Here is a 115,343-nt window from a genome sequence, read left to right as displayed (position 1 = left end):
CAATCGAAAAAACAGGTGCGATGGGAAAAATCCTTTCGATTTATTTTCGTGATCCAGATCAGAATTTGATTGAAATTTCGAATTATCTCAACACTTAAAAAATTAAAATTCATCAATAAAAATAAGGTTAGACATGAAATATAGTTTTCTATGGGCTTTGTATCGGCAGGATAAAGGAAAGGCGATTCGTAAAGGATGCTGGTTCTTACTCCCTAGCATTTTTAATTTATTTTGTTTTCTAAATTTCCACTATCAACTCCTTGAATGGCAAGTGAATCCTAAATCGACGATAGGAAAATTGGTGATCAGCCCTCTATTTCCGTGGGTGATCTTATGGGACAGCTTGCCCTTTATATTTCTTCTGTTGATCCATCAAACATATTTGCCTCGAATTTTAAACATTTGGCTTTATATCACAGGTGCTTATTTTTTAGTTGATGCTTGGTTCTGGTCAAGCTATCCTTGGGGTATGCTGATCATTGTTGCTTCTGCATTACCCTTTCTCGAAATAGAAAATAAACAACTCATGGGTACTTATATCCAACCCAGCCCTTAAAGCATTTTTTACCCAACAAGCATAGCCAACCCTAGTTACAAACGCTACACTAACGGCTTTCCACTCAATGGATTTTTCACTCATGTCAAACTGGTTAGATGAAGTTAAATTTGATTCCAATGGTCTTATTCCTGCCATTGCACAACATCATCAGACTGGTCGAGTGTTAATGGTTGCATGGATGAATCGTGAAGCATTACAGCTGACGGCTGAAAAAAATCAAGCCGTGTATTACTCACGTTCACGTCAAAAATTGTGGCACAAAGGTGAAGAATCAGGGCACTTTCAAACAGTGCATGAAATTCGTTTAGATTGCGACGCCGATGTCATTATTCTACAAATTGAACAGTACGGCGGAATTGCTTGCCATACGGGTCGTGAGTCTTGTTTTTATCGTAAACTCACACCACAAGGTTGGGAAATTGTTGATGCTCAACTGAAAGATCCAACTGCAATTTACGGCGCATCTGCGAAAGTCGAAGCACACGATCATGGTCAGGTTGAACAAGTTGACGTACTCAGTCACTTAGGTCGTTTGATGCAAGAACGCAAAAAAGCTGAAGCAGATAGTTCTTATGTTGCCAGCCTATACAAAAAAGGCATCAATAAAATTTTAGAAAAAGTCGGCGAAGAAAGCGTCGAAAGCATTATTGCAGCCAAAGATTATGCAGCACATGCTTCTTTAGAAAATAAGCATGATCTGATTTATGAAGTTGCAGATTTATGGTTCCACAGTATTGTCATGCTCGGCTACTTCGACCTTGATCCACAAGAAGTCCTTGATGAACTTGCTCGTCGCCAAGGTCTATCTGGCTTGGTTGAAAAAGCCAATCGTAGTCAACAAGCGTAAACATCGCCTGTGTCGAATATCGAGAAACCCAAAGCTACCTATGAGCAAGCGATTGCAATAGATAACGCGCGTTTAGGTCAGTCCTTTAAAGTGATTGCCTATGCTGGCACAGGTAAAACCACGACTTTACAAATGATCAGTGATGCCATGCCCGAACGGCGTGGTATGTATTTGGCTTTTAACAAAGCGATTGCATCTGAAGCACAGAGTAAATTTCACGGCAATGTAAATTGTCGTACCTTTCACTCTCTTGCCTTTCGTAGCGTACCGCGTGGCGTGACTGATAAATTACGACTACCTCGCTTAAGCCCAAGTTTTATCGCTAAAGAATATCGGCTGGAACCGATTACCCTAAGGCGTTTAATGGGTGGACGTTATGAAAAATATGTACTGATGCCAAGTCGTCTTGCGAGTTTGGTTGCCAATGCCGTCAGCTATTTCTGTTCAACCAGTTCACAATACCCTGCCCCTCGTCATATCCAAGCACCGAACTGGTTACATCAAGATGATATTGAATCGTTACAACAACACTTATATCCAGCAGTTGAACGCCGTTGGTTAGAGTCAATTGATCAAAACCATCAAGCAGGGATTGGTCACGATATTTACCTCAAACTTTGGGCATTATCAGAACCCAATATTCCAACAGATTATGTTCTGTTTGATGAAGCACAAGATGCTGACCCACTCATGTTGGGTATTTTACTACGTCAAAAAAGCACACAAGTGATTTATGTCGGTGATGCACATCAGCAAATCTATGCTTGGCGTGGCGCGGTCAATGCTATGCAGCAAATGCCATTGCATGAAAGCCGCTTAACCACCTCTTTCCGTTTTGGTGATGCGATTGCTGATGTTGCCAATAGTCTGCTTGGCGCATTAAACGAAACTGTTCCGTTATTGGGCAATCCAAATGTTAAATCGAGTGTGGTGAATAAACCTCATACCAAAATGCGCGATGCCATTTTATGTCGTACCAATGCGCGTGCAATGGAACTCCTACTTTCTGGTTTAGTGCATGGCGACAAAGTCAGCTTACAAGCTGATCATCAGAAACTCAGTCGTTTTGTCGATGCCGCTAGTTTACTCAAACAAGGCAAACGAATCACTGATGTGCCCGAACTGGCTTGGTTTAATTCATGGCATGATGTGCATGAATATTGCGAAACCAATGATGGTAGCGACATCAAACCTTTAGTCAAACTGGTCGATGATCATGGTACTGAGCCACTCAAGAAAGCACTTGCCAAAATCACGCCGATTGAGCAAGCAGATTATGTCATTTCAACTGCACATAAAGCCAAAGGCTTGGAATGGAACCGTGTGCATATTGAAGATGATTACCAATTTAAAATAAATGGCCTAGAACATAAAATTACAGATGAGGAATTAAGACTACTTTATGTTGCCTGTACTCGTGCTAAAGTAAGTTTAAATATTCATCATCTTTACGATTTAATACAACAATTAAAACGGGGCGCTCCCTCAAGTCTTCGCCAGTCCGTAGGTTAAAGCGCTTATGTTCAGGGAGAGCTTATGCAACTTGAATCAGTGCTATTTAAACATGTTGGCATGTTTCGCGACTTAACCATTGAATTTCAACCAACACAACGTCCAATTACACTTATCTTAGGTGAGCAAGCTACAGGCAAAACTACAATTTTAAAAAATATCTATCAAGCCTTAACGTGGTTTTCCGCACGTTATAAAGATATTCGTACCGCAGGTGTCGTGATTGCTGATCAAGATATTTTGTTGACACGCTTACAAGCCAAAGTTCAAGTCCAAGTTAGAATGAGCAGTGAATTAACTCATCATCTACCAGAAAGTAGCTCTGCACAAACGACTGACACTCAGAATTGTAGTTGGAAGTTATTTAAAACGTTTAACAGTCAAGGCGTTGGAATTAGCCAAGTTGAAACGCAGCAACTTGATCAAATGGTATCGCTATACCAAAAAACCAGTCTTCAAGATCCATTATTTGGATTACCGTTAATTGCGTATTATCCTGCCGAACGCTTTGTACAAGAGGTTAATTTACAAAGCAAGAATGCACCAGGAACACTACAAGATATTGCTGCCTACGATTTAACAGCGATTCCATACACAACTTTTGCGCGTTTCTTTGAGTGGCTACGGGAAATTAGTGATGTTGAAAATGCTCACTCTGCCTATATCGTTAGACGTCTTATTGGCAACGATTTCAGTCAGCAAAATCAATCAGAGGTTTTGCAGCAATTACAACAAGAACTGATGAATCATCCTAAACAACTTTCAGCACCTAATTTATATGCGCTGAAAAAAAGCTTACATACCATCTTTCCAGAATTGAATGATATCTATATTCAATATATTCCTAAACTTCAATTAATGGTGCGTTACAAAGATCAGACCATTCCCTTTCAGCAATTATCGGCCTCTCTTAAATCATGGATTGCATTGGTCGGTGACATTACACGTCGTTTATGCTTGCTTAATCCACATTGTTTCGACCCATGTTTAGAAGGTGAAGGCGTATTATTAATTGATCAAATTGAGCATCAGTTAGATCAAAATATGAGTGCTGAAATTTTAGAGCGTTTGCATCAAGCATTTCCAAGACTACAAATTATTGCTTCAGGCAATCGCGATGAATTATTAGAACATGCTTTAGAATATCAATGCTTCAAGTTAGGTGATAAAGAAATTTATGAGATTAATCTTGAGAAATCTCAACAACAACTTTCACAACTCTATAATGAGTTAAGTCAATCAGAAAGCATTCTCTTGCAGCAGAATCAACACTTATTAGAATCAGAAAATTTGGTCAGTAAAGTTGATGAACTCTTGCATCAAATCCAAGCGCTTGATGAACAAGAAAAGATTCATTTACTTCATCTACTTAAAATTGATGATACCCCTCAAGAGACATCACTTTAAGATTGATTGCATCATTAATCCTTATAAACTAGAGGTCAATTTTTTCTTTTAAATAGGTCTTCTTTACTGAAACACTAGATTGTAGGGACAAGCATTTGATCTAAGACCAGATCTCTATCCCTGTTAGGTACACAGATAATCGAATGGAAAATATTCAATTAAATAGCGAACAAAAAACGTTGATAGACAAGTTTTAGCGACAAAGATGTTGTTAGTTTCATGTAATAACATCAGATTTTTGTTGATTTTTTATAGTAAAATAAAATTCATTTTTTACCTTCAAGTTGTGCAATACAACTTGCTCTTTCCGTTAACTTGATTGGGTTTCGAGACTTGAAACTTTGGCTTTCTCTTTGAACGCCTTAAGTCTTGGAAGAAAATCCACCATTAGGTCTCTCTCGACCTAAATCATCGACATGGATACCAGTGTGCTACCGATTATTATTTTATTACCACTCATACTTGGCACAACCCTTGTCTCACAATTGCAACGTATTTCTCGGGGTATGACGGCAATTGGAGCGATTGGCATTAGCCTGAGTTGTTTTATTTTACTGCTTAGCCAAGCTGAAACGGTTTTACAGGGTAATGCCCTGCAACAGAGTTGGGAATGGCTTCCACAACTGGGCATCAATCTTAGTTTTCGCCTTGATGCATTAGGATTATTGTTCGGTTTACTCATTAGTGGGATCGGCACACTGATTTATATTTATGCCTATTATTATCTCAGCCCTAAAAACTCACTCAGTAAACTGTATCAGTTGCTCATGCTATTCATGGCAGCGATGCTTGGGATTTCACTTTCCAACAATTTAATTATCTTACTGGTATTTTGGGAATTGACCAGTATTTCTTCATTCTTGCTCGTGGGCTATTGGAGTCAATATGATGCCGCCCAACGTGGTGCGCGTATGGCACTCACGATCACAGGGATGGGCGGTTTGGCGATGCTAGGGGGCTTTATCCTCTTAGGACAGATGGCAGGCACTTACCAGATTGACCAATTGGTGTTAATGAAAGAGTCTATTCAGCAGCATCAATTATTTGTTCCCACTCTACTGCTCATTTTACTAGGTGCATTTACCAAAAGTGCGCAATTCCCATTTCACTTTTGGTTGCCAAATGCAATGGCAGCACCTACGCCTGTTTCAGCCTATCTCCATTCAGCAACGATGGTGAAAGCAGGTATATTTTTATTAGCACGCTTAGCGCCACTCTTTATTGGGGCAGCGTTGTACCACAATATCGTAACCTTCGTCGGTTTATTCACTTTATGTATGGCAGCGGGTTTCGCCATATTTAAAGAAGATCTCAAAGGGCTTTTAGCTTATTCAACCATCAGCCATTTAGGTTTGATTGTTTGTTTACTCGGCATCGGTTCACCACTCGCTGTTGCAGCAGCAATCTTTCATATCATTAATCATGCAACATTCAAAGCTGCTCTTTTTATGATCGCAGGCATTATTGATCATGAAACAGGAACACGTGATTTACGTAAGCTCAGTGGTATCTGGCAACTTCTTCCGTTCACAGGTACTTTAACCATGATCACCGCTGCTTCGATGGCTGGTGTACCGCTAACCAATGGCTTTATTTCCAAAGAGATGTTCTTTACGGAATTACTGGCAAACCTATCAGGTCCAGTAATGATAATTGCAGCGATCGTGGCAACTTTATCCGGTATTTTTGCTGTTACTTATTCTATTCGTTTGGTACATGGCGTGTTCTTTGATGGTGGGCTTGGTAAACACGTTCCTAATAAAGATGCACACGAACCGCCTCTCGGAATGCGCTTACCTGCGATTATATTAGCGACATTATGTATTCTGGTCGGCATTCTGCCTGCACTATTGGCTGGAACAGTCGTGAATAGTGTAACGCGCGCGAGTTTGGCTCAACCTGAATTTGAGGGTGTTCACTTAGCGATTTGGCACGGTATTAATGCACCTTTAATCATGAGTCTAGTTGCATTAATAGGTGGTGGTTTATTTTACTTTAGCCTCATTAAAAATCAGCATTTACGTAAAATTGACTTAGACCCTTATTTAGGTAAATTCCAAGGCAAACTTTTATTTGAATCATTCCTGAAGCATCTCTTACTTACCAGTCGAAAAATCAAACAAAAGACTGAAACAGGTTCTCTACAAAGTTATCTTCTTTGGATTGTTTTCTTTAGCATCATCATGGTGGGTTTACCCTTATTCAATCAGGGATTAACAACTGGCACACGTGAGCTTACCCATGCTCCATGGATTGCTGTGGTCTTATGGCTCACATTATTCTCTGGCTGTTGGATGATGTTGTGGTTCCACCACGAACGGATTAAAGCTGTTTTAATTAGTGGTGCTGTTGGACTTGTCGTCACCATGGTGTTTGTAACCTTATCTGCACCAGATCTTGCACTCACTCAAATTACAGTTGACGTTGTTACTACTGTTTTATTGTTGATGAGCTTATCGCTATTACCGCAGTTGACCCCTTACGAATCGAGCCGTCCACGCCGTTGGCGAGATGCAAGCTTAGCAATCGCAGGTGGTATCGGTATTGGTTGGATTACATGGCTAATATTAACGCGAGAACATAATTCAATCTCATGGTTCTTCTTACAACAATCCCTCCCACTAGGCGGTGGTTCAAACGTTGTCAATGTTATCCTTGTTGATTTCCGTGGTTTTGATACCTTCGGTGAAATTACAGTATTGGGTATTGCAGCAATAGGAGCACTATGTTTAATGGATGGTATGCGTGTACATGGCACAACCATGACGCAAGGTCTCACCTACCGTTTTAATCCATCTCCGCTTATGTTCCGTATTACGGCCTCTTGGGTATTACCACTAGCACTTGTGGTCAGTGTTTATATCTTTTTGCGAGGACATAACTATCCAGGCGGTGGCTTCATTGCAGGTCTAATCACCTCAATGGCGCTCATCATTCAATATATTGCACTAGGTCAAGATCAAGCAGAACAGCTATTAAAAGCGAAGTCGGGCCGCCTTTACGAAGTCTGGATTGGCACAGGATTAACGATTGCAGGCCTGACTGGTATAGCAGCATGGTTCTGGTTACGTCCGTTCCTCACGAGTGCTCATGTCTATGTTGAATTACCAATTCTAGGAAAACTACATCTAGCTTCAGCTGCAAGTTTTGACTTGGGTGTTTATATCACCGTTGTAGGCGCGACAATGTTGCTCATCTCTGTATTAGGCGACTCTCGTCATTCGAGTATGTCCGGTCCTGTACCACATCGGGAGGAATCATCATGATCAGTTTAGAATTCTTACTGGCTTCTGCTATTGGTTTACTTGTTGCCACAGGTATTTATCTGATTTTACGTGCTCGTACTTTCCCTGTTGTGCTCGGATTGGCTGTAATCGGTTATGCCGTAAATTTATTTTTATTTGCAGTCGGTCGTATTCAAATTAATGCACCTGCAATCATTACAGAAACAACTAAAGTAACAGATCCGTTACCGCAAGCGTTGGTACTCACTGCGATTGTGATTGGTTTTGCAACAACCGCTTTTATTGTACAACTTGCTTTACGCAGTCGTTATGAATCGGGCACGGATCATGTTGACTCCAAAGAAGAAGCAACTGTGACTTATGACCCACGTGAGGATGAGCCATAATGTTTGATTTCAATAATTTTTGGCATGCTCATACTCCTATTTTAAGTATTTTAATTCCAGCATTTACGAGTTTTTTACTACTTTTATTAGGCAATCCTGGTTCTGGTTCTCTAAAACAGGATTGGCGCCAACCTTGGCGACGTGGCATTAGCTTAGGTTCTGCACTTCTAGGCTTAATCACAGCAATCAGTTATTTGATGATCGCAAATACAGGTCAAGTTACCGTCTATCAACTTGGTGAATGGTCTGCTCCTTTTGGCATTGTTTTAGTTCTCGATCGTCTCGCTGCATTCATGTTGGTGCTCACTTATGCACTTGCAGTGCCTGTCATTTGGTATGCAAGTGATAACTGGGATACCCGTGGGCGCTATTTCCATACCATGTTCCATTTTTTGTTAATGGGTATAACGGGTGCATTCCTGACAGGTGACTTATTTAACTTATTCGTGTTTTTTGAAATCCTGTTAATGGCATCTTATGTATTGCTATTACATGGTCAAGGTCGACCACGTTTCCAGCTAGGCATACATTACGTCACGATTAACTTACTCGCATCAGCGCTATTTTTGATTGGTTTAGGGATGATCTACGGCAGCGTTGGTAGTTTAAATATGGCTGATGTGAGTCGCCTTATCCCAACCTTAGACAGCGATCAACATAAACTTGCAATCGCGGGTGGCTTGTTACTGTTTGTGGTATTTGGGATCAAAGCAGCAATGCTACCTGTCGGCTTTTGGCTACCAAAAACCTATGCTGTTGCAAGCACACCCGTTGCTGCAATTTTTACTATTATGACCAAAGTTGGTATTTATGCCATTCTACGTGTCAATGGTACTGTTTTTGATGATGCAATGGCACAAAGTATTTTCAAAAACTGCTTATTAATGATTGGCTTGATTACTTCATTCTATGGTGTAATCGGTGCAATTGCTGCTGAACGCTTACGCCGTTTTGTTGGCTTTATGGTGTTGTCATCGATTGGAACATTACTCATCGCTATTGCCATGTTTAATACTCAAGCATGGTCAGCAGCATTGTATTATTTAGTCCACAGTACCCTAATTGCTGCTGCATTCTATTTATTTTGTGGTTGGATGACTGCGCAACGTGGTTCATTCAAAGATCATTTAAAAGTTGCACCGAAAATCAAACAGGAAAAAGCGGCTGCTTTTACTTATTTTACCATTGCACTCATGATGGCAGGTTTACCCCCTTTCAGTGGTTTTCTAGGTAAAGTTTTTATCTTACAGGCTACCGCTGAAACGCCTTATCAGGGTTGGATTATTGCTGTTATTCTGATTGTTAGCTTACTTAGCATTATCGCATTCACACGTGTTGGTTTTATCCTTTTTTGGCGTGCTAGCCCACCCGAAGAAAATCCTAAAGAATCAGCATATATCGCTTATCAATCACTACCTGATACAGCACCTCATCGGAATGACAAAGCAATCTATGTATTACTGATTGGTTTGATGAGTTATGTTGTATTTGCAGCACCAATTCAGCGCTATACAACTTCAACTGCACAACAAATTCAAAATCATGCGCTTTATCAACAAGCGATTCTAAAACATGATAGTCAAGGTCGTGCCATTAGCGTGCAGCCATTTGATGCAGCATATTTACCTGAAACTAAATATGGTGGCGAGGTTGAAGATCATAATGCGGTATTAATTCCAGATGTTATCTCAAAACCGACGCTACAAGGCGAACATATTTCGGAATATAAACAACGTCAAATTGCTGAGCAAACTTTATCAAATCCAACTATTCCAAATGCCACACAATTAAAACCGATGGAGGAACACTAATGCAAAAACGTGCTTTGCTTGATCGTTGGTTTCCCCACCCCTTTGTGTCATTTTTAATTTTTGTGACTTGGCTCATGCTGTCGCATAGTTTGGACATCACAGATATTTTTATTGCAATTCTATTAGGTATCTTTGTTTCACGTTTGGTAAGTCCTTTTATTGCACGTACACCCCATATTCATTGGTTACCTGCAATCAAACTTTTTTTTGTGGTGCTATGGGATATTGTGATTTCCAACTTTCGTGTAGCTAAAATGGTGCTTGGACCAATCGATGAGTTGCATCCAAAATGGTATCGCGTGCCATTAGAAACTGAACATGAGCAAGTAAATACGCTACTCGCAATGATCATTACAACGACGCCAGGTACGGTATCCGCAGGGATTGATCAAGAGCGAGGAGATATTTTAGTTCATGCACTCAGTACAGATAATGCTGAGTTAGATATTCAAGACATCAAAAATCGTTATGAGCTACCTTTGCTCGAAATCTTTGATGTAAAGATTGCAGAAGGAGCAGCGAAATGACCTTTTTACCTTATGCACTTGCAATTAGTTTAGTAGCGATCACTATTTCCATGTTTCTTTGTCTGACCCGCATGATCATTGGACCATCTGTTGTTGATCGCTTGTTAGCACTCGATACTCTTTTTCTTAATGCAACATGTCTGATTGTGGTATTAGGTATTTACTGGGCAAGTACCAATGTATTTGAAGGTGCTCTATTGGTGGCGATGCTCGGTTTCGTTTCAACTGTTGCACTGGCTCGCTATTTTACCACTGGACATGTGATTGATTAAGGAGAGTGGTTATGCAAATAATTTTTGAGATTATCATTTCGTTCTTTTTGATCTTTGGTGCATTTTTTATGCTCGTAGGTTCAATCGGAATGATTCGTCTACCCGACTTATTTATGCGTCTGCATGCACCGACTAAATCAAGTACGTTAGGCTTGGGGAGTTTTTTAATTGCAGCTATGGTATTTGGAGCGACTCAAGGTCGTTTCGGTTTTGCTGAATTATTGATTACTTTATTTGCCTTTATTACTGCCCCAGTATCAGCAAATTTAATGGCACAAGCTGCAATTCATTTACGTTTGCGTTCAACCAGTGGTGATGTTCCAGAAGCTTTAAATCGTCCGCTACCGTGGCAACGTTATCGTCGTAATGCAGAAAAGAAAGATCAACTTTAAGTTGGTCTTTTTATTGAGCTCAATGTATTTTTTAAGTTTTAGAAAGCCTAAACCAATTAACTCACTGAAAGATATAATTTTAATAGAAAAAATCATATCAATCTAAAACAATGATCTATAGCACAAAAGAAAGCCACCCGAGGGTGGCTTTCTTTTAGAAATTATTCTTTATCATCTTGCCCTTGTTCAGGCAGATCCTTCACAGCTTCCGCGATCAGACCAAACATATAGTTACCATAGGCATTCGTTTTATCGTAATGGAAACGCAATCTTGGCGTAATACGTGTCTTGATACGACGGCTCAATTCATGACGCAAGAAACCAGAAGCTTTATTCAATACATCTAAAGTTTCTTTATTTGCGACTTCACTTTGCTCATCACCAAGTTCACGTCCCATCACAGTGACATAAACTTCAGCATAACCCATGTCTGCACTGACTTTCACTGCAGAGATGGTCACTAGACCACCTAAGCGAGGATCTTTAAGCTCTTGACGGATCAACTCAGACAACTCACGTTGTACTGAATCCGCCATGCGCTTTAAGCGTTGGCTACCCGCCATTAAAGACTCCGTTTAATCAATTGAACATCATAGACTTCGATCTTGTCTTTAACTTTGATGTCTTTATAACCTTTGACTGCAAGACCACATTCCATACCAGCACGAACTTCTTCAACCACTTCTTTATAACGACGAAGAGATTCAAGTTCACCTTGGAATACAACCACGTCATCACGTAATACGCGAATCGGTTTATTACGATGCAATGTACCTTCAAGTACCATACAGCCAGCTGCTGCACCAAACTTACTTGAGTGGAAGACTTCACGTACTTCTGCAACACCCAAGATCGTTTCACGATGTTCAGGTGCAAGCTTACCGCTCATTGCAGCTTTTACATCATCAATTAAATGATAGATGACGCTGTAATAACGAATATCGATGCCATCTTGATCAGATTTTTGACGAGCCGTGTTATCTGCACGAACGTTGAAACCTAATAATACTGCTTCTGAAGATTCAGCTAAAGTCACATCTGACTCAGTGATTGCACCAACACCAGAACCAATGATGCGGACTTTCACTTCATCTGTAGAAAGTTCATCAAGCGCAACATGTAATGCTTCTAAAGTACCACGTACATCTGTTTTGAGTACGACATTCACATAAGGAATATCTTTTTTACCCATAGATGCCATGATGTTTTCAAGACGCATTGCACTGGCACGCTCTAGACGCTTATGACGTTCACGATCTGAACGAGCATCTGCAACTTCACGTGCTTTCTTCTCATCATTCACGACAAGAACTTCATCACCTGCCATTGGTGCATCAGGTAAACCTAAAATTTCAACTGGAATTGAAGGACCCGCTGAGGTGATACGTTGACCATTTTCATCAACCATCGCACGTACACGACCATAAGATGAACCCGCAAGAACCAAATCACCAATGTTCAATGTACCATTTTGTACCAAAATTGATGTTACCGCACCACGACCTTTGTCAACACGTGCTTCAATCACCACACCTTGCGCCGCGCCTTCTGCTGAAGCTTTAAGCTCCATCAATTCAGCTTGGATCAAGATGAGATCAAGTAACTCATCGATACCCGCACCAGAGTGTGCTGAAACTTTAGCGATAGGTGTATCCCCACCCCATTCTTCAGGCACGATTTCTTTATGTGCTAATTCATTTAATACACGATCGACATCAGCAGATTCTTTGTCCATCTTGTTAATAGCAACAATAATCGGTGTACCCGCAGCACGCGCATGGTCAATTGCTTCCGCTGTTTGTGGCATCACACCATCATCAGCAGCAACAACAAGTACCACGATATCAGTCGCTTTCGCACCACGGGCACGCATTGATGTAAACGCAGCATGTCCTGGTGTATCTAAGAAAGTAATAATGCCTTTCTCGGTCTCAACATGGTATGCACCGATATGCTGGGTAATACCACCCGCTTCGCCTGCCGCCACTTTAGAACGACGAATGCGATCAAGTAACGATGTCTTACCATGGTCAACGTGACCCATGATTGTGACCACTGGCGGACGAGTCGTTTGTTCGCCACGAGCTTCTTCAGCTGCAACCAATAAGTTGTCTTCTGCTTGTGTATCAGAAACTAAAACTGGATTGTGACCCAATTCTTCAACTACCAATACTGCTGTATCTTGATCAATCGCTTGGTTTTGAGTAACAAGTTCACCCATTTTCATAAGTGTTTTAATTACTTCACGAACCTTAACCGCCATTTTCTGTGCAAGATCAGCAACAATAATTTTTTCGCCGATCTCAACATCATAAATTTGCTTCTTCACAGGTTTTTCAAAACCATGTTTATTCGCTTGGCTGGTTTTTAAACCACGCTTATGATGGCTTTTGCTGAAGCTTTGCTCTGCCTGAGCATCACCACCACGACCGCCTTTTTTACCAGCGCGTGGGTTTGCTGTCGCACCACCGCGTTTAATTTCGCGGTCTTCCTTATTAAAGGAATCTTCATATGCTTGCCCAACAAGACCAGCAGCTAAAGGTGAATCATCGATTACACGAATCGTTGTCGTCGCATCATCACTCGAATATTTTGATGCCATTTTGCGCATTTGCTCAAGCGTACGCTGTTGCGCTTCTTCAGCAGCCTTACGACGCACTGCTTCTTCAGTCGCCTTTAACTTGGCTGCTTCTGCTTCACGGGCTTTTTTCTGTTCAGGTGTTTCTGTTGGCCTAACAACAGGTGCTTTAATTACCTTGTCACTACCCCGTTTCTTCACCACAACTGCGGTTTTTGCAGGAGCTTGTGAAGCACTCTCAGAAGTATGCGCTGCACGCATGGCTTCCAGAGTCGCATTGGTTTTTTGTTCACCATGAATACGAGCTTTGGTATCTGCCTCTTCACGCCCTTTCTGCTCGGCACGGGCTTTTGCATCAGCTTCAGCACGAGCTTTGGCTTCTGCGGCGATCTGCTCTGGATTTGGCTTGGCAAAAACCTGCTTTTTACGCACCTCAACATTGATACTTTTTGCTTTACCCGAAGTACTGGTGACTTTGGCTGTATGGGTTGTTGTACGTTTCAACGCAATTTTTCCTGTGTTACCACTGCCTTGACCATGTACTTTTTTCAGGTGATTAACCAAAGTATCCTGCTGCTCAGTGGTAATAATGTCATCTGCTTTACGCTGTGGTAGACCTGCTTCGCGAACCTGCTCTAGGAGTTTCTCTACAGGACGTTCTACGCTGAGCGCTAACTCTTGAATCGACTTGTCCGTCATCTATTATCTCCTAGTTAAACCATGATTCACGTGCTTTCATGATCAATTGACCTGCTTTGTCATGACCTAAACCTTCGATATCCGAAATATCATCAGTCGCTTGATCAGCCAAATCATCAATTGTAATCACACCACGCGCCGCCAATGCATAAGCAATCTCAGTGGTCATACCATCCATACCGAGAAGTTCTGCGCTTGGCTCTTGAATATTTTCTTGCTGTTTCAGTGCATCAGTTAAAGCAGCCTCTTTAGCACGGCTTTGAAGCAATTCAACTAAATCTGCATCTAGTTCAATTTCATCAAATGTTTCAGCTGGAACATAAGCAATCTCTTCTAATGAAGTAAAGCCCATTTCCACCAATGCCATTGCTAAATCTTCTTCAATATCGAGACGTGTAACAAACATATCTAAATACTGTTGTGCTTCATTTTGCTGACGAGCACGATACTCTTCTTCTAACATCATGTCGAGTTTATAACCCGTCAATTCCGATGCTAAACGAACATTTTGCCCTTGCGAACCAATTGCACGTGCTAACTGATCATTGGTTGCGAAGATAATATCTGCACTACGCGCATCTTCATCTAGCACAATACCTGATACATCAGCTGGCTCTAATGCGCTTGCAATATATTGTGCTGGATCATCAGACCACACCACGACATCAATACGCTCACCGTTCAACTCTTGTTGTACTGCTTGAATACGTGTACCACGCATACCAATACATGCACCTACAGGGTCAATACGATGGTCATTGGTTTTCACTGCAATTTTAGCACGAACACCTGGTTGACGAGCAGCTGCTTTAATTTCGATGATTTCTTCAGAAATTTCTGGAATTTCTTTTTTCATCAATGCAATTAACATCTCAGGACGAGCACGAGATAATAATAATTGCGCGCCACGACCTTCGCGGTTTACGCTGTATAAAATGGCATTGATACGTTGCTTAGGACGCAAAATTTCTTTATGAATGGTTTCTTCACGCGCCAAGTAAGCTTCAGCGTTATCACCTAGATCAATGATGAAACCATCTTTGGTTTGTTTTTTGACTTCGCCGTAAATCAACTCACCCACTTTAGATTCATAGGCATCGGCAACCAAAGCACGCTCAGCTTCACGAATCTTTTGTACAATGACTTGTTTCGCAATTTGAGCAGCAATACGACCAAACTCAATTGACTCAACTTCTAGCTCACGCACATCACCGATTGACCATTTTGATGGATCAACATCTGAGATTGCATCTTGGCAAGCTGGCATTTCATGATCTTCATCCGCCACAACTGTCCACTGACGGAAAGTGCGATAATCACCTGTTTTACGATCAATCTCAATACGAAGCTGTGCTTCTTCTGAATGGGTTCCTTCGTAAAACTTTTTCTTCGTTGCTGCAACAAGTGCTTGCTCTAATGCTTGGAAGATCGCCTCACGACTAACACCTTTTTCATTACTAACCGTTTCTGCAACGGTAAGAATTTCGCGGCCCATAAGTCACCTACCGATTTCTTATAAAATTAAGTTAATATTAGTCTTGATAGATTAAATTTGCTTTATCAATATTATTACTATCAATTTCAAGCACATGTTTACCTTCCACTTCAACTTGAATGATTTCATTTTCTAAGTCTACAGAAAGTAATTTCGCCTGAAACTTACGACGATTTTCGACGGCAGCAATTAATCGTAAAGCCACTTGTTGCCCAATATAAGCAGGCAATTGATTGAGTTGGAAAAATGGACGATCCCAGCCTGGTGAAGAGACTTCTAAAGCATATTCACCTGAAATTGGATCATGAACATCAAGCATTGCACCCACTTGTTGTGTCACTAAAACACAATCTTGAACGCCAATACCACGCCCTTGTTCAACTTCGCCATCTTCATTCAAGATAGGTTCAACATTCTCATCAACTGCTTTATCAATATAAATACGCAATAAAGAACGTTTACCTTGTGGTAGGAATTCAATCCCCCATAGATCTACACCACACGCAGCTACTGCTGGCGCGATTAGATCATACAATGTTTGAGATTTATTTGATAATTTCATTTACTCTCGTCGCTCTCATGCGAGCCAATCAATCTTAACCGTATAGTGAAGCACGACTATTTGACCAATTGATGTCGAACACTACACGATAGCTAAACAACCAATAAAAAAGGGCGTAAATCGCCCCTATGTTACACAGAAAACCGAAGTCCACTGTGCAAAAAGGCCCACCTTATTGTGAGCCTCTTTTAGAAACTTGGTAGCGGGAGCTGGATTTGAACCAACGACCTTCGGGTTATGAGCCCGACGAGCTACCAGACTGCTCCATCCCGCATCAACGTGCAAAATTATATACAAATATAAAAAAAAGTCAATTTAAGTTTTTTATATTTGCTTGATTAAGTTGCACCTTAATCAAATGGTAGCGGGAGCTGGATTTGAACCAACGACCTTCGGGTTATGAGCCCGACGAGCTACCAGACTGCTCCATCCCGCATCAACAACATCACTGCATACACCAAACTTACTGGTTATTAAGCTTGGTGCGGAAGGGGGGACTTGAACCCCCACGCCCGAAAGCACTACCACCTCAAGGTAGCGTGTCTACCAATTCCACCACCACCGCAGCTTTGTGGGTCGCATTCTATTCCTTTAAATATAAAAAGGAAAGTGCTAATTCAACTTATTGAGTTGTTTTAGGTGCGTTTGATGAAGTTTCAGGCGATGTTACTGGTGCAGAGGTCGTGGTTTGAGCAGATTTTAAGCTATACGCATCAGCTGTTTGTTTTTTTGCAAAAACAGCCAAAGTTAAACTCGTAGCAAAAAACAAGGCTGTAAAAATTGCAGTTAAACGAGTTAAAAAGTTACCCGCTCCCGAGGCACCAAATACCGTAGCAGCACCACCGCCACCAAACGACGCTCCTGCCTCAGCACCCTTACCTTGTTGCACTAAAACCAATCCAATAATCATAATTGCTAAAATGATATGTACAACGAGTATAAAACTATACATTTCTACTTCCTATTATTTGCTTTGAGCAAATGCTTTTGCAATTTGATAAAAAGATTGTGCATTGAGTGATGCACCTCCAACTAAAGCGCCATTAATATCAGGACATGCGGCCAACTCAACAGCATTCTCGGCTTTGACACTACCACCATACAATATAGCCATGTTTGTACCGAATGATGTAATTTGTTTTAAGCCTTCACGTATTTTTGCATGCATTGCTTGAGCATCCGCAGGTGAAGCTGTCTTCCCTGTTCCAATTGCCCAAATCGGCTCATACGCTATCACAATATTTTGCCATTGTTCAGCTTTAACGACGGATGCAATATCACAAATTTGTTGTAATACCACTTGCTCAGCAGCGCCTTGCTCACGCTGCTCTAAGCTTTCGCCAACGCAATAGATCACCGTTAAACCTGCATTTAATGCATTTTGCAGTTTTGCTTTTAAAATATTGACGTTATCACCAAATAATTCACGGCGCTCAGAATGTCCAATCAACACATATTCAATCTGGCTATCTTTTAACAGCTCCGCACTTACCTCACCTGTGTAAGCACCAGTACCTGCCACACGAGAAAGATCCTGAGCCACAGTATAAATGGCTCTAGTTGCATCTTTTAACTGAGCATGAACACCACTCAAGGCAATCGTCACGGGCGCTACACCAATATGACATTGCTCAGGAGAAATATTGTCCTGTTGTAGTAACTGCTTAAATTCTTCTATTAATTGGAAAGCACTCGCATGCATTGGATTCATTTTCCAATTGCCAATAACCCAAGGGGTAATCGCCGAATTCGACATACTTCGCCCACCTACAACTAATTTATAAAAAATGCTGCATATTTTACACGTATTTTTATAAAATTCAGTTTTTCTTTTCAGTTTTAAGATTCAACTAACAAAAAATAGATCTAAAAATTCTCGTCCCTTTTACATATATATGTCGATTTTTTACAATCGTCTGCTTTATTTCTAACGAAGGCTACTCTCTAAATCTGAAATTAATTTGTAAAAAAATCGATCAGTTCAAGTTTTTCAATATGAACCAAGTAAAAAACAACACTTTCTATAGTAGTATTTTTACGTAACAAAAGTATAATTTTGAGAATAGCTATTATAACCATATTGTGAGTAAGGCGGACAGATGTCAGGATTACATACGTCTTCAAAGTTTTCAGGGTTCATTCGACGTTTAGTTGAAGATGGTCATATGACTGCTGCAAATATGCAGAATGCAATTGATGCAGCCAAGAAAGCCAAACAAGATATTGTTGCTCATTTAATCGAACAACATCGTCTTTCTCCACTTACCATTGCAGAAAGCATCTCTGTAGAATTTGGCGAACCACTTTTTGATTTGGCGGTTTACGATGTTGGATTATTACCTCGAGAATTAACCGACAATAAACTCATACAAAAACATCGTGTTGTTCCGTTAACACAACGTGGACAAATTTTGTATGTTGCTACGAGCAATCCAACCAATATTGATGCATTAGATGCAATTCGTTTCAACACCAAACTTAATATTGAACCAATTATTGTTGAGCATACTAAACTTGAAAAGTTAATCGAACAACATTTTGGTGATTCAAGTAGTTTCGATTTTGGTGACAGTGAGGACTTCGACTTAGATATTGATGTTAATCAAGATTCACCTCAAGAAGATGATGATGCATCACCGCAAGGTGACGAATCCCCAATTGTCAAATATATTAATAAGCTTTTAATTGATGCAATTCGCATGGGCGCTTCAGATTTACATTTTGAGCCCTATGAAAAAATGTACCGTGTGCGTTATCGTGTTGATGGTGTGCTCCGTCAAATCGCTACACCTCCTTTACAAATGGCAACCCGCTTAGCTTCTCGTTTAAAAGTAATGTCTCAAATGGATATCTCTGAAAAACGAATGCCTCAAGATGGTCGTATTAAACTCAAATTGTCAAAAACCAAAGCCATCGATTTCCGTGTAAACTCTTTACCCACACTGTTTGGGGAAAAATTAGTACTGCGTATTTTGGATCCATCAAGCGCTATGCTCGGGATTGAAGCATTAGGCTATGAAGATGATCAGAAAGCATTATTCATGGAAGCACTTGAAAAGCCTCAAGGAATGCTACTGATTACAGGTCCAACAGGTTCGGGTAAAACCGTATCGCTATATACTGGTCTAAATATTCTAAACACTGAAGATACCAATATTTCAACAGCAGAAGACCCTGTGGAAATTAACTTGGAAGGCATTAATCAGGTCAACGTGAATCCAAAGACAGGATTGACTTTCTCTGCTGCATTAAAGGCTTTCTTACGCCAAGACCCTGATGTAATTATGGTCGGTGAGATTCGTGATTTGGAAACAGCCGAAATCGCAATTAAAGCAGCGCAAACTGGTCATATGGTGATGTCAACACTGCATACCAACAGCGCACCTGAAACTTTAACTCGTTTGCGTAATATGGGGGTACCCTCATTCAATATTGCAACCTCAGTCAATCTTGTCATTGCACAACGTTTAGCACGACGCTTATGTTCACAATGTAAAGCACCCGTAGATGTACCTAGACAAAGTCTTTTAGAGTTAGGATTTACAGAACAGGATTTATCAAACCCTGATTTACAGATCTTTCAACCGATTGGCTGTGCGGAATGTCGAGAAGGGTACAAAGGACGTGTAGGTATTTATGAGGTTATGAAAGTCACTCCTGCAATTTCTCAAATCATCATGGAAGATGGTAATGCACTACAAATTGCAGCGGCCTCAGAAAAAGCTGGTTTTGATAATCTGCGTCGTTCAGGTCTAAAAAAAGTGATGCAAGGTATTACTTCTTTGCAAGAAATTAACCGAGTAACAAGTGAATAAAATCAATAAAAAGGATTAAGAATCATGGTAGCGAAAAAAGCGCAAATGATGCCTACTTTTACTTATGAAGGGGTAGATCGAAAAGGCGCCAAAATTAAAGGGGAATTACCAGCACGCAATATGGCTTTAGCAAAGGTCACATTACGCAAACAAGGCGTCACAATTAAAACCATTCGAGAAAAACGCAAAAACATTCTCGAAGGTTTAATGAAGAAAAAAATAAAGACCCTCGATATTACGATCTTTACTCGTCAATTAGCAACCATGATGAAAGCCGGCGTTCCGCTTGTGCAAGGATTCGAAATCGTTGCAGAAGGTTTAGAAAATCCCTCTATGCGAGAGGTGGTACTCGGCATTAAAGGAGAGGTTGAGGGCGGTAATACTTTTGCTGGTGCTTTACGTAAGTATCCACAATACTTTGATAATCTATTTTGCTCCCTTGTTGAATCTGGCGAACAATCTGGTGCACTTGAAACGATGCTCGATCGCGTCGCAATTTATAAAGAAAAAAGTGAATTACTGAAACAAAAAATTAAAAAGGCCATGAAATATCCTATTAGTGTATTAATAGTTGCAGTGATTGTTACAATTATTTTAATGGTCAAGGTTGTCCCTGTATTCCAGGATCTTTTTAACTCATTTGGTGCCGATCTGCCTGCATTCACGCAACTAGTCGTTAATATGTCAAAATGGATGCAAGAGTATTGGTTCATTCTTATTCTTGCAATTGGGGCAATTATTACAGCTTTTCTTGAAGCAAAAAAGCGCAGCAAAAAATTCCGCGATATTTTAGATAAAATAGCACTAAAAGCTCCTATTTTTGGTGATCTTGTTTATAAAGCAATTATTGCGCGTTACAGCCGCACGCTTGCAACTACTTTTGCAGCAGGTGTACCACTGATTGATGCTCTTGAATCTACAGCAGGTGCAACAAATAATGTGATTTACGAAGAAGCTGTCATGAAAATTCGTGAAGATGTGGCGACAGGTCAACAACTACAATTTGCAATGCGTGTTTCCAATCGCTTTCCCTCTATGGCAATTCAAATGGTTGCGATCGGTGAAGAATCTGGTGCACTAGATAGTATGTTAGACAAAGTGGCAACACACTTTGAAAATGAAGTCGACAATGCTGTTGATGGTCTTACTTCTATGATGGAACCATTAATTATGGCAATTTTAGGCGTACTTGTTGGTGGTCTAGTTATTGCCATGTATCTCCCTATCTTCCAAATGGGTTCGGTCGTTAGTTAACTATGCAAGATATTATTAGTTATTTTATAAATGAGCCAACTGCATTATATATTGCTATTGGCCTTTTCAGCCTATGTATAGGTAGTTTTTTAAATGTCGTCATCTATAGAACACCAAAGATGATGGAACAAGAATGGCATCATGAATGCCAAATATTATTACACCCAGAACAACCTATAATAGACGAAACAAAATTAACCTTAAGCACCCCACCATCTACATGTCCAAAATGTAAATCTGCTATTCGCTGGTATCAAAATATTCCTGTAATGAGTTGGTTAATGCTTCGTGGCAAATGTGGTGCTTGCCAAAATCCAATTAGTATTCGCTATCCACTTATTGAACTCTTAACAATGATTTGCTCATTAATAGTAGTTGCTATATTTGGCGCGACCGTACAAATGTTATTTGGTTTAATACTCACTTGGGTCTTAATCACATTAACGTTTATTGATTTCGACACACAGCTATTACCCGATCGCTTTACCTTGCCACTTGCCGCACTAGGCCTAGGAATCAATAGTTTCACTGTTTATACTTCTGCAGGCTCAGCGATTTGGGGCTATTTGATTGGCTTTCTATGTTTGTGGATTGTTTACTATATCTTTAAACTCGTCACAGGCAAGGAAGGCATGGGCTATGGTGATTTCAAGCTCTTAGCCGCACTCGGGGCTTGGATGGGGCCAATGATGCTACCTCTAATTGTGCTACTCTCTTCAGTTGTTGGTGCAATTATTGGTATTATTTTGATAAAAATGCGTGGTGAAAACCAACCATTTGCATTTGGTCCTTATATTGCAATTGCTGGTTGGATTGCATTTTTATGGGGAAATCAAATTATGAAAATATATCTAGGTGGATAATATGAGTTTTATCTTGGGCATTACTGGTGGCATTGGTAGTGGCAAATCCGCCGCGACACAATGGTTTGAATCCCAAGGAATTGTTGTAGTCGATGCAGATATTGTAGCTCGTGAAGTGGTTGATCTAGGTCAACCTGCTTTGAAAGAAATTCAACTTTCTTTTGGAGACTGGGTATTACTAGAAGATGGCAATCTGAATCGACGTGCACTTCGTGAACACATATTCCAGTTTCCAGAAGCGCGAGAAACACTCGAAAAGATCACTCACCCTGCTATACGCCAATCCATTATTCAACAATTACAACAAGCAGAAAGTCCTTATGTCATTTTAGTTTCACCTCTTCTCTTTGAAACTAATCAGCATGAACTTGTGCATCATACCCTACTCATCGATGCAAATGAACAAACACAACTACAACGTGCAAGTCAAAGAGATGGACAAAATGAAGAACAAATCCGAAAAATTATCTCGGTACAAATGCCTCGCACCCAAAAGCAATTACTCGCAAATGATATTGTTATGAATGATGGTTTACTTGAGCACCTTCATCACCAACTAAAACCATTACATCTAAAATATCTACAAAGCGCTGAGCAAGCATTTTAATCCTGCTTCTGTTGCGCCAATCGTTCACTCAGCGTGTCTTTTTTAAACCAGCGCCACGGCTGTAATGCACCAAAACCCATTCCGACTAAACCACAAACAATCGCTGCATTTAGAGGCTCATCAAGCAGTGGAACAGCAATCACAGCTGCAATAAAAGGTGCCAAAGTAACAATACTCCCCGTTTTAAAGGCACCTAAACGCTCAATCGCAGCAACATAGGTCAATGTCGCAATAATTACGACCAATACACCATGAAATAAACCTTGAATGACTAAATGAATGGGTTCTGCTTCTTGAAAATGTTTTGGAACAAATAAAACATAGACAGGTAAATAAATAATCGCTGACCAAATTGCCACGCTCACCATGGAATGCCAAGCCGATAATTTCCATTGTTTAAGCAATACTGTAAAAATTCCCCACCAAACAGCGCTGATAAAAAAAAGTAAATCGCCTAAGCCAAAAGCGGTCGCTTGATCACGCAGCATCAGATAGCTCATCAATACAAGCGCACTTGACATGATGCTAAGACTCAACCAAGTATGTTTATCAAAAGGTTGTCTAAACAACAAATAAGCAGCAACTGCCGTACATAGAGGAATACAGCCATTTAAGAAAATTGCAGCATGGGCTGCTGGTGCTTGCAAAAAAGCAGTATAAACGGTCAGACAGTAGGCTAAACCACCTGTTAAGGCTAAAATGACTGGACGTGGATGCCATAAGAAAGCTAAATCTTTTTTATAAATGAGCACAGGCATTAAAATAAGAAAAGCAATCGCAAAACGCATGGCCACCAAGTCCCAAGCACTGACATGCCAGTGCAGATTTAAACGGGAGAGAATGGTAAAACCACCCCAGATGCACATGGTGATACAGACAAACAGATAGCCTTGCGTGCGAGCAGTCATTTTTAATTACATTGACGATAATTGTGTGAATTATACAGCATTACGCTGACGGCATGCCTCATAAAGTGCCATGCCTGTTGCCACACTGACGTTTAAACTTTGTAAATCACCAGACATGGGGATATACACGGTTTGGTCACATTGCGACTGGGTGATCGGTCTTAAGCCTGTATCTTCCGCACCCATGACAATCACCACGGGACCATTAAAATCACACTGTTGAATAGGCAATGCCTTTTCGTCCAGCATAGTGCCAATCACACGGCTATGTGTGGTCTCTTTAAGATGTGCCAATGTTCGGGCCAAATTGGTGACCTGAATAAACTTCACTTTCTCAGCACCACCTGCGGCAACCTTACGTGCCGTCGGAGTTAAACTAGCCGAACGATCACGCGGTACAATCACCGCCTGAACCCCCATTGCAGCTGCGGTACGAATACATGCACCGAGATTATGAGGATCCGTCACTTGATCTAATGCCAATAACAAAGCATCTGGTGACTGCTGCATCAATTCGTCTAAATCTTTTTCATTTAAGGTTGGATGTGGTCGAACTGCAGCCACTACACCTTGATGAAAAGGTAAGCCTGCAAGCTTTTCCAAACTATCCCGACTCGCCTTTTGGACGCTAATCCCAAAAGGTTCGGCAAGTTGCAAAATCTTTTGTAATCGCTGGTCATCACGACCTTTTAAGGTAAATAAAGTCAAAACGCGTTCAGGCTCTAACGCCAACAATGACTCAACCGAATGAACGCCATAATAATATTCAGGTTTTGCCATGAACGACCTCTTGCAGTATTCCCGATCTATAAAGGGAGATTTTGAAAAAATAAAAATCCTGCAAAGTAGCTTTACAGGTGAGGAGCGAATAGCTCCGCAAGGGAATTTAATAAAAAAATCCTGCAAAATGAATTTACAGGATTCTCTTTAGGTATAGTGTACCCGATTTAGGAAGCGATCAGTTAACCTTCTAAATGACATACATAATCAAGCACTTCATCAGTCTCGATGTGGAAAACACTATTTCCTGGGACATAAAAAGACTGACCTGCACGGAATAACTCACTTTCTGTACTGTCTGCAATTTTTACACGACATTCACCAGAAATGATTTCCATACGTTCTGGCACATGTGTTTCAAAAGTTAATGCCTGTTCAGTAGGTAAAATCACACCTAATGTCTTTTTAGTACCATCTTCAAATTGTACAGTATGGCTGATACATGCCCCACCAAAATATACATTTGACTTTTTAATGACCGTAACATGATCAAACTGCACTGAACTCATGCATACTCTCCAAATAATGCAGCATTTATATTAGGTTATGATGGACGTAGTTTAATTGTGCCTGCGTCACTAATCAATCCATTTTTATCATGCTTTAACAGCAATTTTTATGCCTTTCTACTAAAGTTATGTTCAACTCACAAGCGCTTTTAGATCAAAGCATCCGATCTAAACGACAATAGAAAAAATCTTATAAATCGATAGACAAGCTTTACATCACTCAATTATTCAAAACAACTCCAGAAATAAAACATGGTTTCATCAACACAACGCTGATCCTCTTGTTCGATTAGCAAAATTTCTCTATCTTTAAGCAAAAGATTACGTGCACTGGATGCATATATGCTCACCCATTTAACTTTAATTAATTTTGCACTTGCAGACCATTTAGCTTTAGATATTGAACAAGGTTTCAATGTTTTGACCGGAGAAACTGGTGCAGGAAAATCGTTATTGTTAGATGCACTGTCTGCGTGCTTGGGTGAACGTACCGATACCAACTATGTCCGTTATGGTGCAGATAAAGCAGATGTCACTGCTGTCTTTAGTTATCAAGCTGAAAGTGCGGAAGCAAAATGGCTTACAGAACATGAACTAGATGATGATTCTGGTGAAATTCATTTAAGACGTGTCATATTTGCGACAGGCCGAAGCAAAGCATGGATCAATGGACGCCCAAGTAGTTTATCGGAGTTAAAAGAAATTGGACGCTTACTGGTACAACTTTATAGCCAGCATAGCCAACAGCAATTACTTGAGCCCCCTTATCCGAAGCACTGGTTAGATCGTTATCATAATTTTGCCGAACCAGCAAATGAAGTACGTGAAGCGTATAGCACATGGCAAAAAAACATTCGCCAGCATCAAGCCGCTTTAGATGCGCAAGCCACGCGTATTCAAAAAATACAAAATTTAGAATCCCAAATAGAAGAACTTGAAGAGATTGTCCAAACGGATTATCGAGAGATTGAACAAGAGTTTGATCGTCTCAGCCATCATGAACATATTATGCAAGACTGTAGTTACAGTCTAAATGTCTTGGATGAGGCGGAACAAAATATCACTCAAGAAGTTGCTTCAATCATTCGTCGTTTAGAGTCCCATGCAGGACGCAGTGAACAGTTATCAAATATTTATAATTCGTTACTCAATGCGCAAAGTGAGATTGAAGATGCAACCGCGAGTTTACGTCAATTTATTGATCGCCAAAGTTTTGATCCTGAAAGAATGGAACAGCTCAATACAACCTTAGAAATTTTCCATCGTCTCGCGCGCAAACACCGTACCCAACCTGAATTACTCAAACAAGAATATGAAACTTGGCAACAGGAATTAGAGCAATTACATTTATTAGAAGATCCTGAAACCTTAGCTGAACAGGTAGAAATTTCTTATCAAATTTTTATGCAAAAAGCTGAGCACCTAGATCAGATTCGTCGTACAGCCGCAGTTCCACTGGCGAAGCAATTGACTGAACAAGTGAAGCCGCTTGCTCTACCTGAAGCATATTTTGAATTTAAGTTCGAGCCAATGGAAGCAAATGCCGAAGGTCTCAGCTTTATTCAGCTTCTTTTCACTGCCAATAAAGGCATTCCACCACAACCGCTGGCTCGCGTTGCATCTGGCGGTGAACTCTCTCGTATTGCACTGGTCATGCAAGTGATGAATGCCGAAAAAACAGAATCTGAAGTTTTGGTCTTTGATGAAATTGATGTCGGAATTAGTGGTGGTACAGCCGAAGTGGTTGGTCGTTTACTCGCCGATCTGGCTCAGCATGTACAACTACTCTGTATCACTCACCAAGCTCAGGTTGCTGCACAGTCTGACCAACACTTATTGGTCAAAAAACAACAAACAGATCCAGCAAGCAGTACCATTATTGAGTTAAATGAGGAACAACGCATTCTAGAACTAGCACGTATGTCTGGCGGCGTCGAGATTAGCGAAACTACCTTGCAACATGCCAAACAACTGCGTCAACTAAAATTCCAATCCGCTTAAAACGCATAACAAAATGTGAGAAAAAGATTGGCGAAATCCGATTAACTCTTGTATGTTGACAAGAAGAACCTATTATTTAATCCCCCTAAATCCCCCTTTTTAAAGTGGGACTTGTTTTGATGGAGAATCGCCTAGGTGACGAAACAATATCTAACTCACCGTTGTCTCATCGCTCCACCAGACATGGCAGATGACTTCTTTGCAAACACCGTCATTTATGTTGCTCGTCATGATGAGGATGGTGCACAAGGCATTATTATCAATCGCCCTTCTGAGTTACAGATCAAAGAATTATTGAACGATTTAGAGATTGATGCAGATAATGTACAACCTCATGCTGTGTTGCAAGGTGGACCATTACGCCCAGAAGCAGGTTTTGTCCTACACACAGGTCAACCTACTTGGCATTCATCAATCGCAGTCGGTGAAAATGTTTGCATTACCACCAGTAAAGATATTTTGGATGCAATTGCACATAACGAAGGTGTCGGTCGTTACCAAATTGCTCTAGGCTATGCCAGCTGGGGCAAAAATCAGCTTGAAGAAGAAATGGCACGTGGTGACTGGCTGATTTGTGACTCAGACATGGATTTAATCTTTAATCTACCTTATGGCGATCGTTGGGATGCGGCATACAAAAAAATTGGGGTAGACCGTACATGGTTTGCTTCAGAGATTGGTCATGCCTGATTTTAAAACTTCGCAATCCATTATGGCCTTTGATTTTGGTACTCAAAAAATGGGGATCGCAATTGGTCAATCCACTATTGAAAGTGCCACTCCCCTGCCATTATTCGTGATGAAAGATGGTATCCCTGACTGGAACCAACTATTAAAACTCGTCAAAGAATGGCAACCCAATCTTTTTTTAATCGGTTTGCCATTAAATATGGATGATAGTGAATCTGAACTCTCTGCTCGCGCACGAAAATTTGCACGACGTTTGCGTCATCAAACCAATATTGAAACGTGGATGGTGGATGAGCGTTTGACTACACGCGAAGCGAGAGAAGAACTTGAGTCTTATCAAAATAAAGGCCGAGCAAAACGCTTATCGGCTGATAGTTTCGCAGCCGCACTACTCATTCAAAGTTGGTATCGTGATCCTAATGGAATAACACCTTAATTATTTATATTTAAGCGCTTTATCACGGTATAGCACACTGATGTACCGTGATAAAATCAGATCCAAACCATGAAAATAACTGCTTTAGCAGGTCTACAACCCAAACCATTTGCATAAAATTTAGAATGCAATTCTTAAAAAATCAATCAACTCAGACTACGCCTGATTATTTCTCAATAATTCTCACCGTTGCAGTTCGCCCTGAAACAAAAGCCAATGGATTCTGAGGCTGTTCATCTAAAATAATTTTTACAGGCACACGTTGCGCTAAACGTACCCAACTAAAAGTAGGGTTTACATTTGCCAATAGATTAGAACTACCAGAACGCTCACGATCTTCGATCCCTGTTGCAATACCTTGAACATGTCCACGAATGAATTGACGATCCCCCATCAACTGTACGGTTGCCGAATCACCGACATGTATACGATTCAATTTGGTTTCTTCAAAATAACCCACGACATAAAGCTGATGACGATCTAGCAGCGCAGCAACCGCTTGCCCAACCTTAACATAATTCCCAACACGTAAATCAAAGTTAGCTAAAGTCCCATCCGCAGGTGCAACGACTGCTGAACGACTCATATTGAGCTGAGCTAAATGTAAATTGCTGTTCGCTACTTCGATCAAAGCTTGCTGTTGTTGAATGGCCGCCTCAGCCTGTTCGATACTCGCTGCTAGCTGCTCTTTTTCCGCAATCGCCTGATCGCGTGTAGCAAAAACCTGATCTTGCTCTTGCTTAGAGATCGCACCATCCATCAAACTCGCATAACGTGCTGCATTCTTCTCAGCCAATTTCATATTAGCTTCAGTCTTGACCAAATTTGCCTTTGAACCGACTAAGTTTGCACGCGCCTGAGCCAAACCGGCATTGGCTTTAGCTAAATCAGATTTAGCTTGTTCAACGTCAAGGGCTTGACGTTCTACATCAATCTTGAAAAGAACTTGCCCTTTCTTTACCGTCTGATTGTCCTGTACCAGCACCTCAGTTACTAATCCATTAACATCCGAAGCCACTTGAACCACATCACCACGCACACGACCATCACGTGTCCACGGTGCGGCATTGTAGTAATTCCATAAATGCACGACTGCATATATCGCAATCAAAACCGAAAGTACTAATACAATTGGACGTATGACTTTTCGTACATCAAATGCATTCATGTTCATCACCTTTACCACATATTTTTAAATCATTAAATTTCGGAGAGAGCTACTTAAAGGCTTGTACCTTGTAAATAAAGACATAACCAATGCATACACAGCAACAATCCCAAGTACAAACACAAGTTGAAAATATTCGGTAGTACAATCCAACCTCTCATAACTAAACGATCGATCAGTGGACTCATCAGCTTAAAGAGCACGTAGGCGATGATGGCTTGCACCAAAAGAATTGGAATATAGATTCCATAAACGTTAATCTCACCCATGCAATACACCTAAATCATATGTTTCTGAATCCATCTTTTGTGTTGAGACATGCCCGATGCTTTCACAAATATTATTCAGAGAAATCAACATTCTTTGAGCGAGTTGCTCATCTTCAATTTGCAGTGCAATCCGCTCTAATAGATCAATCTGCTGTACAATTCGAATTGGAAAATGGTTCAGAGAAAGTTGTTTCTCTTGCATTTGAAAATATTCTGTCAGTTGCTGTTGCAGCACATTGACTTCATTTTTCAAACTCACCAATTGGGGGAGTTTTTGGCTAATTTCTTGCAATCGGACTAAGTCAATAATTGAACTACTTTCAATCAAAGCATTCTGAATCGAAATTTTAACTTGAGGATTTTGAACCATTTTGGTATTCAATACTCCAACTCGGTCCAACATACTGCGTAGATGAATTTTGAACTCACTACCATAAGATAGATTTAATGCCTGACGCATCGCCTGATAATGTAAAGTTAAAATTCGCGTTGCACTGGCATCAGGTGAAACAGCTCGAACTAAATCAATCACAATGAGTGAAACCAATACGCCCAGAACCATTGCAAATGAACTATCTAAATAAGAAACAGCATCCATGCTGTATTTATTATGCAGATTCAATCCCATCATGGTGTTAATCCCAAGTACCATCCCTACAGGCATTAACATTTGATTGGCCATCATGGTGACAGCCACTAAAAACACAGGAAATAGCACCAAAGCCAATTGCCAAAAATGAGTCACATGCGGAAAAATACCAAATGCATATAAGAATACTAAGCCTGCGGATACAATACTGCCCCAAATAAAAATCCGTAGCACAGGTACTGGGTTATCCAATGCTGTTAAGATACACGCCGTGATAGCCCCCATTTGCGCCATCATAAAACCCGCCTTCCAACCTGACAGAATCCAAGCTGCAGTGACAATAAAAGTAATCAGTACCGCACTAATTCCACCTCGTATCGCAATACCATGATCACGATGTAAACTTGGATATTTCGTCGTAATGGCTGTAATTTCTATTGGAATTTCTTTATTACCTTGCTGAATCTGTTGCCAAAGTAGTTTTACTGCCAAGATATTGGCCATAAAATGACGAATGTCCATCTTTAATGCAGCCAATACAACTTTCTGTTCAGACGTTGCTTTAGAAATCAGCTCAGCAAAATCCTCTTCAAATCCAATCGGCAAAGTCTGTAAATCAGCAGGTACTAAACTTTTCTCTTGTTTTAAAAATGTCACAGTATGCTGACGAAGCATATCCAAATGCGAAACAAGATTAACCAAGTGCAAATGTTCGAGCTGTTTCACACGTTGAGACAATGTAACCAAATTCGCAACCACCAATGACACTTGATGTAGCATTTCTTGTAAAGGCTTGGTCATGCCTTTCAACTCACCTTTCTCATAAGCCAAATGTACAGCTAAAGCATGAATATCAGAGGCATCACGAGTAATCACAGATAAAACTTGCGTGTAATTTTCAGGTGTTTCTTGAACTGCAATCAATTTTTCAAAAGTTGCTTCTAGATCGTTTAAGGTTTTATTGACACGTTGCTTGATCATTGCGCCAACATGAACTGGGAAAAAAGTTGCCGAAACAACGGCAGAAGAGACCACCCCAACTGAGATTTCAAGTACACGTGCAACAGCGATATCAAAAATATTGTAGGTATCGATATAGGTAATTGCATTGTAAACAATCATGGCAGTTGAATATCCTGCCAGCATAAATACGTAGCTACGCGGCGTGCGGTCTAGTAATGACACATATAAAGCAAAGCCCACCCAAAGAGATAAAATAACCGTAAATAGCCACGGCGTATTAATAAAATGTGGGGTCAATAACAGTGCTATGACTGCCCCTGCAACAGTTCCAATCAAACGATACACACATTTCGAAGACACCATTCCTGAATAAGGATTGGCAATAATCATGACCGTTCCAATCGACCACATCGGATTAATCAAATCTAATTCAAAAGAAATAAACAGTGCCAGCATGCCTGCTACAAAGGTTTTACAAGCAAAAATAAGATCAAGTCGGCTTGGTCTGAAAGCTAACAGCTGTTTAAGTAACATGAATATGTCTCAATTCTAAGTCAGCATGATCTAGATGACACATAACAATGTGGCACGAAGTTACACCGATTTGGAGTATCAAATCAGTTGACAAGAAAAAGCTGATTATGGGGAGCAAGGCATAGTGTCTAGAGCAAATGGAGATAATTTAACGAATTTCATTATCCAATGAAGACACTACATCTATAATTTTTTCAAAACAAAGCAAATTAGTCAACATAAATTATCACTATTTGATAATTTTTCATTTTAATTTAAAATATTTTCAATAAAAGCCATATTTTTTCTCAATTCAAGACTTAATTGGTCGAGCAAAAATATTCCGACCTAAAAGTCCATACACGATCTCAGGCTTTTCTGATATAAAACAATAAAAGTTCGATTTTCACGTTATTTTTAAGGAGTAGACAACGGATCATGGCAATTTCGAGTTTTGGTAAAATTCTCACCGTGCTGGATTTATTTTCAGTTTCACGTCCGATTATCAATGTCGATATCATTTGTGATGAGCTTGGTCTCTCAAAACCCACAGCCTATCGTTATCTTAAAGAACTTGTTTCAACAGATATTTTAAAACGCATTAGTGGTACATCAGGAGACTACACTTTAGGTTCTAAAATTGCCGTTCTTGATTATATTTCTCATAGTACTGATCCATTGGTGCAAATCAGCATCCCCTTTATGCGTGATATCGTAGATCGTACTGAACTCTGTTGTTTATTAACCTATTTAAACCATGATTATTGTATTGATCTACATCATGAAACCTTTAAAGATGCAGAACTCATCTCTTACGGAAGAGGTTGTCCACGTCCTGTTTATGTAGGTGCTTCACCCAAAATTGTGATTGCCCATTTAACCAAGCAACATATTCAAGCTTATTATCATCAGTTTACTCAGGAGCTTGCTCAGGTAGGCTTTGCCCATAGCCTCGACGAATTCATGCAGCAAATGCGGAAAATTAAAAAACAAGGCTTTTATTTATCGCAGGGTGAGATTGATCCAATGGTATGTGGTCTTTCCGTGCCGATTCGCTTTTCTACTAAAGAAGCACCGATTGCACTCACGCTAGTAGCATCAAAAAATCGTTTTGATTTCTTGAATATTCAAAAACTGATCGAGATCTTGCAAAATAATGCAGCGCAAATTGAACATAAATTTGCAACACTTTCCGAAAATCAGTCAAACTGAATTGAGAATTTTAAAAAAATATTTACATTTTTATCCGTTGTAAATAGCAATATATTCTCATATTATGATTATGTTCTTCAGCATACCCTCGTAAAAAGAGTATGACTTTCCTCAGAGAACTAAGCCCATCTTTGTTATGGGCTTTTTTCTTGACCAGTTTTTATCAAAAGGCATAAAAAAGCCTTTCAAAAGAAAGGCTTTCATTTATATGGCTATACAAAAAATCGTTAGGGCTGCTTCAGATAAGGCCATGCTGCTTTCATATAAATAAACATCGACCACAACGTCAAAATCACTGCCGCATAAAGCAAAGCGTAGGCCCACATTTCCAGTGGTTTCCAGTTCAACAGGAACACACTAATCGCAATCATTTGAAATGCTGTTTTATACTTTCCTACTGTAGAAACTGCAACGCTCGTACGTGCACCTAATTCAGCCATCCATTCACGCAATGCCGAAACGGTAATTTCACGGGAAATAATCACAATTGCAGCAAAAGCCATTGAGATCGTCGGTTGCCATTGCACCAATACAATCAATGCTGCTGCAACCATAAGCTTATCGGCGACTGGATCAAGGAAACGCCCGAAAGCAGAAGTCTGATTCAAAGTCCGAGCTAAATAACCATCGAACCAATCTGTCACTGCTGCAAGAACAAAGATTGCAGTCAATATCAGATGTCGCATCATTCCCCCATGATGCTCAGCAATCCCAATGGCAGGCGGCCAATAGGCAATTGCCAGAAACACGGGAATAAGGGCAATACGCGCCAAAGTTAAAATATTAGGAATGTTCAGGATTCGCCCTGTGCTCATAAACACCGCCATGTTGTTCGCATCAAATATGCATGTCGCACAAAGGATGTGCCGAGATTGTATCCATGTGTAAGCAACTTTATACGAAATGCACGGCAGTGTCGACTAGGCAAAAACGGCAACTGTTTGTCGAAGTACCGCAATCAGTCGATTTTCATCATCCCAAAGATAGGCATACTCGGTTGAATAACCATGTTCAGCATATTCAGTCACTACTTTGTATTTGAACCAATCCTGTACTTGATGAGCAATCGGCTGCAAATAGGTAATCTGCCAAGTTAATGAGCTTGCAGGTGCAGGGGTTTTAAACATTGGTAACACACCCGGTGGCCACACATCCATCAATCCAAATAGATCTGCCAATTTCATTTCGCGATTTGGATGCAACTGAGGCATAAAACGACACCATCCACCAAAATCAGGCACTTTGCTGCCAGCCATTGGATAATTGCCTTCAGCCCAACATAGTTCAAACTGTTGCAAACATTGTGGCATTAAGCCTTCAATATAAGCTGTTTTTTCCAACTGTGCTGGCAGTGGATAATCAGGAACTTGCGGTAGATTTTGCACATGAATCCGAGATTCACGCTGCGAACCAAAACTCGCAATTAATATACTTTGTACAGTATCTGCTTGCCATAACCGCACTTCTAAGGTTGTAACCGATTTACCCTCTCGCAACACCTCCGCCGTGAGTTTAGCCTGCCCTTCTTGCACAGGACCAATAAGGGTCACATTACAACTCAATAACTGCTTTGTTGTATCATGAACCACGCTCTGCGCCTTTTGGATTAATAATCCTGCAACTAAACCGCCAAATACGGTACGGCCTTGTAACCATCCTGAGGGAATATCAATCCACTCTTGATGTTCAACTTGTTGATACAGCGGAAGCAATGACATTATCTTTCCTTAATCGTCAAACCATCTTATCTTTAAATGTTTTTATCTGTTTGTGAATGATCATTGACGCATCAGTCATTGAGAGATTGAGCCAATCGGTCAAATTATTCATGCAAAATTTTATAAATCGTTCTCGCCATGACTTCACCCAAACCTGGTACAAGCATCAACTCTTTTTCTGAAGCTTTTAAAACACCCTGAATCCCACCAAAATGAGTGAGTAGATCACGACGGCGTTTTGGCCCTAGCCCAGGAATAGCTTCCAAAACTGAACTACTACGGCGTTTATCACGCTTAGCTCGATGTTTGGTAATGGCGAAACGATGCGCTTCATCTCGCACTTGTTGGATGAGGTGTAAAGCTTTATGGTCTTCGGGTAATTGAATCTTAGTGCCATCAGTAAAATGCAGCGTTTCTAATCCCGGTTTACGTCCCTCACCTTTAGAAACACCAATCATAAAAGCATCAAGTGCTAATTCTTGCATGACCTCCATCGCCATATGCAATTGCCCTTTACCACCATCAATCAAGAGTAGATCAGGTAACATATTTTTTTTATAACGGCGTATCAACGCTTGGCGCATCGCCGCATAATCATCACCGCCCGTAATATCCTGAATCGCAAACTGACGATAATCTCGCTTTCTTGCACCACCCTGATCAAAGACCACACAAGAAGCAATCGGTGCTTCACCCATGGTATGACTGATATCAAAACATTCAATCCGATCAATCGGACGCCCAACCACTTGTTCAAGTTGATGAAAACGCTCGTTTAATTCCAAGTGATTACTCAGTTTGCCTTTAATCGCATGTTGCACATTCATTTGCGCCAGTTCTAGCCATTCAGCCCGAGTCTCTCGCACTTTATGCTTGATTTGAACTTTCTTATTGAAGCTTTGCTGTAATGCTTCTTCTAATTGTTTTTGATCGGGAATATCTACATTTACAATCAATTCTGATGGCACTTCATCCGCTACTTGGAAATAGAAATTCGCCATAAAATCATTCAGCATTTGCGCCAAATCATCTCCCAACATATCTGGAAAATAACTTTTTCCACCAAGCATACGTCCATTACGAACATGCATGATTTGTACACAAGTCACACCCGCTTGGTAAGCAATCGCCAAAATATCGGCTTCGCCTTTGATCTTAAATACTGCTTGTTGTGCTTGAACCTCGCGCAATAAAGCGAGGCGATCACGATAAAATACGGCTTTTTCAAACTCAAGAGCTTCGGCAGCCTGTTCCATTTTTCCAATCAGCTCTTGATTGAGTTCTTTGGTATCACCTTGTAAAAAACGAATTGAATTGTCCACATCTTCCTTATAGTCCTGAGGGCTAATCAGACCGACACAAGGCGCTGTACAACGTTTAATCTGATACTGTAAACAAGGGCGTTTACGTTGTGAAAAATAACTGTTTTCACATTGGCGCACATTAAATAATTTTTGTAAAACCAGTAAGGTATCTCGTGCACTATAGGCACTGGGATAAGGCCCAAAAAACTTGCCGACTTGATGCTTGCCCTTGCCACGCCCACTGGCAATGCGGGGATAGGGCTTGTCTGCCGAGACAAAGATATACACATACGACTTATCATCGCGCAGCATAATGTTGTATGGCGGACGATGTAATTTAATCAGATTTTGTTCAAGTAATAATGCTTCAGTTTCAGAACGAACAACCAAACTTTCGATGTCATAAATTCGCGCAACTAAAGCCTGTGTCTTAGGATGGTCAATCGTTTTAACAAAATAGCTGGATACACGATTCTTTAAGTTTTTGGCTTTCCCAACATACAGTAACTCTCCATCTTTGCCGAGCATTTTATAAACACCAGGCAATTGAGTCATATGAGTCAGGATTTTTTCAATATGTTCACGCGCGTTTGGATTCACAGCAGACTTTCATCATCAGTAATGCTTTCGATGATGTAGTCTGCATAAATCAATTTCAAGTCAATTGAGCCAAAATGCATCAATTCAATAACTCAAATAACACCTATCATTTAAAAACTCGACTCAATACTTGATCAGCGCTCTTAAATGTAGACTCATTAAAGAAATCACAGGCTAGTTCATTTACATGTGACAGATTTTGGGTTGGATAAGATTCAATATAATCTTGAGTACTCAACTGAACTTGTTTTTGTCAACATTAATAAATAAACAAATAAATAACTAAATCATCGTTATAAAAAAACGCCCTTTCGGGCGTTGATCTCATTCAGACTTTAAATACATAAGGTCGAATAAAAATTAAGAAAAATAGCCCTAACATGATGAACCATTTCAAAAAATAATATAAACCACGATTGCTTGCTTTTAAGGCTTTGGCTTTTAAACGGAACTGATAAACATAACCAAAGACTTTATTTAAGCCACCTGTTTGATCGCCTGCCTCATTAGGTGAACTGGCTGCCGTCATGACACTTTTACCAAACCAATGATTAAACTTTTCCATAAAACGGGTTTTTAATGGGCGTTCTACATCAGCGAAAAAGATAATACGATTCTGGTTCGTCGTGTTTTCCGCATAATGGATATAGGTTTCATCAAACACCACACTTTCACCATCACGCCACGAATATCGCTGACCATCAACATCAATAAAACAGCGATCATCATTGGGTGTAATCAAACCTAAATGGTAACGCAATGAACCCGCATAAGGATCACGATGGCGAACTAAACGGCTATCTGGTGCTAACTCAGTAAACATCGCAGCTTTAATTGTTGGAAGCGTTTTTAATAATGCGGTTGTTTTTGGGCAAAGTTCAGCAGCAGATGGATGTGCCGAGTCATACCATTTCAAATAGAAACGTTTCCAACCTGTTTTAAAGAAGGAGTTGAAACCGAGGTCATCATAACTACTTGAAGCTTTAATCCCACCTTTGTCATATAAAGCTTTGGCTTCGTCTCGAATCATTTCCCAATTTTCATCTAAAACTTTTAAATCTTTAAAATACTGCGTATCAATATAAGGTTGATTCGGTACTTTAGAAAACATGTACATTAAAAAGTTTATAGGTGCAAGAATCGTTGAATGATCGAAAAATTGACGATAAAACGAATGTTTTACTTTACCGCGTCGTTGAATATACAAAGCTGAAATGATAAAAATCGCTAAAATGATCCATTTAACCATTGAAAAAATCGACCAAAAAAATGAATCTCGGAATTTTATCATCGTCTTTTTTAATTTCTAGCCAATTTTGGTTCAACAATTTTTTCTACTTAATTCATTAGATAAAATAAACAATAAATATCATGTATATATAAAAATAAATCTTCCAATAAAAATTGTTATTTTTTTATTTTTTGCTGTTTTTTGACCAAATACATTTTTGCATCAGCTTCATGAATCAAAGTAGATGCATCTAAATAACCATCAACATGATCTGTTTGTTTTACACCGATACTCAAAGTAATACTCGGCTCAATATGATAAACATACTGTAGTAATCTTGGAACGAAACTTTCGAGTGCCTGTGCTTCAGTACAACGTGGAAACACAATACAAAACTCATCTCCACCACATCTAAAACAATGATCATCCAAACGTGCAACAAATCGAATCGCATCCGCTACAACTTTTAACATTTGATCACCTTTAGAATGCCCAAAATTATCATTAATGATTTTAAAATCATTGATGTCAATAAATACGACTGTAACGGGTTCTAAACTTCGTTCAGCCGCATAAATGGTCGAATTTAAAATACGATTTAAATGTCTCACATTTAATAGTCCTGTGAGCGGATCAGTTTGAGATAAAGCTTCCATTTGCTGAGCCCGATCTTCTAACACAGAAGCATATTGCTCAATTTTTTCTTTAGATGCCTTCAACTCACTGACCAAACTCCACACATAGGTTTCTACAACCAGCGAAATATCAAACATAAATAACTTTTCTAAAGTAGAACGTATTTGATGAAAATTCTCTGTATCGCCTAATTGTTGTTGAATCATTGATATCAGCATGATTTTGAGATGATAGACGGCGGATAAATATAATTTGGGTTCGACACCAATTCGTTTATGCACTAAACCGATTCTCAATCGATTATTGACATAATTGGCATCATAATTACCTGAAAAAAGTTCTACCAAGTATTGGCGTTGTGCATGTTGTAACCGAGATAAAGTGTCTATATCGCCAATCAGTGAAGCAATCTCCGAAATCGAGGTTTGCTGTTGATAAAAGGTAATCACAACTTGGTCAAGTAAATACTCAAGATCAATTTGTTCCCCTAAGTCTACCAACTGCTGTAATTCTTGATGACTTAAACTAAGCAAAGATCGTCGATATTCAATTTCTTCAATCGAAATATGCATTTGTTTCATCAATGTTTGGTCTGTTGGTTTCATCTTTTACCCAGCCTTCCCTAAACAGGTTTGTTTTTTTATTCAGCTTCCCAACCACATCATCAACAAATCATTATTTTTCTATTCGTTTTCATATAAACCCTAAAAATAGCTATAACTAACAATTTTTGTCATAAAATCAAACTATGTCTCATTTTAAAAAACAAAAAATCTTTAAAAATACTTTTTCTAGCAAAGAGTTAACAACAAAATATTGCTTTCGCTATATCTATAATAAAGCAATAAACAAGCCATAACTTTAGCAACTTCACTTAAAGCTTAAATATGCTAATAAAAAATATACGAATTTAAAAATGATTTATGGGTTGCTTAATACAATTTTTACGTTTAAAACCGATAAGCACATGACTAAAATCAATAAACTTTTCACTGTTTTTAAAGGAAAAAATAGCTTTCTATTTTTATACAAGCCTTAGAAATAAATTCTTTAAAAGAATAGATGACCCTAGCGTCACGGCTTGATACAACTTGTTATGTCCTTTTTGGATATAGTTATCGTAAGATTAGCAAAGCATTTTGTGTGCGCTAACGCATACACGCTTTATGACATCAACTCAGAATCCTCCACAACAAGGGAGATCAGGCATGATCCACGCTGGCAATGCCATTACCGTCCAAATGCTTGCGGACGGAATTGCAGAATTCCGCTTTGACTTACAAGGTGAGTCGGTTAATAAATTTAACCGTGCAACCATCGAAGACTTCCAAGCAGCAATTGCTGCGGTTAAAGCCAATAACGACATTAAAGGCTTAGTTGTTACCTCTGGTAAATCAACGTTTATTGTTGGTGCTGACATCACTGAATTTGGCGACAACTTCGCTGCTGGTGAACAAGCAATTGTTGATTGGCTTATGCCTGTACATGACGTCTTCAATAGCTTTGAAGATTTAGACATCCCTAAAGTTGCTGCGATTAATGGTACAGCGCTTGGTGGTGGTTTTGAAATGTGCTTAGTGTGTGACTACCGTGTCATGTCTGAGCAAGCACAAGTTGGCTTACCAGAAATCAAATTGGGTATCTATCCTGGTTTTGGTGGTAGCGTACGTTTAAGCCGTGTGATTGGTATCGACAATGCTGTTGAATGGATGGCAATGGCGAACCCGAAAAAACCAGCTGCTGCACTTAAAGATGGTGCTGTAGATGCGGTTGTCGCTGCGGACAAACTTCAAGAAGCTGCTGTTGACCTCGTTAAACAAGCCATTGCTGGTCGTTTAAACTGGAAAGCAAAGCGTCAAGAAAAATTAGACGCAATTAAATTAAACCCACTTGAACAAATGATGGCGTTCAATACGGCGAAAGGTGCGGTACTTGCAAAAGCAAACCCTGCTCAATACCCTGCGCCAAAATTATTGCTTGATTCATTACAAGCAGGTGCAAGCTTAACACGTGATGACGCATTAAAAGCGGAAGCTCAAGGTTTTGCTAAAGCAGCAATTACTCCTCAAGCAGGCGCATTGATTGGTTTATTCATCAATGACCAAGTTGTGAAGAAAACTGCGAAGAAATATGAAAAAGGTGCTCATCCTGTAAACCAAGCAGCTGTTTTAGGTGCTGGTATCATGGGTGGTGGTATTGCTTACCAAGCGGCAAGCAAAGGCACTCCAATTATCATGAAAGATATTGGTAACCCACAACTTGCTTTAGGTATGAAAGAAGCGAATGGCTTGTTGACTAAACAAGTTGAACGCAAAAAAATGAAACCTGCGCAAATGGGTGAAACGCTTGCTCGCATCCGTCCAACTTTAAGCTACGATGAGTTTAAAGAAGTTGACATCGTGATCGAAGCTGTCACAGAGAACCCTAAAGTAAAAGGTATCGTACTTGCAGAAACTGAGAAAAATGTTCGTGACAACACGATTATTGCCTCAAACACCTCAACGATTTCAATTACACGTTTAGCAGAAAACTTACAACGTCCTGAAAACTTCGTAGGTATGCATTTCTTCAACCCAGTACACATGATGCCATTGGTTGAAGTGATTCGTGGTGAGAAAACCTCTGAAGAAGCGATCGCAACTACTGTTGTTCTTGCTCAGAAAATGGGTAAAACACCAATCGTTGTAAACGACTGCCCAGGCTTCTTAGTTAACCGTGTATTGTTCCCTTACTTCGGTGCATTCGACCTTCTTGTAAAAGATGGCGCGGATTTCCAACAAGTGGACAATTTAATGGCGAAATTCGGTTGGCCTATGGGTCCTGCATACTTAATCGACGTTGTTGGTATCGATACAGGTGTTCATGGCGCAGAAGTAATGGCTGAAGGTTTCCCTGATCGTATGAAGCCTGACTACAAAGGTTCTATCGAAGCGATGTATGAAGCAAAACGTCTTGGTCAAAAGAATGACGTTGGTTTCTACAAATATGTGTTAGATAAGAAAGGTAAGAAAGCGAAAACTGTTGATCCAACAGCTTACGAAATCATTGCGCCTTTCGTTACTGGTGAAAAACGCGAGTTTGACAACCAAGAAATCATTGACCGTATGATGCTTGCTTTCTGTAACGAAACAGTTCGTTGCTTAGAAGACAACATCGTTGCAACTGCTTCTGAAGCAGATATGGCGATGATCATGGGTGTAGGTTTCCCTCCATTCCGTGGTGGTCCATGCCGTTACATCGACCAAACAGGTGTTGCTGAATACGTTGCGCTTTGCGACAAATATGCACATTTAGGTAAAGCTTATGAAGCGCCACAAATGTTGCGTGACATGGCTGCTAACAACAAAAAATTCTACGGTTAAGGAGCGACGTGAATGGCTACTTTAAATCCACGTGACGTTGTGATTGTTGATGGCGTTCGTTCTGCCATGGGCAAATCACGTAACGGTATGTTCCGCAATGTTCGTGCCGACAGTTTATCTGCTGAATTAGTACGTGCACTTGTTGCTCGTAACCAGTTTGATACCAATGAAGTTGAAGACATCATTTGGGGCTGTGTAAACCAAACTTTAGAGCAAGGTATGAACATTGCTCGTAATATTGGTTTATTGGCTGACATTCCAAAAACTGCTGGCGGTCAAACAGTAAACCGTCTTTGTGGTTCTTCTATGCAAGCACTTCATACTGCTGCTGCACAAATTGCGACCAACCAAGGTGACATCTTCATCATCGGTGGTGTAGAGCATATGGGTCACGTAGGTATGATGCACGGCATCGACCTTAACCCTGAAGCATCTAAACACTATGCAAAAGCATCTAACATGATGGGCTTAACGGCTGAAATGTTAGGTCGTATGAACGGTATCTCTCGTGAAGAACAAGATGCGTTCGGTGTTGAATCTCACCGTCGTGCATGGGCTGCAACACAAGAAGGTCGTTTCAAAAACGAAATCGTGGGTGTTGAAGGTCATGATGCAAATGGCTTCAAAATCCTTTGCGACATCGACGAAGTGATTCGTGCTGACGCAAACCTTGAAGCATTCAAAGCGTTGAAACCAGTTTTCGATCCTAAAGGTGGTTCAGTAACAGCAGCAACTTCTTCTGCTCTTTCTGACGGTGCTTCTGCAATGTTAGTTATGTCTGCTGAACGTGCTCAAGCGCTTGGTTTAAAACCTCGTGCTGTGATTCGCTCTATGGCGATTGCAGGTTGTGATGCTGCGATCATGGGTTATGGTCCAGTTCCAGCAACTCAAAAAGCACTTAAGCGTGCTGGTTTAACGATGGCGGATATCCAAACTATCGAATTAAACGAAGCATTTGCTGCTCAAGGCTTATCAGTCATGAAAGGCTTAGGCGTTTATGACAAACAAGACATCATCAACTTGAATGGTGGTGCGATTGCATTAGGTCACCCATTAGGCTGTTCTGGTGCTCGTATCACAACAACATTGTTGAACGTGATGGAACAACAAGATACGCAAATCGGTCTTGCGACCATGTGTATCGGTCTTGGTCAAGGTATCGCGACGATTATCGAACGTGTTTAATCGACACTAAGATAGTAAAAAATCCCCGCCATGTGCGGGGATTTTTATCTTAATCAATGATATAAGCTATGGTTGTCTAAAATCTTTTAAACCATTTTGAATTTGCTGCTGTAATAGCAAAATATCATTCAAATTGACTTTAATCGAACCATCACGAATGCCATCAATATTGTTTCGATTTATATTAAGTGGCTCTAATATTTTAAATACACCATTAGTTGGATCAGATGATTGAAAACCTGAGGCCACCGCTAGAATATACTCTTGTAACCCAGGTGAAACTTGAGATAAGCCTGACTGCACCTTTGGTTCAAATTCAACTGCACTAATATTCTCAGGAATTTCTGCATTTTGCATATCAGTATGAGTTTTATAAATACGATGCTGAAGTGCTTGACGTACTTTTTTATCTTCTTGAAATGGAGTAGGTCCTACAACTTCTTCACGTAATTCAGATTCAGCCATAATACGAATGGTTGGTAAAGTTTCAACCTCTTCGGCATGTACTGCTGAAAATCCAACCAAAGTAAATGCCATCATCAGCGCTGATCGTTTTAGAAAGTTCATCACTTGCTCCAAAAATCATTCACCATAAACATTGAATAAAAATAGCTATAAATTAAGCCTACAATAAAGTGATATTGGATTCTGTATCACTCTGATAAACGGTAAATAGGATTATTTTTTTGAACGTAAGATAAAATGAGCGAATCAAACAATGTGTCTGATCTTTGTAAAATGAATGGATAAAAGAGGAAAAAATCTCGCATAAGCTCGTTTTTTTGATTACTGTGCTCGAGTGAATTTACAAATATTGATTATTTTATATACTTTAAAAAGCGATTAGGAGAAATGGATGATTTCAACTCTAATTAAAATGACTACAGCAATATCGATTACAGGATTATGTTTAGCAGGTTGTGCAACCAAAACCCTTATTACCAAAGACAGTAAAGCTTATATTCGCACAACCAAAGTTACTTTGGTTGAAGATAGTGTCATTGCATTTGGAAGACCTGCTCAACAATCTGCAAATTTACCTAAAGATAGTCTCGTAATCGCAGGGCAAAAGAATAGCTATATCCTCACCCAAGGTGGATCTCAATTTGTGAGCTTAATCGCAAAACTCGACCCAAAAAATATTCAAATTACACGTGAGCTAAGCTTTTATTCTGAAAAAAATGATGGCAATTTTTCAGGCACACTACCCCTTTCATATATAAAACTAAAAGAAGACTTGAGCAAAAAAGATTTAGAGTTTTTCATTGAAAATGGTGCGAGAGAATGTTCTTCTTCAAGTGATGAACGTATGCAAGCACAACGCTTCTGCTTCGATATCAAACTCGCTGGTGTTGTTTATCCTACTGCAAATAATCTAAGTTCACTCAAAGCATTAAGTAAGCCTTACCAAATCTCTATCTATACCAATAAAGAAGAAAGTTATAAATCAAAATCAGGTATGAATCCTTTGGAAAAACTGGTATTGCTCCCTTTTGCCGTGGCGATTGATGTGGTAAGTCTACCTTTCCAAGCAGCAGAAAAGATCTTTGATTAAGCTTAAGCTCGAACTCAGTCATGCAATGATGTATACAAGGCATCATTGCATCACAAAATCATAATTCTTCATCTAATACTGCAACATTGTTTTGCTTAATTTTATCCATTTTCTGATTTAATCTGAGCACATCTTGATAAAGCGCATTAAACTTTTTGACTTGTGCTGTTTCCTTAAAAAGAATCTTGTTATCTTCTCTTTGCCAAGGGTCAGTTTTTAACATATCAAACATCGCTTGTGCTTTCTCAATAACTTGTTGTTCAATCGGAAAAATGTCATGCGCCTTGTCTGTTTTCAGGTTATTTTGCAGTTTTTCTTGTAAAGATTTTCTCATTACATGATGAATGGCGAGATTTTTTGCTTGTTCAAGTGAATCTGCCTGTATTTTCTGTCTCTTTATTCCATATTCAGTCGAGATTTTTCGCACATCATGAAGCATTTTTTCAGTCTCAAAATAACCTTTTTGACGGTCTTGATCTAAACGTTCGACATCTAAAAAAGTATCCCAATTTGCTGCTTTGAGTTGCCTTAAATAAGCGTTTCTTGCCTCAACATTTTGCATCCAATAACTAAGTAGAAACTCGGACATCAACTTATAATCACCAGATAAACGATCATCATGTACGTTGAGTTGTATAGGCTTGCTCCAATCCTGCGCTTGATCATAGAGCCCACGCATTTTTTCAGCCATAACAATTTCAAACATTTGTTCTGTATTGGCTGCATTTTGCTTTACGCGATATTGATAGAAAAAGAATGTGCCCAAACAAATCACGACGACAGTTAAAAATAATAAAAAACGGCGCATACAGCCTCCAAGTATATTTATATTTTTTATGTTTTGACTTTAAGTTTAATCAGTCAAACACAGACTGTTAATTGATTTTTATTTCATTTTTCGTAACGGAGCATTACATTTTCATCGCTTTAAATTTCGTACTTTCGCCCCTATTATCAAATCAACTGAAATTGTAGAGATATGCTATGCGCGTAGATATTTGGTCAGATGTCGTTTGCCCTTTTTGTTATATTGGGAAAAAGCGTCTTGAACATGTTGCTGAACAAGCAGGAATTGAGCTTGATATTCATTGGCATAGCTTTGAACTCGATCCAGATGCACCTGCCAAACATGAGACTTCGAATACGGAACGCTTAGCAAAGAAATATGGGCGTAGCTTTGCTGACATGGAAGAAATGGAACGTAATGTTGCGGCTATGGCAGCGACTGAAGGCATTGATTTTCAATGGCAAAAAGCCAATTCAGGCAACAGCTTTAATGCACACCGTATTATCCATTTGGCTCAAAGCAAAGGTTTGGGTAACGAAGCAAAAGAAGCTTTTTTTCATGCTTATATGACTGAAGGTCTTGCAATTGGTGAACGTGAAGTGGTTGAAGAAATCGCTTCACGGATTGGTTTGGATCATGCTGAAGTCGAGTATGTATTGAATTCAGATGAACTGGCAGATTTTGTTCGCCATGATGAAAAAATTGCCCATGAGCAATTAAATGTAACGGGTGTACCCTTTTTTGTTTTTGATCAAAAACTAGCACTTTCAGGCGCACAACCGCGTGAAATTTTCTTACAGGCATTACAACAAGCTCAATCCGATTCTACAGAAGAAATTCAGCAAACAGATGCGGCTCAATGTAGCGATGATCAATGCGAAATTAAGTCCTAACAAGCTAGCTAAAATACAAGCTTCAGCAACTGTCTGAAGCTTGTGTGCAGCGAACTATTCAAACTAGATGTGATAGTTACGTCACCTATTATCTTAAAAAGCATACCGTTTATCTGTAGTGGTAAATTCTGTAACAAACTAAGTATTTTATTGATCAACTTTTAACTAAAAAAAATGTGATTAAAATCACACTAAAGAGATAGATTTATAGATATACTTTCCCAGTGCGATCTATTTATCCGATTTATTGTTTTAAAATGTTGATACTTTGAAAGCCAAAACATGATCAAAATCTCTATTTGGAATAACTAAATGAGATTTTTTACTAACTTGCAGTCTATAGATTTTGCATATTTTTCTTCTATAATCGTCATAAAGTGACATTCTTTTGTTATGAAAATTCAAGAGTTACAAGCCCTAATAAATGGTCAGATTCAACCCGAACAAATATGTATTGAGCAACTTGTAGCCTTGGCTAGACAGCATAATTTGACGAATACACCTGAATACAAACTGTTAGATGATGCTGTGAATATTGTACTTATTCATTATTTAAAACAGGCTCAAGCCTATCTCTAAGGAAACTATCAATGGACGTATTAGAGAAAGCATTATTGGTTGATGAGCTCAAACATCTGATTGTTGGGCTAAACAACGATAAAAACTCACTTTTTGAGATCGCAAAATCAAAGCAACGTATTAAGGATATTTGTGCTTCTTGTGACGATCCATTGTTTCAAGAACAACTCACACCATTTAAAGAATTTATTCAACAAGAAGAATTTTCGGCTGAAGAATTAGAAAGCTTTGGGTATGCACTCACTTATTGCGGAACATTTAAATTTATGGGGCGTGTTGAACATGCTTTATTTGCATCAGGCGACATGGGATGGGCAGCTTTACGTCAGTCACAGCATTGGCAAATTTGGGTTATTCGTCCTGCATTGTCTTTTATAAAGAGCCCTTGGTTTACATCTACTCGACAAGCACTTGAATGGATTCAAACGAGTACAAGTGATTATATAAAAACAGATGATGAACTCAAAAGTCTTATTCCTGTTTTAGAGCCAATTCATCCAACTTCAACAAATTTATCATTAGATTCAAATCAAACAATTCACAAGGACAGATTATCTGCTATGAGAGAAGAAACTGCGAATTTTGAAGCACAACTCGAAGCAATTATTCAGGAAAGAATTCAATCTGTACCCAATACTCCAACACCAAGTATTCCAACGGTCGCAAAGCCTAAACCAAGTTTTAGACAAAATGTGCGTCCTGTTGCAAATCTAAATAAAGCGAAACCTGTTGCACTAAAAGATTTTAATTTAGATGGACTCGTATGTCGCTTAGAGCGTATCGATCCTAAAACATTTCCATCTTTATATCGTGTAGAGCTACACGATGAGATTAATCAAAATATTAAAATTGATTGGTTATATTTAAAAGCTGAGAATGACGTTCAACCTGTTTGGGAAACAGCTCAAATCTTTGTTGCTGAACAGCTTTATGCTCAAGGACAGTTTTCACATTATGTCGTCCTTATTGGTACTCATAGTGTCGAATATGCTACAACAATCTTACAAGCTTATACAGACCAACGTCATACTCAAACAAGCTCGATTCATCAAACAGACTGGGTTATTTTTAAACAACATTACCACCAACATGAAACACTATTTAATGAATGTATCATGAATGGTAATCAAGTTTGGCAGCGTAGTGAGCGATCTTACCCTTATATTCCTACTGCCTTTATTAACACGCAAAAGTTTATTCCTTTTGAAGAAACAACAGCGACTTTTTTGACGCCAGTCATCCTACTCAAAGAGCGTCAAAAAATCAGAGTGCTACACGGCGCAGAACGCGTAAAATTATCGAGCGAAGATCAAGCTTATCCGTATCTATTGTTAGATCGTGCAGACGGCTATACATGGCAATTAATACGTCAAGTGATTAGCCGCCTACCTCAACCAATTTCAGTTCATGATCTATATCAAGCACTCGAAAATGCGGATGTTTCAGTGACCTAAATATCCATTTTTAAGATACCTCTAATCCACCATCAAACTTGTGATTGCTTATTGCAAGTTTCATGGTGGATTTTCATAAATACTCATTCAAATTTTCAAACGCATTGTTAAATTGCTGTTTTTTGTGTCTTTAGCTTGATTTTATTGCTTGAATAATCAAAAGTTAAATGAAGAACAATATATAAGTTTTAACTATGACGACTTTAAATCAAACAGTACCATCATATATTTTATATACGCTCATTGCACTTCCATTCGGTTTATCAACAACTGTCAATGCTGCAACTAAATCGGTTGAACAAACTGAGAATAATATTCCCAAAGCGGAAATATCAAATCAAGAAAATTTCTTAGACTATATTCCTAAATGGGTAGATGCGAGCCCCGCCGTTCTTCCTGAACAATCTGATCAATCTATTGTTCCTCCAACCGCTGAAACTGAGAATAAAACTTGGGTTGATCGTAAACAGCGTGATATTCGCAACTGGGCTGATCGAACCTCGGTTAAGATTGATGACTGGTTTGGTGATGTCGACCCTGAAAAACCAGCTTCAGCAACGATTCGTTTTATGTTGGACAATTATTGGAATGAATATGATAACTATGAGGTTAAACCTCGTATTCGAGGAAAAATCAAACTTCCAACTTTAGAAAAAAAACTTAGCTTAGTTTTTGGTGATGATTCTCTAGATGACGAATTTAAAAACAATATTGCCAATACCAATACACAACCGAATCAAGATACAAATAAAAAACTTGATTCTAAACAAACACGTGACAGCAATGGTTCTCTTGCATTACGTTGGTCTCATTTTTCCAAAAAGCTACCATTTGATACAGATGCAGATATTGGTATTCGTTCTGGTGAAGATGTTTACTTACGTCTAAGAGCTGAGAAGCATTGGGATTTGCACAATGATTTCCACTTTAATGCTGAACAAATCTATCGATATGGTAGTCAAAGTGAGAACTATTTGCGTACAAATTTAGAATTGATACATGCTCGCCCCAACCAACCTTTTCTTTCAAATCAATTCAGTTTAACTTACGCTGACAAGCAAGATGATGATTTGTTATGGGAGAATCGCATTTTCCGCCAACACCAATTCTTTGCACATAACAATTTTAATTACGGTCTCTATACAGGTGGCTATTACAACAATAATGACTTACGTCTAAACAGTTGGGGCCCTTTTGTTTCTTGGAGACAACCTTTATGGCGTGAGTGGTTCTATGTACAAGGTGATCTGAACTATTTCAATGATCATCGCGAGGATCGAAATCATTATGTGAGTACTTTCGTTCGTCTTGAAACGTTGTTCTGATGAAAATATCAACACAACTGTGGATAACTTAAATGTTATCCATAGATATACAAAACCTCTGCCGAAGCAGAGGTTTTTAGGTTAAATCACTTATTGTAATAACAAGCTGTTGATACGTTTGACATAAGCCGCAGGATCTTCTGGTAAGCCACCTTCAGCAATTACCGCCTGATCGAAGATCACATTCGCGAGATCATCAAACTGTGCTGAGTTTTCTAGTTTTCTTACCAATGGATGTTCAGGGTTAATTTCCAGCGTTGGCTTGCTTTCAGGAACCGCCTGACCTGCCTGTTTCAACATGCGAATCAATTGCGGAGAAAGCTCACCCTCACTGGTGACCAAACATGCTGGTGAATCCACCAAACGTGTCGTTACTCGCACTTCTTTGGTTTTGTCTTTCAATGAGCTGCTTAAACGCTCCACCACAGGTTTAAATTGTTCAGCCGCTTGCTCAAGCGCCTTTTTCTCATCCGCATCCTGTAGATCACCAAGATCAACTGCACCTTTAGACACGTTCTGTAATGGCGTACCATCAAACTCAAAGACAAAATTCATTGCCCACTCATCAACACGATCTGCCATGAGCAATACTTCAATGCCTTTCTTCTTGAATACTTCAAGTTGTGGTGAGTTTTTCGCAGCCGTTAAATTATCCGCAGTCACGTAATAAATCGCTTTCTGCCCTTCTTTCATGCGTGCTTTATAGTCGGCAAATGAAGTCGAGATTTCATCATTGCTAGAAGTTGCATAACGCAATAATTTTAAGATACGCTCACGGTTAGCCATATCTTCACCCAAACCTTCTTTTAACACTGAACCAAATTCAGTGTAGAAGGTCTTGAATTTTTCCTGATCTTTCTCATCTTCCGATTTTGCCAAGCTATCCAATAAGGTTAGAACACGGCGAGCATTGCCCTCACGAATGGTTTTGACATCACGGCTTTCTTGTAACAATTCACGGCTGACGTTCAGCGGTAAATCCGCACTGTCCACCACGCCTTGCACAAAACGTAAATAGTTTGGAATGAGGTTGTCTGCTTCATCCAAAATGAATACACGCTTCACATACAATTTGATGCCTGCTTTTGCTTCACGAGTAAATAAATCTTGTTTGGCCTGACTTGGGATATACAGCAACTGAGTATATTCGGTACTACCCTCGACACAGTTATGTGCCCATGCTAGAGGTTCTGAAAAGTCATGGCTGAGATTTTTATAAAACTCGATGTATTGTTCATCAGTGATTTCGCTCTTACTGCGTGTCCATAACGCACTCGCTGAGTTAATCGCTTCCCATTCATCCGTCTTCACCATCTGACCGCCTTTAGGCTCTTCACCTTCAGCGACTTCCTCTTCTTGCCACACTTCTTTTTGCATTTCTATTGGCAAGCTGATGTGATCTGAATACTTATTGATGATCTGTTTAACTTTCCACGACTCAAGATATTCCAGCGCATCATCACGTAAATGCAAGATGATATCGGTACCACGGGTTGCTTTCTCAATTGTTTGAACTTCGAACTCGCCCGTTCCACCACTGATCCAACGCACACCTTCGGCAGCATCCAGACCTGCACGGCGCGACTCCACCGTGATTTTATCGGCAACAATAAAGCCAGAATAAAAACCAACACCAAATTGACCAATTAACTGTGCATCTGCTTTCTGATCACCACTTAACTTGGACATAAAATCTTTAGTGCCCGATTTTGCAATCGTACCAAGATTCTCTATCGCCTCTTGTTGGCTCAAACCAATACCATTATCGGAAATAGTTAAAGTTTTATTCTCTTTATTCAAGCTCACACGAACATGTAAGTTTGCATCATTTTCATAATATTCAGGGTGATTAATCCCTTCAAAACGCAGCTTATCGCAGGCATCCGATGCATTGGAAATCAGTTCACGTAAGAAAATTTCTGGATTGGAATACAGCGAATGTGTTACCAAATGTAACAACTGAGCAACTTCAGCTTGGAAACTATAATTTTGTGCGACTTGTTCACTCATAAATCACTCCTTATCTTGAGGCTTATATATTTGGAATGATTTATGAATGGTGCATATCTTGAATATTTCAATCCTTGTGTTTTATTTTTTCAGTTAAAAAATGCACAAAAGAACAATTAGAATGGCCCTTGGCTCAATATACGTGTTTGTAGAAGTTGATCCAATTGCTGTTGTCTTTGTGCATATACACGACGAAGACAAGAGGTATTTGCTGCACATGAATTACGCTGTTTCAACCATTGGAATTGCTTATCTTTTTCTGCATCACGTCCTCCCATAGGTAATGCGTGCAAAATAATCTGGTAAGTTGTTGCCAGTTTTACATCCGCATCATTTAAACCACGATCATTACAAATCTGTTGTTCCGATTTCAATTTTGCAGCTTTGCATGAGAAACTGGCGGCATGGGTTTGAGATAAAATGAGTAATGACATAAGAAATAATGCTGAGCTTAATAATTTTTTCATCACCGATCACAACTTATTAAAAACTAGTTCTTAGCTTACCGCACGCTCTTTTTAGGCTTGTATCTGTTTTATATTACGATTGTAAAATAAAAAACCTCACGATTTGTGAGGTTTCTTTAAATCTAAATCGTCTTAGAACTTATAGCTATAGCCCAAAGTATAGACCATTGGATTTAGGTCTAAATCAAACTTCGTACCATTAACCAACTTCACTTCAGGGCTAAGATCTGCATATCGAACATCCATATATACACCCCAGTTTTTAGCGTCAGCAGGTTGGAAATTAAAACCTAACTGACCAGCAAAACCATAAGTATTTTTCACGTCATCAACTAAGCCCTTTTCGTGCCATGCAATGAAGGCTGTACCACCAACACCAATATATGGAGTAAATCGAGTTGAATTCTTAAAGTTATATTTTGCTGTGATTGTCGGTGGTAATTGACGAACACTTGCAACTTTCTCACCATTTAATAGAACATCGTGATTAATTGGGTTAGCAAGCAAAACCTCAGCTGAAAAAGGCGTATCACCAAAGAAATATTCTACTGAAGGTGTAAATGCGAATTCATGATCACCTTTAACTACAACACCTGGAGCTAATGTTGTATCTGCAGTTGGCGCAATAACACTACCACCGACCTTAACCTGAAAACCACCTGCAAACGCAGTTGAAGACAACCCCAATAATGTAATAACTAATAATTTTTTTAGCATTTAAAAAAACCTCTTTAATCAAAATTTCAACCTGTATTTAATAATAATCATGTCTTTTTATTTTATGCAATACATATTAATTCCGACCAATTTAATTATTTTTACAAATATCTGATTAACAACAATATAAATTCGTAAAGATATGTAATTATTTATAAATCAAACTAATTTACTATGATTAACCAATTGAAAACCAAGTGTTTTTATCAGAATTAACTAGCTCAAAGATATATTTAAAATAAATCTTTTAAAGTATACACTAAATAAATTTAGTTTTATTACAAAATAGAATGAGAACTTAATATAATAAACAGGAATAAAAAGACAAAAAATTTCACTTTATTTCTTCCATGATAAATAAATAGCAACTATTCATATCAAGGTGGTTTAAAATAAATATAGTTATTATTTAATAAGCATAATTATTATATTTAATATAAATGATATTTTATTATTTCTTAATATAAAAAATGGTTCCTTATGGAACCATTCTCTATTCATTATAAAACCATTGCTGCGATCCAGCCAAAAATAAGTAGCGGGATATTAAAATGTATAAATGTTGGCACTACAGTATCCCAAATATGATCATGTTGACCATCTACACCTAGTCCTGCTGTAGGTCCTAATGTTGAATCTGAGGCAGGCGAACCTGCATCACCTAATGCAGCAGCAGTACCAATCAATGCAATTGTCGCCAAAGGTGAGAATCCAAATTGTACGCAGAGTGGCACATAAATCACCGCCAGCACAGGCACACTTGAGAAAGATGAACCAATACCGATCGTGACAAACAAGCCAATAAATAGCATCAAGAACGCAGCTAAAGCATGATTATCACCAATGATATGTACAACGCCATTCACTAGATGAGCAATGTCGCCTGTATGCGTCATGACTGAAGCAAAACCTGCCGCGGAAATCATGATAAAACCAACTAAGGCCATCATTCGCATCCCTTGCACAAACACATCATCAGCTTCTTGCCATTTAAAGATGCCAGAAGCGGATAACACAGCAAAACCAACAAGGCCACCTAAAATCATCGAACCTGAATACAACTGCGCAACTAAGGTTAAACCGATTGCAAGTAACGCCATAAGCATGGTTTTTTTGGAAATATAAGGTACATTTTCAGCTTCATGCTTCAACTCTTCAGCATCCGCCTTGAGGTCATATTCAGCTTGTGTTGTTGCTCGTAGTGGTTTATCCAAATCAATGCTTGTAACGGGTGAAATTGATCGATCAACATATTCACGGGGCTTACGATAACTAATAAACACAGCGACTAAAGTACCTAAAACCATACCCAAAACAGGTATCGCCATGCCAATAGGCATCATCCTACGTTCTACATGCAAACCATATGCAGCCCCAATTTTATTGATATTCCCCATCAAAATTTGTTCAAGGAAAATGGCACCAAAGCCCACAGGTAAGAAGATATATGTTCCAACTAAACCCAACGTCAGTACACATGCTGCCGCACGTCGATCAAGCTTGAGGTGATTCATCACTTTTAACAATGGCGGAACCAATACAGGAATAAAAGCAATATGAACTGGGATTAGATTTTGAGAGAAAATTGCAGCGATGAGTAAAATCGTTAATAAAAGATATTTCACTTTTTTCTCTTGATTTTTACTGGCTTCCATTCCTAATAAACCAATCAGTTTATGTGCAAGTAAATCTGGTAAACCAGATTTAGATAATGCTAAGGCAAAAGCACCTAGAACAGCATAAGCCAAAGCGACTTCAGCACCATCTCCCAGTCCTGCATTAAAAGCTTCTACAGTTTGAGAAAGGCTCAGTCCAGCAACCAAACCACCAATAATGGCTGATATGACCAAAGTGAGAACAACAGAAACGCGTGCCAGTGACAAAATAAACATCACGGCAATCGCAATTACGACAGCATTCATGGACAAAATTTAGGAGCAAAAAGAAAGGCGACATTCTAGCAGATTCATTGTATAGAAGCTGAAAATGTCGCCAAATTGCAATCTGTTTTAAGTGATTTTTATTTTGATTAATCCGCTAAAGCCTTAAACAGTCTGGCGTTTTACAAAATGACGGATTAGTTCAGCAATTTTAGTTGGCTGACTTAGAACCGCCCAGTGATTGGCATCAAGTTCAACATATTCAAAGTTTTCAACCCATTTTGGCATTGATTCGGTAATGTACTCAGGGCTAACAAATGCATCGCGTTTTAATACAATCGCCTGTACAGGACATTGAGCATAGCGTTGGCGTGGTTGAGCCAGTGAAGGAATAAAGTTAGCACGATACAAATTAATACCGTATTTACCATCTGACACAATATTTGCATTTAATGGCAAATTTTGTTTTTTCTCTAAGCCACTTAAAATCTTACCCCACTTTTCTGGACTAAAGAAAGTCCATACGGTTGGAGCAACTAATGGCAAATGAAAGGCACCAATGTACCAAGATTTAGTCAGCATTTTCAGTACATTACTTGGTACAGATTTAAACTTTTCACGCAAATATAAAGAAGCATGATCCAAGCAAGGGCCTGAGATTGTTGTATAAGATAGTAAACGGCCTTTTAACTTAGGTTCAGTTACTGATTCCCAAGACTGTAAAGAACCCCAGTCATGCGCTGCCATATGGAAATTGCGGTTGGGTAACACTTGATCAACGACTTCTTGTAAATCCAAAGATAAACGCGGTAATCGATAGTCTTTAATACGCTTTGGAATTGATGACAAACCTGCACCACGAACATCGTAAGTAACGACATAATAGTCATCAACCAATTGCTCGATAATTGGTTCCCATACTTCTTGATTATCGGGATAACCATGTACTAACACCAATGGTGTTTTCTTTTCATCCCCCCATGTTTTGACACAGAGGCTTTGTTGGTCAGAAGTGGTTACTGTTTTTACTTGTGCTTGCATAATTCTTTCCCATTTTGTTTTATATCGACTTGGTTATAAAACAGCCATTGCCAGCGATGCACTAAAAATGATACTTATGGAGTATGAATAGCATTGCAAGAAAAAAAATTGACCATGAAAGACTTTTTCAAAAAAATTCGAACCATTCCAGCGATTTCTAAATTTATGCTGAATCATTATTCCCCTTATCGTGGGGCAGGCATTGCAATCGAAACATTTGATCTTGATCGTTACTTCATTCGTGTCAAAATGCCGCTGACTAGAAAAAATCGTAATATCGTCGGAACACATTTTGGGGGCAGTTTATATTCGATGGTTGATCCCTTTTATATGCTAATTCTCATGCATCATTTAGGACATAAATATATTGTTTGGGACAAAAGTGCCTCGATTAATTTCCTGTCACCTGGTCGTAGCACCGTCTATGCGGATATACAGCTCAGTGCCACTGAAATTACGGAAATTAAGCAACTGGCTGAAAATCATGAACCTGTGTTTCGAAACTATACATTGAATATTGTGGATGATGCAGGAACACGAATTGCAGAAGTTGAAAAGGTTCTGTATATCCGTCTGAAAAAGCCCAAAGTCAGTGCTTAATTTTACGCATATCAAAATGCCTGCAAGGTTTTGCAGGCATTTTTGAATCTGAGAAATTATCTTTTCTTCTCTTGGATTGCAGCACCTGCGCCACCACCAATTGCGCCGCCAATCGCAGCACCAGTATCACCACCAAAAATAGACTTACCAATCACAGAACCAATCCCTGCGCCAATTGCACTACTTGTGGTTGAATTACTACTACCACCCTTGGCATTTGCACCTACACCAGCACCTGCTGCTGCACCTACACCCGCTCCTAAGCCGCCACCTACATGATTACCAACACCACCACCAACTGCACCACCCAATGCTGCTGCACCAATACGCTGATCAGATGCGCTCATGTTTTGGCAGCCTGTAAACATCAAAGTAGATAATACTAATGTTGAAATTAAACCAATTGTTTTTTTCATGTCCAAAACTCCTCAACTTTATAGTCTAAGCATAATCTGATTTTTGTTAGAAAATAATCAGATTATGTAATTGCTCTAAGTGCATTCTTTTCTTTTTGTAATAAAATAAACTAAATGGAAGAATCTTTGATCAATACAGTACTACACTGTTGATTGAATTATGTTATTGGAAATGAAGTCAAAGTTCCAATCTAACCAGCATGAAAACAAAATGTGTGGCTCAATGTAAAAATATAATTTAACAGGGGCGAAAAAATGACAAGATTTATGCTATCCATGTTGATCTTGATGAGTTTGAATTCAGCAACTCAGGCAAATTTTTTCAAGTTCCAAACATTAGCAAAAGTAGAATCACTTAAAAATATTGCTTATGGTCATGATTCCCAACAAATGATGGATATCTATTTCCCATCTAAACCACACACTGATAATAATCTAGCTCCAATCATCGTTATGGTACATGGTGGTGCTTGGAGTATAGGGGATAAAAATAATGCTGCAGTAGTAAAAAATAAAGTCGATTATTGGGGTAAACGTGGGTGGCTTTTGATCTCCGTTAATTACCGATTAGTTCCAAATGCAACCGTACAGCAACAGACTCAAGATATATCAAATGCTTTACTCTATATTCAAAAACATGCAAATGATTGGCATGCAAACTCAAAACGGCTTATTTTGGTAGGGCATTCTGCTGGTGCACATTTAGTCAGCTTAGTTACAGTACGGCCCTCGTGGTTAACTCCACAACCGCAACCTTGGCGAGCAACCATTGCCTTAGATAGTGCTGCTTACGATATCGAAAAAATAATGCAAAATCGGCACGCTCGATTTTATGATCGAGCCTTTGGCCAACAACCTGAAAACTGGAAAGCTCTATCTCCGATCTTACAACTACATCAAAGTTTACCTGCATTTCTCGCTGTTTGCTCAACCACTCGCCCTGATCAACCCTGTATACAGGCTCAACAATTTATTCAGCAAGCACAAAAACTTGGGACATCCGCACAATTATTATCACTCCCACTTTCACATCGTGAAATAAATAGATCTTTGGGAGAAGATAATGCATATACCCAACAAGTGAATCAATTTATACAATCACACTAATTTATATCTATGAAAACTTAGTTTAGTTTTCTAAATACAATCATTTTGCTATTTTCAAACATAAAAAAGGCACCCAAAGGTGCCTTTTTTAATTCGTTAAGACTTAGAACTGGTCTGAGTTCAACGCTTGACTAAATGCTTGGTCAACTTCACTGAAATCATTATGAAGTTCAAATTCAGCAGCTTCGGCCTCTTGACGACGACGCTCTAAGTGATACGCAAGACCTGTACCCGCTGGGATCAAGCGACCCACAACAACGTTTTCTTTCAAACCACGTAAATCATCTTCTTTACCTGTTACAGCCGCTTCAGTTAACACACGAGTTGTTTCCTGGAACGATGCAGCAGAAATGAATGAGTCAGTAGAAAGCGACGCTTTAGTAATACCCATCAATTGACGTTCAAACTTCGCTGGGAACTTGTTCTGAGCCAAGACAGCTTGGTTCTCTTGAACAACGCGGATGTAATCCACTTGCTCGCCTTTGATAAAACTTGTATCACCGCCATCAGTGATATCAACTTTACGCAACATTTGACGTACAACAACTTCGATGTGCTTATCGTTGATTTTTACACCTTGGAGACGGTAAACGTCTTGAACTTCGTTCACGATGTAGTTAGTTAATGCTACTTCACCTTTCAAACGCAAGATGTCATGTGGGTTTTGTGGACCATCAGAAATGGTTTCGCCACGGTTCACATGCTCACCTTCGAACACGTTAATGGTACGCCATTTTGGAATCAATTCTTCGTAGATCTCAGAACCATCATCAGGGCTAATCACTAAACGGTTCTTACCTTTAGTCTCTTTACCAAAGCTTACCACACCTGATACTTCTGCAAGAATCGCGTGTTCTTTCGGTTTACGTGCTTCAAATAAGTCAGCTACGCGTGGAAGACCACCGGTAATATCACGGGTACGTGAAGTTTCTTGTGGTACACGACCAAGTACATCACCCACACCAATCGTTGCGCCATCACGAACGGTTACAATCGTATTTTGTGGTAAGAAGTAGAATTGTTCGCCACCATCTGTTGTATCCAACACAATTGCTGGACGTAAATCTTTACCAGAAGCAGGACGAGCTGTTACAGGCAAGATTTCAACAGTGGTCATACCCGTTGCATTATCAGTTTTCGATGTTGCAGTTACGCCATCAGCGATCTGGCTGAAACGCGCTTTACCAGCAACTTCGGTAACAAGTGGATGTGTATGTGGATCCCAAGTCGCCACGATACCGCCCGCTTCTACAGCTTCACCATCTTTCAACAAGATGCTTGCACCGTAAGGAAGTTTATAACGCTCACGCTCACGACCTAATTCATCCGCAATACCAATTTCACCTGAACGTGAAACTGACACCAAGTGACCTTTGGCATGTTGTACAGTTTTCACGTTGTGGAAACGTACAGTACCTTTGTTACGGACTTGAACACTGTTTGCAGCAGACGTCCGGCTCGCAGCACCACCCACGTGGAAGGTACGCATCGTTAACTGTGTACCCGGCTCACCAATTGACTGTGCAGCCATAACACCCACTGATTCACCTGGGTTCACCAAGTGACCACGTGCAAGGTCACGACCATAACAACGCGCACATACACCGAATGTAGATTCACATGCAATAACTGAACGTACTTTGACTTCATCGACACCCGCTTCTTCAAGCTGAGCAGCAATTTTCTCGTCAATTAACGTACCACGTGGAAGTACAACTTCATCATCAGATGCACGACGTACATCTTCAGCAGTTACACGACCTAATACGCGATCGCGTAATGGTTCAATAACGTCACCACCTTGAATGAATGGTGTCATCACTAGGCCACCCGCTGTACCACAGTCAGATTCAGTAATCACCAAATCTTGTGCTACGTCTACAAGACGACGTGTCAAGTAACCCGAGTTCGCAGTTTTCAATGCAGTATCGGCCAAACCTTTACGCGCACCGTGTGTTGAAATGAAGTACTGAAGTACCGTCAAACCTTCACGGAAGTTTGCTTTAATTGGGGTCTCAATGATCGAGCCATCCGGCTTCGCCATCAAACCACGCATACCAGCAAGCTGACGGATCTGCGCCGCACTACCACGGGCACCCGAGTCAGACATCATATAAATCGAGTTGAATGATTTCTGTTTCTCGTCTTCACCTTGTTTGTTTTTAACAAGTGTATAAGACAAGTTATCCATCATCGCTTTCGCAACTTGGTCGTTAGTACGCGCCCAAATATCGACAACTTTGTTATAACGCTCACCTGCAGTTACGAAACCTTGCTCAAACTGTTGTTCGATTTCACGAACTTCGGTTTCAGCTTTATCGATAATCGTATGCTTGGTTGGTGGAATCAACATGTCTTCCATACCAACAGATACACCTGAACGCGTCGCTTGACGGAAGCCCAAATACATCAATTGGTCAGCGAAGATAACAGTATCTTTCAAACCAAGTTTGCGGTAGCAAGAGTTGATTAACTTAGAGATGTTTTTCTTAGTCATCTCAAGGTTGATCATATCGAAGCTTAAACCTTGTGGAACAACTTCCCACAATAAGCAACGACCTGGTGTGGTATCAACAATAATGGTTTGCTGTTCACGCTGACCGTTTTCATCAATTACAGTTTGATGTACACGTACTTTTACACGTGCATGGATCGCAACTTTACCCGTTGCTAATGCACGGTTAACTTCGTGAGTATCGGCAAACACCATGCCTTCACCTTTGGCATTTACCGCATCACGTGTGATGTAGTAAAGACCCAAGACAACGTCCTGAGAAGGAACGATGATCGGCTCACCATTTGCAGGTGACAAGATGTTGTTGGTCGACATCATCAACGCACGTGCTTCTAACTGTGCTTCCAATGTCAATGGAACGTGTACCGCCATTTGGTCACCATCGAAGTCGGCGTTAAACGCAGCACATACGAGTGGGTGAAGACGGATTGCCTTACCTTCGATCAGAATAGGTTCAAATGCTTGAAGACCTAGACGGTGAAGTGTTGGCGCACGGTTCAACATGACTGGATGTTGACGAATTACAGAAGCTAGAACGTCCCAAACTTCTGGCGTTTCGCGCTCAACCATTTTCTTCGCAGCTTTAATGGTTGTTGCTTGGCCAGATGCTTGTAGTTTCGCGAAAATAAATGGCTTAAATAATTCAAGTGCCATCTTCTTCGGAAGACCGCATTGGTGAAGACGTAAAGTAGGACCTACGGTAATGACCGAACGACCAGAATAGTCAACACGCTTACCAAGTAAGTTTTGACGGAAACGACCTTGTTTACCTTTGATCATATCTGCCAAAGATTTCAATGGACGTTTGTTCGAACCTGTAATTGCACGACCACGACGACCGTTATCAAGCAACGCATCAACAGACTCTTGTAACATACGTTTTTCGTTACGTACGATGATGTCTGGCGCAGCAAGGTCAAGAAGACGCTTCAAACGGTTGTTACGGTTGATCACACGACGATATAAATCGTTCAAGTCTGAAGTCGCGAAACGACCACCTTCAAGTGGTACAAGCGGACGTAAGTCTGGTGGAAGTACTGGAAGTACATTCATCACCATCCATTCAGGCTTATTGTTTGAATCTTTGAATGCTTCCATCAATTTCAAACGCTTAGACGCTTTTTTAAGTTTCGTCTCAGACGTTGTTTGTGGAATTTCTTCACGTAAACGCGCAATCTCAGCTTCAAGATCGATATCTTTTAATAAATCCTGAACTGCTTCTGCACCCATTTTCGCAGTGAATTCATCACCGTGTTCTTCAAGTGCATTGTAGTATTCTTCGTCTGTTAAAAGTTGATACTTTTCAAACGGAGTCATACCAGGATCAGTAACAACATAAGATTCGAAATACAATACACGTTCGATATCACGTAATGTCATATCAAGCAGTAAACCGATACGGCTCGGTAATGATTTCAAGAACCAGATGTGTGCAACTGGAGAAGCAAGGTCAATGTGACCCATACGCTCACGACGAACTTTTGCAGTTGTTACTTCAACGCCACATTTTTCACAAATGACGCCTTTGTATTTCATACGCTTGTATTTACCACACAAGCATTCATAATCTTTTACTGGACCAAAGATTTTGGCACAGAACAAACCGTCACGTTCAGGTTTAAAAGTACGGTAGTTAATGGTTTCAGGCTTTTTAACTTCACCGTGAGACCATGACTTAATCATCTCTGGTGACGCAAGACCAATACGGATACGGTCAAATTCAACAGGTGCATGACCTTCTGAATCCGTTTTCTTACGCATGATATCGAGCAAGTCTTTCAATTTTTTTCTCCGTGTGTCGGGGAGCTACGCTCTTCCGACTGGGTCACAAATATTGTTTTTACTGAAATTTGGAATCTCCCCTAACCCCTCTTTAACAAAGAGGAGAACTTCCCCCTTTAATAAAGGGGGCTCGAGGGGGATTTAGTCACCATTTTTCAGTTCAATGTTGATACCTAAAGAACGGATCTCTTTGGTCAATACGTTGAACGATTCAGGCATACCCGGATCCATATAATGGTTTCCATCTACAATATTCTTATAGATGCGTGTACGACCTTCGACGTCATCCGACTTCACTGTAAGCATTTCTTGGAGCGTATATGCAGCACCGTATGCTTCAAGTGCCCATACTTCCATCTCACCGAAACGCTGACCACCGAATTGTGCTTTACCACCAAGCGGCTGTTGAGTCACAAGTGAGTAAGAACCTGTTGAACGCGCATGCATCTTGTCATCAACCAAGTGGTTCAATTTGAGCATGTACATGTAACCTACAGTTACAGGACGGTCAAACTGTTCACCTGTACGACCATCAAACAATACTGTTTGACCTGTACGAGAAATGTCTGCCAATTCAAGTAAGTCTTTGATCTGACTTTCTTCAGCACCATCAAATACTGGAGTTGCTAATGGAACACCAGCACGCAAGTTACCTGAAAGCGCCAAGATTTCTGCGTCAGTCAAGCTATCAAGCTCTTCTTGCTCACCACCAACCTTGTTATAAATCTTGTCTAAGAATTCACGCAGTTCAATCACTGTACGTTGTTCTTTCAACATTTTTTCGATCTTATCGCCAAGACCTTTCGCCGCCATACCCAAGTGAGTCTCAAGAATCTGACCCACGTTCATACGTGACGGTACACCTAATGGGTTCAATACGATGTCGACTGGTACACCATTCGCATCATGTGGCATGTCTTCAACTGGTAAGATGTTTGATACAACACCCTTGTTACCGTGACGACCCGCCATCTTATCACCAGGCTGGATACGACGTTTAACTGCAAGGTAAACCTTAACAACTTTCAATACGCCAGTTGTTAATTCATCACCTGTAGACAGTTTACGCTTCTTCTCAGCAAACTTCTCGTCAATCTCGTAACTCTTCTCTTTCAAGAACACTTGAATTTGAGTTAAACGCTCAGCAATTGCTTCATCATTTGGCTGGATTTCAAGTAAATCAACAAGCTCTAAACCAGACAATACGTCTTCAGAAAGTTTATCACCGCGTTTAGTTGAACCACCACCGTTAGATTCTTGACCTTTCAACAAACGAACAATACGTTCACGTGCTGCTTCTTCGAAGATTTTGTATTCTTCTTTCAAGTCTTTACGGTATGCGTCAAGCTGAGCTTTCTCAATTGCTTGAGCACGTTCATCTTTTTCTAAACCATCACGTGTGAAGACTTGAACGTCAATCACTGTACCTTTGGTACCAGACGGAACACGTAAAGACGAGTCTTTTACGTCAGCCGCTTTTTCACCAAAGATTGCGCGAAGTAATTTTTCTTCAGGTGTTAACTGAGTTTCACCTTTAGGTGTTACCTTACCAACAAGGATGTCACCTGCAGTCACTTCAGCACCGATATAAACAATACCTGACTCATCCAATTTAGACAGTGCAGCTTCACCAACGTTAGGAATATCGGCAGTAATTTCTTCTGCACCTAGCTTAGTATCACGTGCGACACATGACAATTCTTGAATGTGAATTGACGTTAAACGGTCTTCTTGAAGCACACGCTCAGAAAGTAAGATCGAGTCTTCGTAGTTATAACCGTTCCATGTCATGAACGCGACGCGCATGTTTTGACCCAGCGCAAGTTCACCCATGTCAGTCGATGGACCGTCAGCCAAGATATCACCACGAGCAACTTTGTCACCCAAGTTTACGATAACGTTTTGGTTGATACATGTATTTTGGTTTGAACGTGTGTATTTGATCAGGTTATAGATATCTACACCTGCTTCACCCGCGATCATTTCATCTTCGTTGACACGAATCACGATACGAGACGCATCAACATATTCAATCGCACCACCGCGGTTTGCGATCACACACACACCTGAATCACGTGCTACGTTTGCTTCCATACCTGTACCAACAAGCGGCTTGTCAGCACGCAATGTAGGAACAGCTTGACGTTGCATGTTCGAACCCATCAAGGCACGGTTCGCGTCATCGTGTTCAAGGAATGGAATCAATGATGCCGCAACTGAAACAACCTGCTGTGCAGAAACGTCCATATGTGTGACGCGCTCAGGCGACATACGTACGAATTCACCTTGATGACGGACAGAAACCATTTCTTCAGTCAGGTTGCCATCTTTATCAACAGCGGAGTCAGCCTGTGCAATGACAGTCCCTACTTCTTCAATTGCAGATAAATATTCAACTTCATCAGTTACACGACCATCTACAACTTTACGGTATGGTGTTTCCAAGAAACCGAAGTCATTCGCTTTTGCATAGACAGAAAGCGAGTTGATCAAACCAATGTTTGGACCTTCAGGCGTTTCAATTGGACAAACACGACCGTAGTGAGTTTGATGTACGTCACGTACTTCGAAGCCCGCACGTTCACGTGTCAAACCACCAGGGCCAAGCGCAGATACACGACGTTTGTGTGTAATCTCAGACAATGGATTGTTTTGGTCCATGAACTGAGACAATTGGCTTGAACCAAAGAATTCTTTGATTGCAGCAGCAACAGGTTTTGCGTTGATCAAATCTTGTGGAGACAAGTTATCTGTTTCTGCTTGGCTTAAACGCTCTTTAACAGCACGTTCAACACGAACTAAACCAACACGGAATTGGTTTTCTGTCATTTCACCAACAGAACGTACACGACGGTTACCTAAGTGATCGATATCGTCGACTTCGCCTTTACCGTTACGAATTTCTACTAATGTACGTAATACATCAATAATATCGTCGTGTGACAGAATCCCTTCAACTTCACGTGACTTCTGGTCAGTACCCACTTCGTAAGGACGACCCAAACGACGGTTGAACTTCATACGACCCACTGGAGAAAGGTCATAACGCTCAGAAGAGAAGAATAAGTTGTTGAATAAGTTCTCAGCAGCTTCTTTCGTTGGTGGTTCGCCTGGACGCATGACTTTATAGATTTCAACAAGTGCTTCTTCACGACCTGTTGTTGTATCCGCACGCAATGTATCTGCAACGAAAGGACCACGATCGATGTCGTTCGTGAACAGGATGTTAAACTGTTTAACACCACCTTCAGCGATCTTCACCATGATGTCATGGCTAAGTACGGTATTCGCAGGAATCACATCACCACTTTTCAGTGTGATATCTTCAGCTGTAATACGCTCATATAAATATTCATCAGGTACAGAAAGCTTAGCTAAGTTCGCAGCTTCCATTTGACGTACGTGACGTGCATTAATACGTTTACCTTGTTCAACGATCGCTTTACCATCATTGTCTAAGATATCAAATTGTGCCATTTCACCACGTAAGCGATCTGGAACAAGATCAATCTGATAGCTACCCATATCAAGATATACAGGTACTTTTTCATAGAACAAATTCAAGATTTGTTCATTGCTATAATTCAAGGCACGCAGAATCACCGTTGCAAGCAGCTTACGACGACGGTCAATACGTACGAATACTAAATCTTTAGCATCAAATTCAAAATCTAACCATGAACCACGGTAAGGGATAATACGTGCTGAATACAACACTTTACCACTTGAGTGAGTTTTACCCTTATCATGATCAAAGAATACACCTGGTGAACGGTGTAATTGAGATACGATGACACGCTCAGTACCATTGATAACGAAAGTACCGTTATCGGTCATGAGTGGCATTTCACCCATGTAAACTTCTTGTTCACGAACGTCTTTAATTGATTTCGTTTCACGATCTTTAATGATCAAACGAATTTTTACGCGCATTGGTGCTGCATAAGTTGAACCACGTAAAATACATTCACGCACGTCAAACTCAGGCTTACCAAGACTATACTCAACAAATTCTAAAGCAGCATTGCCAGAATAACTTTCAATAGGAAAAACTGAACGAAATGCGGCTTGGAGACCGATATCTTCGCGATTTTTTGGAGTTTTACCGCCTTGTAAGAATGTACGGTACGAATCGACCTGAATCGACAGTAAGTACGGTGCTTCCATTACGTGGGGCAATTTACCAAAATTCTTACGGATCCGTTTCTTTTCGGTATATGAGTATGCCATCTGGAGTCCTCGGAAAGTAAACTAAACCCGCCTGCAGAACGGGTCTAGAAGGAATTACGCAGGCCGATATGGCCACCACTGTTTACAAATGCTGCAATTTTTAGTGGTATTAAAACGCTTAACAATATTTTTATAAGCAAAAAAATATTGGTAAGCGTTTGATTTCATGAATTTTGTTTAAATAATACGCACAATAAACGTAAAACTATCAAAAAACGAGCCGATTATTGTAACGCAAAAAGGCTGATGACCCAAGAGCCATCAGCCATTTTTTGGAGCCGATTTTGAAAAAATCGACTCCCTACAGCATTACTTAAGTGTAACTGTAGCACCAGCTTCTTCAAGCTTCTTCTTAAGTTCTTCGCCTTCTTCTTTAGAAACGCCTTCTTTAAGAACTGCAGGAGCGCCTTCAACAAGATCTTTAGCTTCTTTAAGACCAAGGCCAGTAGCTTCACGAACTGCTTTAATTACAGCAACTTTGTTAGCACCGAAAGAAGTCAACTCAACGTTGAATTCAGTTTGTTCTTCAACAGCAGCAGCAGCTGGACCAGCAGCTACAGCTACAGCAGCAGCAGATACGTTAAAACGCTCTTCAAATGCTTTGATTAAGTCAACAAGTTCAATAACTTTTAATTCAGCAACTGCGTCTAAGATTTGTTCGTTTGTTAAAGCCATGAGAATAACTCCAAATGGATATTGAATGGTGTGAAAGTAGATTTAAGCTTAAGCAGCTTCTGACTCGTTTTTCTCTTGGAGCGCTGTAAGTAAACGACCCAATTTCGAAATAGGAGCTTGAAGAACAGAGGCAAGCATAGTAAGCGCTTTTTCGTGGTTCGGAAGGTTTGCAATAATACTAACTTCTTCACCTTGATAAAGTTTGCCGTCAAATGCAGCAGCTTTTAATTCAAATGCTTTGTTAGTTTTAGCAAATTCTTCGAACAAGCGTGCAGCTGCACCCATATCGTCTTCAGAAGTTGAGAATGCTAAGATTGTTGGACCAACAAGATTGTCATTCAAGATAGAGAATTGTGTATCTTGAAGAGCACGTTTGGCTAAAGTATTACGTACAACACGTGTAGCAACACCTAGTTTACGAGCTTCAACACGAAGAGCAGTTAATTGCTCAACCGTTAAACCTTGGTAGTCAGCAACAACGGCAGCGAACGCTGTAGAAGCAACTTCAGTTACTTCAGCAACGATCTGTTTTTTGTCTTCGATAAGAAGAGCCATTGTAAAACCTCCTAACGGTGATTTATGTACCTACACAGGTACACTCCCAATTCGTAAGTCTTTCGACTTACACGCGGAGGAGCAACAAATCACACCACCGCGTCTACTCAGACTGGATTTTTAAGAAAAGTGTCCGAAAACACTTCTCGCCTGAGGTCTTTGACGCTGATAAATCTTCATTTATCAATTCAAAGTTTGCTTAGATTTTTCCAATGAAAAAATCTAAGGCTTTAAAATTCTTTCTAATTACTTAGAAACGTTGTTTACATCAACGATCAAACCAGGACCCATAGTTGAGCTCAAAGTGATCTTCTTAACGTATACACCTTTAGAAGTTGCAGGTTTTAAACGTTTTAAATCTGCAATTAAAGTTTCAACGTTTTGACGTACAGCCTCTTCGCTAAAGCCAAGTTGACCGATTGCAGCATGGATGATACCACCCTTGTCTACACGGTAACGTGCCTGACCAGATTTGGCATTCTTAACCGCGTTCGCAACGTCAGGCGTTACTGTACCCACTTTAGGGTTTGGCATTAAGCCACGTGGACCAAGAATTGTACCTAACTTACCAACAACGCGCATTGCATCAGGAGCAGCAATAACCACGTCGAAATCAAGATTTCCACCTTGAATGCTTTCAGCAAGGTCATCAAATCCAACAACATCTGCACCTGCTTCTTTTGCAGCTTCAGCAGCAGCACCTTGAGCAAATACTGCTACACGTACAGTTTTACCTGTACCTGCAGGTAAAGTCGTCGCACCACGAACAACCTGATCAGATTTACGTGGATCAACACCAAGGTTTACAGAGATGTCTAATGATTCTTTGAACTTCGCAGCTGGAAGGCTGTTAAGAACTTGTACTGCTTCTTCCAAAGTATAAACTTTGTTTGCTTCTACAGCAGCAGCGATGGCTTTTTGACGTTTAGTTAACTTTGCCATGTCTTATAGCTCCACTTCCAAGCCCATAGAACGTGCAGAACCAGCAATGGTACGCACACGAGCGTCTAAATCAGCACCAGTTAAATCTGGTTCTTTAGTCGTCGCAATTTCTTCTAATTGAGCACGAGTCAACTTACCAACTTTAGTTTTGTTAGGTACAGAAGAACCCTTTTGAATACCAGCAGCTTTCTTAAGAAGAATAGATGCAGGTGGAGTTTTCATGATGAATGTGAACGACTTATCGTTGTACACAGTGATCACGACAGGAATTGGCAAGCCAACTTCAAGTTTTTGTGTAGCAGCATTGAATTCTTTACAGAATGCCATGATGTTTACACCACGTTGACCTAAAGCAGGACCAATTGGTGGAGATGGATTTGCTTTACCAGCTGGAACTTGCAGCTTGATATAGCCGTCAATCTTCTTAGCCATTGAAAATTACCTCTGGGTACAAACGCCGTCAGGCTCCCCAAAAAATTAAACAACACCGAAGTGTTAGAACAACAATGCCCGATCAAATCGGGCGCTTACCAACCAACTCAAATTAAATCGTTTTTTCGACTTGTCGAAACTCAAGTTCAACTTGCGTTGGTCGATTAAATACATTGATCGTCAACGTTAAACGTGACTTTTCGTATTGTACTTCCTCCACGACCCCTTTAAAGTCAGTGAACGGACCATCAACCACGAGTAATTCTTCACCAGGCTCAAACATTGTCTTAGGACGAGGTGCTTCACCTATATTACGTACACGCGCAAGAATTGCATCAGCTTCACGTTGAGAAATTGGTGCTGGTTTTTCTGGTGTACCACCAATAAAACCTAGAACCTTTGGACACTCTTTAACGATGTGCCAAGTATCATCATTCATTTCCATTTCGACTAATACATAGCCAGGAAAGAATTTACGCTCAGACTTACGCTTCTTACCATCCTTCATTTCTACTACTTCTTCAGTAGGAACAAGGACTTCACCAAAACTATCAGCAACAGTGCTGCGCTGGATTCGGTCATTAAGTGAACGCATCACTTGTTTTTCAAAACCAGAATAGGCATGAATAATATACCAACGTTTCATCGCACTCTTACCCGATAATTAACCTAATAAACCAACCTAACCCGTAATCGAAACACCATAAAACCAATGATGCAACAACCACAACCAAAAGAACCTGCCACGATGTCGTGATCGTCTCTTGTTTTGTTGGCCAAGTCACTCGACGCAGTTCAATTCGCGCATCTTGCAACAAACGCACAAAGCCTTTGCCTTGATGGGTGGCGTATAATAAACCTAAAGCGACGACGACACAAGCCAAAATTACCCCAACGCGCACCCAAATATCATTTGCAGGTGCCCAATAGGCTGGTAAATGTTGATTTACCAATGCTGAACCAACTAACAAAACAATTGCAATTAACCACAAGACAATATCAAGTGGAGAATTTGCATTTATAACTTCTGCAGCATTATTTCTTTGAGGGATTGGCGCGTCGCTTAATGCGTCACGCGATTTATCATTCGACATTTTTTTACTCGTCGTAGAATTCGCGAATTATTATATGACAACTTAGCCAGAATTAAGCTTTTTTATTTAAAAAAAGTGGCAGGCCAGGAGGGACTCGAACCCCCAACATTCGGTTTTGGAGACCGACGCTCTACCAATTGAACTACTAGCCTATGAAGCAAATCGAAAGCCGAAGCTTTCGATTTGAATGTAATATAATATTGGGCTTATGCAGTTACTTTAGCAACAACACCAGCACCTACAGTACGACCACCTTCACGGATCGCAAAACGTAGACCTGGGTCCATTGCGATCGGGTGGATTAACTCTACTGACATCTCAACGTTGTCACCAGGCATAACCATTTCTACGCCTTCTTGTAACTTGATTGCGCCAGTTACGTCAGTTGTACGGAAGTAGAACTGTGGACGGTAACCGTTAAGGAATGGAGTATGACGACCACCTTCTTCTTTAGAAAGTACATATACTTCCGCATCGAATTTAGTGTGTGGCTTGATTGTACCTGGTTTAGCAAGTACTTGACCACGTTGTACGTCTTCACGCTTAGTACCACGTAGAAGAACACCACAGTTCTCGCCCGCACGACCTTCGTCAAGAAGTTTACGGAACATTTCTACACCAGTTACAGTCGTTACAACTGTGTCACGGATACCAACGATTTCAACTGATTCGCCAACTTTAACGATACCAGATTCAACACGACCAGTTACAACCGTACCACGACCAGAGATAGAGAATACATCTTCGATTGGCATTAAGAATGCTTTATCGATTGCGCGCTCTGGTTCTGGGATGTAAGAGTCAAGCGCTTCAACAAGTGCAAGAACTGATTTCTCACCATATTCGCCATCATTGCCGTTCAATGCTTGAAGCGCTGAACCACGGATGATTGGAGTGTCATCACCTGGGAAGTCATAAGTAGAAAGAAGTTCACGAACTTCCATTTCTACTAATTCAAGTAATTCTTCATCATCAACAAGGTCACACTTGTTTAAGAATACGATGATGTAAGGTACACCAACCTGACGTGAAAGAAGGATGTGTTCACGAGTTTGTGGCATTGGACCATCAGTCGCAGCACACACAAGGATCGCGCCGTCCATCTGAGCAGCACCCGTAATCATGTTTTTAACATAATCGGCGTGGCCCGGGCAGTCTACGTGAGCGTAGTGACGGATTGGAGAATCGTATTCTACGTGTGAAGTATTAATTGTAATACCACGTGCTTTTTCTTCAGGAGCTGAGTCGATTTGTGAGTAATCTTTCGCTTCACCGCCGTAAGTTTTTGCACAGATAGTTGCAATCGCAGCAGTTAAAGTTGTTTTACCATGGTCAACGTGACCAATTGTACCCACGTTTACGTGTGGTTTATTACGTTCAAACTTAGCCTTAGCCATTTGATTTTCCTCGTTTACGTCGACACCAGTTTAGAGAAAAACAACCCTGAAAAACTTTCTTTATCGACATTCGCCTAAAAAACTAGACACCCAATACTTGAAAAGCAGACTATAATAGCCTGCTTCTTTAAAAATTTTGTAGAAATTCTACTAAGCTGTATATCTGGAGCTCTTATCGAGATTTGAACTCGAGACCTCTCCCTTACCAAGGGAGTGCTCTACCACTGAGCTATAAGAGCGACATCTTCGATGGAGCGGGAGACGAGGATCGAACTCGCGACATGCAGCTTGGAAGGCTGCCACTCTACCAACTGAGTTACTCCCGCATGTTGGTACTTACCACTTCAATCGAAGTTAGATGGTGGTGAGAGAAGGATTCGAACCTTCGAAACTTTCGTAGCAGAGTTACAGTCTGCCCCCTTTGGCCGCTCGGGAATCTCACCATATCACACTTACACAGTGCTGTTCTTTACGCTATACTACCACACTTTAAGATGGTGCCGGCACACGGATTCGAACTGTGGACCTACTGATTACAAGTCAGTTGCTCTACCAACTGAGCTATGCCGGCTCTTTCTTAGTGTTTCGTACGTTTCGTATCGGAACGGTGTGCAGTTTAGCAAAACTCTGAATCGATGCAAGTGGTTTTTTCAAAAAAACCGTTAAAAACTCATAAAATCAATCCGTTTGATGATAATTCAACCGCTTTGATCACTGCGCGAGCTTTTATTTGGGTTTCATTCCACTCTGATTCAGGATTTGAGTCTGCAACTAAGCCTGCCCCAGCCTGTACATAGACCTTTTTATCACGAATCACACAGGTACGAATCGCAATCGACATGTCCATTTCACCATGCCAGCCTAAATAACCTACAGCACCACCAAATACACCACGTTTAACTGGTTCTACTTCATCAATAATTTCCATAGCGCGGATTTTTGGTGCACCTGAAAGTGTTCCAGCAGGAAAGGTTGCTTTAAACACATCTAAAGCATCCACGTCATCACGTACTTCACCCTGCACATTAGACACGATATGCATGACATGAGAATAACGCTCAATCACCATACGATCAGTCACTTGCACTTTACCAATTTTAGAAACGCGACCAACATCATTGCGACCTAAATCGATTAGCATGAGATGTTCAGCAATCTCTTTTTCATCTGCGAGTAAATCTTGCTCTAATGCCAAGTCTTCTTCTTTCGTTTTACCACGTGGTCGCGTTCCCGCAAGAGGTCGCACGGTCGCAATACCATTTTCCAAACGAGATAAAATTTCTGGCGATGAACCCACAATATGAAATGGCTTTTGATCTGTGAGTGTTTGTCCTTGCACCAAAAATAAATAAGGCGATGGATTGAGATGGCGTAATGCACGATAAACTTGTAAAGCCTCACCATCAAAGTCAGATACCATACGTTGACCAGGCACAACCTGCATCACATCGCCTGCACGGATATACTCTTTTACTTTCTCAACGGTTTCTAAAAACTTTTCTTTACCCGTAATGGATTCGAAATGTGGCGCAGTATGAGGTTTCGCTTGTAAGCTGACAGGCGTAGCGAGCAACTGCTCAAGTTGATCCAGCTTCTGCTGAGCCTTATTATAGGCATCAGGCTGACTCGAATCTGCGTGATGAATTAAAAACAAAGTGTCCTTTAAATTATCAAACACAATCACAGTTTGAGACAACATTAACCAAAGATCTGGCAACGTCACAGGATCAGCTGTGGGAACGTTTTTAAGTTTTGGTTCGATATAACGTACCGCGTCATAGCCCAAATACCCAACCAAGCCACCAGTAAAACTTGGCAACTCAGGTAATTCAGCTTGGGGTGGCACTTTAAATTGACTTTGAAAATCGCGGATATACTGAAATGGATCAGCACAGTCTTGCTGGCGAAGCGAGCCATCAGCTTGCTGAATGGTCAATACACCTGCATTACAGGAAAAAACAATCGACTCCCCTAAACCAATCATTGAATAGCGCGCCCAATTCTCGCCCCCTTCAACGGACTCAAAGAGATAAGCTTGTTTTTGTTCTTTAAAACGTGCAAAAACAGAAAGTGGGGTTTCTGTATCGGCTAAACGTTGGCGATACACAGGAATGTTGTTATAGCCTGCTGATTTTAATTGCTCAAATTGTACTAAGGTCGTCATGAATCTTCTCTATGGTTTTAATTTCTGTGCGTTTTTTCTGTAGTGCCTTCTCAAGCCCGCCATCGAAAAACCATAACAAACTTCATGCTTGTCTCCTGACTAAATCATCTTCTATCAATTCTGCCAAACTATCGACCACTTGCTGTGGCTGACAGTCATAGATACTTTCCCCATGATTATAGCCATAGCTGACCACAATACAATCAATACCTGCACGTCTGGCGGCTTCCACATCATTACTCGAATCACCGATCATCAAAGCTTGTGACGCTGTAATATTTTGTTGCTGGATACAGTGTAGTAAAGGCAAAGGGTGAGGTTTACGTTCAGCTAAACTATCACCACCAACCACCATCTTAAAATATGGGCTTAACTGCAAAATATCGAGGATACCTTGTGCTAAATGCTCTGGTTTGTTAGTTACGCAAGCCATCGTAATATTATGCTGTTGGCAGTAATCCAAAAATGGTAAAACACCTTCATATACTTTGGTATTAACACATAATTCTTGTTCATAAATCTCAACAAAAGTATCAAGCAATTGCTTCTGCTGCTGGGCATCAATCTGCCCAAACAAATACTCCAAGACAGTCTCACATAGTTTAGCCGCACCCTTGCCTACCCAAGCTCGAATCTGCACCTCTGTTACCAATGGTAATGCCAGCTTTTCCAAACTTAGATTCATTGCTCGATATAAATCAGCCGCCGAGTCCACAAGCGTCCCATCTAAATCAAATAAAATTAAACTTCGTTGTTGTAACTGAGCAACAGACATAGATTTCGACTCAAGAAATAAAAAGGCACGCCCATATGAGCATGCCTTGATTGTAAAAGGTTAATATAATTATTTAAAGAATAACCAAGCAATCACAGCTAAAATGATGAGTACAACAATTGAAATTAAACCAATCGATGCATTTTTTTGCTGTTCAATTTCTTGTTGAACACGAGAAATAGGTTCTTCAATCGCGATCGGCTGCTGTTCAGCAGCAGCCTGAACATCAATACCTTCAGGAATTGGTGCTGGTTTTGGAATTCCAACTTGTTGTGGCATACCATCTCGATTAATCAAAGTCTCCGCAGCTCGCTCTGCAAGCGTTGGCATACCCGCATCGTGATTCGTTGCCGCTACTGGCTCAACTTCAATTTCAGGTAAATCAGCCTTATAACGCTCAGGAGCAAGAACCATAAATATAAAACTGGCAAACTGGAGCATATCCCCATCATGCAATTCTATTTCCTGTTCCTGCTCAACACGCTCACCATTCACAAATGTTCCATTTGTAGACTTTAAATCTTTTACCCAAACATGGTCATCTCTAAACAGTAATGCAGCATGTTTTCGTGAAATGTCCTTGGGCTGCAACAAAATTTCAGCGTCCTGATCCCGCCCCACCAGCATGTCACGCTCAATACTAATCTCTTGCCCTGTAAATTCACCTGTAATGGCTTGTAATTTCCAAGTCATAGATGTTTATCCTTATCATAATTTCTTTCAATCATAACATTGTGACATAAGCGCTTCTGTGCATCTACTGTGAAGACGCAGGACGAATCGTCGTGGTTGTCACTGTATGTTTACTGCGTTCAGTTGCTTTGGCTGGAAGCTGCACCGTTTTTCGTTGTATTTGAGGCTCAACTACAACGACAGGCTTTGTGATAACAACAGCCTTTTTTTGCGTTGTTGTTGGAACTTTTTGGTATGGTGAGCTACTTACCGCAGGTTGTGGGCGATAAATATCCGCAACATTTTCAGGTAATTTTGCAAAATTACCATTTTTATCCATAGACAATTGGAGACTGTATAGCTGGTTATAACGTTGTTGAGATATACGTTGCACATCCTCAGCATCACCTACTATGGTTGGATGGATAAATACAAGTAAATTACGTTTTTCATTGCCACGACTATCTGAACGGAACAAACGACCAAGATAAGGAATATCCCCAAGAACAGGCAAACTTTGACGACTAACATCAGTCTGATCGGTAACCAAGCCACCTAACACGACTGTTTGTCCATGATCTGCGAGGACTGAAGTTTTAATCGCTCGTTTACTTGTCACCAAGTCAGCAGCCTGACCCTTACTATTTTCAACGTTTGAAACTTCTTGCTCCACTTCAAGTCGAACAGAACCACCTTCACCGATATGAGGGATCACCTTTAAAGTAACACCCACATCTTTACGCTCAACAGTTGTGTAAGGATTCACCGTACTGTTTCCAGTCGTCGCAACTGAACCTGTTACAAATGGAACATTCTGCCCTACGACAATATACGCTTCTTCATTATCCATTGTCACGATGGATGGTGTAGACAATAAATTTGATTTTTTATTTTCTTTTAGCGCTTGGATGAGAGCACCATATAATTTACGAGAGCCATTCGCACCTTCTTTGTAGTCACCCAGAATAATGGATGAACCTGTACCAAGTGCTGAACCAACGCCAGCCGCCCCACCTGTTAGATAACCTGCTGCGAGCTTAGAAATACTAGAGCCGACATTCGAAAAGTTAATTAATCCAACACCGCTATTGAGATCACCTAAAGCCCATTGGACACCAAGTTGATCAGCATCACTACCTACAATTTCAATAATAGCAGCCTCAATCAAGACTTGCTGACGTCGAGTATCTAACTGCTGAATGGCTGCCTCAATTTCACGCATCAATTGCGGATCAGCTTTAACAACCAAAGCATTTTGAGTGCTATCTGCAATAATACTCACACCAGCACTATTAAAGCTTGTAACACCACTATTTTGGCTATTATTACTGCTATTGTTAAGATTAATTGACGGCGTGGAAATTGAAGAAGTTGAAGTTCCCGCCGATGAACCTGAATTTTGGTTATTTGAAACTAGATTGCTAATTGAGTTCGATTTACTAGCACTAGAATTTGATGAGGACGAAACTGACTGCCCTGTGACTAAACCTTGTAGAATTTCAGCTAAGTTCTTGGCACTCGCATATTTCAAACGGAATACTTTCAAACCACCCAAGCGATCTGCCGATGGAACATCGAGCATTTCAATCATCTGGCGTAAACGTTTGCGTGAATCAGGATCACCCTTAACTAAAATACGATTGGTTCGATTATCTGCAATAATTCGCACACGCGAACCAATAAAATCTTTCGAGGCACCTGTTGCACTCATGGTTTCGAGCAAACCAATAACTTCTTCAGCCTGACTTGATTGCAAACTGATCGCTTCAATATCATTTTGCCCTGTACCATCCAAATTACGGATAATATTTTCAAGTTGATAAATATTCGTCGCACGATCTGAAACGATCAAAGCATTGGTGCCAGCCACAGCAGCCAAATGTGCAAATTGCGGCATCAATGGTCGTAACGCAGGAATCAAATCATTTGGGTTCGTGTTTTGCAACCAAATGACACGAGTAACAATTTGATCCCCACCTGCACGACTTCGAGCATCGTAAGGAATTCCTGAGTTTTTAGCATTGCTATCAGGAACCAACTTGACCGTATTACCTGATGGAAGTGCAACCACACCATTAACATTCAACACGCCTAAAAATAGGTCATAGACCTCATCTTTATTGAGAGGTTTATTGGAAATAACTGTAACGTTCCCGCGCACACGAGGATCAACAGCAAAGTTCTTACCCGTAATATCAGCAACTTCATTAATAAATGCCGTTAAATCCGCATCACGCAGATTAATCTTCCATGTTTGTGCTTGCACATTGGTACTGATGGTCGCAACCAAAGGCGCGGCAGCAAGTAGTGCCCAAAGTGGACGTTGATGATTCAAGAAAGCCATAACCTGCACTTATTCCTAACTAATGTGATGACGTGTTATCACTAAAAATTTTGTTGTATGGTCATCACTTGATCACCACGTTTTATTTCTATTTTGGCATGTCCTTCACGACGTACTTGCTCTAATAATTGCACTTCGCTAAGACCCTGCCCGACTGTCTGACCGTTGATCGATAGAATACGATCACCAGACCGCAAACCCAAGGTATTTTTTAAATTCGTTGGTGTTCGATCTGAGATTTCGTAACCGTCTGAACCACCACCACTCACTCCCATATTTTTTAAATACTGCTCACGATTTTCCTGCATTTGTTGGATCGCTTGTCCCAGCGCAGATTGTGATGAGTTTTGAACAGGCGCAGATGTTTGAGGTGTTGCAGCTTGAGGGTTTAATACAGGGGCAATTGGCTGGTATAAACCATTATCTAAACCCTTAAATTTAACTTCTCGTGTTGCACCATTATTCTGCTTCAGAATGACATGGTCCCAATACACTTCCGCCAGTTGATAGGAAGTTGAACCGATAGTTTCACCGACACGATAACGTTCAGCAGTATCGTTTAACTTAATAACCGCCGATGACAAATAGCTTGGATAACCCAACAATACGCCCTGCAACTCCACATTGACATTATCTTGTGCTGTCGTGGTAGCAGGTTCATTAAATAGTGCAAAAGAACTAATATTAGGAACTAGCGCCTGTTGTGAACCCAATGCAACACGATCAAACTGCATCGGCTGAGGTGGAGCCACAACCAACCAGAATAAAGAAGCCAACTTCCAACACAACCATAAAATGAGTAAAGCTAGGATAAAAGCACTTGTTTTATCGAATTGCTGCCAACGAAACTGCTGTAGTTTTTGTGCTATTGTTTTCATTAAAAACCACCTTGCAACAATGGTTGGCGAGAACTAATGACGTAAGTGTCAAGTCCCGCTTTACCTTGATAAGATGGTACATTTAATAACATCCGCTGTGTCAATTGAACATCGAGCATAAGATTCGGGTCTAAACTTAGATTCGCCATTTTCTGACTTTGCTGATCCCGAACATCTATTTGCAATTGCCCATTTTCATCTTTCATTTCCGCAGTCAATGAAGGCATATTCATACGATCTTGGCGTTGACCAAAGGTATAATTCAATTCACCACCACCCCAGTGCAATTTACCTTCAGTTGCAGTAAAGCCTTTTTCTTTTTGATAATTAAATTGTACATCTTTAAGTTGAATTGAATTCTCAGGCCACTGCCAATTGGCAAAATACTTTAAAGTCTCAGGTGCAATTTCACCTTGCAAATCTTTGATCAAAATCTTTTGATCTAAACCGTAACCAAAAATACCATTAAATTGGGTATTCCCGCTGTGAATATCGAGATTTGCGCCAAGACGCAACATTAATAAATCTAAAGGACGGGTTTTCCAATGTACAGAACCACGTAACTGACCTTTTTGCCAATCCGCTTGTCCCTGCCAAATATTGCCGCTAACATTATGTAAGATTTGATTATCTTTAGAAAATTTCGCAATTAACCATGTTGCTGGAATTTGTAAAATAATAAAAATTAAAAATGCAAGAATGGCAAAAACCCACCACTTCCATTGTTTGGTATTTTTCTTCATTCCACCCTTACCAAATGCAAAATATCATCATTTTAGAGACACTCGCCCCTGAATGACATTATGCATACTTTTTCAACATCGCCAATTCTCTCATATAAAAAAACCAAGCTTTTTAAGCTTGGCTTTAATGAAGCATAGAATCATCGTATGACAGAACGATGACGAGTAAAACTTGCTTAGATTAGAAAATCTTCAAGTTTTGCACCTTTTTCTAATTCAGCAACTAACCAACGTGGCTGTTTACCACGACCAGTCCAAGTTTCTTCTGTATTATTTTTATTACGGTAGCGTGGTTCTACTGCTTTGCGCGTTGTCTTCTTACGCTTTTGCTCACCTAACTCTAATAACTCTTCAACACTAAAACCAACTGCTTCAGCTATTGCAATAATTTCATTATAAGCATCTTCAATTGCTTGATCTTTTTTGCTTGCGATTAAAGCTTCCGCTTCTACCTGTAACCGTTTTAAGTCTTCTACAGATAAATCACTAATATCTGGTTTCATTAGAACCACTCCAACTCAAAAGAAATATATCACTCAAAATAAAAAAGAATTCAAAAATTCTATTTCCATAGTAATTTATATACAATTAAATAATCAATATTAAATTAGTCAACTTAATCACAATATAACCATAAATCATCTTATATTTACAATAAAACAAAAAAACTTAAGTGCATTTGATTAAATCCATTGTATTAAATTTTTTGGTGGTGTTTCAAAAAGTATGCTGACATTAAATGAAGCCATTATTGATGTAAAAAAAGGTTAAGTCGAAAGCTTTAAAATGGTTTTCAATCTTTTTTGAAAAATTACAACTCCTTCTAAAACCACGCCTAATTCGATGCCTTATTTTGCAATTATTACCTTCAATACCTACAGTAAAAAATTTACCAATACTTTGCTTGCAGTTTTTAAAAGCAGTTATGAAACTGTCCCAATGATCACTTGCAATTCGGGTGTAGTGAATACCTAATTGTTTAAGCTTTGTTTTCAATCGTTGAACTGTAGCTAAGTCTCTTTTACCCCAAACATAAGCAACAATCTCACCTGTTTCTCGATGGTAGACGTAAATAAGCCATTGTTTATTATTTTTATTTCCCACAAAAGTCCAAAACTCATCAACTTCAAGAGACTCATAATGACTTTGTTTAGGCTGAATTTGGTAGGTCGATTCGGTTAAAGTACGTAAAACTTTACCGATACTGATTCGCTCAACTTCAGCGATATCTCGTATACCACTACCTCTGACCATCAACTGTAATATTTTTCGAGTAATGCCTGAATTACATCCTAGATAGCTCAGAGCATGGTCACCAATAAACTGACGTTTACAGTCTTTGCACTGATAGTTTTGTTTCCCATCTACTTTGATGCCATTTTTCTTTATACTGTCACTGAGGCAGGTTGGACATTTGATTTCTAGAGTTATTCGCATTTCTCTATTTTATCAAAATTCAACCTGCTTTGTTTCAGCATACTTTTTGAAACACCACCAATTTTTTTAAAATGATGAAATAATTTTTAGAACTTGATGAATATTAATTTTATCTTAATTCTTGATGCTTTCTATAGGTTGAATTTCATATAACAAATCTAGACTATCTATGAATTAATTCACAAAATAAAAAGATAAGTTATATGAGATTAACGCACTCAAAATAAATATAGACATAATAGTCTTTATAAAATTATTTTAACGCAAGATTATTTCCAACAGTTTGTTCAATAGCAATAATATTTTGTTTAATCAATTCAGGAATAGCTAGTTTATTGGAGGTTACTTTATCAACACAAACCATCACTGCCTCTCCTGTTGCAACGATTTGGTTTTGTGTTTCACTCCATAAACTATAATGCATTCGAAAAGCACTATTTCTGAGCTCCTCAATACGTGCACCAATATGCAGCACATCAGGATAAAATACTGGCTTTAAATATTTACATTGACTAGAGGCTACCACCGTCACTATATCTTGATCAAATATATTTAATGCCATTAAATAAGCAATTCGTGCACTCTCAATATAGCGATAATACTGCACATTATTTACATGCCCAAAAGCATCCATATCACCCCAAGCAATTGTTTGTCGATGTACAACAGGATAGACAGACAGTTCTTTCATATCTCACTCATATCTTAAAGTTTAAAAAATTAACATCATTTTCAAGGATTAAATTCAACTGCCTGATCAAATCCAGATTATCTCCAAGCGTTGATTTAATCCGCAAATAGCTCATTAATATATTATCAGGATATAAGGTTAATAACTGCTCAGCTTCTTCTAAACGTTGAGTTGCAACATAAATATGCCATTTTGCAAAGGTCAACATTGGAACACTCGTGTAACGCTGTTCTAGCTGAATAATACGTTGCTCAACATAGCTATAATCGGGAATTTGCTTCAGTAGTTGCTGTTGGAACCAAAGATAAAAAACCTCTGGATCGAAATTTTCCTGCAATAAATGCAATGCAAGATCCTCATGCTGCAATCCCATTTCTGGCATACGTGCCAATAATTTTAACCACAAAACCTTACTACTATATGGTCGTGCTTGAATTTCATTCTCTAGAGCAATATACCGCTGTTGCAGTGCAGCTAAGTCATCCACAGATGCTTGATCAAACTGTATGAGTAATTGTTGCAACCAGAGATCTCGATGTTCTGCACTTAATAGACCATGCTGAATTGATTGTAAAAATAACCAAGGCTGTTGTAAGGCAAGTTTGCCCCACAAAACAGTAATGCGTTGTTGATAAGCAGTTTCAATCTCAGCCAACCAAGGTGAAAGTTGATGCTGTGCAAGGAATTCTAGATGGGTTAATGCTTTTTCTGTTTCATGTTGTTCTAAGAAAATATCGATCCGCTGTAGTTCTGCCAGCTCAAAGGCCATCGGTGCTGATTTCTCTAGTTTCTGCAAAGCGAGTTGATAGTCACCATTTTTATAATCAAATTGTGCATCAACAATATTACTCAGCAATCCTGATTGAGCAAAAACACGCTCAATAAATCCCTGCTGTTCTTTTGCCGCATCAAGCAGCCAGACTATACCGAGCTGCTCATATGGATGTAGATCTTTAAATTGTAAAATATTTTCTTTCTTACGCTGTTCTCGCGCAAAATATCTGCGACTCACAAACCATAACAACTGTGCTAATAAACTAATCACAATAAAAAGTGCGATTAAGCCCCATAAACTGCTTTGGAACTGCCAATCGCGCCAGTAAATATAAACATAGCCATTACCGTAGCCATAGCTCAGCATGGCAAACATAGCAAAAAATAATAGGCTTACAAGTAAATAAATGAACACCAGTTGTTTCATAATTATATTACCCCAGTAAACCAAGGGTCGTTAATTTAGGTGTCGGAATAACTGAAAGATTTAACAGCTTTTCTAATTTTTGCTTGATCATTTGACTGTTTTGATCAGGTAAAATTGAGAATAATCGAATTACCTCTTGAACGGATTTGCGATACTCAGATGCTTGTCCTTGATGTAAGGCTTGTGAAGCAAGAACTAAACGTAACTGAGCTTCTTTTAAAATGAGATGGCGATTAATTAAATCAGGCTGTGTACGCTGCACCTTTTCAAATTTGAACCAAGACCACCATGAAGAGGCTTCAGCTTTTTGCATTTTAATAGTTGGGTTATGCACTTCTTGTAAAAGCTTTTGATCCAATTGCTGCAATAAAGTATCAATCTGTTGCTGCTGTTGGGTTTGCATAAGCACATAATGTTGAATAGCTTGTTTATCCTGTTCGATCGCTTTCATCAAACTATGCTGTAAAGCAGGAGAAACCGTATATTGGACAATATGCTGCTGTACTTGATTTAATTGATCAATCGCATAAATGAACTGTTGTTGATCTATTGCGAATTGAACTAACTGTAATTGCTGTTTGATTAATATAACAGGCGCTACACCCGTGACCATACTGGGTAAGCTCGAAGCTTCTGAAGGGTCAGATAAATGAGCATCTTGTAATTGTCGCTGCACAGCGACAAATTGATCATTCAGCAAAGAATAACGTTGCTGCTGCTGTGTAAGCTGTTGCTGGAGTTGAGGAACGATCTGAGAATATTGTGCTACGTCATAACTAAGTTTGGCTAACCATAATAAACTTAGTAATAAAATCAGGTAAACAATCTTTCTCATATACATCCTTGCCAAGCACCGATACGTTGAATAATCTCTGATATAGATAAATTATCAAGCTGAATAATGTTAATCTCTTGATGTGTTTGCAACCGTGCATTTTTGAGTAACTGTGCTAAACGCTCACCTAACGCCAAATATATCCATTTCGCATCTATATTATTTTGACTACAAAGCTGCTGCCAATTATTCCAACTCGCCTCACTACTAATCAACACCATAACAGGTTGACTTGGCATTATTTTTTTTAAAATTTTTGGAAAAAGCGTAACACTTTGTATTGGGCATTGGCGACGATAAAGAACAAAATTAAGAATCTCGACACCTTGCTGTTGCAACTGCTGCATCATAAACTGCCGCCCCCCAAGACCACGCCAAAAAGCAACTTTATCCAAATGTACTTGTTGATTTAATATTGGGAGATCTAGCATACCTTCCGAATTTTCAACCTCAGGGATGTGGCTGTCTACATTAAATTTTGCGAGTGCTTGAGCAGTTGCTTGACCTACTGCGATCCACTGCACATGCTTGAGTTGATCTAAGGATATCTTTTGTTGTTGTAAATATTGCATACCGACATCAACGGCGGTCGGGCTGACAACAACAATAACTTGCACCTGCTCAAGTTGCTGATACAGTTCACGTAAATTCACCGAAAAAGGTTCAGCAACAAGTTCCAATAATGGCAGATTGATAACTTGATGACCCACTTCCAACAATGCTTGCGTTAAGTTCACAGCACGATCTTCAGGGCGCGTATTAATAAAAAGCATTAATAAAGCGCTTTTAACAATTCACCTGCACCTTGCTCCAATAAGCATTGTGCAAGTTGTTCACCTAATTGTTCAGCATCTTCTGAAGTTCCAACCAATTGTTGTTTTAGTAAGATTTTACCATCAACACTTCCCACACGACCTTCTATGTAGAGCTGATCATTGGCTAAAGTTGCATACCCTGCTATTGGAACTTGACAGCCACCTTCTAGATAGGCATTAAACGCACGTTCTGCACGCACACAAATTGAGGTTTCTTCATGCTGTAATGGTTGAATGATTTTTAATAATTCCACATCATCTGCACGACACTCTAAGCCCAATGCACCCTGACCAACAGCAGGTAAACTTAAAACAGGCGCTAAACAATGACGAATTCGATCTGCCAAACCTAAACGCTTTAATCCTGCACTGGCTAAAATGATCGCATCATATAAACCATCATCAAGTTTTGATAAACGCGTCCCCACATTCCCACGTAAGTCAATAATCTCTAAATCAGGACGTATTTGTAAAATTTGGCATTTGCGACGCAAACTAGATGTACCTACTTTGGCACCTTGAGGTAACTCATCAAAACTTTGGTAATGATTCGAAACAAAGGCATCAAGTGGGTCTTCTCGCTCACAAGTCACAGCGAGCGTTAAACCTTCTGGTAAGTGCATTGGCACGTCTTTCATTGAATGGACCGCCAAATCAGCGCGACCATCTAACAAAGCAGCTTCCAGTTCTTTAACGAATAATCCTTTACCACCAATTTTTGCCAAAGGTGTATCTAAAATTTTATCACCCTGCGTCACAAACTTAACCAACTCAACCATTAAATCTGGATAAAGCGCGTTTAAACGGGAGCGAATATGCTCCGCCTGCCAAAGTGCAAGAGGGCTTTGTCGAGTCGCAATTTTTAAGGTTTTCATAAATTCAAGTTAAGCATGGATCAAAACAATTGTTTCAAACTTAACTTGCTCACCTAAAATTGCAAGCAAAAACTGATTTTTCATCTGACTTAAGCTCAATATTTTATAATTGATGCATGCATTCTCTTAAGCTTGGTAAATGACGGCGACTCACAGATAAGCGTTCATCCAGCTCACGTAATCTAACCTGATACTGACCAGCCGCAATCAGTTCCAACCGTTCTAAATAATCAAGAGAAACTAAAGCATTACGATGAATTCGAATAAAACGATCTGAAAACTCAGATTCTAGATCTTTTAAAGTTTCATCAATTAATACACTGCCATTCCGATGACGCACAGTGACATATTTCTGATCTGCTAGAAAATAGTAAATATTCTCTATTGGAATAAGTTCGACCCCGCGATAAGTTTTCGCAGCAATTTGATGGCGTTGAGTTTTAGTATCGTACATATCGTCTTGTTGTTGTAAACCAGTCATTTGTGCTTGTGTAAGTTGCGTCAGACTATTGAACACCTGTTGTAAATCTTGTTGTGCAATAGGCTTGAGCAAATATCCCTGTGCTTGAAATTTAAACGCTTCCAATGCGTGTTGATCATATGCCGTACAAAAAATAATAGCTGGACGAGGGCTAAAATGACTGATCTGCTCAGCGCACTCCAATCCGTTCATTCCAGGCATTTGAATATCTAATAGAACAACATCGGGCGAATCATTTTCAATATGGTTTAACACATCCTGCCCATGATGCGCCGTCGCAATCACTTCATGACCCATTTGGGTCACTAAACGTGACAAACGCTCTACTGCGAGAGGTTCATCATCAGCAATCAGAACTTTCATCCTCTCCTCCTTGTCACCGTTAACTTCATCCGTCATTTTTTATGGTTAACTTAACTTATTATTTTACTCGATAGTGATAACTTACCACCGTGGTATATAACGATACTCCTCCATAAACCTGAAACTTCACTGTCTGTCCGTAATAGGCTTTTAGACGTTGCTTCACATTGTCTATTGCAATACCATTCCCTTGTCTCGATTTTATTGTATCGTGAGAATAAGGGTTAGTAATGACTATACTGACTTGATTTTGCAATATTTCAACCAATACACTAATGGTTGAGGGCTGTAAAACTTTTTCTACTCCATGAAAAATACTATTCTCTAGCAAAGGTTGCAATGTTAATAATGGAATCGTGACTCGTTTTAACTCTAAAGACGTCGCCTGTATATTCCATTCTACCTTTAAACGCTCTCCTAAACGTAATTTTTCAATACTTAAGTATTGCTGACACAAGTCAATTTCTTCAGCCAAACTCACCAATTTCAATTCTTGAAAACTGGCGCGGAATAATCGTGACAAGTTAATCAACATGTTTTCTGCTTTGTCAGGATCAATTGAAATCAAACTCACGACGCTATTTAAACTATTAAATAAGAAGTGAGGATGAATACGTGCTTGCATGGCTTGAATCCGCGCATTCAGCTCACTATATTGCTGATTCATCCATTGCTCTCGCATATAGAGATAACGCAAACAGAAAGCACCAAGCAAGATGCCATACCCCAAATGCAGACTTACACCTTGAAATAAGATATCTTCAGAAAAGTTATTTGTTGATGAACCCCAGTATTGAATTATATTAATCACACACGTGGTAAGTAAAACAATAAGTTGAAGAAAAATAAAACCTAAAATTAACGCCATTTTCTGACTAAATTTGGCAAAAAACTCTTGAAAATAGTCAACAAAAGCAGAAAACGATAAAATTATCCAGTTAATAAAAAGCATGTATTGAAAAACTCGGATACTTTCCACTGCTTGCCAAGAACGGGCTTCTGCAAGTGCAAGCACCATTGCCAAAACATTACTTGCTACAATTAACTCCAATAAGTGTTGCGATTGCCTTATTTTCGTAAAAAAATAGGACCCTGCTGGACTCATTTGACGTGTTTTCGATAACTTCTTGCGTCGAATTTCAGCAACTACGTTTGGATTTGCTATACTCTTTTTTATTTTACTGAGCCGCCATGACCACATCTTCTCAATCCTCTTCTTCAGCAAGCCCTAATCAAACCTCTGGAATGTGGGGCGGTCGCTTCTCTGAAGCAACAGATGCATTTGTTGCAGAATTTACCGCATCTGTTCAATTTGACCAACGTTTTTATAAACAAGATATTGCAGGTTCGATTGCACATGCAACCATGCTTGCTAAAGTTGGTGTACTGACCGAGGCTGAGCGTGATGATATTATCCAAGGTTTAAATACAATCAAGGCTGAAATCGAAGCAGATAATTTCGAATGGCGTATTGATTTAGAAGATGTACATATGAACATTGAGTCTCGCTTGACTCAACGTATCGGCATCACAGGTAAAAAATTACATACTGGTCGTAGCCGTAATGACCAAGTTGCAACTGACATCCGTTTATATTTACGCGATGAAATTGATGACATTTTAGGTCTATTACTACGCTTACAAAAAGGCCTACTCAGTCTGGCAAGCAAAAATACCAATACGATTATGCCTGGTTTTACTCATTTACAAACAGCTCAGCCAGTAACATTTGGTCATCACCTATTGGCTTGGTTTGAGATGTTGGTTCGCGATACTGAACGCCTTCAAGATTGTCGCAAGCGAGTTAATCGCATGCCACTCGGTTCAGCAGCCTTAGCAGGAACAACCTACCCGATTGATCGCGCATATACAGCCGAATTATTGGGTTTCGAAGCTGTTTCTGAAAATTCGCTTGATGCTGTTTCTGATCGTGACTTTGCCATTGAATTTAACGCTGCTGCATCATTGATCATGATGCATTTATCACGTATGTCTGAAGAACTGATTTTATGGACTTCAGCACAATTTAAATTCGTCAACATTCCAGACCGCTTCTGTACGGGCTCATCTATCATGCCGCAGAAGAAAAACCCAGATGTTCCTGAGTTAGTACGTGGTAAATCAGGTCGCGTGTTTGGTGATTTGATTAGTTTATTAACACTAATGAAAGGTCAACCATTGGCATATAACAAAGACAACCAAGAAGATAAAGAGCCTTTGTTTGATGCAATTGATACCGTTCGTGGTTGCTTAATGGCTTTTGCAGACATGGTGCCTGCACTCGTTCCAAACATTGAAATTATGCGTGAAGCAGCACTTCGTGGTTTCTCTACAGCAACTGACCTTGCTGATTACCTTGTGAAGAAAGGTGTTGCTTTCCGTGATGCACACGAAATTGTAGGTAAAGCAGTTGCGCTTGGTGTCGCTGAAGAAAAAGATTTATCTGAATTGACACTGGAACAGCTTCAACAATTCTGTGATTTGATCGAAGCAGATGTATTTGATAAAGCCTTAACTTTAGAAGCTTCTGTAAATGCGCGTGATCATATCGGCGGGACATCGCCAAAACAAGTTGAAGCAGCCATTACTCGTGCACACACTCGCCTAGAACAGTTATACGCTTAAGGATAAATCATGACGAGACAAGTATTTTGCCGCAAATATAAACAAGAGCTTGAAGGTTTAGACTTTGCACCATTCCCAGGTGCAAAAGGTCAAGAATTCTTTGAGACGGTTTCAAAACAGGCTTGGCAAGAATGGTTAAAACACCAAACCACGCTTATTAACGAAAAACGCCTCAATGTATTTGAACCCGATGCGAAGAAGTTTCTTGAAGAGCAACGAGAGAAGTTCTTCAACAATGACGAAAGTGTTGAAAAAGCAGAAGGTTGGACGCAACAAAAGTAAATCGTTTCAACTAACACCACTGAATAAAAGAGAGCTAAATATAGCTCTCTTTTTACATGACATTTACATAAGTAATAAAGGTTTACAGAGTATACACAGTTGTCTACGTGACAGATCAACACTCTCCGCTTATATTGAATATCAGAAGCAAAAAGAGATAGTTCGATATCTCAAGTAACACATAATATTTCTCTCCCAGACTTTCCCCCGAAGTCTGGGATTTTTTTATTTGTATCATATAAATTTATATTCGCGATTATATTGGGACAATAAATTGCCCCAGCAACGTTGTTTAAATTACGCTAACCCCACAATAAAAAATACCTTAGGATTTTGAGAAATGAGTGGATGACTACTCTTAAAATTTACCTAATGATTACTTCATTTCCGATTACTTTATGCAACGTATGGCAATAAAAAAAGCTGCTCATTATGTAGCAGCTTTGAATCTTTATTTGGTGATTATTTTTGATTCACTTTTTGTTCAATTTCTTCAATACTGGTATGACGTACATCCATACCTTTTGCCATATAAATAACTTGCTCTGAAATATTACGGGCATGATCGCCAATTCGCTCAAGCGAACGCAATACCCACATCACATTAATCACACGAGCAATATGGCGTGGGTCTTCAATCATGTAGGTCATCAAAGTTCGTGTTGCAGACTGATATTCACGATCAATATCCACGTCTGCCATCACCACTTTTAAAGCCTGATCAACATCTAAACGCGCGAAAGCATCCAAAGCATCATGAATCATAACACGCACTTGGTTACCAATATGGCGTGTTTCCATATAACCGCGTGGAGACTCACCTTCTTCACATAAATTTTGCGCAATACGAGCAATTTTTGAAGCTTCGTCACCAATCCGCTCTAAATCTGTATTTGCTTTGCTCATCGCAATGACCATACGCAAATCAATTGCAGCAGGATGACGACGGGCGAGAATCAAGGTCAAACCTTCATCAATATCACGCTCATATTGATTAACAACATTATCTTTAAATTGAACATCAATCGCCAAATTTTCATCTGTGTCTAATAAAGCATGAATTGCATTTGCAACCTGCTGCTCTACTAAGCCACCCATGGTCATAAATTTGGTATGTACATCTTGTAAGTCTTCATTAAATTGTGAAGAAATATGGTGACTTAACACAGGATTACTTGGACTCACAGTATGCCTCCACTAGACACATGGAAAAATGATTGGTGATTAAAACACAGCAATGATGAAACTTTTATGACAATAACACAGCTGAGCCAAAAGTCGATTGCTGCGAATTGATAAAACAAAAATCTAAAAATCTGTTAGTCTAAATACCTAGCTTGACGGAGCGCAGTTAATTAACTGCTGAGATTATCTTAATCGCAAGATTTAAAGATGAGTACCGTTGAACCTGATCAGGTTAACACCTGCGTAGGAATCAAGCCCAACAAAAGCCTCGCCTTTATTTATCAAAGAGATAAATGCGCTATCGTTTTTGCTCGTGCTTGATTCGTTAATGTAATACATAAGGATCATGCCATGAACCAATTAACGAATCTTCCCTCTGCTGATATTTCTGCTCAACATGAGCAAGATGCTAAAGATTTAACCCGTATTTTACCTGCTTCACGCAAGGTTTATGTTGAAGGTTCTCGCCCCGATATCCAAGTTCCATTTCGCGAAATTAGCTTGACAGAAACGCCGACAGGTTTAGGGGGTGAATATAATCCTCCTGTTATGGTTTATGACACATCGGGTGTTTATACCGATCCTGATGTCCAAATTGATTTAAATCAAGGTCTACCTTCTGTCCGCCAAACTTGGATTGAAGAACGTGATGATACCGATGTACTCTCAAGTTTAAGTTCTGATTTTGGTCAGGCTCGCTTAAAAGATATTCGTACTGCTGACATTCGTTTTGCTCATATTCAAAACCCTCGTCGAGCTAAGGCAGGGAAAAATGTTACGCAAATGCATTATGCGAAACAGGGCATTATTACGCCTGAAATGGAATATATTGCAATTCGTGAAAATCAACGCCAAGGTGACGGCGTAGACATGCGTCAGCATGCAGGACAAAACTTTGGTGCTCAGAATTTAAGAGAAATTACACCTGAATTCGTGCGTCAAGAAGTTGCCGCAGGTCGTGCAATTATTCCTGCCAACATTAATCATCCTGAAATTGAACCAATGATCATTGGTCGCAACTTTTTAGTAAAAATTAATGCGAACATTGGGAACTCCGCTCTAGGTTCATCGATTGATGAAGAAGTTGCTAAAATGACATGGGCAACGCGTTGGGGCGCTGATACTATCATGGACTTATCGACGGGTAAGAATATTCATGAAACCCGAGAATGGATTATCCGTAACTCTCCTGTACCAATTGGTACCGTGCCTATTTATCAAGCTTTAGAAAAAGTAGATGGTGTCGCGGAAGATCTCACTTGGGAAATATTTAAAGACACTTTGATTGAGCAAGCTGAACAAGGCGTCGATTATTTCACTATTCACGCAGGTGTATTATTACGCTATGTGCCTATGACCGCAAATCGTCTCACCGGTATTGTGTCTCGTGGCGGTTCAATTATGGCGCAATGGTGTCTTGCGCATCATCAAGAAAACTTCTTGTATACGCATTTCGATGAAATCTGTGAAATCATGAAAGCCTATGACGTTTCATTTAGCTTAGGTGATGGTTTACGTCCAGGCTGTATTCAAGATGCAAATGATGAGGCTCAATTTAGCGAGCTTAAAACCTTAGGTGAATTGACACACCGTGCTTGGGAACATGATGTTCAGGTGATGATTGAAGGTCCCGGTCATGTGCCTATGCATATGATTAAAGAAAATATGGATCTACAACTTGAAGTTTGTAAAGAAGCACCTTTCTATACTCTTGGTCCACTCACCACCGATATCGCACCAGGTTATGACCATATTACTTCTGCAATTGGTGCTGCAATGATTGGATGGTATGGCACAGCAATGCTCTGTTATGTCACACCGAAAGAACACTTAGGTTTACCAAACAAAAAAGACGTCAAAGACGGCATTATCACTTATAAAATTGCAGCACATGCAGCAGACTTAGCCAAAGGTCATCCGGGTGCTCAAGTTCGTGATAATGCATTATCGAAAGCACGTTTCGAATTCCGATGGGATGACCAGTTCAACCTCAGCTTAGACCCTGATACAGCACGCAGCATGCACGATGAGACTTTACCCAAAGAAGCACACAAATCTGCACATTTCTGTTCTATGTGCGGACCAAAATTTTGCTCGATGAAAATCACGCAGAATGTGCGAGATTATGCACAAAATCAGCACAATGCCAAGCAATCAAATGATGCTGAAAAAGATGTTGAAGCAGGTCTCAATGCAATGAAAACCGCTTATCAGGAACATGGTCTAAAATTGTACCACAAACTGTAAATCGACTAAAAAAAGATTTGCCCACGAATCAATCTCGGTTAGGATGAGATATGTACAATCTCATCCTGATTGAAGATGAATATTCTTGACCACGCCAGCTATTCAGCATCCGACGTTACGATAGAATCTCGGGAGTTTTTATTCCGAGGATTCATTCAAGTTGAGAAAGTGAATCTTACGCACCGACTATTTCATCGATCTGAATATTCACCAATTATTCAGCGTGAACTTATACATCGTCCAGAAGCTGCTGGCGTTTTACTTTATAACAATCAACAACAACGTTTCGCACTTATTGAACAATTCCGAGTTGGTGCATTAAATGACTCCGAGTCAGCATGGCAACTTGAGATCATTGCGGGTGTACTGGATGGAAATGAATCTCCAGAAACCTGTATTCGTCGTGAAAGTCTAGAAGAATCAGGCTGCCAAATTAATGAATTGCAGCATTTATTCAGTTTTTATCCTTCTGCTGGTGCATGCGCTGAGTTTTTTCATTTATATGCTGCAGAAGTTGATTTACCAAGCAGTGGTGGCATCTTTGGCGTTCCAGATGAAGGAGAAGATATTCAACTCCATTTGTTTGATTACGCTGAAATCACCATGTTATTCAAAAATAATCGCTTGAAGAATGCCCCTGTCATCATGGCATTACAATGGCTTAGTCAACATATACAACGACAATAAATCTGAAAGGGGTAAGACGGTGACTTTTCAAGTCTCAAAATTATCACAAAAAGATTTTGTGATTATACAAATTACTGATACTCATTTATTGGAGTATCCGCATTTAGAGTTTGTCGGGATGCACCCTGAACAAAGCTTTCATGCAGTAATTGACTTGATGCGCCAACAACATCCGCAGATCGATATGATTGTGCATACTGGAGATTTAGCACAAAACCCAACAACTGTGACTTATGATCGCTATCTTAAGCATATGCAGAGTATAGGTATTCCCTTTTTTCAGACGCCTGGCAATCATGATGATGTATCTCACTTCCCTTTTCATGGAGCAGATCCGCATCAACCTACTGTCGTAGAAATTGGCGATTGGTGCATTATTTTACTCAATAGTGCACAGCCAACAAGAATTGATGGCAAAATTGCAGAGGCTGGCCTTGAACAATTAACAGAATTATTAAAAAAACATCATGATCGTCATATTATGATTGCCTGCCATCACCATCCTTTTGCGATGGAATCTGCTTGGATTGATCAACATAAACTAAAGAACTCATCTGATTTACTCGAAACGATTCAACCTTTTTCAAATATCAAAGCCATCATCTGTGGTCATGTCCACCAAGATTCTATTAACACATGGCAAGATATTCAATTTTTATCAACGCCATCAACCTGCATACAATTCAAACCTAAAAGTGATAAGTTCGCACTTGATGAAGAACATCCGGGTTACCGCTTTATTAAACTCAAAGCAAACGGAGAAATCGAAACTCAGGTCTATCGTTTATCAACTTCACAGCGAATGAATAGCTCTGAAGTCTTGGGATATGACTAAACTTTTGATTACAAATTACATTCTCGTTTTCTCACAAAATCTGGACGGGAATGACTACCATCTTGCTGAAAAACTCTATATGATGTCGACCCTTGATGGAAAAAACCATCTTAGGTTTCTATAAAAACACTTGCATATCACCATATTTTTTGCGTATAGATAGTACGTGTAAGATGAGGAATGCCCTATATGGCGAATGACAACCAAAATCAAGTCTTGGACGAACAGACAGAAGTGATTGACGATCAAAAATCGGCTGTGAAACGCATACGTAAAACCAAACCAAAAGCTTCAGAAGGTGGTACAACTGCCAGCTTATTTGGAATTGCACCTTATCAGCCGAAGAAAAATGAAGAATATATGTCTGAAGGACAGCTTGAGCATTTCCGCCAAATTTTAAATGCATGGAAAGCTGAGTTAATGTCTGAAGTTGATCGTACATTGAACACAATGCAAGATGAGTCAACTGCGCTTCCTGACGTCAACGACAGAGCAACGCAAGAAGAAGAATTTGCGATTGAATTACGTACACGTGACCGTGAGCGCAAACTCATTCGTAAAATCGAACAATCACTTGAAACAATTCAAAACGAAGATTACGGTTTCTGTGAAACCTGTGGTATCGAAATTGGCTTACGCCGTTTAGAAGCACGTCCAACAGCGACTTTATGTATCGATTGCAAGACTTTGGCTGAAATCAAAGAAAAGCAAAATAACGGTTAATAATCCTTCCCAACCTCCCTTTGAAAAGGGAGGAATACTACGAATTGAAAGATTTATGATATTCGAGTATTTCCCCTCCTTTATAGGAGGGACTGGAGAAGGATTGAAATACACAACCATAAAATCTTTATGCCTTATATCGGACGATTTGCCCCCTCTCCAACTGGCCCATTGCATTTTGGCTCCCTACTCACCGCAGTCGCAAGTTACTGTGATGCCAAAGCCAACCACGGCAAATGGCTAGTTCGAATTGAAGATACCGATATTCCTCGTATCTATCCCAATAGTGAAAACCATATCCGATCTTGTATTGATGCCTTTCAATTTGAACCCGATGCAGAAATTATTTGCCAAAAAGATCGTTTAGAGATTTATGAACAAGTTCTTGAGCAGTTAAAACACTTAGATGCGATCTATGCCTGTCAATGTACCCGTAAAATACTGGGTTCAAATCATATTTACGCTGGTACTTGCCGCGATTTACATCTGGATTTCAATGATCAATCTATTCGCTTGAAAGTTGCCGATCAATTGATTTGTTTTGAGGATCGCTTACAAGGTCAGCAATCTGCCAACTTAAAACATGATTTAGGTGATTTCGTACTCAAACGCCGTGACGGCATTATGAGCTATCAATTGGCTGTCGTGGTCGATGATTATTTACAGGGGATTACCCATGTGGTTCGTGGTGCAGATTTACTGGATAATACCACTCGCCAAATCTGGCTCGGTTCGCTGCTAAACTATCCGACTTTGAGTTATATGCACCTCCCGCTTGCCATGAATGATCAGGGACAAAAACTGTCAAAGCAGAATATGGCGCGAGCATTAGACACTTCTAAAGCTCCAGAACTGCTACAGCAGGCGATTTTAGCGCTAGGTCAGCCTGATATTGAACTTGACCAGCCCCGAATCATGCTCAAACAAGCGGTGCAACAATGGAATATTGCTTTAATTCCAAAAGGCATTCATTTGGCTGGAATATACCTATAGGCAATAAAAAAGCCCTAGGCATGGCAAAGGGCTTCTGTAAAACTTTTAGGCTTGATTGACTAGAAGTTTGATTCTTCTTTAACTGGATTAAGTTCTTGCGTTGATGCATCAATTTTCAGAATTAAACTAATCATTGCAGCACACATCATTAAAGATGTACCGCCATAACTAATGAATGGCAAAGTCAAACCTTTAGTCGGCATTAAGCCCATATTCATGCCAGCATTTACCAAAATTTGCATCAGAAAAATAATGCTAATGCCATATGCTAAATAGCCTGCGCGTAAGTAGTTATGTTGCAGAGCACGATGTCCTATTCGAATACAGCACGCTAACATCGTAAAGGACAATACCATCACCAAGGTGACGCCAACAAAGCCAAATTCTTCGCCAAGAACCGCTAACATAAAGTCTGTATGCGCCTCTGGAAGATAGGAAAGCTTTTGTACGCTGTGTCCTAAACCCGTTCCAATCCATTCTCCACGTCCAAATGCCATCAACGCATTTGATAACTGATAACCAACACCTAATGGGTCAGCCCAAGGATTCGTAAAGGAAATTAAACGCTGGAAACGGAATGGTTCAAATAAAATAAGTGCCGTAATCCCTGCAAAGATTGCTCCTAACATAATTAAGAATTGTGTTGCTGGTGCACCTGCCAAGAAAAACACACCAACCATCATGAGGACAATAACAACCGTTGCACCGAGATCGGGCTCTGCAACAATAAATCCAACTGTCAAAGCCATGACGCCACTTAGTCGCAATAAGCCTTTCCAATGCGTTCGAACTTCTTTAGCACGGCGAACAACATAGTCAGCGGTAAAAATTGCCATTACGATTTTCGCAATTTCCGTCGGTTGTAAAGTAAAACCACCGAGCTTAATCCAACGATGTGAACCGTTTACTTCCGAACCAACGACCAACACTGCCAATAGTAGTACCATCGTCACAAGCCATAATGGAAAAGCATTTTTAAACCATAAGTTCAAGGAAACTCTATAGGTTAAGAATGCCACCACAGCAGCAACAACAATCGAAATTCCATGACGAATTAAGAAATAAAATGGATTCTCATGAATATATTCGGCATATGGCATCGATGCGGATGCCACCATGACCGAACCGAAACACAGCAAAGAAATGACGCAAAAAATGAGAATATTACGTGCTGTCATTTCCGCAGGAAGCTTGGGCAACCGACTCAATAATTGTGAAATCTTTTGTACCGTATTTTGGGCTAAATCAGCCATAGATCAGTTCCTAATTTTTATTTTCATTCAGGGCATTTACACATGCCACGAATTGATGTCCACGATCATTATAGCTTTTAAACATATCAAAGCTTGCACAAGCTGGTGATAGTAAAACGACATCTTCAGCCTGAGTATATTTCTGTGCGAGAGCTACAGCTTCCGATAAACTCGTTGCATGTTGGATTACGGTGGTACCTTGAATAGCTTGTTCAATCACAGCTGCATCTTCACCAATCAGAATCGCTGATTTTACATATTTTTGAATCGCATCTCGTAATGGTTTGAAATCCTGACCTTTACCTTGTCCCCCTAGAATTAATGCTAGTTTGCCATGTTTCACTTCAATAGCAGCGCCTAAACCATCAATTGCAGCAAGGGTTGCACCTACATTGGTTCCTTTAGAATCATTATAGTAACGTACCCCAGAAACTGTTTTCACATATTCACAGCGATGCTCTAAACCTTTAAAGTGCTTGAGTGTTTCCAACATGGATTCAGTATCTAAACCAATCGCCTCACCCAGCGCCAAACATGCGAGTGCATTAGCAACATTGTGCATACCTTGAATATACATATCAGAGGTTTTCATCAAACGTGCCCTGCCACGCGCTAACCACATCGTGCCATCAGCATCACGAAGCACGCCATATTGATTTAAATCAGGTGCATTCAAACCAAAACTTTGCATTGGTGTAACATCAGGTACAAACGGACGACTCAAATTGTCATCGCGGTTATACACCACTTTTTTCACGCCTTGGAAGATTCGATGTTTGGCCTTGTGATAACCGAGCATATCACCATGACGATCTAAATGATCTTCACTCATATTCAAAACAACTGCGACTTCTGCATTTAAATTTGAGGTTGTTTCTAACTGAAAACTAGATAACTCTAAAACAATTAACTCTGGCTTATCTTTGAGCAAATCTAATGCAGGACGTCCTAAATTCCCGCCTACAGCGACTTTTCGACCAGCTTCTTGTGCCATTAACCCAATCAGCGTCGTTACTGTGCTTTTTGCATTTGATCCTGTAATTGCAACAATTGGAACTTCAGTAGCACGACGTAGTATTTGAATATCACCAACAACAGGAATACCTTGTTCAATTGCTTGTTGAATTTCTGGCAATTGTGGCGCAAGTCCTGGACTAAGAATAATTTCTTCTGCTTGTAATAAAAGTTCTGTATCCAACTTTCCAAAACTAGTACGAACACCGGTAGGAATTTGATCATGCCCTGGCGGTGTTTCCCGAGAATCCGTTACTGCAACTTGGTAGCCTTGCTCATGTAGGAAGTTGACTGCTGACACTCCCGAAATCCCTAAGCCAGCTACAACTTTTAATCCACCACGTTGTATTAACATTTTTGCCCCATTTTTTTGCAGATTACAGAATGGCAAAAATGTTAGCACTTTACTGTTTTAAATGCTTTTTCAGTTTTCGTTTTATTCAGGCTTTTTTGTGTCAGTGCGTAAAAGTGAATCTATATCTTGTATAGGGAATTGTTCACATTCAAAAGATGTTTGTGATATGAGCCGTATAGCGCAAAATTTTTAGATAAAAATACGTTTCGCAAGATTTAGTCATTCTGAATGAAGAAAGATAACGCAGTGACAACAACAATCGTTCTCTGTAGAGCTTTGACTAAAATGCTCACCATTCCCAATTAATTAGGAATAAAATAAGAAAATACCCATAAGATGATCGCAACATACATTATCCCATCAATTTTCTTGGCTGTGGCATTTCGTAGCTGAAAATGAATAATCTCAGGTCTTAACCATAAATACATAAAACAGAGATTAGAACCTAAGCAAGATAAAATTGCTTTTAAATGATGAGTTTCCGACCAATTCAGAATAGCAAAAATATTCAGCAACACGATGAAACCAAACAAAATTAACTTATGTCTAAGGCTCAATACTTTTATTTCTATATTTTCTAGTTGATTCATTCTGTGACTCTTTATTTTAGTTCTTTGATTATTAAAAAATTGCCCATACCCTAGAATATGAGCAATCATTATCTTTTAACGCCATTTGACCGCTTGAATGGTTTCCTGTTTCTTGGGATCATTGTTATCATCGACAGCACAGCCGCAACCTCCGCCACAACCCACCACAATTTTAGGTTTTAACCATGTTGCCAAACGGTACCAACCCAAACGCTGACAGAGATTCGATAAGGTAAGAAAGCTTGAACTTGCGGCTTTAGGGAATACTTTCTTAAAAACGACAAAAGCACTCCATAACACTAATACAGCAACAATCAAATACTCAAACATAAGCGACTCCTTTTAGCCCCAAATGCGTGATGCAATTTGGTAGGTGAAAAAAGACATTAGATAAGCTAAGCCGAACAAATACGTTGCCATAATTGCAACATATTTCCATGAACCTGTTTCACGACGAACGGTCGCCAAAGTTGCCAAACAATGTGGCGCATAAATAAACCAGACCAATAAAGATAAACCTGTAGCCAATGACCAACCCGTGCCATCCATACTGATTAAATGTGATAAACCTTGTGCCACTGCATCATCATCAGCGCCAGATAAAGCATAGACCGTACCCAATGCTGCAACGACTACTTCACGTGCTGCCATCGCTGGAATCAATGCAATACAAATCTGCCAGTTGAAACCAATTGGGGCAAAAATTGGTTGTATCAAGTGACCTAACATTCCTGCAAAGCTATAATCAATTGCAGGCTGTGTCGCACCATCTGGTGCTTGCGGGAAAGTACATAGGAACCAAAGTAAAATCGAAAGAGCAAAAATAATTCCACCCACACGTTTTAAGAAGATTTTGGCGCGATCTAATAATCCAATCCCAACACTTTTTAAATCAGGAATACGATAACTTGGTAACTCAAGTAATAATGCATGTTGTGATTTATCTTTTTGTAGAAATTTCATCACAATCGAAACACACAATGCACTAACAATACCCGACATATATAAGCCAAAGAGTACCAAACCTTGTAGATTAAAAATCCCCCATACCATTTGACTTGGAATGAAAGCAGCAATCAATAAGGCATAGACGGGTAATCGTGCTGAACAAGTCATTAATGGTGCAACCATAATCGTGGTAAAACGATCACGCGGATCACTAATACTACGTGTTGCCATAATACCCGGCACTGCACACGCAAAGCTTGAAAGTAACGGAATAAACGCACGACCACTGAGGCCTGCTTTAAACATTAATTTGTCGAGCAAAAAAGCTGCACGTGGTAAATACCCAGACTCTTCCAACACTAAAATAAAGAAGAACAGAATCAAAATTTGGGGCAAGAACACAACAACGCCACCTGCACCCGCAATAATCCCGTCAACGACTAAACTATGGAGCAAAGGCTGCGAAATATAGGTACCAAGTGTCGTACCTAACCATCCGAAAAGGCTTTCAATCCCATCCATAAATGGAGCTGCCCAAGCAAATACAGCTTGGAACACAATAAACATCATCACAGCAAGGCTTAATAAACCCAATACAGGATGCAAAAATATTTTGTCGAGAAAATCGGTTCGCTTATCTTCCTGATCAACAAAGTTCACCACATCTTTAAAAATAATTTGGATCTTTTGATGATGCTCACCCGTTAAACCACTGAGTTCGGTATGGGGCACTGTATATTTTTGTTGATCTAATGCGTGCAGTAAGTTCTCAATACCTGAGTTACGCACAGCGACTGTCTCAACCACGGGAACGCCCAATCGCTCTGATAATTTTTGAGTATTGATTTGAATTCCACGGCGACGTGCTTCATCCATCATGTTTAACACAACAAGGATCGGACGCCCTAACTCAATAATTTCTAGCACTAATCCAAGATGAAGCTTTAAATTAGTCGCATCAACAACACATAAAAATGCATCTTGCTGCCCTTCTTCAGCAATTTTACCTTCACACACATCACGCGTGATTTCTTCATCAGGGCTTGTTGCTTGCAAACTATATGTTCCAGGCAAATCAAGTACTCGAACATTTCGACCTGAAGGCAACTGAAAATGTCCAACCTTACGCTCTACTGTGACCCCTGCATAATTGGCAACTTTCTGGCGTGTTCCAGTTAAGTGATTGAATAAAGAAGTCTTACCACAGTTTGGATTTCCCACAAGGGCAACACGTAACACATTACTCATGCAGGTGCTCCTTCAAATTGGATTTCAATTTTATCGGCTTCAGTTTTACGTAATGCAAAACGAGTAAAACCAATTTGGATTAGAATCGGATCGCCACCAAAAATACCTTTGGTGATCACCCGTACTTGTGTACCAGGCACAAAGCCTAAACTCTCTAAACGAATAGCCACAAGGTCTGGCTGTTCGGTATCATCGACTAAGCGATTCACTTTAGTAATCATCGCCGTTTGCTTGACTTTTAATGCTGACAATCGCACCGCTTCTAACCCTAAACTCTTTTCTCCAAGAGTATACAGGCAAATGAGAATAATTACCAAAAACAATCTCAATGGCATTCGCTTCTGTGACAGATCGACAACAATTCATTTTTCTTTTACAGTGCAGTTGAATGAAGGACTTTTCTGATTATGTTAAATAAAAAACCTCGTATTCCAACTGCAGTCACAATTCCAGAACATCTCAGTTTTTTACACGGTTTTCGTGATTATTTAGTGGCGCAAACCGTGAGTCCACATACACGTAATGCCTATCTATCAGATCTTATTCAATGTGCTGAGTTACATCCAAATGTGACATTAACGCAATGGTCCAGTGATGATATTGCTGATGTATTAATTGCACTCACTAAAGCAGGCAAAAGCCCACGCTCCATTGCACGCTGCTTGTCTGCTTTACGTCAATTTTATAAATTTCTGAGAGAACAGAAACTAAGAGATGATAATCCCGTGGCAAACCATCGTTCTCCTAAAATTGGACGTGCTTTACCTAAAGATTTATCAGAACAAGATGTAGAAGCATTAATCAATGCACCCGATGTGAATACGGCGCTTGGTCTCCGTGACCGAGCAATGTTTGAAGTGTTATATGCCTGTGGCTTACGTGTATCAGAACTACTTAATTTACGTTTGGAATTGATTAATCTAAAACAGGGTTTTCTTCGTATTACAGGTAAAGGCAATAAAGAACGCCTCGTCCCTCTCGGACAACACGCTTGTGAGTGGATCGAAAAATATCTCGCCGAATCACGACCTCAGCTCTATAAAAGTAGTACGGATTATTTATTTTTGACGCAACATGGCGGCATCATGAGTCGGCAAAATTTTTGGTATGCGATTAAACGTTATGCACTACAAGCGAATATTCTCGCTGAACTATCCCCACATACCTTACGACACGCGTTTGCAACACATTTACTCAATCATGGTGCTGATTTACGTGTTGTGCAAATGCTACTTGGCCACAGTGATTTATCAACTACTCAAATTTACACGCATGTTGCTCAGCATCGGATGCAAGAACTACATAACAAATACCATCCAAGAGGATAAAACTACCTTTTATCAATCAACATGATTTCATTCACATGGCATCAGCAAGATTTAACGAACTCAGTTTAAATTTTTGGTATGCTTGGGCAAGCTTATAAATACAGTATCAAAGGTTGTTTATGTTGTTTACTCGGTCTCAGTTGTTCATTGCATGTGCATTAACCTCAACACTTTTGATCAGCGCTTGTTCAAAAGAAAATTCAGCACAAAAGCCTGATGCTCTGACGGCGAGTGCACCAGCCACGGGTGAAGCATCAACTTTAAATGAACGTAATGCACAACAACGTCTGGTTTCTACTTTAGAAAAACATTTTAAAACCGCCAATATTAATGCCAAAATTCTTGCCATTAAAAAAACCGAGGTTCCAAATTTATTTTGGGTGAGCCTAGAAGGCATGGGATCAGTTTATGCGACCAGTGATGGGCAATATATCATTCAAGGTGATGTCATTCGTCTTGGTGAAAAACAATTAAAAAATGTGAGTGAAGCTTTACAAGCGACTGAAAATAAAAAGCACTTAGCAGCACTCAAAACAGAAGACCTTATCGTTTACCCAGCACAAGGGGGTAAAGCGAAACACGTCATTTATGTATTCACTGATTCAAGCTGTCCTTATTGTCACAAACTACATGAACATCTTGCCGAAATTAATGCAAAAGGCATTGAAGTCCGTTACATCGCATGGCCACGTGGAGAGCAATTTATGCCAACCATGCAAGCGATTTGGTGTAGTCAAGATCGTAAAGCTGCATTCGATCAAGCTGCGCAAGGCTTACCAGTTGCATCAGCAGAATGTAAAAATCCAGTTCGTGATCAATATCAATTAGGCTTAAATATGGGCGTGAATGGCACACCTGCAATTTATAATGTTGAAGGTGTGTATTTAGGTGGATACATGACTCCAGATGAAATCATTAAACGCCTAGAAAAATAAAACATTCTCTACACCACCTCACCACGACTCGGGCGACAGATTAAAGATGATCTTAGCCCTAGTGTCTGCGCACTTTTTTAGCTATGATCAAGCTTCATTAAAATGATTGAATAAAATGGAGTGTGACGTGAAACCAGTTCGTCTGGCGATACTCGGTCTTGGTACTGTAGGTGGTGGAGCCCTTAAATTATTACAAGAAAATGCTGCTGAAATTAAACGCCGTACCGGTCGCGAAATTCAAATTACACATGTAGGCACACGCCGTCCACGTCCAGATTTACAACTCGAAGGGATCAAACAAAGTGATGATCTCATGGACATCGTACGTCAACCTGATGTTGATGTCGTAGTCGAAGTGATGGGCGGTATTCATCCTGCCTATGAAGTTATCATGGAAGCCATCAAACATGGCAAGCAAGTGGTTACTGCCAATAAAGCACTACTTGCAGAACATGGTAATGAGTTGTTTAAAGCAGCTGAAGATAATGCTGTTCAAATCGCTTATGAAGCAGCGGTTGCTGGTGGTATTCCAATTATTAAAGTCATTCGTGAAGGTCTAGCTGCAAACCATATTCAATGGCTTGCAGGTATCATTAATGGTACAGGTAACTTCATTCTGACTGAAATGCGCGAAAAAGGCCGTGCATTTGATGATGTGCTCAAAGAAGCTCAAGAACTCGGTTATGCTGAAGCAGATCCAACTTTTGATGTAGAAGGCATTGATGCTGCGCACAAACTCACTATCTTGGCGTCATGTGCTTTTGGTATCCCATTACAGTTTGATAAGGTCTACACAGAAGGCATTAGCAAAATTACAGCACAAGATGTGAAATATGCTGAAGAACTTGGCTTCCGTATCAAACATTTGGGTATTGCACGTCGTGCAAGTAATGGTATTGAGTTACGTGTTCATCCTACACTGATTCCAGCAGAACAACTGATTGCCAATGTGAACGGTGTTAAAAATGCAGTATTGGTACAAGCACATGCCGTAGGCCCAACACTTTACTATGGTGCTGGTGCTGGTGCTGGTCCAACGGCTTCTGCAGTTGTTGCTGATGTGATTGATATCGTACGTGATATTTCTTATACCGAAGATGGTGCAGGAACGATTCCACAATTGGCATTTGAAGCACTAACGAACATGCCTATCCTGAGTCGTGAAGAAATGACGACTGGATACTACATCCGTTTAAATGCTGAAGACCAAACAGGCGTACTCGCTGATATAACCACCATTCTTAGCCGTGCTGGTATCAGCATCGATGCGATCATGCAGCAATCTCGCTTGAAAGATTTGATTCCTATCGTGATTTTGACAGACCCAATTGTTGAATCAAAAATGGATGAAGCACTTGCTCAAATTCAAGCATTACCAGCTATTCGTGGCGAAATCGTAAGAATTCGTTTAGAATCGCTCGATAGTTAATCAGGTTGAGGGAAAATGCATTCCCTCTCCCAGCTCTACCTCATATTGGAACACCATCATGTCGAATGCCAATCGTTATACTGGTCTTGTAGATCGTTATCGTGACCGTTTACCTGTGTCTGCAACTACACGTGCAATTTCTTTAGGCGAAGGAAATACTCCTCTTATTAAACTAGAGAACATTCCACGTATTATTGGCAAAGACGTTGAAATCTATGTGAAGTACGAAGGTCTTAACCCAACAGGTTCATTCAAAGACCGTGGTATGACGATGGCTGTAACCAAAGCAGTTGAAGAAGGCTCGAAGGCAATTATCTGTGCATCAACAGGGAATACTTCAGCTGCAGCAGCGGCATATGCAGCACGTGCAGGAATTAAAGCATTCGTTTTGATTCCTGAAGGCAAAATTGCAATGGGTAAAATGGCTCAAGCAATGATGTATGGTGCGATCACCATGCAAATCCGCGGTAACTTTGATGATGGTATGCGCCTCGTAAAAGAAGTTGCAGATCAAGCGCCTGTGACGATCGTAAACTCAATCAACCCTTACCGTTTGCAAGGCCAAAAAACCATTGCTTATGAAATTGTAGAAGCATTGGGTCGTGCACCTGACTACCACTGCTTACCAGTTGGTAATGCAGGTAATATCACGGCTCACTGGATGGGTTATACCGAAGCAGTTGCAAATCAACCTGCTGATCAATTTGAATCCGTTATCTATGATGCTGCAACAGATCAATTCACAGGCCCTAAACCAGAAGGTTTACCGACTATGGTCGGTTATCAAGCTTCTGGCGCAGCGCCATTCTTACGTGGTGCTCCAGTGGAAAGTCCAGAAACCGTTGCAACAGCAATTCGTATTGGTAACCCACAAAGCTGGAATCATGCCAAAGCAGTTGTACGCGATTCAAAAGGTTGGTTTGATGAACTTCAAGATAGCGAAATTCTTGAAGCTCAACGCTTACTTTCTATGTATGAAGGTGTTTTCGTAGAGCCAGCTTCTGCTGCTTCTATCGGTGGTGCTATTCGTGACATCAAAGCAGGTAAAATTGCTGAAGGTTCTGTAATCGTTTGTACTGTTACGGGCAATGGTTTAAAAGATCCAGATACAGCAATCAAGCAATGTGCTGATGCCGTAATGTTGTCAATTGATGCAACAATGGCTCAAGTGAAAGATTCAATTCTTTCAAATATGTAAGTATAAATATTGAAATAAAAAACCAGTTGCAAGCAACTGGTTTTTTATTGGCAACCATGGAAAGAAAAGTTATTCGTAATCATCATAACTATATTGGGCAGCTAGATCTTTCTCTATTCTTTGGATTTCTTCAATCTCAATCTCTTTAATCTCAAATAAGGGCTGTTTTAATAAAGGATTAACCGCATATAAACCCTCTTCCTCCCAACCCTGTAGAATGGTTAACGTTTGACTTTTATTATTATATTTTAACGCTTTATTATTTTTTATTAAGGCTTGCAATAATACGGGTTGTTCCGATAAATCTTCAAATGAACCTTTCAGCTCAATATCGCCATAATCGTAATCTGCAAAAATGGTTCTAACATTCGTTTTCAGTTGTTCAGGTTGATCTGCATAAGCTAAACTGGCAAAAACTCATCATGCTCTTCCACCCATTTCTGCTGTTTGACTGACCAAAGTGCATAAAATTTAGCCTCATGTTCAAACTGAACCAGTTGAAATTTTTGCATATTTGCAAGTTGAATAAACTCAAAAGTATCTTCATCACTTAAACTTTCAGGTAAAGTATCACGAGAAACCTCACCGTCTTGATAAATGTGATCACCTGAGCGAGAAAGAACGAAATCATCCAATTTTTTTAATAATGTTTCATCTGCATCAAATAATGATTCAACTTCATACAATGCGAAATCACGCGCCCCATTGATTTCTAATTGCTTATAAACTGCTTCTGCTTGTTGTTTATCTTCAAAGACATTGGCAATACGATTGCCTGCAACATAAAAAACTTCATCGTTATAACCAAAATACTTCTCACGAATCACATAAGTCGCCATCTTATTTCCCCAATTTTAGCTTTTTTGACATCAAAATAATTATTAATGTCTGAAATGCTAATCTAACAAAAAGTGCTCAAAATAGAAGTGATAAAGCATTTTTTACGTCATAAAATGTCGTTACGTTATATAAAAAAGCTCCTCATATGAGGAGCTTTACGTTCGTAAGCAATTAAATTCTTTTCGGTAAAGTACTCAGCCAAGTTAATAAGTTGGTTGCATCATTGGTACGTGCTTGAGAAGTTGAAGCCCCCAATAGTACGACTACAGCAGGACGTGAATTAACAGTTGCATGCATGACCACACAGCGCCCAGCCTCACCGATATATCCTGTTTTAGATAGATTAATATTCCAACCACCATTACGCACTAAGGCATTGGTATTATTTGACTTAAGCACACGATAACCTAAATTAAAATCATAAGTTGGCGTGGTAGAAAATTGACGAATCAAGCCATATTGAGAAGCAGCACTCACCAAAATACCAAGATCACGTGCGGAAGAAACGTTATGAGGATCTAAACCTGTTGATTCTGCATAACGGGTTGAGGTCATTCCTAATTGTTTTGCTTTTGCATTCATTGCAGCAATAAATGCTGAACGTCCGCTTGGGTAAGTTCTCGCTAATGCTGCCGCAGCAGGATTTTCTGATTTCATCAAAGCGAATAACAAAAGTTCCGCTCGATTCATGGTATCGCCTACTTTCAAGGTCGAACTTGAATTCTTTCCACCTGCACCCGCAAAGTCAATTTGCTGTAGCGTAATTTCTTCCGACATATTCAGCCGTGCATCTGCGGTAATCACAGCCGTCATCAATTTGGTAATTGAGGCAATCGGTACCGACATATTACTGTTTTTACTAAACAGTACTTCGCCCGTTTGTGCATCCATCACCAAGGCTGCACGTGCATTTACAGCGGGTTGGCTACTGAAATGAGAGGTATCTCGAATCTGTATGCTTTTTTGTGGCGTTGCAGATGAACTAATACTTGCAGAACCACCACTTCGTAAAGTGGTTGTAACCGAAGTTGAACCTTGCGGGCTGATCTCTAATGAATCATCATCTTGCATCAATTGGCTTGCATCACTTGCAGACCAATTTAACGAAGCTGAAGAACTATTCGCACTTGTAGAGGCTGGATTGTTGTTTACAACCAGCTCAGCATAACTTGTTGAACTAAGCGCCAACAAAATAGACATGCTCAAGGCATGCATGATAGATTTTTTAGAATTTTTCACGACACAATACTCAACTCGGGACGCTGCACATTTGCGCTTACTAACATTATGCCTTACATTTGAACAAATCGGGTAAAGCTTTTATAGACACAATTGTGTACAACTATTCTCTAAACATGGAGAATAGGATTGCTAATTTTGTCGTTTGATTGCAAGCTCATTTTTCTTTATGTAACAAAAAAATCGTTTTTTTGAAAAAAGGAGGTCTTCTTGATCACTGTTCTCGTTGTTGATGATCATGAACTCGTACGTACAGGCATTTGTCGTATGCTGGAAGACCATCCAGATGTAGAAGTCATTGGACAAGCTGAATCTGGAGAAGAAGCGATTGCTTTAGTTCGATTAAAGCATCCTCAGGTTGTACTATTAGATGTCAATATGCCAGGAATTGGTGGCGTAGAAACAACACGTCGCCTTTTACAAACAGCACCTGAGACTAAAGTGATTGCTGTCAGTGGTTTAGCGGAAGAACCTTATCCATCGTTGTTATTAAAAGCAGGTGCAAAAGGCTATATCACAAAAGGCGCGCCTATTTCAGAAATGGTACGTGCAATCAATAAAGTGATGCAAGGTGGTAAATATTTCAGTGCAGATATTGCTGAACAGCTTGCGAGTTCTTATCTTTCAGATACGCAACAATCACCTTTTGACGCACTTTCTGAGCGTGAAATGCAAGTCGCAATGATGGTGGTTAATTGTATTAGTGCTCAAGAAATCGCCGACAAATTATTTGTTAGTGTTAAAACTGTAAATACTTATCGTTACCGCATTTTCGAAAAACTAGCAATTGATAGTGATGTAAAGTTAACCCATCTCGCCATCCGTTATGGACTCATTAAACCTTAATCATATTAAGTGATCGCTTATGTTGGGAAAAATTGCGTCCTCAGTGTCCCAAACCGTTTATCGGCTCGGAATTTGGTATAGTGGATATCGACTGATTATTTCAATCAGTCTAATCCTTATTTACTTACTTACCGCAGAGCAGCTTGCTACCAATTATGATTATCCATTTTTATATTTTTACACTCTGATTTGTTATATCAGCTTTAATATTTTTCAGCTTTTTTTACTAAAAATAGTTCCATTACAAATCAGCAAACAACTCATTTTTATTTTTATTATAGACGTGATCTGTTTAAGTGTGATTACCTTTTCGGCAGGTGGTCCGAATTTACAATTAAGCTTATTGTACGTCATCATTATTTTCTCCTCAGCAATTCTCCTAAATGCTCATCTTTCACTGATTGTGACGCTTTTTGCCGTTATTATGGTTGTTTATCAATGTTTTCTGGGCAACTTTTTTGATTATACCAATCTAAATAATCTTGGTAATAGCGCATTACTTGCATTCTTATTTTTTGTAGTACACGCAATTGGTCGTATTGCCGTTCAACGCTTTAAGATTTTAGAAACACTCACTTTTCATCAGTCGATTGAAATTCATCAGCTGCAAAATATTAACCGCTATATTTTGGAGCAAATCGAAGATGGTTACTTGGTTTTAGATACCAGTAACCATATCGTACTGAGTAACCCAGCCGCTAATAGATTATTAGGCATTCATATTCCTGTTTCTCCTGAAAAAACACCATTACTCAAATGGCAACCTGACTTATTCGAGTTAATTAAATTTAGTGACTTAGAAGATGGTGAGGAATTTAGTTTTGAATCACAACAAAGTCCTTACACAATCAATATCCGTGTTAAACACCTAATCGTCCCCGAACAATCATTAATTTTACTTATCTTGAAAGATGCACAAAAACTCACGCAACAAGTCCAGCAATTGAAACTGGCGGCTTTAGGACAGCTCTCAGCCAGTATTGCCCACGAAATTCGCAACCCTCTGGCTGCAATTGTACAGGCCAATGAATTATTTAAAGAAAGTGACAGTCATCAACAAGAAATGCTCTGTCGTATGATTAGCAAACAAGCTAGACGTATTGATAATATTGTGCAAGATACATTAGGCATGGCGCGCAACAAACCAACTGAGCCACAAGTCATTCAATTGGCTGATTTTTTTGAGAGCCTATTGAATGAAGATCTAGTCGATGCGAAACATATGATTAAACTCAATCTTGCAGAACGCATTAATATTCTTTTTGATGAGAAACAATTACGCCAAGTTCTAATTAACCTGATTCGTAATGCTTTGAGGCATAATGCCGCAGATGCCGAACATATTGAGGTGCAGGTACATTTAAAAGAGGGCCGAACCTGTATTGATGTGATTGATTTTGGTACGGGTGTCGCAAAACGAGATATTTCTCAGCTATTCAAACCATTTTTTAGTACCGAAATTAAAGGAACTGGTTTAGGATTGTACCTGTCTCACACCTTTTGTGAGGCAAATCATGCAAAGCTCACTTACGTAGAGCGACAACAAGGAGCATGTTTCAGGATTGAATGCTCAAAAATTCATTGATTCAGATTAGGTTTTCGGGGAAATGGCAACTAAACAACCACTCGTCTTGCTAGTAGACGATGAAGAAGACTTATGTCTCCTCATGCAAATGACGCTTGCACGAATGGGGATTAAAACCCATCTTGCCTATCGTGTAGAGCAAGCAAAAAAATTCTTTACCGAATTTCAGTATGATGCCTGTTTAACAGACCTGAACCTTCCAGATGGCAATGGTCTCGATTTAGTTAAACATGTAACGCAGAACTATCCCAACACACCGATTGCGGTACTGACAGCCTATGGCAATATGGATATTGCAATTGCTGCATTAAAAGCAGGTGCTTTTGATTTTGTCAGTAAACCTGTCAATCAAACTCATTTAGATCAATTGATTCAAAAAGCATTGAATCGACCACAGCCTGAACAAGAAGCTGCTGAAAGCGCATTAGAAAATAAACTGTTCATTGGTCGATCTACGCCCATTCAGCAATTACGGATTGCTTTAAAGAAAATTGCTCGATCTCAAGCCCCTGTCTTTATTACCGGTGAATCAGGGACAGGAAAAGAAGTTGTTGCCAATTTAGTTCATCGTCTGAGTAACCGTAGTGAAGGACCTTTTATTGCGATCAACTGTGGTGCTATTCCAACAGAGTTAATGGAAAGTGAACTATTTGGTCATAAAAAAGGCAGCTTTACAGGCGCAACCCAAGACAAACAAGGTTTAATTCTTTCCGCACATGGGGGTAGTTTATTCTTAGATGAGATCGCTGAATTACCCTTAAGTATGCAGGTAAAACTGCTTCGTGCTGTACAAGAAAAGAAAATTCGCCCTGTCGGCTCAGATCAAGAAATTGATGTTGATTTCCGGGTCATCAGTGCGAGTCATCAAGATCTTGAATTACTAGTGCAACAAGGTCGTTTTAGACAAGATTTATTTTTCCGTATTCACGTCATGGATATTGTGCTTCCACCATTACGCGAACGTGGGCAAGATATCTTATTGTTAGCAAATCACTTTATTCAGAAAATCAGCCAAGAATGGGAAGTCTCTGTCAAAACCCTTTCTTCTCGTGCTGAACAATTCTTATTGCAACAATATTTTCCAGGTAATGTACGCGAGCTTCGAAATATTATTGAACGTGCAATTACGCTCAGTGATGATGAAACCATTGATCTAGCTCATCTACAAACAGCTCCTCTACGTAGCCCTATTGCAACGCCAACAGTCTCATTTTCAACACAAGATGAAAATGATCATGCGGTAAGCACTAGCCCTATGGGTTCTAAAAAGCTACCATCTGAAGGACTGGAGCTCTATTTAGAAAATATTGAAAAAGAGATTCTTCTCAATGCACTGAATTTAACCCATTGGAACCGAACGTTAGCAGCAAAGAAATTAGGAATGACTTTCCGTTCTTTACGTTATCGTTTGAAAAAATTTGGTTTAGATACAGAAGATGATGAATAGTCTTAAAAATAAAGCTCCTAAATAGGGGCTTTATTTTTTAATTAAATTTTCTTTGTACACGACAAAAAAAGATAACTCATTGAAATAATGGCATAATACTTGTTTTCTGACGACGAATATGATGACACATTTCAATGAGTTATATCTCATCTTAAACAAATATCTAAAGTGGAACAAGTCACATGTAAAATGTTTTACACTGATTATGCTGGCATTAATTGTAAAACAGACATGCAACCTTTCTTCTGCATCTAAAGCCTTACCCATCAAGTGCTTACCACAATCATTTTATCGACGTATACAACGCTTCTTTGCAGGTCAGTATTTTGATTATCGTCAAATTTCTCAGTTGATTTTCAATATGTTTTCATTCGACAAAGTCCAATTAACTTTGGATAGAACTAACTGGAAATGGGGAAAACGAGATATCAATATCTTGATGTTAGCCATCGTCTATCGTGGAATAGCGATACCTATTGTTTGGACATTGCTCAATAAACGTGGAAATTCAGATACAAAAGAGCGTATTGCTTTGATTCAACGCTTTATCTCCATTTTTGGTAAAGATCGTATTGTGAATGTGTTCGCAGACAGAGAATTTATCGGTGAGAAATGGTTTACATGGTGAATTGAAAATGACATTAACTTCTGTATACGTGTTAAAAAAACTTTATTGTGACCAATCACTTAGCCAAGAATCATAAAATTAGTGATTTATTTCGTCATCTTCAAGTTGGTCAAACTGAATGTCGTAAACGACGTATTTGGGTTGGTCGAGTGAAACTGTATATTAGTGCGCTACGATTAGAAGATGGAGAACTTTTACTTGTTGTTTCTCGTATGTTTAATGCTTCTGCTATTCGTGATTATGCATTACGCTGGGAAATCGAAACCTTATTTAGTTGTCTCAAAGGACGTGGATTCAATCTTGAAAATACTCGTTTAACAGACCCTAGACGAGTCAAGAAATTGATAGCAGTGCTAGCGATCGGTTTCTGTTGGTGCTATTTAACAGGTGAATGGCAACATGATCGAAAAAAAACGATAAAAATAAAGAAGCATGGACGACTTTCAGTAAGTTTATTTCGATACGGTTTGGACTATGTTCAAATGGCTATTCTACGTTTGATTGGTTTTGGAAAAAAAGAAGAATTTAAGAAAGTGCTCGCAATTTTAAGGAAGAAAAAGCCTGATAGGACAAGGGCCCTATGAAATTTGTCGTGTACAGAGTTAAATTTTACTTTTTAGAACCAAATCTGTGACATGTTCCAAATAACCATCTTCTTTCATTTCAGGTAACAACGGATAACTTTGATTCGGTTGAATTCCTTGACCTTCAATCATGTTCCCATTGGGCGTGTAATAATGTGAGACCGTCATTTGCAGTGCTGCACCACTCGGTAATGGAAATAATTTCTGTACCACACCTTTTCCATAGCTATTTTCACCTACAACCCACGCACGTTTATGTTCTTTTAATGCTGCGGTGAATACTTCAGCTGCCGAGGCTGAACGATGGTTGATTAAGATACCTAATTTTATATTTTGAAATTCATTTGAGGGTAAAGCCTGAAATTGTTGATCTCCTTCTGAACGACTTTTTGTCGTCACAATTAATCCTTGATTCAAGAATAAATCTGTTGATTCAACAGCAGCCGACAATAAACCTCCTGGATTATTACGCAGGTCAAGAACGACTGCCTTGAGTTTAGTTGTACTATATTCTTCGATTAAACGTTTAATTTCATTTGCTGTATCTTGTTGAAACACTCTAATTTTAAGTACAAGCACCTGATTATGTAGTAAAACAGGTTCAATATCTGTCTCAACTTTTTTATTTCGAACCAAAATTACCGTACTATTATTATTTTCTGGTTGTATTTGTACGGTACTGCCTATCGAGCCATACAGCAGACCTTGCACTTGATCCTGATTTAAACTCTTTAATTCTTGATTATCGACTTTGAGTATGGCTTGTCCATTACGCAAACCCAACTTACTAGAATCAGATCCTGATTTTAGGTCTTGAATTTGCCATAAACGAGTATGAGCATCGTAATTTAAATTGAAATCAACAGAAGCCAGATCACCTTCAGTGTATTGAATAAGCTGGCGGTATTCTTCGGCGGATAAATAACGCGAATAACGATCTAAACCGCTCACTAACCCTTTGATTGCTTGCTGAAAAAGTGCATCGTCTGTTTTTTTATCAACGTAGTTATCTTTCACAATCCCATAAATCTGTACAAATTGCTGAATAGATTCAAGTGGCACTTCAGCATTTCGACTTGTAGTCTCTTCCCCCCATCCTGAGGCATGTGTAATAGGTGCAGATAACGTATGTGATCCCCAACACATCAACAAACTCGCAAACAATCCTCGATAAATGTTGTTGTGTTGGGTCATAAGTTCACCTTATTTTAAAGTAATTAAATTCTTACCTTGCATGTCGGAAGGTACTGGAATATTCATCAAATGAAGCAATGTTGGTGCAACATCAGCCAATACACCACCCTCTGCAATCGTTGCTTGAGTTGGGCCCACATAAATAAATGGCACCAATTCAGTGGTATGTTGTGTATGAACTTGTCCACTGTCGTAGTCTTGCATTTGCTCTACATTACCATGATCCGCTGTAATTAACATATGACCTTTGTTTGCCATTACTGCTTCATAGACACGACCTAAACACGTATCAACAGTTTCAACCGCTTTCACTGCTGCATCAAATACACCAGTATGTCCGACCATGTCACCATTGGCATAATTGACAACCAGAAGGTCAAACTCACCCGAATTAATAGCATCTACTAACTCATCAGTGACTTCATAAGCACTCATTTCTGGTTTTAGATCATAGGTTGCGACATTTGGAGAAGGAATCAAAATACGTTTCTCTCCTAGATATTCATCTTCACGACCACCGCTGAAAAAGAATGTCACATGCGCATATTTCTCTGTTTCAGCAATACGCAATTGGGTTTTGCCCAAACCAGATAAATATTCACCGATGGAATTTTTAAGCTCTTCTGGCATGTATGCAACTGGTGCATCAATACTTGCCTGATAGCGCGTTAGCATCACAAATTTAGATAAAATTGGAACGACTTTACGCGTAAACCCAGTAAAATCTTTCTCAACAAAGGCACGGGTGATTTCACGCGCACGATCAGCACGGAAGTTCATGAAAACCACACTATCGCCATCTTGGATTTTGGCAATTTCACCAATACGTGTTGCTTGAACAAACTCATCATTTTCTTCTGCTGCATAGGCTTGCTCTAAACCTTCTACAGCTGAGTTTACAACACGGACTGCCTCGCCTTCTGTCATTAAACGATAAGCGAGTTCAACACGATTCCAGCGGTTATCACGATCCATTGCAAAATAACGACCAATCATCGAAACGATACGACCTTGATTTGGATACTGAGCAAATAAAGCATCGATTTTTTCTAATGAAGGCTTTGCGCTACGTGGAGGGGTATCACGACCATCAAGGAAAGCGTGTAGATATACTGTTGCGCCACGTTTTAATGCTAGCTCACACATCGCCACAATATGATCTTCATGCGAATGCACTCCACCTTGTGACAATAACCCCATGACATGAACGGCGCCATTTGCTGCTTTGGCTTTTTCAACCGCATCAACTAACACTTCATGCTCAAAAAAAGCACCTGTCCGAATATCTTTAGTAATCCGTGTAAAGTCCTGATATAAAACACGACCTGCACCTAAGTTCATATGACCCACTTCAGAGTTACCCATTTGTCCATCAGGTAGGCCTACATCTTCGCCAGAACCTGAAATCAAACTATTTGGATGCTTTGCTTTCATCGCAGTCAGATTTGGTGTTTTTGCTGCTAAATATGCATT

General features: G+C 39.8%; 100 protein-coding genes, 8 tRNA genes, 3 pseudogenes and 1 riboswitch (2 of these 112 running past the window's edge). Of the genes and pseudogenes, 43 read left to right on the top strand and 68 right to left on the bottom strand.

Annotated elements, in window-relative coordinates:
• The 11 genes and pseudogenes from ABLB98_RS01660 to ABLB98_RS01610 all read left to right on the top strand — a co-directional run.
• Positions 1-98: pseudogene (locus ABLB98_RS01660) on the top strand (VOC family protein); its annotated part reaches 151 nt to the left of the window's first position; the annotation flags it as partial.
• Between the two features lie 35 nt (positions 99-133).
• The gene (locus tag ABLB98_RS01655) at positions 134-556 is read left to right on the top strand and encodes a hypothetical protein (RefSeq protein WP_348883262.1); all 423 of its coding nucleotides are present in this window, start codon (positions 134-136) and stop codon (positions 554-556) included.
• Between the two features lie 82 nt (positions 557-638).
• Positions 639-1,406, top strand: a complete 768-nt coding sequence (hisIE, locus tag ABLB98_RS01650) for a bifunctional phosphoribosyl-AMP cyclohydrolase/phosphoribosyl-ATP diphosphatase HisIE (protein ID WP_348883263.1) — start codon at positions 639-641, stop codon at positions 1,404-1,406.
• Between the two features lie 9 nt (positions 1,407-1,415).
• Positions 1,416-2,918, top strand: a complete 1,503-nt coding sequence (locus ABLB98_RS01645; RefSeq protein ID WP_348883264.1) for a UvrD-helicase domain-containing protein — start codon at positions 1,416-1,418, stop codon at positions 2,916-2,918.
• Between the two features lie 24 nt (positions 2,919-2,942).
• Positions 2,943-4,325 (top strand): AAA family ATPase, encoded by a 1,383-nt coding sequence (locus tag ABLB98_RS01640; RefSeq protein WP_348883265.1) that lies wholly within the window; start codon positions 2,943-2,945, stop codon positions 4,323-4,325.
• Between the two features lie 416 nt (positions 4,326-4,741).
• Positions 4,742-7,591 (top strand): monovalent cation/H+ antiporter subunit A, encoded by a 2,850-nt coding sequence (locus tag ABLB98_RS01635; RefSeq protein ID WP_348883266.1) that lies wholly within the window; start codon positions 4,742-4,744, stop codon positions 7,589-7,591.
• Complete coding sequence (locus ABLB98_RS01630) at positions 7,588-7,956, top strand: Na+/H+ antiporter subunit C (RefSeq protein ID WP_348883267.1); 369 nt, start codon at positions 7,588-7,590, stop codon at positions 7,954-7,956. Before ABLB98_RS01635 ends, ABLB98_RS01630 begins: the two co-directional genes overlap by 4 nt.
• Positions 7,956-9,767 (top strand): monovalent cation/H+ antiporter subunit D, encoded by a 1,812-nt coding sequence (locus tag ABLB98_RS01625; protein ID WP_348883268.1) that lies wholly within the window; start codon positions 7,956-7,958, stop codon positions 9,765-9,767. The genes ABLB98_RS01630 and ABLB98_RS01625 overlap by 1 nt, the downstream gene beginning before the upstream one ends.
• Complete coding sequence (locus tag ABLB98_RS01620) at positions 9,767-10,294, top strand: Na+/H+ antiporter subunit E (protein ID WP_348883269.1); 528 nt, start codon at positions 9,767-9,769, stop codon at positions 10,292-10,294. The genes ABLB98_RS01625 and ABLB98_RS01620 overlap by 1 nt, the downstream gene beginning before the upstream one ends.
• A complete protein-coding gene (locus ABLB98_RS01615; protein WP_348883270.1) occupies positions 10,291-10,566 on the top strand; it encodes a monovalent cation/H+ antiporter subunit F in 276 nt (91 codons plus the stop codon). The genes ABLB98_RS01620 and ABLB98_RS01615 overlap by 4 nt, the downstream gene beginning before the upstream one ends.
• Positions 10,567-10,577: 11 nt before the next feature.
• Positions 10,578-10,958, top strand: a complete 381-nt coding sequence (locus tag ABLB98_RS01610) for a Na+/H+ antiporter subunit G (protein ID WP_087536899.1) — start codon at positions 10,578-10,580, stop codon at positions 10,956-10,958.
• Positions 10,959-11,119: 161 nt separating this feature from the next.
• On the opposite strand, the gene ABLB98_RS01605 is transcribed toward ABLB98_RS01610, so the two are convergent.
• From ABLB98_RS01605 to tpiA, 9 genes are all read right to left on the bottom strand, one after another.
• Positions 11,120-11,521: a ribosome-binding factor A gene (locus ABLB98_RS01605; RefSeq protein ID WP_004659268.1), complete on the bottom strand. Its 402-nt coding sequence runs from the start codon at positions 11,519-11,521 to the stop codon at positions 11,120-11,122.
• Positions 11,521-14,235 (bottom strand): translation initiation factor IF-2, encoded by a 2,715-nt coding sequence (infB, locus tag ABLB98_RS01600; RefSeq protein WP_348883271.1) that lies wholly within the window; start codon positions 14,233-14,235, stop codon positions 11,521-11,523. The genes ABLB98_RS01605 and infB overlap by 1 nt, the downstream gene beginning before the upstream one ends.
• Before the next feature lie 10 nt (positions 14,236-14,245).
• Positions 14,246-15,730 (bottom strand): transcription termination factor NusA, encoded by a 1,485-nt coding sequence (nusA, locus tag ABLB98_RS01595; protein WP_005218583.1) that lies wholly within the window; start codon positions 15,728-15,730, stop codon positions 14,246-14,248.
• Between the two features lie 37 nt (positions 15,731-15,767).
• Positions 15,768-16,292 (bottom strand): ribosome maturation factor RimP, encoded by a 525-nt coding sequence (gene rimP / locus ABLB98_RS01590; protein ID WP_348883272.1) that lies wholly within the window; start codon positions 16,290-16,292, stop codon positions 15,768-15,770.
• A gap of 197 nt (positions 16,293-16,489) precedes the next feature.
• A tRNA-Met gene (locus ABLB98_RS01585) sits at positions 16,490-16,566 on the bottom strand.
• An 85-nt stretch (positions 16,567-16,651) separates the two neighbouring features.
• Positions 16,652-16,728: transfer RNA gene (locus ABLB98_RS01580), tRNA-Met, on the bottom strand.
• A gap of 44 nt (positions 16,729-16,772) precedes the next feature.
• Positions 16,773-16,857, bottom strand: a tRNA-Leu gene (locus ABLB98_RS01575).
• A gap of 57 nt (positions 16,858-16,914) precedes the next feature.
• Positions 16,915-17,244: a preprotein translocase subunit SecG gene (gene secG, locus ABLB98_RS01570; RefSeq protein ID WP_005162938.1), complete on the bottom strand. Its 330-nt coding sequence runs from the start codon at positions 17,242-17,244 to the stop codon at positions 16,915-16,917.
• Between the two features lie 12 nt (positions 17,245-17,256).
• Complete coding sequence (tpiA, locus tag ABLB98_RS01565; RefSeq protein ID WP_348883273.1) at positions 17,257-18,048, bottom strand: triose-phosphate isomerase; 792 nt, start codon at positions 18,046-18,048, stop codon at positions 17,257-17,259.
• Between the two features lie 343 nt (positions 18,049-18,391).
• Here tpiA and pilB point away from each other — a divergent pair, with 343 nt between their 5' ends.
• Genes pilB through coaE form a run of 4 tightly spaced genes read left to right on the top strand, consistent with a single transcriptional unit; the run spans position 18,392 to position 22,831 of the window.
• Positions 18,392-20,107, top strand: a complete 1,716-nt coding sequence (gene pilB, locus ABLB98_RS01560) for a type IV-A pilus assembly ATPase PilB (protein ID WP_348883274.1) — start codon at positions 18,392-18,394, stop codon at positions 20,105-20,107.
• 24 nt (positions 20,108-20,131) lie between these two features.
• Positions 20,132-21,361 carry a type II secretion system F family protein gene (locus ABLB98_RS01555; protein WP_348883276.1) on the top strand — a complete coding sequence of 410 codons (1,230 nt, stop codon included), beginning with the start codon at positions 20,132-20,134 and terminating at the stop codon, positions 21,359-21,361.
• A 2-nt stretch (positions 21,362-21,363) separates the two neighbouring features.
• Positions 21,364-22,224, top strand: coding sequence for an A24 family peptidase (locus ABLB98_RS01550; RefSeq protein WP_283772246.1), 861 nt, complete (start codon positions 21,364-21,366; stop codon positions 22,222-22,224).
• A 1-nt stretch (position 22,225) separates the two neighbouring features.
• Positions 22,226-22,831 carry a dephospho-CoA kinase gene (gene coaE / locus ABLB98_RS01545; RefSeq protein ID WP_087543054.1) on the top strand — a complete coding sequence of 202 codons (606 nt, stop codon included), beginning with the start codon at positions 22,226-22,228 and terminating at the stop codon, positions 22,829-22,831.
• Here coaE and ABLB98_RS01540 read toward each other — a convergent pair.
• From ABLB98_RS01540 to ABLB98_RS01530, 3 genes are all read right to left on the bottom strand, one after another.
• Positions 22,828-23,739: a DMT family transporter gene (locus ABLB98_RS01540; protein ID WP_249570191.1), complete on the bottom strand. Its 912-nt coding sequence runs from the start codon at positions 23,737-23,739 to the stop codon at positions 22,828-22,830. The genes coaE and ABLB98_RS01540 overlap by 4 nt on opposite strands.
• Before the next feature lie 30 nt (positions 23,740-23,769).
• Positions 23,770-24,519, bottom strand: coding sequence for a 23S rRNA (guanosine(2251)-2'-O)-methyltransferase RlmB (gene rlmB / locus ABLB98_RS01535; protein WP_348883277.1), 750 nt, complete (start codon positions 24,517-24,519; stop codon positions 23,770-23,772).
• Between the two features lie 182 nt (positions 24,520-24,701).
• Positions 24,702-25,028, bottom strand: a complete 327-nt coding sequence (locus tag ABLB98_RS01530; RefSeq protein ID WP_004659291.1) for a pyrimidine/purine nucleoside phosphorylase — start codon at positions 25,026-25,028, stop codon at positions 24,702-24,704.
• 342 nt (positions 25,029-25,370) lie between these two features.
• On the opposite strand from ABLB98_RS01530, the gene recN reads away from it, so the two are divergent.
• The 3 genes from recN (at position 25,371) to ruvX (ending at position 28,155) form a co-directional block, all read left to right on the top strand.
• Positions 25,371-27,029 carry a DNA repair protein RecN gene (recN, locus tag ABLB98_RS01525; protein WP_087547947.1) on the top strand — a complete coding sequence of 553 codons (1,659 nt, stop codon included), beginning with the start codon at positions 25,371-25,373 and terminating at the stop codon, positions 27,027-27,029.
• A 135-nt stretch (positions 27,030-27,164) separates the two neighbouring features.
• Positions 27,165-27,719, top strand: a complete 555-nt coding sequence (locus ABLB98_RS01520; RefSeq protein WP_348883278.1) for a YqgE/AlgH family protein — start codon at positions 27,165-27,167, stop codon at positions 27,717-27,719.
• The gene (gene ruvX / locus ABLB98_RS01515) at positions 27,712-28,155 is read left to right on the top strand and encodes a Holliday junction resolvase RuvX (protein WP_348883279.1); all 444 of its coding nucleotides are present in this window, start codon (positions 27,712-27,714) and stop codon (positions 28,153-28,155) included. Before ABLB98_RS01520 ends, ruvX begins: the two co-directional genes overlap by 8 nt.
• A 166-nt stretch (positions 28,156-28,321) precedes the next feature.
• Here the strand turns inward: ruvX and ABLB98_RS01510 are convergent, their stop codons facing one another.
• The 3 genes from ABLB98_RS01510 to ABLB98_RS01500 are packed head-to-tail and all read right to left on the bottom strand — an operon-like array spanning position 28,322 to position 31,678.
• Entirely contained in the window at positions 28,322-29,323 is a 1,002-nt protein-coding gene (locus tag ABLB98_RS01510; RefSeq protein ID WP_348883280.1) for an HlyD family secretion protein, read from the bottom strand.
• 53 nt (positions 29,324-29,376) lie between these two features.
• Positions 29,377-29,592: a DUF1656 domain-containing protein gene (locus ABLB98_RS01505; RefSeq protein WP_004659299.1), complete on the bottom strand. Its 216-nt coding sequence runs from the start codon at positions 29,590-29,592 to the stop codon at positions 29,377-29,379.
• On the bottom strand, positions 29,585-31,678 hold the full coding sequence (locus ABLB98_RS01500) for an FUSC family protein (protein WP_348883281.1): 2,094 nt from the start codon (positions 31,676-31,678) through the stop codon (positions 29,585-29,587). Before ABLB98_RS01500 ends, ABLB98_RS01505 begins: the two co-directional genes overlap by 8 nt.
• A gap of 417 nt (positions 31,679-32,095) precedes the next feature.
• On the opposite strand from ABLB98_RS01500, the gene ABLB98_RS01495 reads away from it, so the two are divergent.
• On the top strand, positions 32,096-32,869 hold the full coding sequence (locus tag ABLB98_RS01495) for an IclR family transcriptional regulator C-terminal domain-containing protein (RefSeq protein WP_348883283.1): 774 nt from the start codon (positions 32,096-32,098) through the stop codon (positions 32,867-32,869).
• Positions 32,870-33,096: 227 nt separating this feature from the next.
• Here the strand turns inward: ABLB98_RS01495 and pgsA are convergent, their stop codons facing one another.
• The 5 genes from pgsA to ABLB98_RS01470 all read right to left on the bottom strand — a co-directional run bounded on the left by pgsA (position 33,097) and on the right by ABLB98_RS01470 (position 38,963).
• The gene (gene pgsA, locus ABLB98_RS01490; RefSeq protein ID WP_004674390.1) at positions 33,097-33,684 is read right to left on the bottom strand and encodes a CDP-diacylglycerol--glycerol-3-phosphate 3-phosphatidyltransferase; all 588 of its coding nucleotides are present in this window, start codon (positions 33,682-33,684) and stop codon (positions 33,097-33,099) included.
• Between the two features lie 105 nt (positions 33,685-33,789).
• Positions 33,790-34,587, bottom strand: a complete 798-nt coding sequence (locus ABLB98_RS01485; RefSeq protein ID WP_348883284.1) for a thioesterase family protein — start codon at positions 34,585-34,587, stop codon at positions 33,790-33,792.
• 104 nt (positions 34,588-34,691) lie between these two features.
• Positions 34,692-36,491, bottom strand: coding sequence for an excinuclease ABC subunit UvrC (gene uvrC / locus ABLB98_RS01480; RefSeq protein WP_005162980.1), 1,800 nt, complete (start codon positions 36,489-36,491; stop codon positions 34,692-34,694).
• A gap of 328 nt (positions 36,492-36,819) precedes the next feature.
• Positions 36,820-37,740 (bottom strand): lipid A hydroxylase LpxO, encoded by a 921-nt coding sequence (lpxO, locus tag ABLB98_RS01475; RefSeq protein ID WP_348883285.1) that lies wholly within the window; start codon positions 37,738-37,740, stop codon positions 36,820-36,822.
• Between the two features lie 158 nt (positions 37,741-37,898).
• Positions 37,899-38,963, bottom strand: coding sequence for a GGDEF domain-containing protein (locus tag ABLB98_RS01470; RefSeq protein ID WP_087543072.1), 1,065 nt, complete (start codon positions 38,961-38,963; stop codon positions 37,899-37,901).
• Positions 38,964-39,566: 603 nt separating this feature from the next.
• On the opposite strand from ABLB98_RS01470, the gene fadB reads away from it, so the two are divergent.
• Both fadB and fadA read left to right on the top strand, forming a co-directional pair.
• On the top strand, positions 39,567-41,720 hold the full coding sequence (gene fadB / locus ABLB98_RS01465) for a fatty acid oxidation complex subunit alpha FadB (protein ID WP_348883293.1): 2,154 nt from the start codon (positions 39,567-39,569) through the stop codon (positions 41,718-41,720).
• A 12-nt stretch (positions 41,721-41,732) separates the two neighbouring features.
• Positions 41,733-42,905: an acetyl-CoA C-acyltransferase FadA gene (fadA, locus tag ABLB98_RS01460; RefSeq protein ID WP_004756315.1), complete on the top strand. Its 1,173-nt coding sequence runs from the start codon at positions 41,733-41,735 to the stop codon at positions 42,903-42,905.
• Positions 42,906-42,971: 66 nt separating this feature from the next.
• Here the strand turns inward: fadA and ABLB98_RS01455 are convergent, their stop codons facing one another.
• Positions 42,972-43,472: a hypothetical protein gene (locus tag ABLB98_RS01455; RefSeq protein WP_087537427.1), complete on the bottom strand. Its 501-nt coding sequence runs from the start codon at positions 43,470-43,472 to the stop codon at positions 42,972-42,974.
• Positions 43,473-43,761: 289 nt separating this feature from the next.
• On the opposite strand from ABLB98_RS01455, the gene ABLB98_RS01450 reads away from it, so the two are divergent.
• Complete coding sequence (locus ABLB98_RS01450; protein ID WP_348883286.1) at positions 43,762-44,460, top strand: hypothetical protein; 699 nt, start codon at positions 43,762-43,764, stop codon at positions 44,458-44,460.
• A 58-nt stretch (positions 44,461-44,518) separates the two neighbouring features.
• Here ABLB98_RS01450 and ABLB98_RS01445 read toward each other — a convergent pair whose 3' ends face one another.
• Positions 44,519-45,268 (bottom strand): hypothetical protein, encoded by a 750-nt coding sequence (locus tag ABLB98_RS01445; RefSeq protein WP_348883287.1) that lies wholly within the window; start codon positions 45,266-45,268, stop codon positions 44,519-44,521.
• A gap of 176 nt (positions 45,269-45,444) precedes the next feature.
• On the opposite strand from ABLB98_RS01445, the gene ABLB98_RS01440 reads away from it, so the two are divergent.
• The 4 genes from ABLB98_RS01440 to ABLB98_RS01425 all read left to right on the top strand — a co-directional run bounded on the left by ABLB98_RS01440 (position 45,445) and on the right by ABLB98_RS01425 (position 49,498).
• A complete protein-coding gene (locus ABLB98_RS01440; RefSeq protein WP_348883288.1) occupies positions 45,445-46,140 on the top strand; it encodes a DsbA family oxidoreductase in 696 nt (231 codons plus the stop codon).
• Positions 46,141-46,533: 393 nt separating this feature from the next.
• Entirely contained in the window at positions 46,534-46,719 is a 186-nt protein-coding gene (locus ABLB98_RS01435; protein ID WP_004659320.1) for a hypothetical protein, read from the top strand.
• An 11-nt stretch (positions 46,720-46,730) separates the two neighbouring features.
• Positions 46,731-48,173, top strand: a complete 1,443-nt coding sequence (locus tag ABLB98_RS01430) for a hypothetical protein (protein WP_348883289.1) — start codon at positions 46,731-46,733, stop codon at positions 48,171-48,173.
• 194 nt (positions 48,174-48,367) lie between these two features.
• Positions 48,368-49,498: a hypothetical protein gene (locus ABLB98_RS01425; protein ID WP_348883290.1), complete on the top strand. Its 1,131-nt coding sequence runs from the start codon at positions 48,368-48,370 to the stop codon at positions 49,496-49,498.
• A 90-nt stretch (positions 49,499-49,588) separates the two neighbouring features.
• On the opposite strand, the gene htpG is transcribed toward ABLB98_RS01425, so the two are convergent.
• From htpG to ABLB98_RS01400, 5 genes are all read right to left on the bottom strand, one after another.
• Positions 49,589-51,508, bottom strand: a complete 1,920-nt coding sequence (htpG, locus tag ABLB98_RS01420; RefSeq protein WP_348883291.1) for a molecular chaperone HtpG — start codon at positions 51,506-51,508, stop codon at positions 49,589-49,591.
• A gap of 116 nt (positions 51,509-51,624) precedes the next feature.
• Complete coding sequence (locus ABLB98_RS01415) at positions 51,625-51,975, bottom strand: hypothetical protein (protein WP_348883292.1); 351 nt, start codon at positions 51,973-51,975, stop codon at positions 51,625-51,627.
• A gap of 132 nt (positions 51,976-52,107) precedes the next feature.
• Positions 52,108-52,692, bottom strand: a complete 585-nt coding sequence (locus ABLB98_RS01410; RefSeq protein WP_005163031.1) for an OmpW family protein — start codon at positions 52,690-52,692, stop codon at positions 52,108-52,110.
• 500 nt (positions 52,693-53,192) lie between these two features.
• Positions 53,193-54,614 (bottom strand): Na+/H+ antiporter family protein, encoded by a 1,422-nt coding sequence (locus ABLB98_RS01405; RefSeq protein ID WP_348883598.1) that lies wholly within the window; start codon positions 54,612-54,614, stop codon positions 53,193-53,195.
• A gap of 123 nt (positions 54,615-54,737) precedes the next feature.
• A complete protein-coding gene (locus ABLB98_RS01400; protein WP_348883597.1) occupies positions 54,738-55,613 on the bottom strand; it encodes an alpha/beta fold hydrolase in 876 nt (291 codons plus the stop codon).
• A 93-nt stretch (positions 55,614-55,706) separates the two neighbouring features.
• Between ABLB98_RS01400 and ABLB98_RS01395 the strand changes: the two genes are divergently transcribed.
• Positions 55,707-56,213 carry a DUF4442 domain-containing protein gene (locus ABLB98_RS01395; RefSeq protein ID WP_348883596.1) on the top strand — a complete coding sequence of 169 codons (507 nt, stop codon included), beginning with the start codon at positions 55,707-55,709 and terminating at the stop codon, positions 56,211-56,213.
• Positions 56,214-56,269: 56 nt separating this feature from the next.
• On the opposite strand, the gene ABLB98_RS01390 is transcribed toward ABLB98_RS01395, so the two are convergent.
• Positions 56,270-56,629 carry a YMGG-like glycine zipper-containing protein gene (locus ABLB98_RS01390; RefSeq protein ID WP_249570210.1) on the bottom strand — a complete coding sequence of 120 codons (360 nt, stop codon included), beginning with the start codon at positions 56,627-56,629 and terminating at the stop codon, positions 56,270-56,272.
• Between the two features lie 255 nt (positions 56,630-56,884).
• Here ABLB98_RS01390 and ABLB98_RS01385 point away from each other — a divergent pair, with 255 nt between their 5' ends.
• The gene (locus tag ABLB98_RS01385; RefSeq protein WP_348883595.1) at positions 56,885-57,736 is read left to right on the top strand and encodes an alpha/beta hydrolase; all 852 of its coding nucleotides are present in this window, start codon (positions 56,885-56,887) and stop codon (positions 57,734-57,736) included.
• Between the two features lie 103 nt (positions 57,737-57,839).
• Here ABLB98_RS01385 and rpoC read toward each other — a convergent pair whose 3' ends face one another.
• From rpoC to ABLB98_RS01240, 29 genes are all read right to left on the bottom strand, one after another.
• On the bottom strand, positions 57,840-62,033 hold the full coding sequence (gene rpoC, locus ABLB98_RS01380) for a DNA-directed RNA polymerase subunit beta' (protein ID WP_348883594.1): 4,194 nt from the start codon (positions 62,031-62,033) through the stop codon (positions 57,840-57,842).
• 141 nt (positions 62,034-62,174) lie between these two features.
• Entirely contained in the window at positions 62,175-66,263 is a 4,089-nt protein-coding gene (gene rpoB, locus ABLB98_RS01375) for a DNA-directed RNA polymerase subunit beta (RefSeq protein WP_249571592.1), read from the bottom strand.
• 309 nt (positions 66,264-66,572) lie between these two features.
• Positions 66,573-66,938, bottom strand: a complete 366-nt coding sequence (gene rplL / locus ABLB98_RS01370; protein ID WP_004659350.1) for a 50S ribosomal protein L7/L12 — start codon at positions 66,936-66,938, stop codon at positions 66,573-66,575.
• Positions 66,939-66,986: 48 nt separating this feature from the next.
• Positions 66,987-67,493: a 50S ribosomal protein L10 gene (gene rplJ / locus ABLB98_RS01365; protein ID WP_004659354.1), complete on the bottom strand. Its 507-nt coding sequence runs from the start codon at positions 67,491-67,493 to the stop codon at positions 66,987-66,989.
• 246 nt (positions 67,494-67,739) lie between these two features.
• A complete protein-coding gene (gene rplA / locus ABLB98_RS01360; protein WP_004659356.1) occupies positions 67,740-68,435 on the bottom strand; it encodes a 50S ribosomal protein L1 in 696 nt (231 codons plus the stop codon).
• 3 nt (positions 68,436-68,438) lie between these two features.
• Positions 68,439-68,867: a 50S ribosomal protein L11 gene (gene rplK / locus ABLB98_RS01355; RefSeq protein ID WP_004637639.1), complete on the bottom strand. Its 429-nt coding sequence runs from the start codon at positions 68,865-68,867 to the stop codon at positions 68,439-68,441.
• 112 nt (positions 68,868-68,979) lie between these two features.
• Positions 68,980-69,513 carry a transcription termination/antitermination protein NusG gene (gene nusG, locus ABLB98_RS01350; RefSeq protein WP_348883593.1) on the bottom strand — a complete coding sequence of 178 codons (534 nt, stop codon included), beginning with the start codon at positions 69,511-69,513 and terminating at the stop codon, positions 68,980-68,982.
• A 7-nt stretch (positions 69,514-69,520) separates the two neighbouring features.
• Positions 69,521-69,961: a preprotein translocase subunit SecE gene (gene secE, locus ABLB98_RS01345; RefSeq protein ID WP_005163063.1), complete on the bottom strand. Its 441-nt coding sequence runs from the start codon at positions 69,959-69,961 to the stop codon at positions 69,521-69,523.
• Positions 69,962-70,037: 76 nt separating this feature from the next.
• Positions 70,038-70,113: transfer RNA gene (locus tag ABLB98_RS01340), tRNA-Trp, on the bottom strand.
• 54 nt (positions 70,114-70,167) lie between these two features.
• The gene (gene tuf / locus ABLB98_RS01335) at positions 70,168-71,358 is read right to left on the bottom strand and encodes an elongation factor Tu (protein ID WP_004659362.1); all 1,191 of its coding nucleotides are present in this window, start codon (positions 71,356-71,358) and stop codon (positions 70,168-70,170) included.
• 164 nt (positions 71,359-71,522) lie between these two features.
• Positions 71,523-71,597: transfer RNA gene (locus ABLB98_RS01330), tRNA-Thr, on the bottom strand.
• Positions 71,598-71,608: 11 nt separating this feature from the next.
• Positions 71,609-71,684: transfer RNA gene (locus ABLB98_RS01325), tRNA-Gly, on the bottom strand.
• A 33-nt stretch (positions 71,685-71,717) separates the two neighbouring features.
• Positions 71,718-71,801 (bottom strand) — tRNA-Tyr (locus ABLB98_RS01320).
• 52 nt (positions 71,802-71,853) lie between these two features.
• Positions 71,854-71,929, bottom strand: a tRNA-Thr gene (locus tag ABLB98_RS01315).
• A gap of 99 nt (positions 71,930-72,028) precedes the next feature.
• A complete protein-coding gene (gene trpE / locus ABLB98_RS01310) occupies positions 72,029-73,522 on the bottom strand; it encodes an anthranilate synthase component I (RefSeq protein WP_348883696.1) in 1,494 nt (497 codons plus the stop codon).
• An 82-nt stretch (positions 73,523-73,604) separates the two neighbouring features.
• Entirely contained in the window at positions 73,605-74,297 is a 693-nt protein-coding gene (locus tag ABLB98_RS01305) for a phosphoglycolate phosphatase (protein ID WP_348883697.1), read from the bottom strand.
• A 69-nt stretch (positions 74,298-74,366) separates the two neighbouring features.
• Complete coding sequence (locus ABLB98_RS01300; RefSeq protein ID WP_348883698.1) at positions 74,367-74,990, bottom strand: FHA domain-containing protein; 624 nt, start codon at positions 74,988-74,990, stop codon at positions 74,367-74,369.
• 64 nt (positions 74,991-75,054) lie between these two features.
• Positions 75,055-77,313: a type II secretion system secretin GspD gene (gspD, locus tag ABLB98_RS01295; RefSeq protein ID WP_348883699.1), complete on the bottom strand. Its 2,259-nt coding sequence runs from the start codon at positions 77,311-77,313 to the stop codon at positions 75,055-75,057.
• 41 nt (positions 77,314-77,354) lie between these two features.
• Positions 77,355-78,191, bottom strand: coding sequence for a type II secretion system protein N (locus tag ABLB98_RS01290; RefSeq protein WP_348883700.1), 837 nt, complete (start codon positions 78,189-78,191; stop codon positions 77,355-77,357).
• A complete protein-coding gene (gene gspN, locus ABLB98_RS01285) occupies positions 78,191-78,934 on the bottom strand; it encodes a type II secretion system protein N (protein ID WP_348883701.1) in 744 nt (247 codons plus the stop codon). Before gspN ends, ABLB98_RS01290 begins: the two co-directional genes overlap by 1 nt.
• Before the next feature lie 176 nt (positions 78,935-79,110).
• Positions 79,111-79,437, bottom strand: coding sequence for an H-NS family nucleoid-associated regulatory protein (locus ABLB98_RS01280; RefSeq protein ID WP_005163077.1), 327 nt, complete (start codon positions 79,435-79,437; stop codon positions 79,111-79,113).
• 232 nt (positions 79,438-79,669) lie between these two features.
• Positions 79,670-80,371, bottom strand: a complete 702-nt coding sequence (locus ABLB98_RS01275; protein ID WP_369028918.1) for an IS1-like element ISPa14 family transposase — start codon at positions 80,369-80,371, stop codon at positions 79,670-79,672.
• 253 nt (positions 80,372-80,624) lie between these two features.
• Positions 80,625-81,062 carry a thioesterase family protein gene (locus ABLB98_RS01270; RefSeq protein ID WP_348883497.1) on the bottom strand — a complete coding sequence of 146 codons (438 nt, stop codon included), beginning with the start codon at positions 81,060-81,062 and terminating at the stop codon, positions 80,625-80,627.
• Between the two features lie 7 nt (positions 81,063-81,069).
• A complete protein-coding gene (locus ABLB98_RS01265; protein WP_348883496.1) occupies positions 81,070-82,263 on the bottom strand; it encodes a heme biosynthesis protein HemY in 1,194 nt (397 codons plus the stop codon).
• Between the two features lie 7 nt (positions 82,264-82,270).
• Positions 82,271-83,098: a hypothetical protein gene (locus ABLB98_RS01260; protein ID WP_348883495.1), complete on the bottom strand. Its 828-nt coding sequence runs from the start codon at positions 83,096-83,098 to the stop codon at positions 82,271-82,273.
• Positions 83,095-83,871, bottom strand: coding sequence for a uroporphyrinogen-III synthase (locus ABLB98_RS01255; protein ID WP_348883494.1), 777 nt, complete (start codon positions 83,869-83,871; stop codon positions 83,095-83,097). Before ABLB98_RS01255 ends, ABLB98_RS01260 begins: the two co-directional genes overlap by 4 nt.
• Positions 83,871-84,788 (bottom strand): hydroxymethylbilane synthase, encoded by a 918-nt coding sequence (gene hemC / locus ABLB98_RS01250; RefSeq protein WP_348883493.1) that lies wholly within the window; start codon positions 84,786-84,788, stop codon positions 83,871-83,873. Before hemC ends, ABLB98_RS01255 begins: the two co-directional genes overlap by 1 nt.
• Positions 84,789-84,891: 103 nt before the next feature.
• The gene (locus ABLB98_RS01245; protein ID WP_087536551.1) at positions 84,892-85,632 is read right to left on the bottom strand and encodes a LytTR family DNA-binding domain-containing protein; all 741 of its coding nucleotides are present in this window, start codon (positions 85,630-85,632) and stop codon (positions 84,892-84,894) included.
• 58 nt (positions 85,633-85,690) lie between these two features.
• Positions 85,691-86,833, bottom strand: a complete 1,143-nt coding sequence (locus ABLB98_RS01240) for a sensor histidine kinase (protein ID WP_087536550.1) — start codon at positions 86,831-86,833, stop codon at positions 85,691-85,693.
• Between ABLB98_RS01240 and argH the strand changes: the two genes are divergently transcribed.
• Positions 86,824-88,257, top strand: a complete 1,434-nt coding sequence (gene argH, locus ABLB98_RS01235; protein WP_348883492.1) for an argininosuccinate lyase — start codon at positions 86,824-86,826, stop codon at positions 88,255-88,257. The genes ABLB98_RS01240 and argH overlap by 10 nt on opposite strands.
• Positions 88,258-88,266: 9 nt before the next feature.
• Entirely contained in the window at positions 88,267-88,539 is a 273-nt protein-coding gene (locus ABLB98_RS01230) for an oxidative damage protection protein (RefSeq protein WP_348883491.1), read from the top strand.
• 462 nt (positions 88,540-89,001) lie between these two features.
• On the opposite strand, the gene phoU is transcribed toward ABLB98_RS01230, so the two are convergent.
• Positions 89,002-89,724 carry a phosphate signaling complex protein PhoU gene (phoU, locus tag ABLB98_RS01225; protein WP_004659390.1) on the bottom strand — a complete coding sequence of 241 codons (723 nt, stop codon included), beginning with the start codon at positions 89,722-89,724 and terminating at the stop codon, positions 89,002-89,004.
• A gap of 146 nt (positions 89,725-89,870) precedes the next feature.
• Positions 89,871-89,991: riboswitch (TPP riboswitch) on the top strand.
• Between the two features lie 84 nt (positions 89,992-90,075).
• Between phoU and thiC the strand changes: the two genes are divergently transcribed.
• The 5 genes from thiC (at position 90,076) to gluQRS (ending at position 95,209) form a co-directional block, all read left to right on the top strand.
• Positions 90,076-91,971 carry a phosphomethylpyrimidine synthase ThiC gene (thiC, locus tag ABLB98_RS01220; RefSeq protein WP_087536548.1) on the top strand — a complete coding sequence of 632 codons (1,896 nt, stop codon included), beginning with the start codon at positions 90,076-90,078 and terminating at the stop codon, positions 91,969-91,971.
• Positions 91,972-92,046: 75 nt separating this feature from the next.
• The gene (locus ABLB98_RS01215; RefSeq protein WP_348883489.1) at positions 92,047-92,658 is read left to right on the top strand and encodes an NUDIX domain-containing protein; all 612 of its coding nucleotides are present in this window, start codon (positions 92,047-92,049) and stop codon (positions 92,656-92,658) included.
• Between the two features lie 19 nt (positions 92,659-92,677).
• Positions 92,678-93,493, top strand: coding sequence for a 3',5'-cyclic-AMP phosphodiesterase (cpdA, locus tag ABLB98_RS01210; protein WP_087545154.1), 816 nt, complete (start codon positions 92,678-92,680; stop codon positions 93,491-93,493).
• 189 nt (positions 93,494-93,682) lie between these two features.
• Positions 93,683-94,216 carry an RNA polymerase-binding protein DksA gene (gene dksA / locus ABLB98_RS01205; RefSeq protein ID WP_348883488.1) on the top strand — a complete coding sequence of 178 codons (534 nt, stop codon included), beginning with the start codon at positions 93,683-93,685 and terminating at the stop codon, positions 94,214-94,216.
• Between the two features lie 129 nt (positions 94,217-94,345).
• Positions 94,346-95,209, top strand: coding sequence for a tRNA glutamyl-Q(34) synthetase GluQRS (gene gluQRS, locus ABLB98_RS01200; protein WP_348883487.1), 864 nt, complete (start codon positions 94,346-94,348; stop codon positions 95,207-95,209).
• A 59-nt stretch (positions 95,210-95,268) separates the two neighbouring features.
• Here the strand turns inward: gluQRS and ftsW are convergent, their stop codons facing one another.
• The 6 genes from ftsW to ABLB98_RS01170 all read right to left on the bottom strand — a co-directional run bounded on the left by ftsW (position 95,269) and on the right by ABLB98_RS01170 (position 100,874).
• Positions 95,269-96,462, bottom strand: coding sequence for a putative lipid II flippase FtsW (gene ftsW / locus ABLB98_RS01195; RefSeq protein WP_348883486.1), 1,194 nt, complete (start codon positions 96,460-96,462; stop codon positions 95,269-95,271).
• A gap of 10 nt (positions 96,463-96,472) precedes the next feature.
• The gene (murD, locus tag ABLB98_RS01190; RefSeq protein ID WP_348883485.1) at positions 96,473-97,831 is read right to left on the bottom strand and encodes a UDP-N-acetylmuramoyl-L-alanine--D-glutamate ligase; all 1,359 of its coding nucleotides are present in this window, start codon (positions 97,829-97,831) and stop codon (positions 96,473-96,475) included.
• 302 nt (positions 97,832-98,133) lie between these two features.
• The gene (locus ABLB98_RS01185) at positions 98,134-98,421 is read right to left on the bottom strand and encodes a hypothetical protein (RefSeq protein ID WP_087536563.1); all 288 of its coding nucleotides are present in this window, start codon (positions 98,419-98,421) and stop codon (positions 98,134-98,136) included.
• A 75-nt stretch (positions 98,422-98,496) separates the two neighbouring features.
• The gene (locus tag ABLB98_RS01180) at positions 98,497-98,751 is read right to left on the bottom strand and encodes a DUF6587 family protein (RefSeq protein WP_348883484.1); all 255 of its coding nucleotides are present in this window, start codon (positions 98,749-98,751) and stop codon (positions 98,497-98,499) included.
• Positions 98,752-98,763: 12 nt separating this feature from the next.
• Positions 98,764-100,617 carry a ferrous iron transporter B gene (locus ABLB98_RS01175; RefSeq protein ID WP_348883483.1) on the bottom strand — a complete coding sequence of 618 codons (1,854 nt, stop codon included), beginning with the start codon at positions 100,615-100,617 and terminating at the stop codon, positions 98,764-98,766.
• Complete coding sequence (locus ABLB98_RS01170) at positions 100,614-100,874, bottom strand: FeoA family protein (RefSeq protein WP_348883482.1); 261 nt, start codon at positions 100,872-100,874, stop codon at positions 100,614-100,616. The genes ABLB98_RS01175 and ABLB98_RS01170 overlap by 4 nt, the downstream gene beginning before the upstream one ends.
• Before the next feature lie 150 nt (positions 100,875-101,024).
• Between ABLB98_RS01170 and xerD the strand changes: the two genes are divergently transcribed.
• From xerD to thrC, 4 genes are all read left to right on the top strand, one after another.
• Positions 101,025-101,945: a site-specific tyrosine recombinase XerD gene (gene xerD, locus ABLB98_RS01165; protein ID WP_005163144.1), complete on the top strand. Its 921-nt coding sequence runs from the start codon at positions 101,025-101,027 to the stop codon at positions 101,943-101,945.
• Positions 101,946-102,064: 119 nt separating this feature from the next.
• The gene (locus tag ABLB98_RS01160) at positions 102,065-102,880 is read left to right on the top strand and encodes a DsbC family protein (RefSeq protein WP_005163146.1); all 816 of its coding nucleotides are present in this window, start codon (positions 102,065-102,067) and stop codon (positions 102,878-102,880) included.
• Positions 102,881-103,007: 127 nt separating this feature from the next.
• The gene (locus tag ABLB98_RS01155) at positions 103,008-104,309 is read left to right on the top strand and encodes a homoserine dehydrogenase (RefSeq protein ID WP_005163149.1); all 1,302 of its coding nucleotides are present in this window, start codon (positions 103,008-103,010) and stop codon (positions 104,307-104,309) included.
• A gap of 58 nt (positions 104,310-104,367) precedes the next feature.
• Positions 104,368-105,507: a threonine synthase gene (gene thrC, locus ABLB98_RS01150; protein ID WP_348883481.1), complete on the top strand. Its 1,140-nt coding sequence runs from the start codon at positions 104,368-104,370 to the stop codon at positions 105,505-105,507.
• A gap of 69 nt (positions 105,508-105,576) precedes the next feature.
• Here the strand turns inward: thrC and ABLB98_RS01145 are convergent.
• Positions 105,577-106,346, bottom strand: a pseudogene (locus ABLB98_RS01145) (hypothetical protein).
• Positions 106,347-106,518: 172 nt separating this feature from the next.
• Positions 106,519-107,586: a D-alanyl-D-alanine endopeptidase PBP7/8 gene (gene pbpG / locus ABLB98_RS01140; protein WP_143225221.1), complete on the bottom strand. Its 1,068-nt coding sequence runs from the start codon at positions 107,584-107,586 to the stop codon at positions 106,519-106,521.
• Positions 107,587-107,796: 210 nt separating this feature from the next.
• Here pbpG and ABLB98_RS01135 point away from each other — a divergent pair, with 210 nt between their 5' ends.
• From ABLB98_RS01135 to ABLB98_RS01120, 4 genes and pseudogenes are all read left to right on the top strand, one after another.
• The gene (locus tag ABLB98_RS01135) at positions 107,797-108,432 is read left to right on the top strand and encodes a response regulator (RefSeq protein WP_005163158.1); all 636 of its coding nucleotides are present in this window, start codon (positions 107,797-107,799) and stop codon (positions 108,430-108,432) included.
• Between the two features lie 19 nt (positions 108,433-108,451).
• The gene (locus tag ABLB98_RS01130; protein WP_348883480.1) at positions 108,452-110,017 is read left to right on the top strand and encodes an ATP-binding protein; all 1,566 of its coding nucleotides are present in this window, start codon (positions 108,452-108,454) and stop codon (positions 110,015-110,017) included.
• Between the two features lie 22 nt (positions 110,018-110,039).
• Positions 110,040-111,464, top strand: coding sequence for a sigma-54 dependent transcriptional regulator (locus ABLB98_RS01125; RefSeq protein WP_348883479.1), 1,425 nt, complete (start codon positions 110,040-110,042; stop codon positions 111,462-111,464).
• A 121-nt stretch (positions 111,465-111,585) separates the two neighbouring features.
• Positions 111,586-112,676, top strand: a pseudogene (locus tag ABLB98_RS01120) (IS4-like element ISAba33 family transposase).
• Positions 112,677-112,694: 18 nt separating this feature from the next.
• Here the strand turns inward: ABLB98_RS01120 and ABLB98_RS01115 are convergent.
• Both ABLB98_RS01115 and gpmI read right to left on the bottom strand, forming a co-directional pair.
• On the bottom strand, positions 112,695-113,870 hold the full coding sequence (locus ABLB98_RS01115; protein WP_087545139.1) for a S41 family peptidase: 1,176 nt from the start codon (positions 113,868-113,870) through the stop codon (positions 112,695-112,697).
• A 9-nt stretch (positions 113,871-113,879) separates the two neighbouring features.
• On the bottom strand, positions 113,880-115,343 hold the 3' portion of the coding sequence (gene gpmI, locus ABLB98_RS01110) for a 2,3-bisphosphoglycerate-independent phosphoglycerate mutase (protein ID WP_348883359.1). The gene runs 81 nt beyond the window's last position; 1,464 of the gene's 1,545 nt are visible here — the last part of the coding sequence; the start codon falls outside the window, past its right edge; its stop codon occupies positions 113,880-113,882.

The sequence above is a fragment of the Acinetobacter yuyunsongii genome, from assembly GCF_041021915.1.
In the GTDB taxonomy this organism is placed as follows: Bacteria; Pseudomonadota; Gammaproteobacteria; order Pseudomonadales; family Moraxellaceae; genus Acinetobacter.
This window is presented reverse-complemented; position numbering and strand designations above follow the sequence as displayed.

Bases quoted from the DNA above. Each gene is read 5' to 3' on its own strand.
- nusG (WP_348883593.1), bottom strand. From the start codon at position 69,513: ATGAAACGTTGGTATATTATTCATGCCTATTCTGGTTTTGAAAAACAA.
- gspD (WP_348883699.1), bottom strand. From the start codon at position 77,313: ATGGCTTTCTTGAATCATCAACGTCCACTTTGGGCACTACTTGCTGCC.
- ABLB98_RS01175 (WP_348883483.1), bottom strand. From the start codon at position 100,617: ATGAGTAATGTGTTACGTGTTGCCCTTGTGGGAAATCCAAACTGTGGT.
- ABLB98_RS01620 (WP_348883269.1), top strand. From the start codon at position 9,767: ATGCAAAAACGTGCTTTGCTTGATCGTTGGTTTCCCCACCCCTTTGTG.
- ABLB98_RS01635 (WP_348883266.1), top strand. From the start codon at position 4,742: ATGGATACCAGTGTGCTACCGATTATTATTTTATTACCACTCATACTT.
- ABLB98_RS01410 (WP_005163031.1), bottom strand. From the start codon at position 52,692: ATGCTAAAAAAATTATTAGTTATTACATTATTGGGGTTGTCTTCAACT.
- ruvX (WP_348883279.1), top strand. From the start codon at position 27,712: ATGCCTGATTTTAAAACTTCGCAATCCATTATGGCCTTTGATTTTGGT.
- rplJ (WP_004659354.1), bottom strand. From the start codon at position 67,493: ATGGCTCTTCTTATCGAAGACAAAAAACAGATCGTTGCTGAAGTAACT.
- ABLB98_RS01630 (WP_348883267.1), top strand. From the start codon at position 7,588: ATGATCAGTTTAGAATTCTTACTGGCTTCTGCTATTGGTTTACTTGTT.
- murD (WP_348883485.1), bottom strand. From the start codon at position 97,831: ATGTTAATACAACGTGGTGGATTAAAAGTTGTAGCTGGCTTAGGGATT.
- ABLB98_RS01415 (WP_348883292.1), bottom strand. From the start codon at position 51,975: ATGAAAAAATTATTAAGCTCAGCATTATTTCTTATGTCATTACTCATT.
- ABLB98_RS01440 (WP_348883288.1), top strand. From the start codon at position 45,445: ATGCGCGTAGATATTTGGTCAGATGTCGTTTGCCCTTTTTGTTATATT.
- ABLB98_RS01405 (WP_348883598.1), bottom strand. From the start codon at position 54,614: ATGAATGCTGTCGTAATTGCGATTGCCGTGATGTTTATTTTGTCACTG.
- secE (WP_005163063.1), bottom strand. From the start codon at position 69,961: ATGTCGAATGATAAATCGCGTGACGCATTAAGCGACGCGCCAATCCCT.
- ABLB98_RS01290 (WP_348883700.1), bottom strand. From the start codon at position 78,191: ATGAAAACAATAGCACAAAAACTACAGCAGTTTCGTTGGCAGCAATTC.
- ABLB98_RS01450 (WP_348883286.1), top strand. From the start codon at position 43,762: ATGATTTCAACTCTAATTAAAATGACTACAGCAATATCGATTACAGGA.
- ABLB98_RS01530 (WP_004659291.1), bottom strand. From the start codon at position 25,028: ATGAGTTCAGTGCAGTTTGATCATGTTACGGTCATTAAAAAGTCAAAT.
- ABLB98_RS01435 (WP_004659320.1), top strand. From the start codon at position 46,534: ATGAAAATTCAAGAGTTACAAGCCCTAATAAATGGTCAGATTCAACCC.
- pilB (WP_348883274.1), top strand. From the start codon at position 18,392: ATGTCAGGATTACATACGTCTTCAAAGTTTTCAGGGTTCATTCGACGT.
- ABLB98_RS01550 (WP_283772246.1), top strand. From the start codon at position 21,364: ATGCAAGATATTATTAGTTATTTTATAAATGAGCCAACTGCATTATAT.
- argH (WP_348883492.1), top strand. From the start codon at position 86,824: ATGACCACATCTTCTCAATCCTCTTCTTCAGCAAGCCCTAATCAAACC.
- xerD (WP_005163144.1), top strand. From the start codon at position 101,025: ATGTTAAATAAAAAACCTCGTATTCCAACTGCAGTCACAATTCCAGAA.
- ABLB98_RS01260 (WP_348883495.1), bottom strand. From the start codon at position 83,098: ATGAGAAAGATTGTTTACCTGATTTTATTACTAAGTTTATTATGGTTA.
- ABLB98_RS01455 (WP_087537427.1), bottom strand. From the start codon at position 43,472: ATGAACTTTCTAAAACGATCAGCGCTGATGATGGCATTTACTTTGGTT.
- tpiA (WP_348883273.1), bottom strand. From the start codon at position 18,048: ATGTCGAATTCGGCGATTACCCCTTGGGTTATTGGCAATTGGAAAATG.
- lpxO (WP_348883285.1), bottom strand. From the start codon at position 37,740: ATGGTTAAATGGATCATTTTAGCGATTTTTATCATTTCAGCTTTGTAT.
- ABLB98_RS01495 (WP_348883283.1), top strand. From the start codon at position 32,096: ATGGCAATTTCGAGTTTTGGTAAAATTCTCACCGTGCTGGATTTATTT.
- ABLB98_RS01500 (WP_348883281.1), bottom strand. From the start codon at position 31,678: ATGTTACTTAAACAGCTGTTAGCTTTCAGACCAAGCCGACTTGATCTT.
- ABLB98_RS01270 (WP_348883497.1), bottom strand. From the start codon at position 81,062: ATGAAAGAACTGTCTGTCTATCCTGTTGTACATCGACAAACAATTGCT.
- ABLB98_RS01510 (WP_348883280.1), bottom strand. From the start codon at position 29,323: ATGAATGCATTTGATGTACGAAAAGTCATACGTCCAATTGTATTAGTA.
- ABLB98_RS01230 (WP_348883491.1), top strand. From the start codon at position 88,267: ATGACGAGACAAGTATTTTGCCGCAAATATAAACAAGAGCTTGAAGGT.
- ABLB98_RS01300 (WP_348883698.1), bottom strand. From the start codon at position 74,990: ATGACTTGGAAATTACAAGCCATTACAGGTGAATTTACAGGGCAAGAG.
- ABLB98_RS01445 (WP_348883287.1), bottom strand. From the start codon at position 45,268: ATGCGCCGTTTTTTATTATTTTTAACTGTCGTCGTGATTTGTTTGGGC.
- ABLB98_RS01655 (WP_348883262.1), top strand. From the start codon at position 134: ATGAAATATAGTTTTCTATGGGCTTTGTATCGGCAGGATAAAGGAAAG.
- ABLB98_RS01640 (WP_348883265.1), top strand. From the start codon at position 2,943: ATGCAACTTGAATCAGTGCTATTTAAACATGTTGGCATGTTTCGCGAC.
- ABLB98_RS01615 (WP_348883270.1), top strand. From the start codon at position 10,291: ATGACCTTTTTACCTTATGCACTTGCAATTAGTTTAGTAGCGATCACT.
- ABLB98_RS01425 (WP_348883290.1), top strand. From the start codon at position 48,368: ATGACGACTTTAAATCAAACAGTACCATCATATATTTTATATACGCTC.
- ABLB98_RS01215 (WP_348883489.1), top strand. From the start codon at position 92,047: ATGAATATTCTTGACCACGCCAGCTATTCAGCATCCGACGTTACGATA.
- ABLB98_RS01265 (WP_348883496.1), bottom strand. From the start codon at position 82,263: ATGAAACAACTGGTGTTCATTTATTTACTTGTAAGCCTATTATTTTTT.
- pgsA (WP_004674390.1), bottom strand. From the start codon at position 33,684: ATGAGCACAGGGCGAATCCTGAACATTCCTAATATTTTAACTTTGGCG.
- rplA (WP_004659356.1), bottom strand. From the start codon at position 68,435: ATGGCAAAGTTAACTAAACGTCAAAAAGCCATCGCTGCTGCTGTAGAA.
- hemC (WP_348883493.1), bottom strand. From the start codon at position 84,788: ATGAAAACCTTAAAAATTGCGACTCGACAAAGCCCTCTTGCACTTTGG.
- ABLB98_RS01390 (WP_249570210.1), bottom strand. From the start codon at position 56,629: ATGAAAAAAACAATTGGTTTAATTTCAACATTAGTATTATCTACTTTG.
- ABLB98_RS01245 (WP_087536551.1), bottom strand. From the start codon at position 85,632: ATGAAAGTTCTGATTGCTGATGATGAACCTCTCGCAGTAGAGCGTTTG.
- ABLB98_RS01130 (WP_348883480.1), top strand. From the start codon at position 108,452: ATGTTGGGAAAAATTGCGTCCTCAGTGTCCCAAACCGTTTATCGGCTC.
- fadA (WP_004756315.1), top strand. From the start codon at position 41,733: ATGGCTACTTTAAATCCACGTGACGTTGTGATTGTTGATGGCGTTCGT.
- rimP (WP_348883272.1), bottom strand. From the start codon at position 16,292: ATGAAATTATCAAATAAATCTCAAACATTGTATGATCTAATCGCGCCA.
- nusA (WP_005218583.1), bottom strand. From the start codon at position 15,730: ATGGGCCGCGAAATTCTTACCGTTGCAGAAACGGTTAGTAATGAAAAA.
- ABLB98_RS01485 (WP_348883284.1), bottom strand. From the start codon at position 34,587: ATGTCATTGCTTCCGCTGTATCAACAAGTTGAACATCAAGAGTGGATT.
- dksA (WP_348883488.1), top strand. From the start codon at position 93,683: ATGGCGAATGACAACCAAAATCAAGTCTTGGACGAACAGACAGAAGTG.
- gluQRS (WP_348883487.1), top strand. From the start codon at position 94,346: ATGCCTTATATCGGACGATTTGCCCCCTCTCCAACTGGCCCATTGCAT.
- ABLB98_RS01555 (WP_348883276.1), top strand. From the start codon at position 20,132: ATGGTAGCGAAAAAAGCGCAAATGATGCCTACTTTTACTTATGAAGGG.
- thrC (WP_348883481.1), top strand. From the start codon at position 104,368: ATGTCGAATGCCAATCGTTATACTGGTCTTGTAGATCGTTATCGTGAC.
- ABLB98_RS01125 (WP_348883479.1), top strand. From the start codon at position 110,040: ATGGCAACTAAACAACCACTCGTCTTGCTAGTAGACGATGAAGAAGAC.
- ABLB98_RS01610 (WP_087536899.1), top strand. From the start codon at position 10,578: ATGCAAATAATTTTTGAGATTATCATTTCGTTCTTTTTGATCTTTGGT.
- thiC (WP_087536548.1), top strand. From the start codon at position 90,076: ATGAACCAATTAACGAATCTTCCCTCTGCTGATATTTCTGCTCAACAT.
- ABLB98_RS01400 (WP_348883597.1), bottom strand. From the start codon at position 55,613: ATGCAAGCACAAGTAAAAACAGTAACCACTTCTGACCAACAAAGCCTC.
- infB (WP_348883271.1), bottom strand. From the start codon at position 14,235: ATGACGGACAAGTCGATTCAAGAGTTAGCGCTCAGCGTAGAACGTCCT.
- htpG (WP_348883291.1), bottom strand. From the start codon at position 51,508: ATGAGTGAACAAGTCGCACAAAATTATAGTTTCCAAGCTGAAGTTGCT.
- ABLB98_RS01605 (WP_004659268.1), bottom strand. From the start codon at position 11,521: ATGGCGGGTAGCCAACGCTTAAAGCGCATGGCGGATTCAGTACAACGT.
- rplL (WP_004659350.1), bottom strand. From the start codon at position 66,938: ATGGCTTTAACAAACGAACAAATCTTAGACGCAGTTGCTGAATTAAAA.
- recN (WP_087547947.1), top strand. From the start codon at position 25,371: ATGCTCACCCATTTAACTTTAATTAATTTTGCACTTGCAGACCATTTA.
- ABLB98_RS01305 (WP_348883697.1), bottom strand. From the start codon at position 74,297: ATGTCTGTTGCTCAGTTACAACAACGAAGTTTAATTTTATTTGATTTA.
- ABLB98_RS01540 (WP_249570191.1), bottom strand. From the start codon at position 23,739: ATGACTGCTCGCACGCAAGGCTATCTGTTTGTCTGTATCACCATGTGC.
- ABLB98_RS01625 (WP_348883268.1), top strand. From the start codon at position 7,956: ATGTTTGATTTCAATAATTTTTGGCATGCTCATACTCCTATTTTAAGT.
- ABLB98_RS01505 (WP_004659299.1), bottom strand. From the start codon at position 29,592: ATGGGTGAGATTAACGTTTATGGAATCTATATTCCAATTCTTTTGGTG.
- rpoB (WP_249571592.1), bottom strand. From the start codon at position 66,263: ATGGCATACTCATATACCGAAAAGAAACGGATCCGTAAGAATTTTGGT.
- gspN (WP_348883701.1), bottom strand. From the start codon at position 78,934: ATGAAGAAAAATACCAAACAATGGAAGTGGTGGGTTTTTGCCATTCTT.
- secG (WP_005162938.1), bottom strand. From the start codon at position 17,244: ATGTATAGTTTTATACTCGTTGTACATATCATTTTAGCAATTATGATT.
- ABLB98_RS01430 (WP_348883289.1), top strand. From the start codon at position 46,731: ATGGACGTATTAGAGAAAGCATTATTGGTTGATGAGCTCAAACATCTG.
- ABLB98_RS01255 (WP_348883494.1), bottom strand. From the start codon at position 83,871: ATGCTTTTTATTAATACGCGCCCTGAAGATCGTGCTGTGAACTTAACG.
- ABLB98_RS01385 (WP_348883595.1), top strand. From the start codon at position 56,885: ATGACAAGATTTATGCTATCCATGTTGATCTTGATGAGTTTGAATTCA.
- tuf (WP_004659362.1), bottom strand. From the start codon at position 71,358: ATGGCTAAGGCTAAGTTTGAACGTAATAAACCACACGTAAACGTGGGT.
- ABLB98_RS01160 (WP_005163146.1), top strand. From the start codon at position 102,065: ATGTTGTTTACTCGGTCTCAGTTGTTCATTGCATGTGCATTAACCTCA.
- coaE (WP_087543054.1), top strand. From the start codon at position 22,226: ATGAGTTTTATCTTGGGCATTACTGGTGGCATTGGTAGTGGCAAATCC.
- ABLB98_RS01180 (WP_348883484.1), bottom strand. From the start codon at position 98,751: ATGTTTGAGTATTTGATTGTTGCTGTATTAGTGTTATGGAGTGCTTTT.
- ABLB98_RS01280 (WP_005163077.1), bottom strand. From the start codon at position 79,437: ATGAAACCAGATATTAGTGATTTATCTGTAGAAGACTTAAAACGGTTA.
- rplK (WP_004637639.1), bottom strand. From the start codon at position 68,867: ATGGCTAAGAAGATTGACGGCTATATCAAGCTGCAAGTTCCAGCTGGT.
- ABLB98_RS01115 (WP_087545139.1), bottom strand. From the start codon at position 113,870: ATGACCCAACACAACAACATTTATCGAGGATTGTTTGCGAGTTTGTTG.
- ABLB98_RS01275 (WP_369028918.1), bottom strand. From the start codon at position 80,371: ATGCGAATAACTCTAGAAATCAAATGTCCAACCTGCCTCAGTGACAGT.
- fadB (WP_348883293.1), top strand. From the start codon at position 39,567: ATGATCCACGCTGGCAATGCCATTACCGTCCAAATGCTTGCGGACGGA.
- hisIE (WP_348883263.1), top strand. From the start codon at position 639: ATGTCAAACTGGTTAGATGAAGTTAAATTTGATTCCAATGGTCTTATT.
- ABLB98_RS01240 (WP_087536550.1), bottom strand. From the start codon at position 86,833: ATGTGGTCATGGCGGCTCAGTAAAATAAAAAAGAGTATAGCAAATCCA.
- ABLB98_RS01470 (WP_087543072.1), bottom strand. From the start codon at position 38,963: ATGAAACCAACAGACCAAACATTGATGAAACAAATGCATATTTCGATT.
- rlmB (WP_348883277.1), bottom strand. From the start codon at position 24,519: ATGGCAAAACCTGAATATTATTATGGCGTTCATTCGGTTGAGTCATTG.
- ftsW (WP_348883486.1), bottom strand. From the start codon at position 96,462: ATGGCTGATTTAGCCCAAAATACGGTACAAAAGATTTCACAATTATTG.
- trpE (WP_348883696.1), bottom strand. From the start codon at position 73,522: ATGACGACCTTAGTACAATTTGAGCAATTAAAATCAGCAGGCTATAAC.
- ABLB98_RS01185 (WP_087536563.1), bottom strand. From the start codon at position 98,421: ATGAATCAACTAGAAAATATAGAAATAAAAGTATTGAGCCTTAGACAT.